The organism is Nocardia sp. NPDC050413 (genome assembly GCF_040655475.1).
Classification (GTDB): domain Bacteria; phylum Actinomycetota; class Actinomycetes; order Mycobacteriales; family Mycobacteriaceae; genus Nocardia; species Nocardia coubleae.
In genome coordinates, this window is record NZ_JBFAJZ010000001.1 from 54422 (window position 1) to 168031 (window position 113610).

103 protein-coding genes and 2 pseudogenes (2 of these 105 only partly in view) are annotated in these 113610 nt (G+C 67.5%); 51 read left to right on the forward strand and 54 right to left on the reverse strand.

The features are described from left to right. The 8 genes from AB0I19_RS00305 to AB0I19_RS00340 all read right to left on the reverse strand — a co-directional run. A protein-coding gene (locus AB0I19_RS00305; protein ID WP_357142884.1) for a long-chain fatty acid--CoA ligase crosses the window boundary here: on the reverse strand, positions 1–178 show its 5' end (the start). 1628 nt of this gene lie to the left of the window's left edge; 178 of the gene's 1806 nt are visible here — the first part of the coding sequence; its start codon is at positions 176–178; the stop codon falls past the left edge of the window. Beyond that, positions 171–626, reverse strand: a complete 456-nt coding sequence (locus AB0I19_RS00310; RefSeq protein ID WP_357142886.1) for a MarR family transcriptional regulator — start codon at positions 624–626, stop codon at positions 171–173. The genes AB0I19_RS00305 and AB0I19_RS00310 overlap by 8 nt, the downstream gene beginning before the upstream one ends. Before the next feature lie 79 nt (positions 627–705). Further along, positions 706–1728, reverse strand: coding sequence for a DNA topoisomerase IB (locus AB0I19_RS00315; RefSeq protein WP_357142888.1), 1023 nt, complete (start codon positions 1726–1728; stop codon positions 706–708). A gap of 30 nt (positions 1729–1758) precedes the next feature. Next, the gene (locus tag AB0I19_RS00320; RefSeq protein WP_357142889.1) at positions 1759–3120 is read right to left on the reverse strand and encodes a cytochrome P450; all 1362 of its coding nucleotides are present in this window, start codon (positions 3118–3120) and stop codon (positions 1759–1761) included. Positions 3121–3235: 115 nt separating this feature from the next. Continuing rightward, positions 3236–4171, reverse strand: coding sequence for a hypothetical protein (locus tag AB0I19_RS00325; protein WP_357142891.1), 936 nt, complete (start codon positions 4169–4171; stop codon positions 3236–3238). A gap of 173 nt (positions 4172–4344) precedes the next feature. Next, positions 4345–5841, reverse strand: coding sequence for a cytochrome ubiquinol oxidase subunit I (locus tag AB0I19_RS00330; protein WP_357145025.1), 1497 nt, complete (start codon positions 5839–5841; stop codon positions 4345–4347). A 114-nt stretch (positions 5842–5955) separates the two neighbouring features. Continuing rightward, entirely contained in the window at positions 5956–6753 is a 798-nt protein-coding gene (locus tag AB0I19_RS00335; RefSeq protein WP_357142893.1) for a family 1 encapsulin nanocompartment shell protein, read from the reverse strand. Further along, positions 6754–7806 (reverse strand): Dyp-type peroxidase, encoded by a 1053-nt coding sequence (locus AB0I19_RS00340; RefSeq protein ID WP_357142895.1) that lies wholly within the window; start codon positions 7804–7806, stop codon positions 6754–6756. 97 nt (positions 7807–7903) lie between these two features. Here AB0I19_RS00340 and AB0I19_RS00345 point away from each other — a divergent pair, with 97 nt between their 5' ends. Then, on the forward strand, positions 7904–9349 hold the full coding sequence (locus tag AB0I19_RS00345) for a hypothetical protein (RefSeq protein WP_357142896.1): 1446 nt from the start codon (positions 7904–7906) through the stop codon (positions 9347–9349). A 19-nt stretch (positions 9350–9368) separates the two neighbouring features. Here AB0I19_RS00345 and AB0I19_RS00350 read toward each other — a convergent pair whose 3' ends face one another. Continuing rightward, positions 9369–11687, reverse strand: coding sequence for an FdhF/YdeP family oxidoreductase (locus AB0I19_RS00350; protein ID WP_357142898.1), 2319 nt, complete (start codon positions 11685–11687; stop codon positions 9369–9371). Positions 11688–11971: 284 nt separating this feature from the next. On the opposite strand from AB0I19_RS00350, the gene AB0I19_RS00355 reads away from it, so the two are divergent. Genes AB0I19_RS00355 through AB0I19_RS00365 form a run of 3 tightly spaced genes read left to right on the forward strand, consistent with a single transcriptional unit; the run spans position 11972 to position 14700 of the window. Next, positions 11972–13093, forward strand: coding sequence for an FUSC family protein (locus AB0I19_RS00355; protein ID WP_357142900.1), 1122 nt, complete (start codon positions 11972–11974; stop codon positions 13091–13093). A 6-nt stretch (positions 13094–13099) separates the two neighbouring features. Next, positions 13100–14017, forward strand: coding sequence for a LysR family transcriptional regulator (locus AB0I19_RS00360; RefSeq protein WP_357142902.1), 918 nt, complete (start codon positions 13100–13102; stop codon positions 14015–14017). Between the two features lie 47 nt (positions 14018–14064). Next, on the forward strand, positions 14065–14700 hold the full coding sequence (locus AB0I19_RS00365) for a DUF1345 domain-containing protein (RefSeq protein WP_357142904.1): 636 nt from the start codon (positions 14065–14067) through the stop codon (positions 14698–14700). Here the strand turns inward: AB0I19_RS00365 and fdhD are convergent. Together fdhD and AB0I19_RS00375 are read right to left on the reverse strand one after the other, a co-directional pair. Beyond that, positions 14690–15541 carry a formate dehydrogenase accessory sulfurtransferase FdhD gene (gene fdhD / locus AB0I19_RS00370; protein WP_357142906.1) on the reverse strand — a complete coding sequence of 284 codons (852 nt, stop codon included), beginning with the start codon at positions 15539–15541 and terminating at the stop codon, positions 14690–14692. The genes AB0I19_RS00365 and fdhD overlap by 11 nt on opposite strands. 127 nt (positions 15542–15668) lie before the next feature. Then, on the reverse strand, positions 15669–16043 hold the full coding sequence (locus tag AB0I19_RS00375) for a DUF488 family protein (RefSeq protein ID WP_357142908.1): 375 nt from the start codon (positions 16041–16043) through the stop codon (positions 15669–15671). A gap of 143 nt (positions 16044–16186) precedes the next feature. Here AB0I19_RS00375 and AB0I19_RS00380 point away from each other — a divergent pair, with 143 nt between their 5' ends. Then, positions 16187–16975, forward strand: a complete 789-nt coding sequence (locus AB0I19_RS00380) for an LLM class flavin-dependent oxidoreductase (RefSeq protein ID WP_357142910.1) — start codon at positions 16187–16189, stop codon at positions 16973–16975. An 82-nt stretch (positions 16976–17057) separates the two neighbouring features. After that, positions 17058–19442, forward strand: a complete 2385-nt coding sequence (locus tag AB0I19_RS00385; RefSeq protein ID WP_357142912.1) for an excinuclease ABC subunit UvrA — start codon at positions 17058–17060, stop codon at positions 19440–19442. A 4-nt stretch (positions 19443–19446) separates the two neighbouring features. Here AB0I19_RS00385 and AB0I19_RS00390 read toward each other — a convergent pair whose 3' ends face one another. Next, positions 19447–20574 carry an NADH:flavin oxidoreductase gene (locus tag AB0I19_RS00390; protein ID WP_357142914.1) on the reverse strand — a complete coding sequence of 376 codons (1128 nt, stop codon included), beginning with the start codon at positions 20572–20574 and terminating at the stop codon, positions 19447–19449. Positions 20575–20688: 114 nt separating this feature from the next. Here AB0I19_RS00390 and AB0I19_RS00395 point away from each other — a divergent pair, with 114 nt between their 5' ends. Next, entirely contained in the window at positions 20689–21111 is a 423-nt protein-coding gene (locus tag AB0I19_RS00395; protein ID WP_357142916.1) for a MarR family transcriptional regulator, read from the forward strand. 6 nt (positions 21112–21117) lie between these two features. Here the strand turns inward: AB0I19_RS00395 and AB0I19_RS00400 are convergent, their stop codons facing one another. The 6 genes from AB0I19_RS00400 to AB0I19_RS00425 form a co-directional block, all read right to left on the reverse strand. Next, positions 21118–23400, reverse strand: coding sequence for a LuxR C-terminal-related transcriptional regulator (locus tag AB0I19_RS00400; RefSeq protein WP_357142918.1), 2283 nt, complete (start codon positions 23398–23400; stop codon positions 21118–21120). 121 nt (positions 23401–23521) lie between these two features. Next, positions 23522–24340, reverse strand: a complete 819-nt coding sequence (locus AB0I19_RS00405; RefSeq protein ID WP_357142920.1) for an acetylxylan esterase — start codon at positions 24338–24340, stop codon at positions 23522–23524. 28 nt (positions 24341–24368) lie between these two features. After that, positions 24369–25520: a helix-turn-helix domain-containing protein gene (locus tag AB0I19_RS00410; protein WP_357142922.1), complete on the reverse strand. Its 1152-nt coding sequence runs from the start codon at positions 25518–25520 to the stop codon at positions 24369–24371. A gap of 101 nt (positions 25521–25621) precedes the next feature. After that, positions 25622–27541: a nitrate- and nitrite sensing domain-containing protein gene (locus AB0I19_RS00415; protein WP_357142924.1), complete on the reverse strand. Its 1920-nt coding sequence runs from the start codon at positions 27539–27541 to the stop codon at positions 25622–25624. A 96-nt stretch (positions 27542–27637) separates the two neighbouring features. Continuing rightward, positions 27638–29020, reverse strand: a complete 1383-nt coding sequence (locus tag AB0I19_RS00420; RefSeq protein ID WP_357142926.1) for an AarF/ABC1/UbiB kinase family protein — start codon at positions 29018–29020, stop codon at positions 27638–27640. Positions 29021–29158: 138 nt separating this feature from the next. Continuing rightward, positions 29159–29893 (reverse strand): PaaX domain-containing protein, C- domain protein, encoded by a 735-nt coding sequence (locus tag AB0I19_RS00425; RefSeq protein ID WP_357142928.1) that lies wholly within the window; start codon positions 29891–29893, stop codon positions 29159–29161. 61 nt (positions 29894–29954) lie between these two features. Here AB0I19_RS00425 and AB0I19_RS00430 point away from each other — a divergent pair, with 61 nt between their 5' ends. Further along, positions 29955–30797 (forward strand): NAD(P)-dependent oxidoreductase, encoded by an 843-nt coding sequence (locus tag AB0I19_RS00430; protein WP_357142929.1) that lies wholly within the window; start codon positions 29955–29957, stop codon positions 30795–30797. A gap of 12 nt (positions 30798–30809) precedes the next feature. Here AB0I19_RS00430 and AB0I19_RS00435 read toward each other — a convergent pair whose 3' ends face one another. The 6 genes from AB0I19_RS00435 to AB0I19_RS00460 form a co-directional block, all read right to left on the reverse strand. Next, positions 30810–31469: a GAP family protein gene (locus AB0I19_RS00435; protein WP_357142931.1), complete on the reverse strand. Its 660-nt coding sequence runs from the start codon at positions 31467–31469 to the stop codon at positions 30810–30812. Next, positions 31469–33127 (reverse strand): SulP family inorganic anion transporter, encoded by a 1659-nt coding sequence (locus tag AB0I19_RS00440; protein ID WP_357142933.1) that lies wholly within the window; start codon positions 33125–33127, stop codon positions 31469–31471. The genes AB0I19_RS00435 and AB0I19_RS00440 overlap by 1 nt, the downstream gene beginning before the upstream one ends. A 67-nt stretch (positions 33128–33194) precedes the next feature. Then, positions 33195–35090 (reverse strand): alkyl sulfatase dimerization domain-containing protein, encoded by a 1896-nt coding sequence (locus AB0I19_RS00445; protein ID WP_357142935.1) that lies wholly within the window; start codon positions 35088–35090, stop codon positions 33195–33197. A gap of 117 nt (positions 35091–35207) precedes the next feature. Further along, positions 35208–35819, reverse strand: coding sequence for a DUF4203 domain-containing protein (locus tag AB0I19_RS00450; protein WP_357142937.1), 612 nt, complete (start codon positions 35817–35819; stop codon positions 35208–35210). Beyond that, positions 35816–37507 (reverse strand): SulP family inorganic anion transporter, encoded by a 1692-nt coding sequence (locus tag AB0I19_RS00455; protein WP_357142939.1) that lies wholly within the window; start codon positions 37505–37507, stop codon positions 35816–35818. The genes AB0I19_RS00450 and AB0I19_RS00455 overlap by 4 nt, the downstream gene beginning before the upstream one ends. 5 nt (positions 37508–37512) lie before the next feature. Beyond that, entirely contained in the window at positions 37513–38178 is a 666-nt protein-coding gene (locus AB0I19_RS00460) for a GAP family protein (RefSeq protein ID WP_357142941.1), read from the reverse strand. Between the two features lie 118 nt (positions 38179–38296). Between AB0I19_RS00460 and AB0I19_RS00465 the strand changes: the two genes are divergently transcribed. Together AB0I19_RS00465 and AB0I19_RS00470 are read left to right on the forward strand one after the other, a co-directional pair. Continuing rightward, positions 38297–38533, forward strand: a complete 237-nt coding sequence (locus AB0I19_RS00465) for a hypothetical protein (protein ID WP_357142943.1) — start codon at positions 38297–38299, stop codon at positions 38531–38533. Between the two features lie 13 nt (positions 38534–38546). Next, entirely contained in the window at positions 38547–38873 is a 327-nt protein-coding gene (locus tag AB0I19_RS00470) for an SHOCT domain-containing protein (protein WP_357142944.1), read from the forward strand. A gap of 64 nt (positions 38874–38937) precedes the next feature. Here AB0I19_RS00470 and AB0I19_RS00475 read toward each other — a convergent pair whose 3' ends face one another. Together AB0I19_RS00475 and AB0I19_RS00480 are read right to left on the reverse strand one after the other, a co-directional pair. Beyond that, positions 38938–39312: an SHOCT domain-containing protein gene (locus AB0I19_RS00475; RefSeq protein WP_357142946.1), complete on the reverse strand. Its 375-nt coding sequence runs from the start codon at positions 39310–39312 to the stop codon at positions 38938–38940. 72 nt (positions 39313–39384) lie between these two features. Further along, positions 39385–40356, reverse strand: coding sequence for a DUF389 domain-containing protein (locus tag AB0I19_RS00480; RefSeq protein ID WP_357142948.1), 972 nt, complete (start codon positions 40354–40356; stop codon positions 39385–39387). 148 nt (positions 40357–40504) lie between these two features. Between AB0I19_RS00480 and AB0I19_RS00485 the strand changes: the two genes are divergently transcribed. Then, a complete protein-coding gene (locus AB0I19_RS00485) occupies positions 40505–41608 on the forward strand; it encodes an AI-2E family transporter (RefSeq protein WP_357142950.1) in 1104 nt (367 codons plus the stop codon). Beyond that, positions 41589–41999, forward strand: a complete 411-nt coding sequence (locus AB0I19_RS00490) for a hypothetical protein (protein ID WP_357142951.1) — start codon at positions 41589–41591, stop codon at positions 41997–41999. Before AB0I19_RS00485 ends, AB0I19_RS00490 begins: the two co-directional genes overlap by 20 nt. Here AB0I19_RS00490 and AB0I19_RS00495 read toward each other — a convergent pair. Then, positions 41959–43062, reverse strand: coding sequence for a protein kinase family protein (locus tag AB0I19_RS00495; RefSeq protein WP_357142953.1), 1104 nt, complete (start codon positions 43060–43062; stop codon positions 41959–41961). The two genes, AB0I19_RS00490 and AB0I19_RS00495, sit on opposite strands and share 41 nt — an antisense overlap. A gap of 175 nt (positions 43063–43237) precedes the next feature. Here AB0I19_RS00495 and AB0I19_RS00500 point away from each other — a divergent pair, with 175 nt between their 5' ends. From AB0I19_RS00500 to AB0I19_RS00510, 3 genes are all read left to right on the forward strand, one after another. After that, positions 43238–44125 carry an AAA family ATPase gene (locus AB0I19_RS00500; protein ID WP_357142955.1) on the forward strand — a complete coding sequence of 296 codons (888 nt, stop codon included), beginning with the start codon at positions 43238–43240 and terminating at the stop codon, positions 44123–44125. Beyond that, on the forward strand, positions 44119–45465 hold the full coding sequence (locus AB0I19_RS00505) for a helix-turn-helix transcriptional regulator (RefSeq protein ID WP_357142957.1): 1347 nt from the start codon (positions 44119–44121) through the stop codon (positions 45463–45465). Before AB0I19_RS00500 ends, AB0I19_RS00505 begins: the two co-directional genes overlap by 7 nt. A 128-nt stretch (positions 45466–45593) precedes the next feature. Further along, complete coding sequence (locus AB0I19_RS00510; protein WP_357142959.1) at positions 45594–46391, forward strand: IclR family transcriptional regulator; 798 nt, start codon at positions 45594–45596, stop codon at positions 46389–46391. A 55-nt stretch (positions 46392–46446) separates the two neighbouring features. Here the strand turns inward: AB0I19_RS00510 and AB0I19_RS00515 are convergent, their stop codons facing one another. The 6 genes and pseudogenes from AB0I19_RS00515 to AB0I19_RS00540 form a co-directional block, all read right to left on the reverse strand. Then, entirely contained in the window at positions 46447–47097 is a 651-nt protein-coding gene (locus AB0I19_RS00515) for a tyrosine-protein phosphatase (RefSeq protein ID WP_357142960.1), read from the reverse strand. 61 nt (positions 47098–47158) lie between these two features. Further along, a pseudogene (locus AB0I19_RS00520) lies at positions 47159–47311 on the reverse strand (protein-tyrosine-phosphatase); the annotation flags it as partial. Positions 47312–47471: 160 nt separating this feature from the next. After that, positions 47472–48296 (reverse strand): hypothetical protein, encoded by an 825-nt coding sequence (locus AB0I19_RS00525; RefSeq protein ID WP_357142962.1) that lies wholly within the window; start codon positions 48294–48296, stop codon positions 47472–47474. A gap of 23 nt (positions 48297–48319) precedes the next feature. Next, on the reverse strand, positions 48320–49288 hold the full coding sequence (locus AB0I19_RS00530; RefSeq protein WP_357142964.1) for an SPFH domain-containing protein: 969 nt from the start codon (positions 49286–49288) through the stop codon (positions 48320–48322). An 88-nt stretch (positions 49289–49376) separates the two neighbouring features. Further along, on the reverse strand, positions 49377–49772 hold the full coding sequence (locus AB0I19_RS00535; RefSeq protein ID WP_357142966.1) for a hypothetical protein: 396 nt from the start codon (positions 49770–49772) through the stop codon (positions 49377–49379). Positions 49773–49966: 194 nt separating this feature from the next. Further along, on the reverse strand, positions 49967–51232 hold the full coding sequence (locus AB0I19_RS00540) for a serine hydrolase domain-containing protein (protein WP_357142968.1): 1266 nt from the start codon (positions 51230–51232) through the stop codon (positions 49967–49969). Between the two features lie 181 nt (positions 51233–51413). Between AB0I19_RS00540 and AB0I19_RS00545 the strand changes: the two genes are divergently transcribed. Further along, positions 51414–51764 carry an HNH endonuclease signature motif containing protein gene (locus AB0I19_RS00545; protein ID WP_357142970.1) on the forward strand — a complete coding sequence of 117 codons (351 nt, stop codon included), beginning with the start codon at positions 51414–51416 and terminating at the stop codon, positions 51762–51764. A 16-nt stretch (positions 51765–51780) separates the two neighbouring features. Here AB0I19_RS00545 and AB0I19_RS00550 read toward each other — a convergent pair whose 3' ends face one another. The 6 genes from AB0I19_RS00550 to AB0I19_RS00575 form a co-directional block, all read right to left on the reverse strand. Next, positions 51781–53250, reverse strand: coding sequence for a phospholipase D-like domain-containing protein (locus AB0I19_RS00550; RefSeq protein WP_357142972.1), 1470 nt, complete (start codon positions 53248–53250; stop codon positions 51781–51783). A 75-nt stretch (positions 53251–53325) separates the two neighbouring features. After that, positions 53326–53541: a hypothetical protein gene (locus AB0I19_RS00555; RefSeq protein ID WP_357142974.1), complete on the reverse strand. Its 216-nt coding sequence runs from the start codon at positions 53539–53541 to the stop codon at positions 53326–53328. 27 nt (positions 53542–53568) lie between these two features. After that, on the reverse strand, positions 53569–53967 hold the full coding sequence (locus tag AB0I19_RS00560) for a hypothetical protein (protein WP_357142976.1): 399 nt from the start codon (positions 53965–53967) through the stop codon (positions 53569–53571). 189 nt (positions 53968–54156) lie between these two features. Then, positions 54157–55506 (reverse strand): NADP-specific glutamate dehydrogenase, encoded by a 1350-nt coding sequence (gene gdhA / locus AB0I19_RS00565; RefSeq protein WP_357142978.1) that lies wholly within the window; start codon positions 55504–55506, stop codon positions 54157–54159. 131 nt (positions 55507–55637) lie between these two features. Further along, positions 55638–55922: a hypothetical protein gene (locus AB0I19_RS00570; protein WP_357142980.1), complete on the reverse strand. Its 285-nt coding sequence runs from the start codon at positions 55920–55922 to the stop codon at positions 55638–55640. 117 nt (positions 55923–56039) lie between these two features. Beyond that, positions 56040–56666 (reverse strand): TetR/AcrR family transcriptional regulator, encoded by a 627-nt coding sequence (locus AB0I19_RS00575; protein ID WP_357142982.1) that lies wholly within the window; start codon positions 56664–56666, stop codon positions 56040–56042. A gap of 106 nt (positions 56667–56772) precedes the next feature. Between AB0I19_RS00575 and AB0I19_RS00580 the strand changes: the two genes are divergently transcribed. The 4 genes from AB0I19_RS00580 (at position 56773) to AB0I19_RS00595 (ending at position 61044) form a co-directional block, all read left to right on the forward strand. Continuing rightward, a complete protein-coding gene (locus tag AB0I19_RS00580) occupies positions 56773–58695 on the forward strand; it encodes an acyl-CoA dehydrogenase family protein (RefSeq protein WP_357142984.1) in 1923 nt (640 codons plus the stop codon). A gap of 96 nt (positions 58696–58791) precedes the next feature. Next, positions 58792–59421, forward strand: coding sequence for a TetR/AcrR family transcriptional regulator (locus AB0I19_RS00585; RefSeq protein ID WP_357142986.1), 630 nt, complete (start codon positions 58792–58794; stop codon positions 59419–59421). A 220-nt stretch (positions 59422–59641) separates the two neighbouring features. Continuing rightward, a complete protein-coding gene (locus AB0I19_RS00590) occupies positions 59642–60349 on the forward strand; it encodes an SDR family oxidoreductase (protein ID WP_357145028.1) in 708 nt (235 codons plus the stop codon). Positions 60350–60423: 74 nt separating this feature from the next. Further along, complete coding sequence (locus AB0I19_RS00595) at positions 60424–61044, forward strand: DUF1345 domain-containing protein (protein ID WP_166655824.1); 621 nt, start codon at positions 60424–60426, stop codon at positions 61042–61044. 7 nt (positions 61045–61051) lie between these two features. On the opposite strand, the gene AB0I19_RS00600 is transcribed toward AB0I19_RS00595, so the two are convergent. Next, positions 61052–62953 carry an alpha/beta fold hydrolase gene (locus AB0I19_RS00600; RefSeq protein WP_357142988.1) on the reverse strand — a complete coding sequence of 634 codons (1902 nt, stop codon included), beginning with the start codon at positions 62951–62953 and terminating at the stop codon, positions 61052–61054. A gap of 161 nt (positions 62954–63114) precedes the next feature. On the opposite strand from AB0I19_RS00600, the gene AB0I19_RS00605 reads away from it, so the two are divergent. The 8 genes from AB0I19_RS00605 (at position 63115) to AB0I19_RS00640 (ending at position 71384) form a co-directional block, all read left to right on the forward strand. Further along, the gene (locus AB0I19_RS00605) at positions 63115–64326 is read left to right on the forward strand and encodes a helix-turn-helix domain-containing protein (protein ID WP_357142990.1); all 1212 of its coding nucleotides are present in this window, start codon (positions 63115–63117) and stop codon (positions 64324–64326) included. 23 nt (positions 64327–64349) lie between these two features. Further along, entirely contained in the window at positions 64350–65162 is an 813-nt protein-coding gene (gene phaZ / locus AB0I19_RS00610; RefSeq protein WP_357142992.1) for a poly(3-hydroxyalkanoate) depolymerase, read from the forward strand. 251 nt (positions 65163–65413) lie between these two features. Further along, positions 65414–66001, forward strand: coding sequence for an MspA family porin (locus tag AB0I19_RS00615; protein WP_357145030.1), 588 nt, complete (start codon positions 65414–65416; stop codon positions 65999–66001). Between the two features lie 71 nt (positions 66002–66072). Beyond that, on the forward strand, positions 66073–66738 hold the full coding sequence (locus AB0I19_RS00620) for an MspA family porin (RefSeq protein WP_357142994.1): 666 nt from the start codon (positions 66073–66075) through the stop codon (positions 66736–66738). A gap of 133 nt (positions 66739–66871) precedes the next feature. After that, entirely contained in the window at positions 66872–67996 is a 1125-nt protein-coding gene (locus AB0I19_RS00625) for an acyl-CoA dehydrogenase family protein (RefSeq protein WP_357145033.1), read from the forward strand. Positions 67997–68083: 87 nt separating this feature from the next. Beyond that, a complete protein-coding gene (locus AB0I19_RS00630; RefSeq protein ID WP_357142996.1) occupies positions 68084–69256 on the forward strand; it encodes an acyl-CoA dehydrogenase family protein in 1173 nt (390 codons plus the stop codon). A gap of 22 nt (positions 69257–69278) precedes the next feature. Beyond that, complete coding sequence (locus AB0I19_RS00635; protein ID WP_357142998.1) at positions 69279–70406, forward strand: acyl-CoA dehydrogenase family protein; 1128 nt, start codon at positions 69279–69281, stop codon at positions 70404–70406. A gap of 327 nt (positions 70407–70733) precedes the next feature. Then, a complete protein-coding gene (locus AB0I19_RS00640; RefSeq protein WP_357143000.1) occupies positions 70734–71384 on the forward strand; it encodes a TetR/AcrR family transcriptional regulator in 651 nt (216 codons plus the stop codon). A 135-nt stretch (positions 71385–71519) separates the two neighbouring features. On the opposite strand, the pseudogene AB0I19_RS00645 reads toward AB0I19_RS00640, so the two are convergent. Then, a pseudogene (locus AB0I19_RS00645) lies at positions 71520–73769 on the reverse strand (MMPL family transporter); the annotation flags it as partial. Positions 73770–73941: 172 nt separating this feature from the next. Next, on the reverse strand, positions 73942–74535 hold the full coding sequence (locus tag AB0I19_RS00650) for a TetR/AcrR family transcriptional regulator (protein WP_357143002.1): 594 nt from the start codon (positions 74533–74535) through the stop codon (positions 73942–73944). Between the two features lie 154 nt (positions 74536–74689). Here AB0I19_RS00650 and AB0I19_RS00655 point away from each other — a divergent pair, with 154 nt between their 5' ends. From AB0I19_RS00655 to AB0I19_RS00695, 9 genes are all read left to right on the forward strand, one after another. After that, complete coding sequence (locus tag AB0I19_RS00655) at positions 74690–75910, forward strand: acetyl-CoA C-acetyltransferase (protein WP_067639672.1); 1221 nt, start codon at positions 74690–74692, stop codon at positions 75908–75910. Continuing rightward, positions 75907–76662 carry an SDR family oxidoreductase gene (locus AB0I19_RS00660; protein ID WP_357143004.1) on the forward strand — a complete coding sequence of 252 codons (756 nt, stop codon included), beginning with the start codon at positions 75907–75909 and terminating at the stop codon, positions 76660–76662. Before AB0I19_RS00655 ends, AB0I19_RS00660 begins: the two co-directional genes overlap by 4 nt. A 30-nt stretch (positions 76663–76692) precedes the next feature. Then, positions 76693–77451, forward strand: coding sequence for a 3-oxoacyl-ACP reductase FabG (gene fabG / locus AB0I19_RS00665; protein WP_357143006.1), 759 nt, complete (start codon positions 76693–76695; stop codon positions 77449–77451). Then, positions 77448–77900 carry a MaoC family dehydratase gene (locus AB0I19_RS00670; protein ID WP_067494251.1) on the forward strand — a complete coding sequence of 151 codons (453 nt, stop codon included), beginning with the start codon at positions 77448–77450 and terminating at the stop codon, positions 77898–77900. The genes fabG and AB0I19_RS00670 overlap by 4 nt, the downstream gene beginning before the upstream one ends. Continuing rightward, complete coding sequence (locus AB0I19_RS00675; RefSeq protein WP_357143008.1) at positions 77900–78928, forward strand: phosphotransferase family protein; 1029 nt, start codon at positions 77900–77902, stop codon at positions 78926–78928. Before AB0I19_RS00670 ends, AB0I19_RS00675 begins: the two co-directional genes overlap by 1 nt. Continuing rightward, positions 78928–80151, forward strand: a complete 1224-nt coding sequence (locus AB0I19_RS00680) for an acyl-CoA dehydrogenase family protein (protein ID WP_357143009.1) — start codon at positions 78928–78930, stop codon at positions 80149–80151. Before AB0I19_RS00675 ends, AB0I19_RS00680 begins: the two co-directional genes overlap by 1 nt. Beyond that, positions 80148–81326, forward strand: coding sequence for an acyl-CoA dehydrogenase family protein (locus tag AB0I19_RS00685; protein ID WP_357143011.1), 1179 nt, complete (start codon positions 80148–80150; stop codon positions 81324–81326). The genes AB0I19_RS00680 and AB0I19_RS00685 overlap by 4 nt, the downstream gene beginning before the upstream one ends. Beyond that, the gene (locus AB0I19_RS00690; RefSeq protein WP_357143013.1) at positions 81323–82414 is read left to right on the forward strand and encodes an acyl-CoA dehydrogenase family protein; all 1092 of its coding nucleotides are present in this window, start codon (positions 81323–81325) and stop codon (positions 82412–82414) included. Before AB0I19_RS00685 ends, AB0I19_RS00690 begins: the two co-directional genes overlap by 4 nt. A 224-nt stretch (positions 82415–82638) precedes the next feature. After that, positions 82639–83652, forward strand: coding sequence for a hypothetical protein (locus AB0I19_RS00695; protein ID WP_357143015.1), 1014 nt, complete (start codon positions 82639–82641; stop codon positions 83650–83652). Positions 83653–83673: 21 nt separating this feature from the next. Here the strand turns inward: AB0I19_RS00695 and AB0I19_RS00700 are convergent, their stop codons facing one another. The 3 genes from AB0I19_RS00700 to AB0I19_RS00710 are packed head-to-tail and all read right to left on the reverse strand — an operon-like array spanning position 83674 to position 86893. Then, a complete protein-coding gene (locus AB0I19_RS00700; RefSeq protein WP_357143017.1) occupies positions 83674–84546 on the reverse strand; it encodes a sugar phosphate isomerase/epimerase family protein in 873 nt (290 codons plus the stop codon). Continuing rightward, entirely contained in the window at positions 84543–85733 is a 1191-nt protein-coding gene (locus AB0I19_RS00705) for a dihydrodipicolinate synthase family protein (protein ID WP_357143019.1), read from the reverse strand. Before AB0I19_RS00705 ends, AB0I19_RS00700 begins: the two co-directional genes overlap by 4 nt. Then, positions 85730–86893: a Gfo/Idh/MocA family oxidoreductase gene (locus AB0I19_RS00710; RefSeq protein ID WP_357143021.1), complete on the reverse strand. Its 1164-nt coding sequence runs from the start codon at positions 86891–86893 to the stop codon at positions 85730–85732. The genes AB0I19_RS00705 and AB0I19_RS00710 overlap by 4 nt, the downstream gene beginning before the upstream one ends. A 177-nt stretch (positions 86894–87070) precedes the next feature. On the opposite strand from AB0I19_RS00710, the gene AB0I19_RS00715 reads away from it, so the two are divergent. The 5 genes from AB0I19_RS00715 (at position 87071) to AB0I19_RS00735 (ending at position 92151) form a co-directional block, all read left to right on the forward strand. Further along, positions 87071–88105, forward strand: a complete 1035-nt coding sequence (locus tag AB0I19_RS00715; RefSeq protein WP_357143023.1) for a LacI family DNA-binding transcriptional regulator — start codon at positions 87071–87073, stop codon at positions 88103–88105. Between the two features lie 126 nt (positions 88106–88231). After that, the gene (locus tag AB0I19_RS00720) at positions 88232–89104 is read left to right on the forward strand and encodes an ABC transporter permease (protein WP_067494334.1); all 873 of its coding nucleotides are present in this window, start codon (positions 88232–88234) and stop codon (positions 89102–89104) included. A gap of 43 nt (positions 89105–89147) precedes the next feature. Next, entirely contained in the window at positions 89148–90188 is a 1041-nt protein-coding gene (locus AB0I19_RS00725) for an ABC transporter substrate-binding protein (protein ID WP_067494337.1), read from the forward strand. 16 nt (positions 90189–90204) lie between these two features. After that, the gene (locus tag AB0I19_RS00730) at positions 90205–91002 is read left to right on the forward strand and encodes an ABC transporter ATP-binding protein (protein ID WP_357143025.1); all 798 of its coding nucleotides are present in this window, start codon (positions 90205–90207) and stop codon (positions 91000–91002) included. 30 nt (positions 91003–91032) lie between these two features. Continuing rightward, the gene (locus AB0I19_RS00735; protein ID WP_357143027.1) at positions 91033–92151 is read left to right on the forward strand and encodes a glycerate kinase; all 1119 of its coding nucleotides are present in this window, start codon (positions 91033–91035) and stop codon (positions 92149–92151) included. 42 nt (positions 92152–92193) lie between these two features. Here the strand turns inward: AB0I19_RS00735 and AB0I19_RS00740 are convergent, their stop codons facing one another. The 3 genes from AB0I19_RS00740 to AB0I19_RS00750 form a co-directional block, all read right to left on the reverse strand. Next, positions 92194–93288, reverse strand: a complete 1095-nt coding sequence (locus AB0I19_RS00740) for a GGDEF domain-containing protein (protein WP_357143028.1) — start codon at positions 93286–93288, stop codon at positions 92194–92196. Between the two features lie 155 nt (positions 93289–93443). Then, positions 93444–94478, reverse strand: a complete 1035-nt coding sequence (locus tag AB0I19_RS00745; protein WP_357143030.1) for an NADP-dependent oxidoreductase — start codon at positions 94476–94478, stop codon at positions 93444–93446. 136 nt (positions 94479–94614) lie between these two features. Further along, positions 94615–95127, reverse strand: coding sequence for a MarR family winged helix-turn-helix transcriptional regulator (locus AB0I19_RS00750; RefSeq protein ID WP_357143032.1), 513 nt, complete (start codon positions 95125–95127; stop codon positions 94615–94617). A 92-nt stretch (positions 95128–95219) separates the two neighbouring features. On the opposite strand from AB0I19_RS00750, the gene AB0I19_RS00755 reads away from it, so the two are divergent. From AB0I19_RS00755 to AB0I19_RS00765, 3 genes are all read left to right on the forward strand, one after another. Continuing rightward, complete coding sequence (locus tag AB0I19_RS00755) at positions 95220–97280, forward strand: MMPL family transporter (protein WP_357145036.1); 2061 nt, start codon at positions 95220–95222, stop codon at positions 97278–97280. A gap of 280 nt (positions 97281–97560) precedes the next feature. Next, positions 97561–98988 (forward strand): glucose-6-phosphate dehydrogenase, encoded by a 1428-nt coding sequence (locus AB0I19_RS00760; RefSeq protein WP_357143034.1) that lies wholly within the window; start codon positions 97561–97563, stop codon positions 98986–98988. Between the two features lies 1 nt (position 98989). Next, positions 98990–100411 carry a sugar porter family MFS transporter gene (locus tag AB0I19_RS00765; protein ID WP_357143036.1) on the forward strand — a complete coding sequence of 474 codons (1422 nt, stop codon included), beginning with the start codon at positions 98990–98992 and terminating at the stop codon, positions 100409–100411. 438 nt (positions 100412–100849) lie between these two features. On the opposite strand, the gene AB0I19_RS00770 is transcribed toward AB0I19_RS00765, so the two are convergent. Next, complete coding sequence (locus AB0I19_RS00770) at positions 100850–101308, reverse strand: NUDIX hydrolase (RefSeq protein ID WP_357143038.1); 459 nt, start codon at positions 101306–101308, stop codon at positions 100850–100852. Positions 101309–101443: 135 nt separating this feature from the next. Beyond that, positions 101444–102118: a TetR/AcrR family transcriptional regulator gene (locus AB0I19_RS00775; RefSeq protein WP_357143040.1), complete on the reverse strand. Its 675-nt coding sequence runs from the start codon at positions 102116–102118 to the stop codon at positions 101444–101446. A gap of 124 nt (positions 102119–102242) precedes the next feature. On the opposite strand from AB0I19_RS00775, the gene AB0I19_RS00780 reads away from it, so the two are divergent. Genes AB0I19_RS00780 through AB0I19_RS00795 form a run of 4 tightly spaced genes read left to right on the forward strand, consistent with a single transcriptional unit; the run spans position 102243 to position 107045 of the window. Beyond that, entirely contained in the window at positions 102243–102851 is a 609-nt protein-coding gene (locus tag AB0I19_RS00780) for a malonic semialdehyde reductase (RefSeq protein ID WP_357143042.1), read from the forward strand. Between the two features lie 41 nt (positions 102852–102892). Beyond that, positions 102893–105688, forward strand: coding sequence for a non-ribosomal peptide synthetase (locus tag AB0I19_RS00785; protein ID WP_357143044.1), 2796 nt, complete (start codon positions 102893–102895; stop codon positions 105686–105688). 11 nt (positions 105689–105699) lie between these two features. Then, positions 105700–106635, forward strand: coding sequence for an NAD(P)-dependent oxidoreductase (locus AB0I19_RS00790; RefSeq protein ID WP_357143046.1), 936 nt, complete (start codon positions 105700–105702; stop codon positions 106633–106635). Further along, a complete protein-coding gene (locus tag AB0I19_RS00795; protein ID WP_357143048.1) occupies positions 106632–107045 on the forward strand; it encodes a nuclear transport factor 2 family protein in 414 nt (137 codons plus the stop codon). The genes AB0I19_RS00790 and AB0I19_RS00795 overlap by 4 nt, the downstream gene beginning before the upstream one ends. 50 nt (positions 107046–107095) lie before the next feature. On the opposite strand, the gene AB0I19_RS00800 is transcribed toward AB0I19_RS00795, so the two are convergent. Next, positions 107096–108658, reverse strand: a complete 1563-nt coding sequence (locus AB0I19_RS00800; RefSeq protein ID WP_357143049.1) for an AMP-binding protein — start codon at positions 108656–108658, stop codon at positions 107096–107098. 67 nt (positions 108659–108725) lie between these two features. Then, positions 108726–109403, reverse strand: a complete 678-nt coding sequence (locus AB0I19_RS00805; protein ID WP_357143051.1) for a TetR/AcrR family transcriptional regulator — start codon at positions 109401–109403, stop codon at positions 108726–108728. Positions 109404–109551: 148 nt separating this feature from the next. Between AB0I19_RS00805 and AB0I19_RS00810 the strand changes: the two genes are divergently transcribed. Next, positions 109552–110814, forward strand: a complete 1263-nt coding sequence (locus tag AB0I19_RS00810) for a lipase family protein (protein ID WP_357145039.1) — start codon at positions 109552–109554, stop codon at positions 110812–110814. A gap of 26 nt (positions 110815–110840) precedes the next feature. On the opposite strand, the gene AB0I19_RS00815 is transcribed toward AB0I19_RS00810, so the two are convergent. Further along, complete coding sequence (locus tag AB0I19_RS00815) at positions 110841–111806, reverse strand: AraC family transcriptional regulator (protein ID WP_357143053.1); 966 nt, start codon at positions 111804–111806, stop codon at positions 110841–110843. A gap of 101 nt (positions 111807–111907) precedes the next feature. Beyond that, positions 111908–112336, reverse strand: a complete 429-nt coding sequence (locus AB0I19_RS00820; protein ID WP_357143055.1) for an ATP-binding protein — start codon at positions 112334–112336, stop codon at positions 111908–111910. 350 nt (positions 112337–112686) lie between these two features. Between AB0I19_RS00820 and AB0I19_RS00825 the strand changes: the two genes are divergently transcribed. Further along, a protein-coding gene (locus tag AB0I19_RS00825) for a fused (3R)-hydroxyacyl-ACP dehydratase subunits HadA/HadB (protein ID WP_357143057.1) crosses the window boundary here: on the forward strand, positions 112687–113610 show its 5' portion. Its footprint extends 126 nt past the window's final position; 924 of the gene's 1050 nt are visible here — the first part of the coding sequence; the start codon lies at positions 112687–112689; its stop codon lies off the right edge, out of view.

Here is a 113610-nt window from a genome sequence, read left to right on the forward strand (position 1 = left end):
TCGCCACCGCGGACACCAGCCGCGCGAACTCGGCCGCGGTGACGTCGACCCAGCGGTCCCCGTCGGGACGGGAGAACAGCACTCGCCGCGGGAACTGTTCGGCCTGGGTGTAGACCGAGCCGACGATGGTCTCGTCCTCGGCGATGGTGAACGTGGCCGGCGTGGTGAACTCACGCATGCTCGCCTCCAAGGGGCTGGTCGGGTCGCTGGAATCGCCGCAAGGCGTGCGCGAAGTCGGTGATGTCGTCGGCAGTCCAGTCGCTCATCCGCTCCTCGAGCAGCATGAGGTCGTGTTCGATCGCTGCTCGATGCGCGCGGCGGCCCGACGCGGTGAGCGTCAGCGGGTAGCCCGCCCGGGAATTTCCCTCACCCGCCGCCACCCAGCCCGCGTCGACGCAGGTCCGCAGCTGTCGTGACACCGTAGAGCGGTGCACGCCGAACGCTTCGGCCAGCTCGGTGGCACGACAGCCCGGATTCCGTTCGATATAGGACAGCGCCGACCGCTGCGCGAACGACGGTATCCCCTCCGACGCGGGCCGCGCCGCGATGGCTTCGCGGACGATCTGCGTGAGCGCGTCGTGCACCGCGACGAGCTCGGGCGACCATCCATCCGACTGGTGTTGCATGACGCAACTATATCCCCGTCGGGGCCTGGCTGTTCACTGCCCCGGTGTGGTGTTGCCTCGTTCGTCGGCGGAGCGGGGATCAATGCCTGCGGTGGGTGGCGCGCCGGAGCAGTCGGAGTACTGCCCGTTCGATGACTGCTCGGCGCTCGCTCTCGGCGGCGGCGCGGGCAGCTCTGTCCAGCGCCCGGGAGATCGTGGTCCCGTCGGCGTACGCTTCGGCGACCCTCGGGTCGACATAGGAGGCGCGGGCGACGGCGGGCGTATTGCCAAGGGCGGCAGCGACTTCGGTGATCACAGCGCGTTCGGCCCGCTTGCGCGCACGCTCGGAGGTCGGGGGTTCGGCCTGTGCGAAACCCTCGGCGGCCAGCACGGTGGCCTGCCAGGTCCGGAGGTCCTTGACGGTGCAGTCCGTTTCGGTGAGTGCTTTGAAACGGGCGTTGATGTCGTCGGCATGCAGTTCTCGGTAGCCGTTCCGGTCGCGGTAGACCAGTAGCCGTGGCGAATCCGCGCGACTACGCCGCAGGGAAGTGACAGCGCGGGCCAGATCCGCGTCGTGTATCCGGACGCGACGGCGCAGACCGCCCTTGGCGACATAGTCGAACAGCATCTGCTCGCCCTCGACGCGCACCTGTTCGCGCAGCAGGGTGGCGACGCCGCGGGTGCCGTTCTCCTCGGCGTACTCCTCGCCGCCGACCCGGAACACTCCGAGGTCGATCAATCCGATGGCCACGGCCTCCACCCGGTGCCGGTGCAGGCCGGAGCGGCGCACATCGGCGGTCAGCCGGTCGCGCAGCTGGGGCAGACAAGCAGCGAGATCGAGGACGCGGTCGAACTTCTCCTCGTCGCGTTCCCGGCGCCACTGCTCGTGATACAGGTATTGGCGGCGGCCGGCGGCATCGACACCGATCGCCTGGATATGACCGTTGGCGTGCGGACAGATCCACACTTTGCGCCACGCGGGCGGAATCACCAGGCCGTTGATCCGCTCGAGCAGGTCTTCGTCCGAGACGCGTTCGCCGTCGGTGGTCAGGTAGGAGAAACCACGACCCCGGATGACTCGCCGGATCCCGGGGCCGTAGGGAGTGCTTCGCCGTAAGCGCACGAAACCTCCTGTTCGCTGCCGCCGATCGGGTCAGGACATGGACTTGTTCAGAATCGGCGCGTCGTGCCGGGATTCCACGCGGAATTCGAGGCCGAAGTTGTTCAGGGTGAACGGCAAGGGGGTCGACGGATCGAGAGCTGGGGTCGAGGTCAGCTCGAATCGCGCCGCGCGCAGCATTTCCCCGAGCAGGGTGCTGGTTACGAACAGCACCAGGTCCTGCCCGGGGCAGGCGGCGGGTCCGGCGCTGAACGGCACCAACTGCGGGTAGTCCTTCGCGCGGCCGTCCAACCAGATGTCGGGAACGAAATCGTCGGCGAACGGAAGCGACCGCTGGTCACGGTGGAACGCGACGGCGGCGATCAGCAGTGCCGCACCGGCCTCGGTGGTGAAACGCTCCTCGCCGTCGCGCCAGGCGGTGTCCTCGGTGACGTCGCGCAGGATGAGCGGCGTCGTCGGCCACAGCCGCACCGATTCCAGGACACATGCCCGGAGGTAGGGGAGCGTCGCCGGAGTCGTGGCGTTCTGCGCCTCGGCGACGGCCGCGGCGCGCTGTTCGGGATGGGTGGCCAGCAATGCCACCGCGCGGCTCAGTGCCATCCCCGCCGCATCGAAGGCGAACAGCCAATGCGGTACCTGGCCCACGGGATCCGTTGCACCGGAGGCGGATACATCGGTGAGCGCACCCAGGAGGCTGTCGTTCTCCGCGGATTCGGCATAGCGGTAGAGGCTCTCGGAGAACTTCTCGCCCGAGCGCCTGCGCTGTGGCATGAGAAATGACCAGTTGGCCGCCGAACGCAGCTGCCACAGCCGATCGGTGATGTCGTGGTCATCGCGGGCTGAGGAGCCGAGGACCAGCCGACGGACCAGCCGCCACCAGGCGGTGGTGAACTGTGCGGCGTCCAGCGTGCCGGTCGACGAGGCCGCCGTCAGCATCCGGGCCGCTTCGTCGGCGATGACCTCGGCGAACGGGGTCGCCAGCCGGTGCAGCGGACGGCCGGTCTCGAGAGCGGCTTCGTTCACCGCCCGGCGCTCTTCGCGGATCGGGCCCTCCGAGATCAGCACACCGTGCGGCTGGAATTGGCGCAATGCGGCCCGCTTCTCCCGATTCGCCGGATCGAACGGCGACGGTGCTTGCGCCAGCACCCGGCCCACATCGGCGGGATCGGTGACCACGACCACCCGTCGGCCGGGCAAGACCAATTCCACCGGCCCCGAACCGAATTCGTCACGCAGCGCATGCATCCGCCGGACGGCACGACCGTCCGCCTGCGTGCGTTCCAGTATTCCCATCATCCTGCGGCGACGGGCGATGACGCCTGCGGCGAATCCGGCGAACCCGAGGTCCGCCAGCGTCGCCGCCGCGCGGACACCTCCCAACCGATGACCCGGCATGTGACCTCCTGAGCAGCGGAATGCCGACGTCGGTGTGCCGGCACGCGAGCTACTTGCGGTCATTCCACGCGAACGACCGTCTAAACGGCCCGCCGATTCCGGAGGGAACCCGGCATCACGCCCGTGAGCCGAAGAACTCGGCTCGGGCGGCGTCGACACGTGCCTGCGCCTGGGCGGCGCCCTGGAAACTGACCGCGGCCGAACCGCCGCCGGCGATCCCGAGGGCCAGCAGACCGCCGATCACCGAGAGGAGGTTCGGGTCGGGGAGCAGGCCGGTGTCACTGGTCGGTGTGACGTCGTGGGCGGGGGCCGCCGGGCCGCCGCCGGGTGCGGGAGCGGCGGGCGGATCAGCCGCTCCACCGGGGGCAGGCGCGGAGGGTGAGTCACCGCCGGGACCTGCTCCGGCCGGTGGTGCGCCGCCACCGCCTGGCGCGCCGCCACCGGGTGCTCCACCACCGGGCGCGCCGCCGGATTCGCCCGCGTCCGGCTGGGGAGCCTCCGGCTGGGCGGGTGCGGGAGCGTCCGGGGCAGGGGCCGCAGGCGCGGACTGTGGGGCAGGGGCTTGCGGTTGCGGCGGATTCCCGGGGTTTTCGGGGTTGTTGCCTTGGTTGCCGCCGCCGTTGCCTTGGTTGCCGTTTCCGCTACCGGGGTTCGGGTTGCCGTTGTTGCCTTGGTTCCCGCCGCCGTTGCCTTGGTTGCCGTTTCCGCTACCGGGGTCCGGGTTGCCGTTGTCGCCTTGGTTCCCGCCCCCGTTTCCCTGATTGCCGTTTCCGTTACCAGGGTTCGAGTTGCCTTGGTTGCCGCCGCCGTTGCCTTGGTTGCCGTTGCCGCTTCCCGGGTCCGAGTTTCCGTTGCCGCCGCCGTTGCCGTGGTCTCCGGGTTCGGCGACTAACCGGATCGCGCCGCTGTCGGAGAGTCTCGAGGTGTCTGGCCCGGCGGTAGGGTCGAGCCCCGCGACGGCGACCTGGCCGCCGGGCGCCGGTGTAGGCTGGGCGGCCGCGAGCCCGCAGTAGCCGAGGAGCCCGAGGACACCCGCGGCCCCGGCTGCCACGGCGGTTCGTCTCATCCGACCGGCTGCCACTTGCCCTCCGTCCTGTCACCGAAAGCCCACCACACACCATTGCGGTCGGATTCGGAGGGCCTGGCGTTACTGCTCCCGACCGCCGATCGCTCCCGGGCCGACCATCGTCGACACCGCCCGAACGGCGTCGGATCATCGGCGCACTAGTAGGCGAAAGACAGCGTTTCGACGGGTTCGGCGCGGTGTTTGCCGCCACCACTGCCGTCGTCGGGGCCCGAATCGTCCTGCTGCGATGTGGTCGAGTCCGGCGCCGGGCCAGCGACGGTGTACCGATGCATGAGGTAGTACCAGACCACCGCGAGCGCACCGTAGAGCAGGGTGAACACGATCAGTGAGAACAGCACGGTGCCCGGTGCGTGGTCCGAGACACCCTGGTCCACGGTCATGCGGATGGTGAGATCACCTGCGAGGTCGGGAACGACCACCCAGGGCTGGCGCCCCATCTCGGTGAACACCCAGCCCGCGCTGTTGGCCAGGAACGGCGTCGGGATGGCGAGCAGGCTCAGCCAGGAGAACCAGCGCCGGTCGGGGGCGCGACCACCCCGGGTAACCCAGAAACCGGCGAGCAGCAGCACCATCGGGCCGGCGAGCAGGCCGACCATGGTGCGGAACGACCAATAGGTGACGAACAGATTCGGCCGGTAATTGCCCGGCCCGTATTGCTCGACATAGGAACGTTGCAGATCCTCGACGCCCTGCAAGGTCACGCCGGTGAACTGATCCTCGGCCAGGAACGACAGCACATATGGAACTTCGATCAGATGCTCCACGCTGTCGCAATTGTTGTGTGTGCCGACGGTGAGCACCGAGAACTTCGGGTCCGTCGCCGTGTGACACAGCGATTCCGCCGAGGCCATCTTCATCGGCTGCTGATCGAACATGATCTTGCCCTGGATATCGCCCGTGAGTGCCACCACCACGATCGACGCCGCAACCACATACAGTGACCCGCGTGCCGCCGGACGCCAGAGCGTGGTGGCTTCGGACTGTTTCACCGCGTCACCGCTGCGCATGTTGCGCACCATGAACCATCCGCAGATACCGGCGACGAACACCGACGCGGTGAGGAACGCACCGGCGACCACATGCGGGAACGCCGCCAGCGTCGTGTTGTCGGTGAGCAACGTCCAGATGCTGTCCAGTTCGGCCCGGCCGGTCTCGGGATTGAATCGCGCACCGACCGGATGCTGCATGAACGAGTTGGCCGCGATGATGAAATACGCCGACGCGTTCACCCCGATGGCCACCAACCAGATCGTGGCCAGGTGAACGAGTTTGGGCAGCCGGGACCAGCCGAAGATCCACAGTCCGATGAAGGTCGATTCGAGGAAGAAGGCGACCAAGGCCTCCAAAGCCAAAGGGGCGCCGAAGATGTCGCCGACGAAACGGGAGTATTCGCTCCAGTTCATCCCGAACTGGAACTCCTGCACGATGCCGGTGGCCACGCCGATGGCGAAATTGATCAGGAACAATCTGCCGAAGAACTTGGTGAGCCGATACCATTTCTCGTCGCCGGTGACGACCCACGCGGTCTGCATTCCCGCGACGATGGGAGCAAGACCGATGGTGAGCGGTACGAAGATGAAGTGATACACCGTGGTGATACCGAATTGCCACCTCGAGATGTCGACGGTGCTCATCGCCAGCGTACTCATCGTCGGTCTCCTACCGTCGTAATGAACTGTCGCCGAAGCAGACGCGTGTGCGCCGTTGTCGAGAGGAGCGTCGAACGTGATGTTCTCGGTGGTTGGGGTTCAGGACCCGAGTGATACCGCTGCCTCGGAGGTCTCGACCAGGAAGGTGAACGTTTCCTGGAAGTACAACTGCACTGTTTCGGCGTCGTGGCTGAGGTAGCCGATCGACAGGTCTTGGCCGATGGCGAATTCGAAGTCGCCGCCGCGGGTGGTGAGGGCGAAACCGCCGGTGATGGCCGGTGCCCAGATGATCTCGCCGTCGATGAGCCGCTCGATGTGGGTGCGGATCGGGTGGCCGTGATCGGAGGTTTCGCTGACCTTGGTGTAGAGGTCGGCACTGAGCAGCACCGAATACGGTCCCTGGACACCCGCGAGGCGCAACTCGGTGAGGGCGTGGGAAATGGCGTCGGGGATATCGACCACATTGCCGGGTAGGGCGACGGGGGAGTTGGAGGCGGCGGCGCGGATGCCGGTGATGCCCGCGGCGGCGTAGCCCTCGAAGATCGCGCGGTCTTCGGCGAAGGCGATCTTCTGGGCGGCGTCTTTGAGGTTGTCGAGGTCGGCGTCGGGGGCGCCGCGTTCGATGTCGTCGAGTTCGGAGCGCTTCAACGTGAAGGGCACCCGCAGTTCCACGAGCGGCTGCACGACGCGCTGATGTGCCTGCGCACCGTCGTCGGGGGAGTCGGCCGTGGTGAGCCTGCCCCGGTTGAGCGCCGAATAAGCCACGCCTCGGGGGCCGGACACGTCGACGACTCGGCGTCCGGCGATATTGCGCTTGAACGTGCGGGTGGCTTCTTCTTCGATCTGAGTCCAGGCCTCGTCGGTGATCGGCGCGAGTTCGCGATGCAGGTTGTTCATTCAGTTACTCCCTTTCATTGACCCGATGGAGAGCGAACCGTCCGAGACCACCGGGGCTGCCTCGGCGGCAATGACCGGAGCGAACTCGGGAACGTCGATATCGACGTCTTCGTGGGCGACGGATGAGGGTGCATCAGGCAGATCGCCGAGGAAATCGGCGGACGGAGCGAAGAACAGACCACCGGTGACAGCGGTCGAGAAGTCGAGAATACGGTCGTAGGCGGCTTCGTCGGTGCCGAGAAACATGCGCTCGAGCATCTGCTCCGGTACGGACGGTGTGGCGCAATAGGCGATGTAATACGTGCCGAGTCGGCCGTCTCCGACGGTGCCGAACGGCATATTCGCGCGCACGATATCGTGCTCCACCCCGTCGGCATCGACGATCGTGTTCATGGTGACATGGGAGCTGGGTGGCTTCACGTCGTCGGGCAGTTCGTAATCGCTGAGTTTGGTCCGCCCGATGATGAGCTCCTGCTCCTCGATCGTCAGGGCATTCCATTCGTCGAGTGGGTGCAGGTATTTCTGCACGATCACGTAACTGCCACCGGCGAAGGCCGGATCCTCGTCGCCGACGAGAACTGCCGCCTCGGCCGCGCCGCCCTCCGGATTCGCGGTCCCGTCGACGAAGCCGAGCAGGTCGCGCTGTTCGAAGTAGCGGAACCCCGATGTCTCGTCGACAACGGTCGCCGCGTCGCGCAGCCTGGTCGCGATCGCCATCGCCAATTCGTAACAGGTGCCCGTCATCTCGCTCCTGATGTGGAACAGCAGGTCGCCGGGAGTGGCGGGGCAGGAGTGCACCGGCCCGGCATAGCCGGGGAACTCGTGCAGCTCGGCGGGTTCGGGACCGGTGAACAACCGGCCCCAGGCGCGGTGCCCGATGCCGATGACACAGCTGAGGTTCTGATCCGGGGTGCGGAAACCGACCGACTTGCGTAGGTCGTCGACCTCGGCCAGGAGCTCGCGGACCGCCGCCTCACCGCCCTCATCGATGGTGGCGACCAGGAAGATCGCTGCCTGTGTGAGTGGAACGAGAACCCGCTGTGGCTCACCCATGGCGGTCAGCCTACGGCCCACCGATGTTCGGGATGGGCTTCATCGGTGCGTGTCAGGCCGTGTGTCCCCTTCGCCGCAATACGGCAGTATCTGCCCCATGTTCGCTCGTCATACCAGCCGATCAGTTCTGCTCGTGCTCTGCGCGATCGCTGTGTTGTCCTCGGGCACCGGCGCGGCCGGGCCCGGCTGGGGGCCGCTCGCCGGGCCGAATCCGTTTCTCGGACCGACGGGTACGGCGACCATGCACGGCGACGCGGGATCGTCGGACGCGGTGCCGCACGCGGGACCCGGGCCCGGCGCGCGAGGCATCGGCGGGTACCCGCTCGGGGCGGCCTGCCCGACTCTGCTGCAGGGCTCCGACGGGCTCGTCGTGGCGCTGTGTACGGCGGTCGCCGATCGTGCGCCGGTAGTGCATTTGATCGACCCGTCCGCCGGGGGAATTCCGGATACCGGGTCGGCGGTGTCCGGATCGCTCGCACAGGTGACTTTGGCCAAAGGTGGCCTGCTCGGCGGGGTGTACGCCTATCTCGACCACGCCGACCGGCTGGTCGTGGTCGACGGCAACCGCGCGCTGCTGCGGATCGCTCACGAACGCGGCACCAGGGGTTGGGAATTGCGGGTGGTGGAAGCCGTCGACCTGACCACGGCCATTCCGGCGGACGACGGCGTCACCGGCCTGGTGCCCGACTGGTCGGGCACGGTGTGGTTCGCGACGGAGAACGGCATAGTCGGGACAGTCACCGCGGGAGGCGAGATCGCCACGCTGAGTCTGCCCGCCGAAGAGAAGGTGGCCAACAGCATCTCCTCCGCGCCGAGCGGCCGGGTGGCGGTCGCGACCACGCACGCGCTCTACGAATTCGGCACCGATGCTTCGGGCAAGCCGGTGCGGCTGTGGCGCGCGGCCTACGACCGGGGCCCGGCCCGCAAACCGGGGCAGCTGTCGTGGGGCACCGGGTCGACGCCGACGTACTTCGGCCCGGATACCGGCGCCGACTATCTCACCGTCGTCGACAACGCCGCCGATCAGGTGAAGGTGCTCGTATTCCGTTCCGGCAGTGGTGAACTCGTCTGCTCTCGGCCGGTGCTCACCGAAGGCGGTGCGGGCAGCGAGAATTCGCCGATCGGTATCGGCGGCTCGGTCTTCGTGGCCTCCACCTACGGATATCCGTACCCGGCGGTGCCGGACGGCGCCGGTCCGGCGCAACCCGAAACAGCGCCGTTCGCCGGCGGCATGACGCGCGTCGACGTGGACCGCGACGGCTGCCGAACGGTCTGGGAGAACACGGTGCGCAGTGCCGCGGTACCGCACATCTCGACAGCGGACGGACTGATCTACACGGTCACCCGTGACGGCGCACCGAACACGACACCCATCGACGGCTACTCCTTCACCGTCATCGATCCCGAGGACGGCGCGGTGGTGAGCCGAAACGAACTGCCACCCACCATGCTCGCCGACCCGCTCCAAACCTCGCCGTTGATCCTGCGCAACGGCGAGGTACTCCAGGGAGTAACCACAGGCATCGTCCGAATCGGCCGCTGAATTTCCTCGGTGCCGGGATTCAGGCCGAGCGGGTGACGGTGACCTTCACGTTCTTCATGATCGGCTGATCGCTCTGGGTGCTGATGTCGCCGATCGCGCACAACACGTTGAGTTCGGGCATGTATCCGGCTGCGCAACCGCGGGGGATGTCGTAGGGGATGACCTTGTAGTTGTGGACCGACCGGGTGCTGCCGTCGCGGGCGATGCTGGTGATATCGACGTCGTCGAATTGCGACAGGCCGCGTTCGCGCATGTCGTCGTCGTTCATGAAAACGAGGGTGCGCAGATTCTTGATGCCGCGGTAGCGGTCGTTGTCGGAATAGATGGTGGTGTTCCACTGGTCGTGTGAACGCAGCGTCGCCAGGCGCAGAATGCCGGGTTCCTGGGTGAGGTCGGGCAGATCGGCGCAGGAGAACTCGGCTTTGCCCGAGGGCGTGAGGAAGATCAGTTCCCGGGCCGGTTGCTTGATGCGGAAGCCGAGCGGCAGACGCACTCGCCGGTTGAAGTCCTCGAATCCGTCGAGCGCTTGCGACATGGTGTCGCGAATGCGGTCGTAGTCGGCGACATAGTAGTCCCACGGCGTTTTACTCTGTGGCAGCGCGGCTTTCGCGATTCCGGCGATGATGGCCGGTTCGGACAGCAGGTGCCGGGAGGCCGGCTTCTTCATGCCCTTGGACAGGTGGACCATCGCCATCGAGTCCTCGACCGAGGTCTGCTGTTCCCCGCCGCGCTGGATGTCTTTTTCCGTGCGACCCAGGCACGGCAGAATCAGGGCTTCGGTGCCGTGCACGAGGTGGCTGCGGTTGAGTTTGGTGCTCACCTGGATGGTGAGGTCGCATTTGCGCAGGGCTTCGTAGGTGTAGGCGGTGTCGGGTGCGGCGAGCGCGAAATTGCCGCCCATCGCCATGAACACCTTCAGTTTTCCGGCCTGCATCGCCTCGATGGTGGCGACGACGTCGTAGCCGTCGGCACGCGGTGAGGTGATGCCGCAGGCCTCGTCGAGCCGATCGAGGAACTGCGCCGCCGGTTTGTTGGCGATGCCGCAGGTGCGGTTGCCCTGCACATTGCTGTGCCCGCGCACCGGCGAAGGACCCGCACCCTCGCGCCCCAGATTGCCGCGCAACAGCAGCACGTTCACGATCTCGCGAACGGTGTCGACACCGTGCTCGTGCTGGGTCACCCCGAGGCACCAGCTGATGATGCTGCGGTCGGCCTCGCAGTACACGCGCGCGGCCTTGCGGACATCGTCCTCGGTGAGCCCGGACTGTTCCTCGATCGTCGACCACGGCGTGGCCTCGACGACGGCGCGGTATTCCTCGAAGCCGTGGGTGTGCCGCTCGATGAACTGGTGATCGAGTGCCTTGGGATCGGATTCGGATTCCTCGAACACGGCCTTGGCGATGCCACGCATCAGGGCGAAGTCACCGCCGATGCGCGGCTGCAGGTTCAGTGTCGAGGTATCGGTCGTGCGGAATGTCGCCATTCGCAGGAACTCGTGCGGGATGATCGTGCGGGTGGCACCGGCTTCGACGAGCGGGTTGATGTGCACGATCTGCGCGCCGCGCCGGTCGGCCTCGGCGAGGGCGGTCAGCATGCGTGGTGCGTTGGAGGCGGCGTTCACGCCGAGGATGAACAGCGCGTCGGTGGTTTCCCAGTCCTCGAGGTCGCAGGTGCCCTTACCCGTCCCGAGCGCGGCCTGCAGCGCACGTCCGCTCGCCTCGTGACACATGTTCGAGCAGTCGGGCAGATTGTTGGTGCCGAGTTCCCGGGCCATCAGCTGATAGAGGAACGTCGCCTCGTTGCCGAGCCGGCCCGAGGTGTAATAGGCCGCCAGATTCGGGTCGTCGAGTTCGCGTAAGGCCTTGCCCGCCATCTCGAACGCGTCGTCCCAGCTGATCGGGACGTAATGGTCGGTGACCGGGTCGTAGCGCATCGGCTCGGTGAGCCTGCCCTGATTCTCGAGGTCGTGTTCGCTCCAGGTGGACAGTTCCGCCACCGAATGCTCGGCGAAGAATTCCCGCGTCACCCGTTTGTGCGTCATCTCCCACGTGACATGTTTGATGCCGTTCTCACAGATGTCGAGATGAATGCCCTTGATCGAATCGGGCCACGCACATCCCGGGCAGTCGAAACCACCGTTCTCGTGATTCATCTTGAGGATGGCGCGGGTACCGAGCAGTGGCTCTTTCTCCTGGCCGATCATGAATTCGGTGACCGCCTTCGCGGCACCCCACCCGGCGGCCGGATGATGATACGGCTTGAATTCCGGGGTCGCCGCGCGGTCGCGAGCACCGCTCGGGCCGTCGTCGGGGTCGAACTCTCCAAACGCATCGGTCATGACAGTCCCTTCGACGATTTCGAAGCCGGTCTTCCCGTCCGCCGGAATTCTCTCCCCGGAGAGCCACGATTCGAGGTAGGCGGGCCGTCACTATCGTCGCTTTTGCGGGCGGCCATGGCCAAGACCGACTTCCGACTGCTCGATAGGTGTGGCTTATCGTCGCCGTGTACGCCACAAATTCGTCCGATGTGCCCGATTTCGGTCGGTTGACGCCTCGCGAACGATTCATGCACCGTGGTTCATCGGCCCTACGGGCGTGCCCGCGACCGACCCTCGGAGGAATCTTGCGCACCACGCTGAACCAGGCGCGCCCGGTGTTTCGGCGATTCGTCACCGAGATCGATCATCTGCCCGCCGCCCGCGTCTTCGTCGGCTTGGCGATCCCCGGTCTGATGCTCGTCGCCGCCGGACGCACCGACCTGCTCATCTACGCGGTGTTCGGTTCGTTCACCGGCATGTACGGGTTCGCCGAAGCACCGAGGCAACGCCTCGCCCACCAGTGCGAGGCCGCCGTGATGCTGGTCGGCGCGGTGGGCGCGGGCATTCTGCTCGGTCGGCTGCACGCTCCACCCGCGGTGCTGGTCGCGGCCGTCGCCGTGTTCGCCGCGGTGGCGTCGCCGGTCACCGACCGGCTCGGGTTGCGACCGGAGGGCCCGTTCTTGGGGATCTTCGCGTTCGGCGCGATCGCGATGGTGGCCGACACTCAACGTCATCCGGTCATTGCGCTGCTGGTCTGCGCCGGCACCGCGATCCTGTGCGTCGCCGTCGGATACCTGGAATCCACTCGCAGGGTGCGGCGCGGGACGGCCACCGACGTGCCGACCCGGTGTCCACCGCACCGCCGGGGCATCGACTCGGCGACCCAGGCGGGCCGCTACGCACTGGCGATCTCAGTGTCCGGTGGCATCGGCCTGCTGCTCGGTGTCGGGCACGCCAACTGGGCCATGGCCGGTGCGGCCGTGCCGTTGGCGGCGGCGACCTCGCGCGACCGGCTGACCCGAGGCATGCACCGGGTGATCGGCACCTTCCTCGGTCTGCTCGTGGCGACACCGCTGCTGATCCCGGGACCGAGCCCGGCGGTGCTCGGGCTCGCGATCATCGCGCTGCTGTATCCGACCGAGCTGTTCATGGCGCGTCACTACGCGCTGGCGCTCGGCTTCTTCACGCCGCTGATCATGGCGATGACCGAGCTCGCCGACCCGACCGATCCGCTCACCATGCTCACCGAGCGCGGGCTCGACACGGTGATCGGTGTGGCGGTGGGATTAGCTGTCGCATTGCTGATCCGGGATCCGGCCCCGCATACTGTCGTCATGGGACCGGACCCGGACAAGGCGCCCGCCGAGCACGCGCGCGAGATCGCCCAGGCAGGCCATGCGGCGGCCGCCGCCCGAGACGACGACTAGGCAGACGTGCTCTTCCGTCAGCTCGAGTACTTCGTGGCGCTCGCCAGGGAACGTCACTTCGCCCGTGCGGCCAAGTCCTGCTACGTATCCCAACCCGCACTGTCGGAGGCGCTGCGCAAACTCGAGCACGAGCTCGGTGTGCCGCTGGTCCGGCGGGGACATACCTTCGAGGGGCTCACGCCGGAAGGGGAGCGACTGGTCCTGTGGGCACGGCGGATCCTGGCCGACCGCGACGCGCTCGAACACGAAGTCGCCGCACTGCAGACCGGTTTGACCGGCGAACTGCGGATCGGCGTGATTCCGGCGGCATCGAGCACCGTCGCCCTGCTCACCGATCCGTTCTGCGTCGAACATCCGCTGGTTCGGGTGCGGCTGGAAACCAAACTGCGCTCACTCGACATCGTCGAGCGCATCCGCCGGTACGAACTCGACGCGGGCATCATCTACGCGCAAGGGGTCGACACCAGCGGGCTCACCCGCACCCCGCTCTACACCGAACGGCACGTGCTGCTCGCAGGCACCGAACTCCTGGCGGGACGCACCGGAACGATCACCTGGGCCGAGGCGCTGGAAATGCCGATGTGCCTGCTGCACAAGGAAATGCGGGGACGGCAGCTCCTCGACGAGGCGCTCGCCGGGCGCGGGCTGCGCGCCGCGCCGCAGATCGAGACCGATTCCGTGGTCGCGTTGCTCGCGCATGTGAGCACCGGTCGCTGGGCGTGTGTCGTGCCGCAGCCCTGGCTGCGAACCCTGCCCGCGCCCGCCGGGGTTCGGGTACTCGCTCTCGACGACCCGGTCGTCTCCGCCGAGATCGTGCTGGTCACGGCGGCGGGGGAGCCCGGCTCGGTACTGGCCAAGGCACTGGTCACGACCGCTGGTGCCGCCGACCTGGACGCCGTGCTCGGCGAGCCCGCACCGGGCTGACCGCCGATCACGCGATCGTCGAGGACCGTTGGGTACGCTGCACCGCCATGAGCAGTCCGTTGCTGTTGTCGGCGGTCACCCGCCTGCTCGGTTCTGTCGTGCTCGGTGCCGCAGCGGGCGCGGCCGTCGGTATCGGCAGCGGATCCGCACTCGGTGTGCTGACCGGCATCGCCACCGCCGCAACGGTTTTCGTCGTGGCAGGCTGGTTCGTGCTCTGGCCGATGGATGCCGAGCGGACCAGATCCAATGCCCGGCGCGAGGACTTCCAGCCGTTGATCGAGGAGACGTCGGTCGTCGTCGCCGCGCTCAGCGGGCTCGTCGCCATCGTCCTCATCCTCGTGCTCGGCAGATCCGACGAAGGCCATATCGCGGCCGCGACGGCCCTGGGCGGCGTGTTCGCGGCATGGGCGGCCGTGCATCTGATGTACGTCGCGCGGTATGCCTACCTCTACTACGAAGCACCGACGGGCGGCATCGATTTCAATTCCGACGCACCGCCGGCCTACCGGGACTTCTTCTATTTCAGCTACAACCTCGGCATGACCTATCAGGTCTCCGACACCAACGTCACGAAGGCGGGGATCCGCTCCATCGTCCTCCGGCACTGTCTGCTGTCCTACGCCTTCGGCACCGTCATCCTCGCGACGACGATCAACCTGGTCGCGGGCATCGTCAGCGAATGAGCATCCGATGGCGGTGGTCCGTCGTCAGTCGCTGCGCACCGGCGTAGACGTTCATCGAATCGCCGCGCAGGAATCCGACCAGGGTCAACCCGTTGTCGGCAGCGAGATCCACCGCCAGCGACGACGGCGCCGATACCGCCGCCAATACCGGAATGCCCGCCATGAGCGCCTTCTGTACCAGTTCGAAGGACGCCCGCCCGCTCACCATCAGAACGGTTTCGCGCAACGGCAGCAGTGCGGCCCGCACGGCGGCGCCGATCACCTTGTCGACCGCGTTGTGCCTGCCGACGTCCTCACGCAGGTACAGCATCGATCCGTCGGCGGTGAACAGTCCGGCCGCGTGCAAGCCGCCGGTGGTGTCGAACACCTTCTGTGCGTCGCGAAGCCGGTCCGGCAGGGTCGCCAGGACTCCGGGTGGGCAGCGCACGGGATCGTCTGCCACCGACCAGGTCGCGGCGGTGCGCACCGCATCGAGGCTGGCTTTGCCGCACAGTCCGCAGGAGGACGTGGTGTAGAAGTTGCGTTCCAGCGACGGGTCAGGGGCGGCGACACCGGGTGCCAGGACCACGTCCACGATGTTGTAGGTGTTGGTGCCTTCGGCGGTCGCGCCCGCGCAGTAGCGGATTGCGGCGATCTGATCCGGCGATCGAACGACCCCCTCGCTCACCAGAAAGCCCGCCGCGAGGTCGAAGTCGTTTCCCGGCGTCCGCATCGTCACGGTCAGCGGGCGGCCGCCCACCCGGATCTCGAGCGGTTCCTCGCTCACCAGAGTGTCGGGACGTTCGCTGCTGACGCCGTCCCTGATGCGCAGCACAGGTCGTCGCACGGTCACTCGTCCCACTGTGTTCTCCGCTTCTCTGGTCGGATCGCAGGCGCTGCTCACCGACAGTTAAAGGTGCCGGGCGATCCGCGTCAAAGTCGCCTCTCCGATCGGTCGACAACCGTGACTTATCAACCGAGGACACCGGTTATGGGGTCAGCTTTCCGTCGAGAATGTCGGCGAGCACCGTCGCCTCGCTCATGTCGACCAGGCGGGACGCGGTCAACAGGGTCAGCGGACCGCTTTTCGCCATCTCGCGCAGTTCGTCGAGGGCGGCGGCCTGGGTCGGCTGCTCGAGTTCGGCCCGGTACCTGCGCGTGAACTCCTCGAACTTCTCCGGTGTGTGGTGGTACCACTTGCGCAGTTCGGTCGACGGTGCGACGTCCTTGCACCAGGCGGTCAGGTCGGCTCGTTCCTTGCTGATGCCGCGCGGCCACAGCCGGTCGACGAGGACGCGGCGACCGTCGGCAGGTTCTGGGTCCTCGTAGATCCTGCGCACGCGAACATTCCGAGGTTTCGTCATGTGCCCTCTTTCGCCGGTCGATGTAGGCGGAAGCTGCCGGTCACTGTATAGCGGGGTGGCATCCCCCATGATCTGGCTCGCGGCTGCAACGGATCTTTCGGCGAGTCGGGCTGGGACCGGGCGCGGCGCTCTATGCTGCGGATATGGTGCTGCGCCACGGGGTGTACCTGCCGCCGTTCGGTGAGCTCGCCGATCCGCGCGTGCTGGCGGAGATCGCTGCCGAAGCGGAATCGGCGGGATTCGACGGTGTCTTCGTCTGGGACCACGTGGCCCGGGCCGATGCAGCCGACCTCGCCGTCGGCGACTGCTGGATCGGTCTGGCCGCCGTCGCGGCCGCGACGACCAGGGTGGTGCTCGGACCGAGGGTCACGCCGCTCTCGCGCCGACGACCCCATGATGTCGCCCGAGAGAGCGTCGCGCTCGACTTGCTCAGCGGTGGTCGGCTGGTGCTCGGCGTCGGACTCGGCTCCGACGCGACCGGAGAGTTCTCCCGTCTCGGTGAGGTCGGTGGCGCACGTGAACGCGCGCGGTTGCTCGACGAATCCCTCGCGGTGATCACCGCGCTGTGGTCCGGTGAACCCGTGCACCACCACGGACCCGCCTACGAGGTGGACGGCCTGCGGTTCCTGCCGCGACCGGTGCAACGTCCCCGCATACCGATCTGGGTGGCCGCGCAGTCGGTGCGGCAAGCACCCCTGCGTCGCGCCGCCAGATACGACGGTCTGTGCCCGGAGGCGAGCCCGGCGCAACTGGCCGACATGCTGGACATCATCGCCGCGCACCGCGGCGACCTGACCGGCTTCGACGTGGCGGTGGCCGCGAACGAGAACCGCGATGCCTACGAACGCGCGGGTGCCACCTGGTGGTTGCGTTCATTGCCGATGATCGTCTCCCGCGCCGAGGCGCTGTCGGTCGTCCGGCGGGGGCCGTGACGAGAAGGGCGCCGAGACAGCAGGGCTCGGCTACCCGGCAACGGCGGGTAGCACCGCATGGGAGAGGGTAGGGTCGATAGCTGTGGATTCGCGCGAGATCGATTCTTCGGTTCGGGTGCGTGGTGCCCGGGTCCACAATCTGCGCGATGTCGATGTCGACCTGCCGCGTAATGCCTTGGTCGCGTTCACCGGTGTGTCGGGCTCGGGGAAGTCCTCGCTGGCCTTCGGGACGCTCTATGCCGAATCGCAGCGCCGGTACCTGGAGTCGGTCGCGCCGTATGCCCGGCGGTTGCTGAACCAGGTCGAAGCGCCCGATGTGGACGAGGTTTCGGGGATGCCGCCGACGGTGGCGCTGGCCCAGCGCCGGTCCACGCCGTCGTCCCGGTCCACCGTCGGCACGGTGAGTGCACTGTCGAACACGCTGCGGCTGTTGATGTCGCGCGAAGGCGACTACCCGGAGGGGCCCGCGCGGACCGGACCCGGACACTATCCGGCGGGAACCAACCGGTTGTACTCGGATGCCTTCTCGCCCAACACCGTCGAGGGCGCGTGTCCGCGCTGCCACGGACAGGGCGTGATCCACGAAGCCACCGAGGAATCGATGGTGCCCGACCCGTCGCTGAGCATCAGGGCGGGGGCGATCGCGTCGTGGCCCGGCGCCTGGCAGGGCAAGAATCTGCGCGATGTGGTCGCCGCGCTGGGTTACGACATCGACCGCCCCTGGCGCGAACTCGACGCGGCCGAGCGTGAGTGGATCCTGTTCAGCGACGAACAACCCGTCGTCACCGTGCATCCCGAGCGTGAGGCCCACCGCATCCACCGCCCCTACCAGGACACCTTCAGCAGCGCCCGTCGGCTGCTGCTCAAGGCACATGCCGAATCCAAGAGCGAGAAGACCCGGGCCAAGGCCGCGGAATTCCTGCACACCACCGTGTGCCCGCTGTGCCATGGACACCGGCTCAAGCCCGAATCGCTGGCGGTGACCTTCGCCGGTTACAACATCGCCGAACTCGGCGAACTGCCGCTGCACGAACTGGCCGAGGTGCTACGGCCCTACACCACCGGCACCGGCGCCGTGGCCGTACTCACCCAGGACCTCACGTCACGGCTGGACGTGCTGATCGAACTCGGCCTCGGCTACCTCGGCATCGACCGGGAAAGTCCCACCCTCTCGGGTGGCGAGTTGCAGCGCCTGCGGTTGGCCGGGCAGTTGCGGTCGGGGCTGTTCGGCGTCGTCTACGTGCTGGACGAACCCTCGGCCGGGCTGCACCCCGCCGACACCGCCGCGCTCACGACCGTTCTGCGCAGACTCGAAAAGTCCGGCAACAGTGTCCTTCTCGTCGAACACGACATGGATGTGGTGCGCCACGCCGACTGGGTGGTCGATGTCGGTCCGGGAGCCGGCGTCAACGGGGGACGGGTGCTCTACAGCGGAGCGGTGGCCGGTCTGCGTGCGGTCCCCGATTCGGTGACCCGGCGCTACCTGTTCGACGAGGTGTCGCGCGAACCGCGGGTGCCACGCGTGCGAACCGGCACGCTGGAGTTGCGTGGGGTCGAGATCAACAACGTGCGCGGCGTCGACGTCGACCTGCCGCTGGGGGTTTTCACCGCCGTCACCGGGGTGTCGGGCGCGGGCAAAACCAGTCTGCTGCGGGCGATTTCGGCGGGCGCCGAAGCAGATCCCGCCGTCAACCGGGTGGTCGAGGTGGATCAGGCGCCGATCGGGCGCACCCCGCGTTCCAACCTCGCCACCTACACCGGGCTGTTCGACACCGTCCGGGGCCTCTTCGCCGATACCCCCGCGGCACGGGCGCGCGGTTACGGTATCGGCCGCTTCTCCTTCAACGTCGCCGAAGGCCGCTGCCCGACCTGTCAGGGCGAGGGATATATCACCGTGGAACTGCTCTTCCTGCCCAGTACCTACACCCCATGCCCGGACTGCCACGGCGCCCGCTACAACCCCGAAACCCTCGAGATCACCTACCGGGACACGACGATCGCCGGAGTGCTCGACATGACCGTCGAACAGGCCGAACCGTTCTTCGCCGACGTGCCCGCGGTGCACCGCGCGCTCCACACGCTCCTCGATGTCGGGCTCGGCTACCTGCGGCTCGGCCAGCCCGCCACCGAACTGTCCGGTGGCGAAGCCCAGCGGGTGAAGCTGGCCACCGAACTGCAACGCACCCGCCGCGCGGGCACGCTGTACCTGCTGGACGAGCCGACCACCGGGCTGCACCCCGCCGACACCGAAGTGCTGCTCGCCCAACTCGATTCGCTCGTCGACTCCGGCGCGACCGTGGTGGTCGCCGAACACGACATGATCGTGGTCGCGCAGTCCGATCACGTGATCGACATGGGCCCCGACGGCGGCGCCCGCGGCGGCCGGATCGTCGCCGAGGGCTCCCCGAAACACGTCGCGGCCGCGCCGGACAGCCGAACCGCCCCCTACCTGGCGCAGGTGCTGTGACCGCTCAGCTGAGGGTCTTCTGGGCGGCGGGGTCGAAGGGCTTCAGTTCGTCGAAGCGTCCGTCGAGGACCTTGCGCGCCCACTCGGGATCCTGGAGCAACGCACGTCCCACAGCGACCATGTCGACCTCGTCGCGTTCCATCCGTTCGAGCAGATTGTCGATGCTGCCCAGTTCGGCGCCGTGCCCACGGAAGGCGTTCAGGAAGTCGCCGTCGAGGCCGACCGAGCCGACGGTGATCACCGGCTTACCGGTGAGCTGCTTGGTCCAGCCGGCCAGATTCAGGTCGGAGCCGTCGAATTCGGGGAGCCAGTAGCGGCGGGTCGAGGCATGGAAGACATCGACACCTGCCTCGGCCAGCGGGGCGAGGATCGCCGCCAACTCCTGGGGCGTCTGCGCCAGACGCCCGTCGTAGGCGTCCTGCTTCCACTGCGAATAGCGCAGGATCACCGGGAAGGTCGGCGAGACGACGGCGCGCACGGCTTGGACGACCTCGGCGACGAACCTGGTCCGGGCCACCGCGTCCCCGCCGTAGGCGTCGGTGCGGCGATTCGTGCGTGACCACAGGAACTGGTCGAGGAGATAGCCGTGGGCGCCGTGGAGTTCCACACCGTCGAATCCGAGGCGTTCGGCGGCCGCGGCGGCGTCGGCGAACGCGGCGATCACGTCGTCGAGGTCGCGCTGGGTCATGGCGTGGCCCGCGCCCTCGGTGCCGTCGACGCGAATGCCGGAGGGACCCATGGCCGGGGCGTCGGGGTAGGGCGCATCACCGTGGTTGCGCACCATGCCGATGTGCCACAGCTGCGGGACGATGGTGCCACCCGCCGCGTGCACGTCGGCGGCGACCTTCGCCCACCCGGCCAGCTGGGCCTCGCCGTGGAAACGCGGGACGCGATCGCTCTGTCCCGCCGACTCGTGACCGATGTAGGTTCCCTCGGTGACGATCAGGCCGACGCCTGCCGCGGCCCGGCGGGCGTAGTAGGAAGCCACGTCGTCACCGGGGATGCCGCCGGGGGAGAACATGCGGGTCATCGGGGCCATGGCGATCCGGTTGGGAACGGTCAGGCCGTTCAGTGTGATGGGTCGTGACAGGGCCTGCGTCGCACGGGCGGCGTCGGACACGGTGACGGTCATGAATGCTCCTAACATACTTACTTGAGAATGTCGAATGTTGAGAACTTCAAGCAATGTCGCCACCGTAGGCGGAGATATTTGAGGTCGTCAAGTTTCTGGCGCTAGTCTTGAGCCATGTCAGAGCCTCTCCGAGACGATCCCGACCAGCTCCTGGAGCTGTTGGCGGTGTCGCTCGGCGTGTATTACGGAGATTTCACCGCCGCCGCGGCCGGCGAGCAGCTCACCGCGATCCAGGCCAAGACGCTCACCGTGCTGCGCCATGGGCCCATCGCCATGCGAAGGCTGGCCGAGACCATGTACTGCGATGCCTCCAACATCACCGGCATCATCAATCGGCTCGAGAAGCGTGGGCTCGTGCGCCGGGAGACCAGCGCCGCCGATCGGCGCGTCACCAACCTCGTCATCACCCCGGAAGGTGAGCAGGTCGCCGACGCGATCCGCGCGAACATGCACCGCACGCGCACGGGTCTCGAGCGGCTCGACGCGGAACAACGCCGGACGCTGTCGGCCCTGCTGTCGGAGGTCTTCCGGAAGTAGGGAGCCTCAGTCGGCGTGCGCGCCGCGGGTGGCGACCCAGGTGGCGATCTGGGCTCGGTTCGACGAGCCGAGCTTGGTGAGGATGTTGCCCACGTGCGTGTCGGCGGTGCGGGGTGCGATGACGAGGCGGGCGGCGATCTCCTTGTTCGTCAGCCCGGTGGCGATCAGGGTCGCCACCTCGTACTCGCGCGGGGTCAGCGGCGCGATGTCGACAGGATGGCGAGTCGCCGGTTCACGGTGCGGGGTCAGCGCGAACTCGAAGGCCTCGTCGATCGGCATGGCCTGCCCGGCCAGGAACGCGGTTTCGAAACGGTCGCCACCCAGTGCCTGGATCGACGCGTCGCGAAAGAGCGTGTGCGGGCGCACGAGGATGACGTCGGGATCGGAACCCAGCTGCTCCCACGCGGACGCGGCGACACCGAACAGGGTGGCCGCGCGCAGGTGCTGGTTGCGGGCCGAGGCCACCCACGCCAGTGCTTCCACGTGATAGGCGTCGCCGAATCTGCTGCCCCATCGGCGCGAGATCCGCAGGGCGGTGTGTCCGGCTCGCTCGGCCGCGTCGGGATTGCCGAGCATCACTTCGATCAGCGAGATGGCGAACAGGTAGAGCCCGCGATAGTAGTAGTCGCCGTGCTCCTCGCAGATCCGCACCGCCTCGCGTAACTCCTGGAGACGACCGGTGGGGTCGGCGGCGGCGGTCGCCAGCGCGTAGATGTTCCACGCCCCCATCGACTCACGCAGGTGTCCGTGGCTACGCAGCGTGTGGGTGGCCTCCCAGGCGAGGGCGGCCGCTCTCTCGTTGTCCAGGTCGATCTTGGCCGCGGCGGACCGTGCGGCCTTCGCGAGGGCGATCAGGACCGGGTCGCCGGAGCGCGCCGCCTCCCGATCGGCTTGATCGAGTTCGCGATAGGCGCTGTCACGATCGGTCATCCAGATCGAATGCAGGGCGAGTACCGCCCAGCCGCGCCCCGCGTGCGGCGAATGCGGCACCGCGTGCAGCGCACGCTGCAACCAGACCTTCACGAGCTGATCCGAGCCTGCCATCCGCCAGAACTCGTCGACGCAAGCCGCCATCTCGAGCGCGGTCTCGGCCTCGCCCGGCGTCTCGAGCGACCATTCGAGCGCCAATCGCAGATCGGGTTGGCAGACCTGCAATCGACGGACGTGTTCGAACTGCTTCTTGCTGAAGAACTCCTTGTCGGCCAGCAGAATCACGTCCCGGAACCAGTCCCGATGCCTGCGGGCGACGACCTCGGTCGCACCCTCCTCGGTCAGCTTCTCGGCGCCGAACTCGCGCACCGGCCGCAACAAGCGGTAGTGCGTGATGTCGTCGCCGCGCCGTTCCAGGATCGACTTGTCGACCAGCGAATCGACGATCGACACCACCGGCGCGACCGAACGCGTGTCGGCGCAGACATATTCGGCGGCTTCCAGCTCGAACCAGTCCTGGAAGATCGACAGGCGCGCCCACACCTGCTTCTCGTCGTCGGTGCACAACCGGTAGCTCCAGTCGACCGTGTTGCGCAGCGTCTGGTGCCGGTCGGGCACGCCGTGCGTCCAGGCCGTCGGCAGCGTCAGCCCGCACGACCAGCGGTCGATGACCTGTGCGGGTGACAGCGAGCGGTGCCGGGCCGCCGCCAGTTCGATCGCCAGTGGGATGCCGTCGAGCAATCGGCACAGGTGGGCGATGGCGGCGGCGTTCGACTCGGTGATCCGGAAATCGGCGCGCACCGCCCTCGCCCGGTCGACGAGCAGGGCCACCGCCGGGTATTCGGCGATCCGGGCGGGATCGTCGAGCTCCGGTGGTGGCACGGCCAGTGGCGGGAGCCGGTAGACCTGCTCGCCCGCCACGCTGAGTGTCTGCCTGCTGGTGACGAGCAGGGTCACCCCGGGGCAGGTCGCGAGCATCTGGATGACGAGGTCGGCGCAGCCGTCGAGCAGATGTTCGCAGTTGTCGAGGACAAGCAGCGGTGCCCGGCGAACCAGATGGTCGAGTACCCGTTCGGTCGCCGACTCGCCGGCTTTGATCCGCAATCTGAGTGCCGCTGCCACCGCTGTGCCGACCTCGTGATCGTGGCGCAGCCCGGACAGTTCCACGAAGTAGACGCCGTCGTCGTAGTCGGCGGCGAGCTGCCCGGCGACCTTGCGTGCCAGGCGGGTCTTGCCGAGTCCGCCCTGGCCGGTGATGGAGACCAGGCAGCCGTCGTCGAGCAGGGCGCGCACCGCGGCTACCTCGGCATCGCGGCCGAGGTAGCTGGTCGCCGCCGGATCGAGCGTGCTTCGAACCATCTGCCGTCTCGGGTCGTACCGGACGACACGTGCTGTCGATCCGGCTCACGGGTGTGATCGGTATCGGCGATCGTACTCAGCCGTCGTCCCGGGAGCGGCACGAATTCGCTGATGTCCGCACTCAGCTCAGCGCTTGCGCCTTCGCGTTGTGCAGAACTCTCGTCCACGCGACGTCGGTGCACAGGCCGCACTCGGCACCGAGGAAACGGGCCTTCGCGACGGTGTCACCGAGCAGTTGGTACTTCAGCCAGTCGGCCATCACCTCCGCGTATCGCCCCCAGACCAGGTGGCCGGCACCACCGAGTTCGGCGAAGATCGCGGGTACCTGGTCGGCCTTCTCGAACAGGGGCATGACGATGCCGTCGGCGTCGACGATGCGGTCGGCCTCCCCGGCCAGGAACAGCGCGGGCCCGACCATCTTTCCGGGAGCCGCCAGCGGGCCGGGTTGCAGGGCGAGCACGGTGCGCACCATCGCGTCGGCGCCCGCGTTGACGGCGCCCGCCCCGCCCTGGGAATGCCCTGCGGCCGCCACCTGATCGGTGGCCACCTTGCCGGTGTACGCGTTGCCCGGTGTGTCGTTGCGCCGCAGCAGTTCCCGCCCGCCCGCCAGCATCTCGGCACCCGAGTTCGCCATCGTGGTGTTCGCGGCGACGACGATGAAACCCGCTGCGGCCCAGGGCTTCAGCAGCGTGTCGGCGTAGACGCCCGGTCCGGCGCCGGTGCCGTTGCCCCAGAGCACCACCGGATGACGGGTCGTGCCGAGCTCGGCGGGACGGTACACCGTGTGGTCGGCCCACTTGTCGACCGTCACGGCGCCCACCGGGTCGGCCACCTGCGACGAACCGGACGACCCGGCCGACGGTGGACTCGCCACCGCGGGCGCGGCCGCCAGCAGACCGGTCACCGCGACCGCCGCCAGGGTTGTGCATCGGAAAAACATCGTTGTCCTTTCCTACGGTGCCGCGGTATTACGCGGCCGGATCGTGCAATCCCGACACCACGAGCGCGGAGCGCAGGTACCACAGATCGGCGCACCGGGTGGCGTCGTAGCCGGTGAGTTCGGCGATGCGCTTGATGCGGTAGTCGATCGAGTTGGTGTGCAGGTGCAGCATGGTTGCGGTGCGGCGCCGGTTCAGGTTGTTGGCGACGTGGCAGCGCAGCGTTTCGAGGAGTTCGGGGTGCCCGGTCAGCGGCTCGAGCACGGTCGCGAGGTGGTCGCGGGCGGGACCGGGCCGGGTGAGCTGGTATTCGAGCGCGTAATCGCTGAACCGGTGCACGCCGCCCCGGCGGCCGAGCCGCCGGACGATCTCGAGCAGTTCGTGCGCGCACTCGGTCGCGTCGGCCACCTCGTCGAGGGCGGCCGGCACGACCGTCACCGTCACCTGCCGACCGGCGGCGCGGGTGAGCGCGGCCGCCACGACGTCGATGTCGGCGTCGGTGTGGCTCGGCACCAGTGCGGTGCCTCCGCGCGTGGACAGGGCGACCAGGCACTCACCGTCGCAGCGACGGTCGAGTTCGGCGCGCATGCGGGTGATGGCGCGGCGGGCACGGACTCGCTCGTCGACGCCGTCGGCGGGCCCGTCCGTCGGTTCGCCCGCGATGCTCAGTGCAAGCACCCAGTACTCGTCGGCCAGTTCGATGCCGCAGTCGCGGGCCACGGCGCGCGAGTGGGTGCCCGCGATGACCTGGTGTGCCAGTGCGTCTTTGGCGTGTTCGGAGCGGCCCGCGAGTTCCAGCGTGTACCGCACGTAGGCGCTCGCGACCGTCGTGGCGGTGTGCTCGAGCAGGTCGACCACATCGATCTCGGCTCCGGTCAGATCGACGGCGATGCGCGCACAGCGGTGCAGGGCACGCAGGATCGCCTCCACCCCGATGCCGTCGCGTGCCCATTCGACGGTGGCGTGTTCGAGACGAGCGAGCGGGACGGCCGTGGCCGACCCGGAGCTCGTGGCCCCGATCAGATCGAGGCAGACCAGCCCGATGTTGCGGATCTGCTGTGGGCGCAGCGTGTTTCGCCCGGCAGGGCCATCGGTGAAAGCCGTCCTTACCAGGCGGTCGATCGTCGATTCCGGTGCCGATCTGCTCAGAAGGGCGGTTCCGGAGGGTGTCCGATGTGGCATTCGTCGAGCGTGCCGGGCGCAGCACGCCGGGGCATCGGTAGAACTGCGTATCTCTGCGCACCGAGGTGCGTAGTCGGCTCCGCCCACGAAGTCGGCGGGGTTCACCGAGCGACCTTCCGTTCGCCGGCGAGCGCCGCTTCGAGGCCGTCGACGAGGGTGCCGGGAATGACCACGATGGCGCGCACCCCGCCGTACGGTGACTCGGCCAACCGCACCGACACCGCGTGGGTGCTCGCGAGCTGCGCGACCACGAACAAACCCATGCGCGAATCGCGCGACAACGCCGCGAACCCGAAATCCGGCGGGGCGGCGAGCAAGGAGTTGTACCGCTCGAATTCGGCTTCGGTAAGGCCGATCCCCTGATCGGCGACCTCGACCGCCAGGCCCTTACCGACGACACCCGCGCTGACATCGACCGTCGTCGCGGGTGGAGAGAAGGCGGTCGCGTTGTCGACGAGTTCGGCGATCAGGTGGATCAGGTCGGCCACCGCCGCGCCGTACAGCCGCGCCTCGGGTACGGCGCCGACCCGCACACGCACATACTCTTTCGTCTCACCCACCGCGCTGCGCAGCACATCGAGCAGCGGCACCGGTGTGCTCCACCGTCGCCCGGGCCTGCTGCCGCCGAGGATCAGCAGGTTCTCGGCATTGCGTCGTGCGCGGGTCGCCAGGTGATCGAGCTGGAAGTACACCTCGAGCAGGTGCGGGTCCTGCTGCTTGCTCTCGGCCTCGTCGAGGATCTCGAGCTGACGGTGCACCACCACCTGACTGCGATGGGCGATATTGACGAATACCGAGCGCACCCCCTCCCTGGTGCGCGCCTCCTCGACCGCCGCCCCCACCGCCACGGTCGCGGCCTGCTCGAAAGCGGTTGCCACTTCACCGATCTCGTCACTGCCGAAGTCGAGGATGGGCGCGAGTTCGGTGCGCTCGCCTGCTTTCGCCCGCCGGATGGCCTTGGGCAGTTCGGTGTCGGCCACCTCGAGCGTGGCATCGCGCAGCCGCCGCAACCTGCGGATGATGCGGTCGGCCAGCACCACCGCGATCAGCATGGCGACCACACTGCCCACCAGCACGACGGCCCCCGCCACCCACGCGGACCGTTCGGTGCGTTGCGCGGCCTCGACGGCACTGCCACGGGCTCGGTCGAGATGCTCGGAGTAGGCGGCGAAGAGCGTCGTGTTCACCTCGGCGGCGGCATCCTGCCACTGCTGAAGCGAGAGTGGCAGCTCCGGTGTCCGGGTCCGTTCGTGGGACGCGAGCCGTTCGGCGAGCGCCGCCTCCATCGTCGAAAGCTGTTGCCACGCATCGGAAGCCACGATCTCGGTGAGCAGCTGGTTGCGTGGCTCACCGAATTCGGCGATCAGGTTGGTGATCTCGGCCTTGTAGAAGCCCACCTGGGTGGTGAAGTCTTCGAGCGGGAACGCCCGCCCGTCCGAACCCCAGAGCGCGACACCGATCGCATTGCCCCGCGACATCGCCTCGGTCGCGGCGAGCAACCGCACGGCCTCGGAGATCCGCGTGGCGAACAGCGGGTCCGGTGCCACCTGCTGTGCGCGCCGGAAACCGGTGTGGAACAACGTGAACGGTCCGTTGAAGTACTGGTACACCTCGACCGGACCGAGCGCGCGCCCATCGATGCCGGCCCGTACCTTCGTGATGGTCTCCTGGAACTTCGCGTGCGCGGCCGGGATGTACGGAGACGGTTCGTGCCTGCGAGCATCCGCGCGTACCAGGGCCTCGAACCCGCGGTCGACCCGCGCCCGCGCCGAGACCAACTCCGGCACGATCTCGCCGGTGGTGAGCTTGCGCAGTGAGAGCACCCGCTCGACCTGGGCGGCGGCGCCGAGTTCGGAGGCGGCGGGCCGGATCTGCTCCAGGTCGTCGATCCACTGCCGGACCCGAGCGCTGTCGCGCACCAGATCGCCCGCGGTGAACATGCCGAGACCGAGCAGGGTGAGACTGGGAATGAGCGCGATCGCGAGAATTCTGGTGCGAACGCCGAGCCGTGCCGGGAACATCGAGCGAACGTAGGCGCGAGCCCCGCGCCCGGTACGGCCTATGTTCCGCTTCTTGTGCCGGAAAACCATCCGCATTGTGGTATTTCACGAAACACCTCAGGCATTGGTGACCGTGTGCCGCCAGGCCTCGATCTCCCGGCCGACCTCGGTCACCGGCGGTTCGTCGTAGAGCCATTCGCGCGCCAGGTCGTGCCAGTTCCGGGTCGCCTCGAGCTGGCCGAGCGCGGTGAGGGTGAAAAGGTCGGCGCGGCGGGAGAATACGTGCTCGGGCGGGAGCAGTAGGTGGCGGACCTCGCGCCGCTGCGCCGCGCGCGGGTCGGTGGCGAGCACGACCGCGCTGGTGGCGATCTCGGGGGTGAGGGTGATCTCCTCGTCGAGCAGATGCCAGCCCGAGGCGGCCCACACGTATTCGAGCACCGACCGGGGCGTCACCGGCGAGTCGGGGGCGATGATGCCGCGCTCGGACCAGCGCCGGAACACCTCGTCGCTGTCGAAGCGGTGAGCCGCGCGGATCACCTGCCGCTCGAAATCCAGGTCGGCGCGCTCGATCGTGTTGTACAGCCCGAAGTCGACGAAACCGACCCGGCCGTCGTCGGCGAGCAGCACATTGCCCGGATGCGGGTCGGCGCAGTACTCGCCGTCGCGGAACATGCCGGTGATGTAGAAGCGGTACACCAGCTCACCGATGTGATCCCGGCGCGCGGCGGGCAGGCGGCGGATGTCGTCGAACGAGATGCCCTCGACGAATTCGGTGACCAGCACATTGTCGCCACAGAACTCCTCGACGGCGTCGGGGACCAGGATGAACGGGTGGTCCCGGTAGCGTGCGGCGACCCGATGCTGATTGGCCGCCTCGCGCCGGTAGTCCAGTTCGGCGACGATATTGCCGGAGATCTCGGCGAGCACCTCGGTGTCGGCGGCCGAGGGCAGAAACGATTTCCACAGGCCGCTGAAGAATTCGAGATTGCGCATATCGGCGTGCACCGCCCGATCCACGCCGGGATACTTCACCTTCACCGCGACCATCCGCCCGTCGCGCAGCCGGGCGCGATACACCTGGCCGATCGAGGCCGCCGCAACCGGTTCCGGGTCGAAGTCGGCGAACACCCGGCTCAGCCGCCCGAGATCCTGTTCGATCACCGCGCGCATCTGCGCGAACGGCACCTCGGGTGCGCTGTCGCGCAGCTTCGCCAGTTTCGTGCGGAACATCTCGCGGTGCTCCTCCGGGATCATGTCCAGATCCAGCACCGAGGCCATCTGCCCCAACTTCATCGCCGCGCCCTTCATCCCACCGAGCACGGTGACGATCTGCTGTGCGGCTTGCAGTGTCGAGCGTTCGGCGAGTGTGCGGCGCGCCTGTTCGGTTCGCCCGACCATCGCCAGCCGGGTACCGAGGCCGCGGGCCGCCTGCCCCGCGGCCAACCGGCCGAGCCGTGCGCTGCGTGACAGTCGTCCGGTCGGTACCTGCTTGTCTGCCATGGGTGCCTCTTTCCCGCGGTGCGCTCATGGGCATTCTCGGCCTACATCGCCGAATTCACAGGCGAACCGCTGCGGACTTGTGCCGGACCACTGATGCCGTCGTGGCAGAGCACGAATTCTTCGTGGGTGAGGTCGTTGTCAGTCCTCGGTGCCGCGGCTCAGTTCCTGGAACCAGCCGAGATAAGCCGTCGTCGTCTCGCGCAGTGCGTCGACGGCCCAGTCGGCGGGCCGCAGTTCGGTGGGCAGCGCGGGGTCGGTGGTGAGCAGGTCGAGGCCGGCGCATACCGTCGTGAACCGGGCGGCGGGGTCGGCGGTTTCGATGGCTTCGAGCAGCCCACGGGCGCGGTGGTCGATGTCGGTCAGCGGCCACAGCCGAGCACACAGCGAGACCGGGTCGTCCACGGCACGGGTGCGCAGGACGATCGTGGTGTCGCCGAGGTCGTCGGGCAGGTCGCGCGCGAGGTTGGCCGGGCGCATCCACACACCTTCACGGAGTTCGGCGAGGCGCAGCGAGAGCAGTGTCGCGCGCAGTGCGGCGCGGTCGGCGGCGGGTCGTCCCGTCGCGGTGATGATGACCTGTTCCCAATCCCCGTGCCAGGGCAGCGTCCGGGGCGCGAGAAGGTCTACGCGCCGGGCACGCAGGTGTGGGGCGATGGTGTAGACGCGACGCGCGCGCACGAGCTCACCGGCCGCGACCATCCGGGACACCGCGACGCGCACGGTGGCCTCCGGGTAACCCGCCGCGGTCGTGGCGGCGCAGATCTGCTGTGACGTCATCGTCGGCGAGTCGGCCGCGATGAGGATGCGGATCAGCGCCGACCGCGCCGACACCGGACGCACCATCACGCCGGAACCGGTGACCTCGGATTTCACGGGTCGAGTGTACCTATTTCACTATTGCTACGGCTGTTGAAGATATGTAATGTCGCCGGGCATGACGACATCTACCTCACCGCTGGCCGGACGCACGATGATCATGTCGGGCGGCAGCCGCGGCATCGGGCTGGCCATCGCGCTCGCCGCCGCGCGTCAGGGCGCCAATATCGCGCTGCTGGCCAAGACCGATTTTCCCGATCCACGGCTGCCCGGCACCATCCACACGGCGGCCGCCGAGATCGAGGCGGCGGGTGGGCAGGCGCTGGCGGTGGTCGGCGACGTCCGTGACGAGGCATCGGTCACCGAGGCCGTGCGCCGGACCGTCGAGCGGTTCGGTGGCATCGACTACTGCGTCAACAACGCGTCGGCCATCGCGCTCGCCCCGACCGAAGAGCTGCCCGTCAAACGGTTCGATCTCATGCAGCAGATCCAGTTGCGCGGTACCTATCTACTCACCAGCACCTGCCTGCCGCACCTGCGCCGCAGCGACAACGCCCACATCCTGAGCCTGTCGCCCCCGCTGAACCTCGCACCCGCCTGGCTGGGTGCCCACCCCGCCTATATGGTGGCCAAGTACGGCATGTCCCTGTTGACGCTCGGCTGGGCCGCCGAGTACGTCGAGCACGGCGTCGCCGCGAACTGCCTGTGGCCCGAGACGCTCATCGCCACCGCCGCGGTCCAGAACCTGCTCGGCGGCGACGAGGCGACCGCGAAGGCCCGCACCCCGCAGATCGTGGCCGACGCCGCGATCGCGATCCTCGAAAAGGATGCCCGGACGGTCACCGGCAACACCTTCCTCGACGTGGAAGTCCTGCGAGCCGAAGGCCGGACCGACTTCTCCGCTTATGGGGGCAGTGACAATCTCGAATACGACATCTTCGTCGACCCGCCCCAGGCCTGAACCACCGCGAGATCAGCCCGCGAGGCTGACGATTCCCCGGACGGTGAACAGGGCGCCGAAACCGAGCAGCACCGCCAGGGTCAGGGTGCGGCTGTGCGCGAGCATCCAGGATTCGGCGGTGGCAAGGGCGCTCTCGGCGCGCGCACCGGCGGCGAGGAAGATGCCGACGGGGATCAGGAAGTCGGCGATGGCGGCCACCAGCAGAACCAGGGTGGCCGTCAGTGCCGCGCCGACGCCGACCGCCGAACTCGAGATGGTGCTCAGCCCGGCGAGCATGATGAACACATTCGGGTTGAGCACGCCGAGTACCAACCCGAGCACATAGGCCTTGCGTGGTCCGGCGGAGTCGAGTTCGGCGAGCAGCCTCGGGCGTTCGGCAGTGGTGCGTGGATTGCGTACCAGCAGCCAGCCACCGGCCGCGAGGAACAGCAGACCGACGACGAGCCCGGCCGCCGAGGAGGTGCGCGCCGAGGTGGCCGCCGGATCGGACGCGCCGCCGAGGATCGCCGCGAGGGCGACGAGTCCGTAGACGGTCAGGAATCCGCCGCCGAACATCGCCGCGTTGCGCACAGGTTCGCGTGAGCGCAGCAGCAGCACACAACCGATCACCGCGCCCGGGGTGATCATCAAGCCGATGATCTCCGGCAGCAGCATGACCAGCAGTCCGCCCATCACGTCCTCCGCGGGTGCTCGATCCGCACCTCGGCGTCGGCGTAGGCCGACAACGTCGACTCGCCGATGGTGCTGGATGCCGGATAGAACTCGATGTGAATGCCCTGGCTGTCGAGCAGTTCGTCGGTCCAGACCTCGCGGATCCGCGGGTCGACGCCGCTGAGGTACAGTCGCCCACCCACCTCGTCGAGCCTGCGTGCGTAGTCGGCGATGACGTGCAGGAAGGTCGCGCTCACACTGGTCCGCCCGCGCAACCGCAGGATCACCACCGCACCGTCGGCCCCGGCCGGGTCGGGTAGCCGCGATTGCAGGGTGCGCGCGCCCGCGTAGAAGAGGCTGCCGTAGACGTCGAGGATGACGATCTGGTGGGCGGAAAGATGTTCGGGCACCTGCGATTCCAGTAAGCGGTCGCCGTCGACTCGTAACCGCACCACGCGCAGATCCATCGCTTCCTGGTTGAGCTGCAGCAGTAGCGAGATGGCAACGCCCACGCCGACCGCCGTGGTCACCGGCAACAGCAGAGTCGCCACGAAGGTCACCACCAGCGCGGTGCGCGAAAGGATGCCGCTGCTCCAAATGCCCCTCAGCCGAGCCGGTTCCATCGCACCGGCGGCGGCGACGATGAGGATCGCGGCCAGCGTCGGCATCGGCACGCGCCCCACCACCGCGCTGAACGCGACGAGGATGACCAGAATCCACAGCCCCGACCAGATGCCGCCCCACCGGGTGCGGGCACCGGAGGTGACATTGATGGCGGTCTGACCTACCGAACCGCCCACCGGCATGCCGCGGAACAGGGCCGAGCATAGATTCCCGACGCCCTGGGCGCAGAAGTCCCGATCGGTTCTCGCCCTTGCCCCATCCGGGTTGGGCGCCGATTCGGCGACGCCCGCTCCCTGGACCAGCACGATCACGGTCACCGCGAGGGCGCCCGTGATCAGCGACGGCGACAACGCACCGAAATCAGGCAGATGCGGCAGGGGGAACCCGCGTGGAATCGCACCGGCGTCGGAGACCGTGGCCACCGAATCCCAGCCCGCACCGAGCACCAAACCGGCGGGCACGGCCAACCCGATCAGCGCTGCCACGGCCCGTAACCTGGTGCGCGCCAACCCGAGCAGCAACCCGATGGCCACGATCCCCACCACCGCCGAACGCCAGTCGATCTGCCACGGGTGCAGCACCACATGCAGCGCTTTGCGCACCGCCACCGAGCCCTCCGACGGTGCGCCGAGCAATTCGGGCAGCTGGCCGAACACGATGTTCGCGGCCACGCCGAGCAGGAATCCGGTCATCACCGAATGCGACACGAACCGGGTGTAGCGGCCCAACCGCAGCACCGCGGCCACGATCATCGCCGTTCCCGCGAACAGTGTGAGCAAGACCAGCGCCGCCGAACGCTGCTCGGGTGGCAGTTCGGTGAGGACCGAGCCCGCCGCCAGTGCCGAGGCGCTGGTGGTGGTGACCACCATCAACCGGGTGCTGGTGCCGAAGCCGCCGAAGAACCGTCCGGCCATGCTCGCGTAGAGCCCGTGCACCGGGCTCACCCCGGCCAGCAGCCCGGCCGCCATCCCGTCGGGTACACCGCCGATGGCACCCGGAATGCCCGCGACCACATCGGCTTTCGTCATCCGTCGACCGGGCGGCGGGTTCCGCATGCACGCTCCTTCCCACCCGAACGGTGCGAGTCCGGCGCCGCTCGCGCAGCCGGTGCGCCGGACCGGCTCAGGGGGTGACGATGGCGAAATCGGGGTCCGGGGTATCGAGATAGCCGACGAGTTCGGTCAGCTTGCCCGCGTCGCCTTCGACAGTGACCTGGCCGGCTTCGATCATCGCGGCCAGGTCGCCACCGCCGAGCAGCGCCGACCGTAGATCGTCGGCTGTGAGCGTGAAGGTGGTTGTCGCGGGTGGGAAGTCCCCGTCGACGTCGAAGTGGACAAGCAGGCCGTTGCGCAAATGGGTGCGGTGCACAACGCCGGTGTCGCTGAGGCGCCAGTCGATCACGATGTCGGCCGACCAGGCTCGCGGTCCGTCGATCCGTAATGCGACCGCATCGAAAACCTGCTCGACCGTCAGCTGGTTCAGGATGTCGGGGGCCACACTGGCCAGCGGCGTACCGATGCCGCCGTTGCGCAGTTCGTAGGCGCCCATCAGGAAGAAATTGCGCCAGGTGCCGTTCTCGGAACCGTAGCCGAGCTGTTCGAGGGTATCTGCCTGCAACGCCTTGGCCTCGGCATGGTTCGGGTCGGCGAAGACCACGTAATTCAGTACCTGCGCGACCCACCGGAAGTCACCGTCGGCGAAGGACTTTCGCGCTTTGGCGACGACCTCGTCGGCGCCACCCATGAAGTCCACGTGCCGGACGGCGGCGTCGACGGTGCTGTGCTGCCACAGATTCGCCGGGTTGCCGTCGAACCAGCCCATGTAGCGCTGATAGATGGCTTTGACGTTGTGGCTGATCGAACCGTAGTACCCGTGGGCCGACCAGTTGTCCGCCAGCGCGGGCGGTATCGGAAAGTCCTCGGCGATCTCGGTTCCGGTGGCGCCCTTGTTGATCCAGCGCAACGTCTGATCGTGCAGGTAGCCGTAGAGGTCGCGCTGGATCGACAGGTACTCGGTGAGCCGCTCGGTGCCCCAGGTCGGCCAGTGGTGCGAGGCGAACACCACGTCGGTTCGCCCGGCGTAGCGGTTGATCGCCTCGGTGAGGTACTTGGACCACACATGCGGGTCACGCACCAGGGCGCCGCGCAGGGTGAGCAGGTTGTGCAAGGTGTGCGTGGCGTTCTCGGCCATGCACAGCGCGCGCCGGGCGGGGAAGTAGAAGTTCATCTCCGAGGGCGCCTCGGTGCCGGGGGTCATCTGGAACTCGATCGCCACACCGTCGACGGTGACCGCCTGACCGGTGTGGTCGATCGACACGGTGGGCGTGATCAGACTCGGCTGACCGGTCGAGGTGGTCGGCCCCAGGCCCGCGCCCACGGCGCCGACCGGCCCACGCGGCAGCGCGGCGCCGTACATGTAGGCCGCGCGCCGGGCCATGGCTGTGCCCGCGTAGACGTTCTCCTCGACGGCGTGCTCGGTGAAGCCGGCGGGCGCGATGATCACGCAGCGGCCCGCGTCGGCGTCGTCCTGAGTGGTCACCCCCCTCACCCCACCGAAGTGGTCGATATGGGAGTGCGAGTAGATGACCCCGACCACCGGACGATCACCACGATGTTCGCGATACAGCGCCAGCCCGGCGGCCGCGGTTTCCACCGAGATCAGCGGGTCGATCACGATCACGCCGGTGTCTCCCTCGATCACCGTCATGTTCGACAGGTCGAGCCCGCGGATCTGGTAGATGCCGTCGGTGACCTCGTACAACCCTTGCTTCACCGTCAGTTTCGACTGCCGCCACAGGCTCGGATTCACCGTGGCGGGGCATTCGTCGTCGAGGAAGGAGAAAGACCCGCTGTCCCACACCACGTCACCGGCGGCATTGCGGACCACCGGCGGGGTGAGCGCGGCGATGAACCCGCGGTCGGCGTCCGCGAAATCCTGGTCGTCGCCGAAGGGCATCGTGCGCAGCACCTCGGCATTGCCTGCCTCGATGGTTTCGGAAGCTTCCTGCGGACTGGTCATCGAATCCCTTTCCACTGTGCTCGGTTACCTGCGGCGACCGTGCCGGACGGCCCTCTCCCGCAGCATCACATCGGAGGAGGTGATGCCGCCTCACCCGCTCCGGGTGAATTCCTGTCGTCACCGGCTCGGCCACTTGCCGCCGATGTTGCGCGAGGGCGGTTCGTCGGCCTCCGGTTCGATGCCGAGCCGCTCGGCGAACAGCCGCCGCTGCACGAGCCACCCACAGACCGACAGCCCGATCCAGGCCAGGGTGGCGGTGACCTGCTGCCAGCCGGGTTCGGGTTCGCGCAGGAACTCGAGGTCGCTCATCCGGCCCAGGCCCGACAGGATCATGCTCGCGCCGCCGATCGAGGTCAGCCACAGCAGGGCGCGGGCCCGGAACTTGTCGGCCAGGAAAGCCCCGGACACGCAGACCGCGGCGGCGACGATCATGCTCAGTGCCCAGTTCTTGTCGCCCGGTTGCAGCACCGTGGCGACTTTGGTGCCGATCATCGCGCCGGTGAGGCCGCCGATGAAGTAGGCCGCGAAGCGGAAGATCAGCGAGGTCACCACCCAGGCCGACACCGCGCCGATCAGCGCGATCAGCAGCAGCCACCAGAACGACGCGTTGAACAGGTCGGCGACGAGCCAGCCGAGGCCGAACCCGATGGCGAGGATGCCCAGGTGCACCGAGCGGACCCCGTAGAAGCACAGCAGGGCACCGACCAGCGCGACGATGATGCCGTTCATGGGTGTTCCTTTCCGGAATCGGGTAGGTCGGCGGCGGCCTCGGCGACCGTCGGATACACCTGGATGGGGGTCGCGCCGACCACGGCGGAGCCGAGTTCGGCCCCGAACTGCGCCACCGAGCGGGCGATTCGGAAGTCGATGCGCTTGCGGGCCAGTTCTTTTCGCAGGTCGAGCAGCATGTCGGCGGCGGTGACGTCCAGTGACGGCGAGGTTTCGGCGTCGAGGACCACCAGCCGGGTCGACTCGGTGCACAGTGCCTCGATGTGTTCGCGCACGAAGTCGGCGTTGGCGAAGAAGAGCCCGGATTCGACGCGCACCACCAGCAGGTCGGGCCGGGTCGGCAGGTCCGCATGTCTGGCCTTGTCCACCCAGAGCGAGCCGCTCTTGCCCAGTTCGGCGACGTGCGGTTGGGAGGCGCGGTAGACCAGCAGCAGCACCGCGACACCGATCCCGATGAGCAGTCCGGGCAGCGTGTCGAACAGCAGCACGCCGAGCAGGGCGGCCATGGCGGCGACGAAATCGGCACGGGCGGCGTGCCCGTAGATGCCGCCGAGCAGGCCGGTCCACACCCCGTAGAGCCGGCGCAGGGCGGCGAAGTCGACGAGTTCGATCACCGCCGCGATTACCACCGCCGCCAGCGTCGCCTCCGGCAGCTTCTCGAACAGACCGGTGAGAAACAGCAGCGTGAGGATGGTCAGCCCGGCCACCACCAGGCCGCTGAGCTGCGTTTTCGCCCCGGCGCCACCGTTGACGGCGGTCTTGGACAGGCTGCCGTTGACCACCATGCCCGAACTCAGCCCCGAGCCGATATTGGCGGCGCCGAGCCCGAGCAGCTCCCGGTTGGGGTCGACCTGGTAACCGGCCTTGGCCGCATAGGTTTTGGCGGCGCCGAGACCTTCGGCGAAGCCGATCAGCACCACGCCGACCGCGGGACCGAGCAGCTCGAGATAGTCGCCGAGATCGAGTCCGGTCGGCATGCCGAATTGGGGGAGACCCGCGTCGATGTGCCCGACGATCGCGACACCCTTGTCGTCGAGGCCGAGCATGTGCACCGCGGCGATGCCGAGCACCACGGCGAGCAGGGCGCCGGGCACCATCGGCAACCAGCGCCGCACCGCCAGCACCAGCGCCAGGCTCAGCGCACCGATAACAGTTGTGCGCCAATCGATCTCACCGAGGTCGCTCAGGATTCCCCAGGCTTGTTCGAAGAAGTTTCCCTCGTGCTTGTGCAGCCCGAGCAGCTTGGGTACCTGGCCGATGATGATGACGAGGGCCAGCCCGACGATGAAACCTTTCAGCACCGGCCCGGAGATGAAGCTCGCGATGAATCCCAGCCGGATCAGCCCGGCCAGCAGGCCGACGATGCCGGTGCAGACGGCCAGGGCCGCGGTCAGGGCGATGTAGCGGCCGCCGTCGGCGCCGGCCAGCGGGGTGACGATCGCCGCCGACAGCGCCGCGGTCGCCGACATCGGGCCGACCACCAGGTGCCGGGAACTGCCTGCCAGCGCGTAGAGCACCAGGGCGGGTACCGCCGCGTACAGGCCGACCACCGGCGGCACCCCGGCGATGGAGGCGTAGGCCAGCGCCTCGGGCACCAGCACCGCCCAGACCGTGAGCCCGGCGATCACGTCGGGACGCACCCAGGCACCGCGATAGCCACGTAGGGATGTGAACACCGGTACCGACATCCGTCTCACCCCTGCAATCCGCCCAGCCCTTTACCGAGGACCACCGCACCCATGATCAGCAGCACGATGGCCATGACGGCGTGATTGTTGTCCTGCAACCACACCCGGAGCCGGTCGAGCGCCGGGCCGAGCCGCTCGGCCGCCATGAGATAGCCGAGCACAACGGTCAGCACCGTGGCCGACGCGAGCACCGTGAACACCACGATCGCGCCGAGCGCGCCGCCGGTGCCCAGGCCTGTCGCCCCGATCGCGACACCCGCCGACACGCACAGCAGCAGGTTCTTCGGGTTGACCCCGGACAGCAATGCCCCGAGCCCGGTCGCCTTCACCGGGGTGAGGGTGTCGATCGCCCGCATCCAGCCCGGCACCTCGGTCTGTGAGCGTGCCTGCCACTGTTTCACCGCCAACCCCACGAGCAGCACCCCGAGGACGATCTTGATCCACGCCGCCGCCGCACCGGGTTCGCTGTCGTCGGACCCGCCGAGGTTGCCGGCGAACAGCGTCACCACCCCGGTCACCACCAGAATGCCGAGTACCCACCCGGTGGCGAATCCGATCGCCGCGCCTTTTCCACGAGCCGACAGAATCATGAGAATCGTCGCCACGATCGGTATCGGTGACAGCGCGACACCGACGGCGAGCGGAAGCAGATCTCCGATGACCGGACCCATAGCGCGACCGTAAACGCACAGGTGGGCGCCCCGCCTCACACGTGACGGATGAGATTCGCGCGTGCCGGAGGAGATACGCGCACCGCACGCGGCTCACCCGAATCGGGTGATGCGTCCCGTGGCCACTCCTACCGGGCTGACCGCGGCAGACATCGACTTGGTCAGCGATGCCGACCTCGATGTCGTCCGCGCCTCCATGGAACCCGGCACCACCGCGGTAGTGCTGGTGTTCGAGGAGACCTGGGCCGCGAGTCTTGCGGCCGCGGTGCGCGCGGTCGACGGTGAGGTGGCGCTGCACGTCCAGGTCCCACGTGACTCCGTCGACGCCGCCGTCGCCGCGGCGACCGGCGCCTAGAAAGGACATGGATATGCCACTTCGGATGGGCCGGGCAGGCAGGCCGGGGCTGTTGGGTGCGGTGGCCAGAACCGCCGTGGTCGCGGGCACCGCGACCGCCACCTCCAACGCAGTGAACAATCGGGCGCGCCGCCGCAACGCCGAACAGCAGGCTTACGCCGATCAGCAGTTGGCTGCCCAGCAGGCTTACGCTCCGCCTGCGCCCCCGCCCCCGGCACCGGCATCGCCGAGGGGTGGCGTCGATGTGGTGGGCGAACTGACAAAGCTCAGCGAACTCCGGCAGGCGGGCGCGCTGTCCGACGCCGAATTCGCCGCCGCCAAGGCGAAATTACTCGGCTGAGGCCGCCGGAAAACCGATGGCCTCCCGGGTAACCGGTGGCCATCGGTTCGGACGCGGTGCGAAATCAGGCCAGTGCTTTGGCCTTGAGTTGCTGGAATTCGGCCTCGGTGATGGCTCCCGAGTCCAGCAGTTTCTTGGCGTCGGCGATCTGGGCGGCCGAACTGGTGCCCGCGGTTTCCCTGATGTATTGGTCGGTCGCGGCTTTGGCCTGCTGCTCGGCTTCGGCGGTGCGTTCGCCCATTCCGTCACCGCGCACGATCAAATACACCAGCCCGGTGATCAACGGGAAGAGGAACAGGCACAGCACCCAGATCGCCTTCACCCAGCCCGAGGTCTTCCGGTCCCGGAAGAGATCGGTCAGGATGACGAAGATCAGCAGCAGATAGGCGATGAACGCGAAACTTACGACAATGGCCCAGATGACGTCCCAGAAATCCATTGTTGATCCCTCACTTTCGTGCTGAGCGCCCACCGGCCGGTGAACACGTCGGGTGTTGCGGCGACGTCGGTGTCACCGTGGTCGCACCCGGCTCCCGACGTTGTGCACGACCACGACGTCGGGGTGCCAGGGCACGAGATCGTCGACCCGGCGCTGCAATTCGCCCAGGTCGGGCAGCTGTTGCGGACCGAGGACGGCGATGGTGGCGGTGTCGCCCTGCAGTGTCACGTCGACCACCTGGGCGCCGGGCTGTTCGCGCAGCCAGTCGCGGGCGACGTCGGAGATCTGCCCGGCCCACAGCGTCGACAGCGAATTGATCACCATCGGCACCGCTACCAGGATCAGCGCCGCGCCGAGCACCACGTAGGCGCGCCCGCGACCACCGGTCGGCGCCTCGGCGTCGCGCCCGTATCCGGCCAGCAGCAGCACCGTGGTGGTGGTGATGATCATCGCCAGCATGTTGGAGGCGAACAGCACGAACGCACCCAGTGCCAGGGCGGGCGCCTGCGAGCCGAGGCACACCCCGACCACACCCAGCGGCGGCACCAGCGAAATCGCGATGGCGACACCGGGCAGCACGTCACCCACATCACGGCGAGTGATCGCCACCGCCGCGACGAGACCGGTGGCGAGGGCCGCGGTCAGATCCATCAGTTTGGGTGAGGTCCGCCCGACGACCTGCGCGTTCGACAGCACATTCACCGGATTCGGTAGCAGCTGCGCGAACAGGAAACCGAGCACGACAACCACCGCGATCCCGGCGACCACCAGCAGCAGGCTGCGACCCACCAGCGCCCCGCGCCCGGTCGCCACACCGAGAGCGACCCCGAGGATCGGGATCGACAGCGGGGCGACGATCATCGCGCCGATCACGGTGGCCGTGGAATCACCGACCACACCGGAGATCGCGATCACCGCCGAGAGCACGAGCATGATCCAGAACGCCGAGCGCTTCGCCGCGACCGAGCCCACCGACAGGTCGAGTTTGTCGGTCAGTTCGTCGAGGGTGCGGCGCTGATCGGTGGGAACGAGAAAACCGAGCATCGCGATCCTTTCGCCATGTCCGGCCAAGCGTAGAAAGCGGCGGCGCCCACGAAATCACCCGTAATGGATGAATTTCGCACCGACCGCGCGGCGAATTCACCCCGAACGGGTGATCCGGAGGCAGTGCGCACGGGATTAGCGTCGTCGCATGCACACCACGGACACGGTCCGGCAGTTTCCCGGTGCGGGTGGGTGGTCCATTCCCCGCGGTCTCGTCGTGCTGTTGTCGATCGCCGCGATCATCATCTGCGTCACGGGGTTGAAAGCCTTCGCCGGTGTGGTCGGTCCGACGTTTCTGGCCCTGATGCTCACCATCGCCGTGCAGCCGATCCAGACCAGGGTGCAGCAGCGCGGTGGTCCGGCCTGGCTCGGCATGCTGCTCGCCTTCGGTGCGGTATTGCTCATTCTGGTGGGATTCGGTGGGGCGCTCGCGCTTTCGGTCGCGCAATTGGCTTCGCGGCTACCGCAGTACACCGGCAGTCTCGACGATCTGCTCGATACTGTTCGTGGCTGGCTCGAGGCAGCCGGGTTGAGCCACGACCAGATCCAGAAGGCCTTGCAGGGCATCGACCTCGGCAAACTCGTCGGGTTGCTCGACAACCTGCTCGGCGGTGTGGTCGGGGTGTTCTCGAATCTGTTCTTCGTGGCCGCGCAGTTGCTGTTCATGGCGGTCGACGGGATGAGCATCCGGCCGAGAATGGCCGTGGTCGCCGTCGAACGGCCCGCTATCGCTCAGGCGCTCGGCAGTTTCACGGCGGGCACCCGCAAATATCTGGTCGTCTCGACAGTGTTCGGTGCGATCGTGGCGGTGATCGACGGCGGTGCGCTGTGGTTGCTCGGAGTGCCGTTACCGCTGCTGTGGGCGCTGCTGTCGTTCATCACCAACTACATCCCGAATATCGGCTTCATCATCGGCGTGATCCCACCCGCGCTGCTGGCCCTGCTCGACAGCGGACCGGTTCTGATGGTGTGGGTGATCGTGGTCTACAGCGCGATCAACTTCGTGATCCAGTCGATCATCCAGCCCAAATTCGTCGGTGACGCCGTAGGACTCGGCGTCACCATTACCTTCCTGTCCCTGGTGTTCTGGTCCTGGGTACTCGGCGGCCTCGGCGCCATCCTCGCCATCCCCCTCACTCTCCTGGTGAAAGCCCTCCTACTCGACATCGACCCCTCCACCCGCTGGGCCGACGTCCTGATCGGCGGCCCACTCCCGACGAAAAGGAACCGTGATGACGACAAACCCGTATGAACCCCACCCCGTCCGCCAGGGCATGGCCGCCGGGATCACCATGCTCGCGGCGATCCTGCTGCTGGTGGCGGGCATCGTCGCCATCGTGCGCGGTATCGCGGGCGTCGTCGACGACGATGTGCTGTTCATTCCCGTGGAGTACGTCTACGACCTCGACAGCACCACGTGGGGCTGGATCCACATCGTCCTGGGCGTCCTCACCGTCGCCGTTGCCATCGGCCTGATGCTCACCGCCACCTGGGCCCGCGTCGTCGCCCTCACCCTCACCGCCCTGTCGATCATCGCCAATTTCCTTTCCCTGCCCTACTATCCGGCGTGGTCGGCGCTCGTCATCCTCATCGACATCGTCATCATCTGGGCCATCGCCACCTGGCAGCCGTACCGTCTGTGAGCTGTCGGATCTCCTGGTCGGGATACGGTGTTTGTCGGCTCGTCTGCTGGAACGCGCGCATGAACGTCGACATCGCGGCGGCGACCGGCGCGTGCCGGGTGATGATTGCGGAGGCCCCGTCCGGAATTCCCGTCGCAGGTTCGCCATCGGCGATGCCGCGCGCCATCGCGAGACGCTTGTCCCGGTCTCCCCGTCGGAGCCCGTACAGCGCCGTGAGCAGCCAGTTCACCAGGTAGGTCGCGGTGAAACCGCGGTCGTAGCTCTGGTTCCGGTCGAAGAACGCGGCTTCGTGCGGTGCGAGGTCGAACCCGGAGGCGAGCGCGAGACCGAAGTCGGCGAAGTAGAGGCGTCGACCGTCGGTCAGGATGTTGTGGAAGTGCGCGTCGAGGTGCAGCAGTCCACGGCTGTTCATGAACGCGGTGCCGTCGGCCAGCTCGCGCTCCACCATAGCGCAGGCCTGATCGGTGGCGTCCACGCCTGCCTCGATCCGGGCCTCGAGCCATTCGTGCAGGGTGCGCGGAATGTACTCCAGGAACAGCGCGATGCTCGCCGAAGAGTCCCGGACAGCCTCGATCCGCCGACGCACCTGCGGCCGGTCGTCCCAATAGGCGACGACGCGATCGATGTCGGCGAGCTCGTCCGGCAGTGGGGTGGTATCGGGCAGCACCCGCCAGTGGTACATCAACGGAAAGCCCTCGTGTTCGGCGGCCAGCACCCAGTTCGTCGTCATGATGTGCACGGCGAGCTCCCGCCAGGCCCCGAACCCCGCCCCACCGATGAGGCCGACGCCGTAGTGGTAGAACTGCGGCAGATCGAACAGATTCGCCGTGGACCGGACGTGCTCCGGCTGCCGTTCCAGGTCGGTGAGTGGCACTCGCTTCACGAAAACGGGTGTCCCGGCAACCGTGAGCAGCGCCGACTTCCCGCCGATCCCGGTGCCGACCGGCGTGGCCGCGTCGACGAGTTCGCGCAAGGCGTGGTCGCTGTGCAGGGCCAGGGCCGTGGCGACAGCACTGTGAGTGCCGAGGCGGGCCGGGCGCGACATGTCCGGGTGCTCATCCACTTGGTTGCCCCGTGCATCGCCCGGCTCGATGTGAGAAGTCCCCGCCCATCCCGTGAGCGTACCGATGGCCTTCCGTTCCGCGTCGCGGTCCGCCTGTGTGCCGGAACGTCGTGTGCGACAGTGGGGTGTGCGCAGGCGGGTGTCGGGGAATCTTCCGGCGGAGGTGACCAGCTTTGTGGGGCGCGACGATGATGTCGCCGCGGCGAGGAAGCTGCTCGGGGGGACGCGGTTGCTCACGTTGACCGGAGTGGGTGGGGTCGGCAAGACGCGGTTGAGCAGGCGGGTGGGGGAGGTGGCTCGGCGGGCGTTTCCCGACGGGGTGTGGCTGGTGGAACTGGCTCATGTGAACGATCCGGATCTGGTCGCGTCGACGGTGGCACGCGAGCTCGGATTGCGTGACGACATCAGCGCGCCGGTCACCGCTCTCACCGAGCATCTGGCCGAGGCCGATCTCCTGCTGATCCTGGACAACTGCGAGCACGTGATCGACGCGTGTGCCGCGCTCGCGGACCGGCTGATCCCGGCAACCACCGGCCTGCGGATCCTCGCGACCAGCCGAGAACCGCTCGGCGTCCCCGGCGAGCAGATTCTGCCTGTGGCCCCGCTGCCGGTGCCCGGCCCCGAGCACGCCGATCTCGACAACCCGGCGACCCGCCTGCTGATCGACCGCGCCACCGCCGCGGACCCGAATTTCGTACGGCGCGAAGCCGATCCGGCGACTTTGGTCGCGATCTGCCGACGCCTCGACGGCATCCCGCTCGCCCTCGAGTTGGCGGCGCTGCGGATGCGGATGTTCACCCCCGAGCAGGTCCTTGCCCGCCTCGACGACGCGATGGGCTGCTCACCACCGGGCCGCGCGCAGCACCCGAACGCCAGCAGACGCTGGCCTCGGCGATTCGCTGGAGCTACGACCTGTGTACAGCGGACGAGCAAAGGCTGTGGGAGCAGCTGTCGGTCTTCGCGGGCGGTGTCGACCTCGTCGCCGCCGAAGCGGTCTGTCACCTCGGCACACCGCAGACCCTGCTCGACGCACTCACCGGGCTGGTCGACAAGTCCGTGCTGAGCTACGGTCCGGGCGTCGACGGCACGGGCCGGTACACGATGCTCGAGCCGCTGCGCCAGTTCGCCGGTGATCGTTTGCGCGCGCGTGGCGCCGAGTATGCCGCCCGTATCGCCCATCGCGAGTACTACTACCGCCTCGCGCGCCGTGGTCGCGACGAGTACTGGAGCTCCGCGGACACCACCTGGTTCGGCGATGTCGCCCGCGAACACGCCAATCTGCGTGCCGCGCTGCAGTTCTGCCTCGACGATCCTGCCGGTGTTCGGCGCGCGCTCGAGATCGCGACCGAGCTGTGGCCGTTCTGGGAGCACTGCCACCTGCTGCTGGAGGGGTACCGCTGGCTGTCGGAGGCGCTGGACAAGAACACCGAGCGCAGTGTCGTCCGGGCCAGGGCGCTGGCTGCTTGCGCGGTGATCGCCGCCATGCGCGGCGAGTCCGAGAAGGCGGCGGAATTCGCTGGAGCCGGTGCCGCGATCGCTGCCGAAACCGGGTCGGCGCAGGTGTGTTCCGAGACCGAAATGGCCAGAGCCGTATTGGTTTTCGGTTCGGGTGATCTGCGTGGCGCACTCGACATCGCCCTGGCGGTGTCGGTCAGCGCGCGCGAGTGCACGCACCCACGCGTGGAGATGGAGAGTTTGGCCTTCGCCGCTGTCTGCGCGTTGGCCCTCGACGACCCACACGCCGGCGCCCTCAGCGAGCAACTCCTGGCCGTGACCAGCGAACACGGCTCCCACCTGCTGGGCGGACTCGCCCATTGGGCGGTCGGCACCCAGCAACAGCGCGACGGTGATCAGCGGGGCGCGGTCGCCGCCCTGCGCCGATCGATCGAATTGTTCCGGCTCTTCGACCGGTGCGCCTGGATCGCCACCAGCGTCGACGGCCTGGCCTGGGCGGCCGCCGCCGACGGCGACCTCGAGCGCGCGGCACGGCTGATGGGTGCGGCGACGGCCGTCCGCCGGGGCAGTTCGCAACGACTCGCGCACGCGATGACCCAGCTCATCGGCAGGCGGATCCGCGAACAGGTCGAGAACGCGCTCGGTGCGCGGAAGTTCGCCACCTGCTTCGACGCGGGCGCCGCACTCACCGCCGAGGACGCCGTCGACTACGCGACAGGCAGCGAACCGTCGACGGTCACGGCCGTCGACACGGGACTGGAGGTGCTGACGCGAAGGGAGCGCGACGTGGCGATGTTGATCGCGCGCGGTTACGGCAACCGCCGGATCGCGCAGGAACTGGTGATCTCGGTCCGCACCGCCGAGAGCCACGTCGACCACATCCTCACCAAACTGGGCTTCACCTCCCGCACCCAGATCGCCGCCTGGGTGAGCCGACTCACCGCGTGACGTCGCGACATCGAGTTCCGCGGAGGCGATCTCCGTAGTCCTCGCGCGCGACTTCCGTAGTTTCCGCGATTCCCGCGCGCCGCCGGACCGGCACAGTGATGCCCACAGCAACAGCAGTGAGGTGAGGCATGACCGTCGACGAACGCGTCGCGCCCCGGACAACGGCGCACACCGGCCACGCACCGGTCTCGATGATCGAGCGGATGACCCTGATCCTGGACAGCTTCGACGGACCCGTGCCGATGCGCACCCTGATCGACGTCGCCGAACGCACCGGTCTGCCCCGTTCGAGCGTGCACCGCATCATCGATCAGATGATCCGGCTGCGCTGGCTCGCGCACGCACCCGGCGGCTACCGTCTGGGCACCCGGGCGCTGGAACTCGGCGGACTCGCCATCGAACACAACGAGATTCGCGACGCGATGGGACCGCTGCTGCACGAATTGTGCCGAACCACCGGCATGGTCGCGCACCTCGGTGTGCTCGACGGACCCGAGGTGCTCATCATCGACAAGGTGATCGGTCGCGGCGGTGCCGGTATCCCGACCCGCCTCGGCGGCCGCATCCCCGCGCACTGCACTGCCGTCGGCAAGGCACTGCTGGCCACCCTCCAGCCGAGTGTCATCGAAATGGCCTTCCCCCAGCATCTTTCGCGTCTCACCTCCCGCACCATCGCTCTCCGTGGCGAACTGCATCGCGAACTGGATCGCGTGCGGAATCATCAGGGAGTCGCCCTCGATCGTGAGGAGTCGATTGCCGGGATCGTGTGCGTCGGGGTTCCGATCAGGGTCGACGGTGGGATCGCCGCGCTGTCACTGTCCGGGCGGATCGGCGGGCAGCATCCGCCGGGCACTGCCAGGCTGGCCCGGATCCTGGTCGACGCCGCCGCCGAAGCCGCGCGAGCGTTCGGTTCCCGGCACGAATAGATGGTGGGCCACGGCTCGTGAGCCGTGACCCACCACGCGGGGTTCTCGACGCTGGTCAGCCGACGAGGTTCTTCCGCAGTTTCACCAGCGTCATCCCGTCGATACCGAGGCCGTCGGTGAGGAATTTGCCGAAGCTGCCGTAATCCTGTTCCAATTTCCGCACCGCGGTGTCGAGATATTCGGTGCGGACTTCCTGCAGCGGGATGAGCAGATCGGGGTTCTGCATATAGCCTGCCTGTTTCACCTGCTCCCGCAGTTTCGCGTCCGCGGCGGCGCGGAATTCGTTGGAGCGCAGATAATCCTGACGAGCGGTCTGGTCGGGGACGCCGACCGCGCGCAACACCACATAGGTGAGGAACCCGGTCCGATCCTTCCCGGACGTGCAGTGATAGAGCAGAGCGCCGTCGGTGGCCGCGAGTTCACGGACGGTCGCACCGAACGCGGCACGCGACGCGTCGGTGAGGAAACTGGCGTAGACACCGCTCATGATCCGCTCGGCCCCACCGTTACCCAATACTTCTTGCTGACGTTGCGGATCCTTGGACTGGATGATCTGCATCATCTGGACGAACAATCCGGTGTCGTCGACGGGCCGGGCAACCAGCGGTACCCCAGCGGGCAACCGGTCGGCCCCCATGAATTGCACCTCCCCGGGTGTGCGGAGGTCGACCACGGATTTCAGATTGCGCCCGGCCAGGACGGCCACATCGCCAATCGGTCAGCTTGGGCAAGGCGTCGGCGCGAATCGCCTTACCGGACTTGACAGTTGCCCCGTCATACGTGCGGTAGCCGCCGATGTCGCGGACATTGGCCGCCCCCTGCAAGGAGATCTGCCCGCCCGAACTCGGAGCCGCCACAGCGGGTGCCGACGGCAATGCGGCGGTGCTCACGAGCGCGAGAGAGGCCAGCGCGGTGGTCATCACGGAGACGATGATGCGTTTCGTGCGAATTGCTTTCACATCGAAAACGGTATTTATTTCCCCGATCTCGTCAGGGACCACAATCAATGGCCGGGATTGTGTCTTGACACGCAGCCCTGATTCTTCCGCCTGCCCGATAACGACGACCGACTGTCCAACTTCAACGCACCAGGCGCAGGCTGGTGGTGGCGAGGCCGACGCTGAGCCGCTGGCCCCAGCCGAGGCGTAGTGCGTCGTGCTCGATGCCGTCGCCGAAGGCCACCAGTCCGTCGGACTCCACGTCGATGTGCAGGCTTTCGCCGGTGATCTCGCCTTCGGTGTGCGCGATCCCGGTGGTCGGTGACGGCCACGCCTCCCGGACGAACCAGATGAGTCTGCGCTCGGTGGGATGAGGAAGGGGGACAGGGCTTTTCCGTTCGCGGTGAGCCGACAGGCACCAGCCTGTCGCACCCGTGCCGCTGCCCACGAGGATGCCCGATGATGCCTGGCGCTCGTCACGGAGGCGGTACCGGCTGGTCTGGTGGCTCGGATGGCCGATGTAGATCTCGTTGAGCGCGCGCAGGGTCGCGCCGTCGTCCGTTCTCGCCTCGACCATCGTGCGATCCTCGGTGTTACCGGTGCTGTGCAGGAGTTCGGTCGCGTCGGCGGGGGAGTGCTCGGCGAGCACGCCGGGTTCCGGGCTGATGCCGATGACGGGCTGGCCGTCGAGGTACTTGGCGACATTGGCGACCAGCCCGTCCTGCCCGACGATCACCACGATGTCCTCGGGAGCGAACAGGAACCGCGACAGGTCTTCGCGCTCGACCGTGCCGCGCCGCCAGTCGAGCGGAATGGCCGCACTGACCTCGGCGATCGCCGCGCGGGTCCGCCGGTCGCGTTCCACCACCTCGTCGAGTGACCTGCCACGCGAGTTCAGGAAGAATTCCACCTGCCCGCGCGTCCCGTGCCGCGCCAGCAGCTCCGACAGCTCGGTTCGCCTGTGCACCAGTACGATTCGCGGCGCCAGGCTCATCGGGTGAACCGTTGCAGGATCGGCGCGATCATGTCCGGCGTCAGGGTGAGGCTGCCGATCTCCGGCAGGTTGCCCGCAAGTTCCTTCGCCGCCAATGCGTACAGCGTTTCCCCGGGGACGTCCCGGTAGGCATCCAGGCGCGCCTTCTCGCCGGCCGCCTCGGCCTCGGCGAGCTTGCGGATCCCGTCGGCCTTGGCGTCGACGGCGATCCGGTCGGCTCTGGCCTGGCCCTCTGCCTTCTCCAGCGCGTTGGCGCCGCGCTGGACCACCAGGAGCTCCTCCCGTTTCGCCAGTTCGATCTGGTTCTGCAGTTCGTTCTCGCTGATCGCGCGCTCGCGTTCGACGGCGAGCGCGCGCCGCTCGTAGGTGGCCCGGTCCGCTTCCTGCTGGACCTTCTCGCGGACCGTGGTCTGGAGCGCCTTCTCCATCTCCGCGTCGGGGCGGATCGCGACCACGCGGACGTCGATGATCTCCAGCCCGATGTGGGCCGCGGTCAGATTGCGGGTGGCTTCCTTGACCTTTTCGACGCCGGTGCGGATGGCGGTCTCGAGATCGAGCGTGGCGAGCACCTCGAGGGCGTGTTGCTGGGTGTTCTCGGTGAGGGTGTTGGCGATCTGGCTCAGCGGGTCCTGGCGCCAGGTCCCCGTGTCGGGGTCGATCGAGAAGTCGATCCGGCTCGTCGTCGTCGCGGGATCGGTGCAGCGGTAGGTGACGGTCAGCTGGACCGTGACGTCCTGGTGGTCGTGCGTGCGGGCGTGGAAGAGCATCGGCAGCTCCCGGTCGTCCACCGGAACCTCGCTGAGCACCGCCGTGCTCGGGCGGAACCAGAAGCTCAGCCCCGTGCCGTCGTGCAGGAGCTTGCCCTTGCGGACGTGTCTGACGTGCACTGTCGGGGCTCCCCTGAGGTGCCGCAGTCCGGGGTAGCTGCTGATGTCGGCCATCGCCTTCTCCTTCGTTGTGGTCATATCGACCATAACAGGGCCGACGGGCGGCCGTCGAGGGCTGTGCGTAGATCCGGGAATCTGCGCACAGCCCTTACGGTTCCGGTCGCGGTCAGGCGAGGGCGGCGGTGATCTTGGCGGCCATCGCGGTCACCGCGGGGGTGGGGTCCTTCTTGGTGTGGGTGGCGGCCTGGACGGCGACGAGGACGGTGTCGCGGAAGTTGTCGGCCTCGGCGGGGTCATGGGCGTGGAGCAGTTCCACCGCGGCCGTCAGGGCAGGCAGGACATGATCGGCGAACTCGGCGACAGTCTTGCCCGGCAGGCGGATATCGCGCGACTTGGCCGAGAGCACATGCCCGATCAGCCCGGTCGCCGAAGTCAGGGCGGTGGTGCCCTGGGGGACGGCCTTGTGCGGCGCGCCCGCGGCGGCAATGAGCGAAACAGCGCCGTAGGCGGCGGTGCGCAGGGTGGCCTTGTCCTGGTCGGTCAGGGAAGCGGTGGTGATCATGTCGTGTTCCTCGTTTTCGCTTGTGGCCCCGCCCTTTTCGGCGGGCCCGCTTTCTTCGATGAACACACTCTGTCGGCCGCCCCTGACACGAGCCTGACGCCCTCCTGACACCTCCGCTGACACGGTCCGCCCGCGAGGTACGTACGGATGCGCACTGGCCGCGCACGGCGGAATGTGTCGGGCTCGTGGCATCGTCACCGGGGCATCGTGGTCGGGCCGGTGGGCGCGGTCGTTGCGCCGGTGTCGGGCGCGGCTGGGCTGTCCGGCGCCGGTTCGTTGCCGTAGAAGACCGGGAGCATGGCTTTGGCTAGGACAAGGGCTGAGCCCTCGCCCGAGGGCACTGTCGCGAGGTTCGTGGCGACCACGATGGTGAGGTCCGAGGCCGGGTCGTGGCCCATGAAGGTCATGTATCCGGGGATCTGACCGTCGTGCCCGAACAGGTGCTTGCCGAAGCGGACGATGCCGAGGCCGTAGCCGGCGACATCGGGGGCGGTGGGGTCGATGGGTTGGATGCTGTCCATCCGGATTCGCTGCAGCTGCTCGTCGAGCATGTCGCCCTCGACGAGTGCCCGCACATATGTCGCCATATCGCCTGCCGTCGCGATAGCGGCACCGGCGGTCCACGTCCACGACGGGCTCGCGTCGGTGGCGTTGCCGGGTTGCAGCGTGCCCGCGAGGGCGGCGGCCTGCTCCTCGGGTGGCAGGGCGAACGTGTCGATGGTGGAGACATTCGTGCCGAACGCGTAGCCCTGCGGGTGCGGATCGGGGATCGAGTTGTCCGTCGCGGCGGGCATCGAGGTGTGCTTCAGGCCGAGCGGTTCGAAGATCCGCTTCTGGAAATTCTCGGCAGCCGACATCTGCGTGACCTTCTCGATGACGAGGCCGAGCAGGATCGTATTGGTATTGCTGTACTCGAATTTCTCCCCCGGCGCGAAATTCACCGGATGGGAGAAGGCGATCGCGAGCATCTCCTCGGGCGTCCACACCTTGTCCGGGTCGCTGTCGAGTGTGGCATTGAATTCCGGGTCGAACGTGTAACTGTATAGCCCGCTGCGCATTTCGGAGAGCTGGGCGATGGTGATCTGGTCCCCGTTCGGCACGCCCGGCCAGTATTTGCCGATCGGGTCCTCGAGCGCGAGCTTTCCCTCCTGCACCAGCTGCAGAATGACCGTCGAGGTCATGGTTTTGGTGTTGCTGCCGATGCGGAAGTAGTCGTCCGCCGACAGGGGATCGTCGGCACCGATGACACGGGTGCCGAACGTCTCGGTCCAGTCGCCTTCCTTAGGCGATCTGACGACAACGACAGCTCCGGGAATGACGTTGTCCTTCATGAGCTGGGTGATCATCGGCCGGAGGGTGGCCGCGTACGCGGGTTCGGCCTGTGCACCGGCCGATGTGCCGGTGGTATCGCCGCCGGAATCCGACGACGTTCCGCAGGCCGTGGCGATGAACAAACTCACGGTCGCGACAAACACTGCGAAACTCGTCCGGTGACCCATGATTCTCCGATCAGCGTGTGCTCGGGAGGGGTGTTTCGCGCTGTGCCACCCAACTCTGCTCCGTGTGAACCGAGGAAGCAATCAAGACCCGGTAACAGTGGAATGGCGCGCGACCATCGTCGTAACGCGTATTCTCACCGTCGTGCCGACTGGCGGTAGCAAACAGGTTCGTGCGGCGCGTAAGCGCAAGAAGCGGATGGCGCTCGTCGCCCACGACCTCACCGACGTGCAGTGGGACGCACTCAAGACGTCCTGGGGTGGCTGTGCGTACTGCGGTTCTCCGGTCGCGTCGCCGCAGAAGGACTGTGTGCGGGCGATCTCACGCGGCGGGCGCTACACGCTCGCCAACGTCGTACCCGCGTGTGCGTCGTGCAATGCCAGCAAATGCAATGCCGAGGTGACGGGCTGGCTGCGCCGCAAGAAGCTCGACGAACGGTCGTTCCTGGTACGCCACTACGAGATCTCGACCGACCTCACCGCCCGGTTCCCCTGAGTCGAACCGCCCGCGCTTATCGAGTCGGCCCCGGGCGACGAACGCCTCTCGGAAAAAGACTGTCCCACAACCTCGCTGGGGGTCGTTCGGGATCCATCAGTTCGCTTTCGGCCAGCGGGCTGTCCTCGTCGGCGACCGTTTCGGGCTCGAATCGGATCAGCGTCCGGCCTTCGCCGCGCAACGCTTCGACCGTGCGCACGAGCGAGGACGTTTCGGCCAGGGTGGCGTCGAACTTTGCGGGATCGGTGTCGAGGTGTTCGCAGAGCAGGCGGCGGCGCATGCCGAGAATGGTTTCGCGCAGGACCTCCCCGTCGGGTGTGACGGGCGTGACCTCGACGGCGAGGTCGCACTCGGTGTCGAAACCCATCGACCGATTGTTGAGGTTGGACGACCCGACCCGAAGCAGACGGTCGTCCACCACCAGCACCTTGGCATGGACATAGATGGGCGCACCGTCTGCGGTGACGGGGTAGTACACACCGAGCCGCTGCTCGGTGTCGGCCTTCCACAGCAGATGCAGCAGGCGTCGGCGGGCACCGTCCATGGCCAGTTGCTCGAGCCAGCCGTCGGCATGCCGGGGGAGGACCAGCACGATCTCCGGCCCGTCCGGTTCGCGCAGGCGGGCGGCGATGGCCTCGGCGAGGGTGCGCGAAGCCAGGTACTGGCTCTCGATGTAGAGCGAACGGGTCGCGCCCGCGATCGCCGCGAGATACAGCGCCTCGATCTCGCGGACCTCGGCGCGGTCGGCGAGTTCGGGAAGAGTGCGGGCGATCCCCACGTCGACGGACCGCATCGTCGGCTCCAGCCCCGCCGGCCACGGCGTTTCCCCGGCGATCTCGTCGACCGGGCCCAGTTCCTGCCCGGTCGCCGCCTTCCACCGGGCTCTGGCCAGTTCACCGATCGCCTTCGCGGCGGCGCCGTCCACCGCGGTGGTCGCGTCGTGCCACGGGCCGTAGCGGCGGCCGTTCGGTGCGGTTCGGTAGGCGTTGTCGTCGCGGTGGTCGCTGGTGTCCCAGCGGTCCACGGTCATGTCGATGCCGCCGCAGAACGCGAGCTGGTCGTCGATCACGATGATCTTCTGATGGTGCGCCGAGCCGATCGGATGCGCGCCGTCCATTTCGAAGTGCAGCCGCCGGTCGGTCAGCCAGTTGGCGACGAAGATCGGCGTCATCCCCCGGCCGATCGCGGCGAACGCGCCGACATTCCACTTCAGCAGATAGATGTCGAGGTCCGGCCGTTGTTTCGGCAGCCACGACAGGAATTTGCCCAATCGGTCCGGCCCGTCGAGGGTCTTCTCCTGCGGTTCGAACTTGATCCGGGTGTCGAAGTCCCAGCCGATCAGAACGATCCGTTTGCGCGCCCGCAGCATCGCGGATTTGGCGTAGCGGAAGTAGTCGGCCGCGTCGATGATGCAGGCCAGGCGGTCGGCTCGGGCGATCTGCCAGCAGGTCTCGCCGGGGGTGAGGATGTGCGGCACATCGTTCATCTGTGGTCAGCCCCCTCGTCCAGCACACGTTCGGCGCAAGTGAACGATACTTGCCGGACGCCGGGGGATGACGCGTCAGGACCGCCGATCCCCGGCCAGGATCTCGTCGATCTCGTCGAGGCGGGTTTGGATGAGCGCCTTCTCTTCCCGAGCTTCGACGTATTCCTCACCGTCCGCGGCACTTCCGACGTGCTGGACGCGCTCGATCGACTCGCTCAACTTCGCTCGTCTGTCGATGAGCTCCGCGCGTTCTTCGTGCAGGCGGGTCGAATCGGCGTCGGCCGATGTCATGGCAACCTCCTCATGGGTTCTGCTTGGTCAGGTGTTCGGCGTCTGCTCGGGCTGGTCGTCCGCGGTCCGTGCCCGCTTACGGTCCGGATCGAGCCGGTCCGCGCGTTCCCGTTCCTTGTCCAGCTCGGCTCGTGAATCCGCGGCGTCGCTGTGGTGCACCTGGGCCTGCTGAGCGAGCTGTTCGGCCTGCGCGGCCTTGGCGTCCGCTTCGGCCTGCACCGCGCGGCTCCTGGCGGCGAGCTCCTCCGCCCGCGCCTCCCGCTGCCCGACCTCGAGTTCCTGCCCCGCCACTCGTTCCCGGATCCCGGCCGCTTCGACCCGGTGGTGTTCACGCCGCTTACGCAGCAGCGCCGCGACGATGCCGGCCAGCACGGCGACTATCAGTACTGCGACGACGATCGTCACTATCCAACTGGTGGTGCTCATGGGTCTACTCCTCGCATCCCGCCCCTTTTGTCCTTACTGCACGGGACTACCCAGCCTGCGAAAGACAAACGACCGTCGGTGGGCTCAGCCGGGTTGATGATCTCGTCGCACGGTGACCACCAGGTCCCGTAGTTCACCCGCCCGGTGTTTCGTCGCCGCTGTTGAGGCCCAGTTCGCCGCCGAATCCACTCAGATGACGCCGAGAGCCAGCATCGCGTCGGCGACCTGGATGAACCCACCGATATTGGCACCTGCTTGATAGTTGCCCGGTACGCCGTATTCGTCGGCGGTGGCCAGGCAGCGATCGTGGATGCCGCGCATGATCTCGGCCAGGCGCTCCTCGGTGTGCTCGAAGCTCCACGAGTCACGCGAGGCGTTCTGCTGCATCTCGAGCGCGCTGGTCGCGACGCCGCCCGCGTTGGCCGCCTTGCCGGGCGCGAAGATCACCCCCGCCTCGTTGAACAACCGCACCGCCTCCGGCCTGCACGGCATATTGGCGCCCTCGGCGACGATCCGGCAGCCGTTCGCGACGAGTTTGCCCGCGGCGGTGCCGTCGAGCTCGTTCTGGGTCGCGCACGGCAACGCGATATCGCAGGGCACCTCCCACAGCGAACCGCCCGCGACGAATCGTGCGGCACCACCACGCTTTTCGGCGTAGTCGGCGATCCGGCCACGCTGTACTTCCTTGATCTCCTTGAGCAGTTCGAGATCGATGCCCTGCTCGTCGACGACGTAACCGCTGGAATCCGAGCAGGCGACCACGGTGCCGCCGAGCTGGTGGACCTTCTCGATCGCGTAGATCGCGACGTTGCCCGAACCCGACACAACCACCTTCTGGCCTTCCATGGATCGGCCTGCGGCGGAGAGGATTTCGTCGACGAAGAAGACCGCTCCGTAGCCGGTGGCTTCCCGGCGCACCTGCGAACCACCCCAGGTCAGGCCCTTCCCGGTGAGTACCCCGGACTCGTATCGGTTGGTGATGCGCTTGTACTGACCGAACAGGTAGCCGATTTCGCGGCCGCCCACTCCGGTGTCGCCGGCGGGGACGTCGGTGTGTTCACCGAGATGCCGGTAGAGCTCGGTCATGAATGCCTGACAGAACCGCATCACCTCGCCCTCCGAGCGGCCCTTCGGGTCGAAGTCCGAGCCGCCCTTACCGCCACCGATGGGAAGTCCGGTCAGCGAGTTCTTGAAGATCTGCTCGAACCCCAGGAACTTCACGATGCCCAGATAGACCGAAGGATGGAAACGCAGCCCGCCCTTGTACGGGCCGAGCGCGGAATTGAACTCCACCCGGAACCCACGATTGATCTGCACGGTGCCGGAATCATCGACCCACGGCACCCGGAAGATGATCTGCCGTTCGGGCTCGCACAAACGACGGATCACCGCGGCGTCCGCGTACTGCGGGTGTTTGGCGACGACGGGACCGAGACTGTCGAGAACCTCGTGTACCGCCTGATGGAACTCGGATTCCCCGGGATTGCGGCGCAATACCTCGTCGTAGATGCCGCTCAGCTTCGCGTCCAGGACAGCCACCCGTGGACTCCTTGTCGTCGTCGTTGCCACCGTGGCCGGACGACATCCGCGTGCACCCGGCCGTCCTCACAGGCTAGCCGGGCCCGCGGTGAGGTCTGGACCGCGCGTACTCCTCACGGCCGACGGTGGGTTCAACGGCGTCGGCGCGCACGGCTCCCGAAGAGGTTGCCCAGGCGCGACTTCCGGCCGTCCGTGCGTGAACGCAGGGCGGCATCGGCGAGATCGGCGATATCGTCGGCGAGCGCCCGTGCCTCCGCGGTCACATCACGCCGGGCTCCGTCGGCGACGCGGCCGATTCCACGCCCGCGGACGGTGGCGGCCGCCCGGGCTTCCTGGGCGAACTCGGTGACCGTGCGCAGGTCCTTTCGCACCTGCTCGCGCCACGCACTGACCGAATCTGTGTAACGAGACCCCATGGTCCGCCCTGCCTGTCATATTTGAGTGAACAGTTGTGCACCGACAGGCTCAGGGTATCCGGAACGCTGGTACCGGCAACCGGCGCGCCGGGCTGGTGCGGGAGGGTCTGAGCGGCCTTATGCGCTGCGCATCGCGCGGTACACCGCCGAGCCGACGAAGGCGCCGAGATCATCCGGATTCCACTCGTCCGGGTTGGTGAACAGGGTCCGGACCGCGCCTTCCGCCGCCGAGACCCACAACTCCACCAGCGCGGGGAGTTTGCGCTCGGCGTCCTCGACGCCCCAGGCGTGCAAGGTCGGGCGCAGCAGCGCCGTACAGCGTTCGACGGCCAGCCGCCGACCGCGCCCGAAAGAACCGACGACCGCGGGATCGGGATTGCCGTAGATCAGCCGCCAGGCGTCGGGCCGTTCGGACGCCTTGTGCAGCAGAGTGCGGAACCCTTCCACGAAGACCGTCTCGTCGGCGTCGGTGGTGCGCGGCGGCAGCACGTCGAGCACGCCGGAGATCAAGAAGTTCTCCTCGCGCTGGATCAGTGCGTCGATCAGTTCGACCCGGTCGGGGAAGCAGGCGTAGACCACCGGGCGGGTCACGTTCATGTAATCGGCGACCGCGCCCATCGTGACCGCCGCGACCCCATGGTCGGCGGCGATGGCCAACGCCGCGTCGAGCACCTGTGGTCTGCGCCGCTCGGGGCCGAGATGTGCGGCCCGCCCTCGCCGCTGCACTGCCGTCTCGCTACCCATGCGCACACAATAGCAACTCGTTCACTGTTCCTACATTGCTGTATGAAAATGCTACAGTGCTGAATGAACCGTCCGACCGTGCCGGACGCCCGCAGGAGGAGCCGTGATGCCCCGAGATCTCTTCAACCCGAACACCGCCGACTTCGCGCAGTTCGACCCGCAGACGCGCAGGCTGCTGCGCGCGACGGTCGACTGGTTCGAGTCGCGGGGCAAGGCCAAGCTGCTCGACGACGATCGCACCCGCGTCTGGCCGTCGGAGTTCCTCGATTTCGTGAAGAAGGAGCGCTTGTTCGCGACCTTCCTCACCCCGGCGGCCGAGGCGGGCGGTGACCCGAACAAGCGCTGGGACACCGCGCGCAACGCCATGCTGAGCCAGATCTTCGGCTTCTACGGCATGACCTACTGGTACATCTGGCAGGTCACCATCCTGGGTCTCGGACCGATCTGGCAGAGCGACAACGCGGTCGCCAAACAGAAGGCGGCCGCGCGGCTCGAGGCAGGCGAGATCTTCGCGTTCGGCCTGTCGGAGAAGGAACACGGCGCCGACGTGTACTCCACCGACATGATCGTCGACCCCCAGCCCGACGGCGGATACACCGCGAGCGGAGGCAAGTACTACATCGGCAACGGCAACCTGGCCTCCATGGTCTCGGTATTCGGCCGTCGCTCGGACAAACCGATCATCGACAGCGCGGCGGCGATGCTGGGCAAACCGGCGCAGGAGGATTACGAGGGGTATCTCTTCTTCGTCGCGGACTCCCAGCACGAGGCGTACAAGCTGCGCAAGAACGTGGTCAACAGCCAGATCTATGTCGCCGCGTTCGAGCTCGAGAACTATCCCGTCGCCGAGGAGGACATCCTGCACCGCGGCGAAGATGCGTTCCACGCGGCGATGAACACGGTCAATGTCGGCAAGTTCAACCTCGGCTTCGGCGCGATCGGCGCCTGCGAGCACTCCTTCTACGAGGCGATCGACCACGCGGAGAACCGGATTCTGTTCGGGCACCGCGTCACCGAGTTCCCGCAGGTCCGAGCGCTGATCACGGATTCCTACGCGCGGATCGTCGCGATGAAGCTCTACAGTGCTCGCGCGGTGGACTACATGCGTTCGGCCTCACCCGAGGACCGGCGCTACCTGTTGTTCAACGCCATCGAGAAGATGTCGGTGACCCGGCAGGGACAGCGCGTGATCGAGGACCTCGCCGATGTGATCGCCGCGCGCGGGTTCGAGAACGACATGTACTTCCCGGTCGCGATGACGGCCATGTTCGGGCTCCCGAGGCTGGAGGGCACCGTCCACGTCAACATGGCGCTGTCGCTGAAGTTCATGGCCAACTACATGTTCCACCCGGCCGATGCCGGTCTGGCCGCGATGCGATCGCTGCCCGGTGTCGCGGTGGCGCCCACGGTCGCCACCCGCGCCGCCGCCGGAGCGCTGTCCTGGACGAGTCGCAAGCTCACTCCGCGTCTCGGCTCGATAGTGAAACCGCTCGGCGCCGAATTCGCTTGCGCCGCTTATGAACCGGTACCGACACGGCACGACGCCGCCGACGACGAGTTCCTGTTCCGGCAGGGACCGAGCAGTGGCCTGGGCCGGATCCGCTTCGCCGATTGGCGCCCGGTCTTCGAGGGCTTCCGTGACGTGCCGAATGTCGCGGTGTTCCTCGAGCAGGTCCTCGCGCTGCAGGCACTGCTCGCCGTCGCCGCTCCGACACCGTCGCAGCAGAAAGACGTCGACTTCTTGTTCGCCTTCGGCGAGCTGTTCACGGCGGTGCCCTACGCGCAGCTGGTACTGGAGCAGGCGGCGATCGAGGGCACCGACCCCGCGGTCATCGACCAGATCTTCGACGGCTTCGTACGCGGCTTCTCCACGAATGCCCTTGCCCTACACAACAAGCCGACCGCCACCGCGGTCCAGCAGCGGCGCGCACTCGACCTGGTTCGCCGCCCCGCCTTCGACAAGGCTCGCTTCGAGCGTGTGCTCGGCAAGGCACGCGGACTGGCCGGGACCTACGAGATGAAGGCCTGACCCGGCACGAGTCGACGGTGACGACACGAGCCCCTGGCGGTGCCTGGCCGATCGAGTAGGTGCGGACCGGTGGGGCAGGGGTTACGATCTGGAATCGTGTTCGATAAACCGCCGGCGCGCAAAGCGTCCGCTCGGCCGGCCCCGGTGCAGCGCCGCGGAGTCGAGCGGGTACAGGCCATCCTCGAGGCGGCTGAAACGCTGCTGCGGGAGCAGGGGTACGAGGCCGCCACGTTGAAGGCGATCAGTGAACGGACCGGCATCCCGCTCGCCTCGATGTACCACTACTTCGCTGATCGCAACCACGTGGACGTCGAGCTGGTGCGCCGGCACGCGGAGCGATTGGACAGCCGGATCGCCGACGCGCTCGAGCATGCGACCCCGGGGAGTCTGAGCCGGGCCGTCGGCGGAATCGTCGATATTCTGGTCGGGTACTGCCGGGAGTTCCCCGACTTCGTCGAACTCTGGTACTTCGGGCGCTCCCCGGCGATCGGCGAGGTGGTCGAGGCCTTCGACGCGGAGCTGGCCGAGCGGTTCTGGCGCTACCTTCTCGACCGGAGCTTCCTCGACGCCGATACTTCCCAGCTTGCCGTCGAGCTCGCTTTCGAAGCCGGTAGCCGACTGTTCGACGTGGCATTCCGTCGGTCGGCGGGGGGCGACGAGCCGACCATCGCCGAATTGAAGCGACTGGTCACGGCATACCTCGGCACCTACGCGCCGCAGGACTGACCACGGCGGCCGCGGGTTCCGAGATCGGCCTTACCGTCTGTTGACAGTGCAGCGACTCGCGCTTAAACTCGAATTAGATTCGACTTCGATAAAGAGGCGAAGTCGGATCACCGCGATGCAGGCTCCTGCTCGGTGCAACGGCGCACCGGGAAGGCCGACGATGTCCGTTGAGAGCCTGCCCGCGCAGTCGCCCGACGAGCAGGCAGTGATGGTGGCCGTGATGAGCAGTTTCGATTTCTCCGGCCGGACGGCCGTCATCACCGGTGGCGTGCGGGGGATCGCTTCGGCTGCGGCACAGGCGATTTCCCGAGCAGGCGGCAATGTCGTGCTGGCCGCACCCGGTCGGGACGCCGCGAACGCGGCTGCGGCCGCAGTCGGGGGCAACGCCGTCGGCGTGGCCGTCGGTGCCGTCGACCAGGAAGCAGCCCGACGATGTGTGGAATCGGCGATCGACCGTTTCGGTAGCGTCGACATCCTGGTCAACACGTCGGGCATCGACCACGCCCGCGGCCGGCTCGTCGATCAGGACTATTTGCGATTCACCAAGACCCTCGGCGTGAACCTGTGGGCGCCGATCCTGTGGACCTCACTCGCGGCGCGCGCGTGGATGAGCGAGCACGGCGGCGTAGTGATCAACACGGTCGGTGGGGCGGACTCCGGCCTGTACAGCGCGGCGCATGCCGCACTGATCCACGTCACCGGACAATTGGCGGCCGAGCTCTCACCGGCCGTACGGGTCAACACCATCGCACTCGGCGGTGGACGGCCCGGACTCGCCGGGGCGACCACGACACCGGCACCGTCCGGCGAGCCGGACGACACCGGCGAAATCATCGCCCACCTCGCCTCGGACACGCAGCGATGGGTGACGGGCGAGACCTTGGTCGTAGACAGGGGCGCGTCGACCGGCCTCGTCCGCGCACTCTGAACATACGATGCGGCAGGGCGGGTCGGCACTGCCACGCACGGCCTCCCTCCAGCCGGAGTGAAGGAGTCGTCCCTGTGCACAGCCCGAGGGTGATCGCGAGCCGGGTCCTCGAGGCGGGCCTGGTGGTGCTCGGCGTTGCCGCGCTGTGGGCCGGTGAGCCGCGCGGATGGTTGCTCGGCTGGGGGCTTCTCGCCACCGTGTACATCGGTGCGTGGCTGGTTCTGTTGCTGCGGAACCGCCACGCCGACGACCCCGCCGAGTGGATGGACGCGATCCCCGACAGCTGGACGGCACTCGTCTTGACAGTGGTCACGAGCACCGTCGGTTTGGCCACAGTGCTCTCGATCGTCGCAGGCGACGCGGGCGACGACCACGCGGTGCCCACCGACATCATCGCGGTCGTTGTGGCCCTGCTGGCCTGGTTCCTGCTGCACCTCGGTTTCGCCGAACAGTACGCCCGCACCTACCACCGGCGGCTCCCGGAACAGCCGCTGTCGTTCCCCGACACCCCGCGCCCGAATCTGCTGGACTTCGCCTATTTCTCCTTCACCATCGGTGTCTCGTTCGCGGTCTCCGACGTCAACACGCGAACCCGGTCCATCCGGGCGCAAGTGCTGCTCCACTCGGTGATCGGGTTCTTCTACAACGTCGCGGTGATCGGCGTCGCGGTCGACGTGGTGAAAGGTGGATGGTGAACCGAGGTCAGTCGGACAAGACGTAAGTGCCGGGCGCGACGCCGAGCGGCCGGAACTCGGCGCTGCCGAGCATGGCCGAGGCAGGTTTGTCCGGCCCGGAACGGTCGCCGAGCCACGCGGCGTAGTCGGGCCACCACGACCCCTGCACGGTCGCCGCCGCGCCGCGCCAGTCCGCGGGATCGAGCGAGGTGTCCTCGGACACCTGGTAATTGGATTTGCGGTTGCCGGGCGGGTTGACCAGCGCGGCGATGTGACCGTTGGTCGACAGGACGAAACGCACCTTGCCGCCGAGCAGTTGGGCACTGCGGTAGCAATTGGCCCAGGGGCAGATGTGGTCCGCCGAGCCGGCCACGACATAGGAGTCGACGGTGATCTTGTTCAGTTCGATGGGGGTACCGAGCACCGTGACCGCGCCCGCGGTGGCCAGCTTGTTGTGCAGTGCGGCTTCGATGAAGTCACGATGCAGCGCGGCGGGCATCCGGGTGGTGTCGGCGTTCCAGAACAGGATGTCGAACTTGGGCGGGGTCTTCCCTTGCAGATAGTTGTTGACCCAGTAGTTCCAGACCAGATCGGAGGGTCGCAACCAGGCGAAGACTTCGGCGAGAGCTCGGCCGTCCAGGTATCCCTTGTGCTGCGACCGGGCGATCGCGGCACGAGCGACACCTTCGTCGATGAGTGAGCCCGCCATGCCGCCGCGGTGCTGGTCGATCATGGTGACCAGCAGGTTGAGGCTGGCGAGTTTGCCGAGACCGCCGGTCCCCGCGCGGTGCGCGGCCGCCATGCAGGCGATCAGGCCACCCGAGCAGGCCGCCATCGTGTGCACGGAGCCGGCACCCGCGATCCGGTCGACCACACCGAACGCCTCGATCACGGCTTCGGCATAGGCGTCGATACCCCAATCACGATGGCGTTCATCGGGATTGCGCCACGAGATCATGAACACCTGCTGGCCTTGTCGGACGAGGTACTCGACCAGGCTGCGGCCGGGCGCCAGATCGAGGACGTAGTACTTGTTGATGGTCGGCGGAACGATCAGCAGCGGCACCGCACGCACGGTCTCGGTCTGCGGCAGATACTGGATCAGCTCGAACATCTCTGTCCGGTAAACGACCGCGCCGGGGGTGATGCCGAGATCGACACCCACCCGGAACGCGTCCGGCTCGACCATCGCGGGGATCCGGGGCGAGCCGGCGAAGTCCCGCAGCAGATTGCGCGGCCCCGAAACCGCGTTGGCGCCTTTGGTGGCGAAGAACGTCTTCCACGCGACGGGGCTGATCAGTGGATTGTTGCTCGGCGCGGCGGCTTCGAGGATGTTCGAGAGGACGAACTTCATCCGCTGGGCATCGCGCCACTCCAGCGGCGCGTCCTCGAGGAGCCCCTCGGCCAGTTCGTCCGCGGCCAGATAGGCCTGCACCACGCGCTTCAGTAGCGGGTTCTCCGACCACTCCGGGTCGCTGAAGCGTCGGTCTTTCGGCTGCGGTGCGAGCTGCGATGTGCCCTTGACGATCCGGCCGAGTTCGTCGACGAGTGCCCCGACCCTGCGCTTGACCTGGTCGGGGCGTTTGGCCAGCGCATCGAGGAACCGAATCCCCGAGTCGCCGGGCAGCCACCGGTTCACGGGCCGCAATGCGGCCTCGATCAGCAGCTGATCGAGGGGCGCGACGAACTCCGGTGTCTCACTCGTCGTCCGGTGCTCGGGCAAATCGACGGCCGCGTGTTCGGTATTTTCCCTGGGTTTCGTACCGGAATTGATGATGGCGTCTCCACTCCTGTCGGCCGCGCGGGCACAGTCCGCGCAGCGGGTGTCTGGTCGCTCCGCGTCGATCTGCTTGCCAGATCTGGTGCGGTGGTCGACGACCGAGAGGAGGGTCTTGTCGCTATCCGGTGGCGAACGCACGATGACCCGCATCTCAGTGCGGCCACCGTGCCGAACGCGTGCTCACAGATTCGCGCATCGGGCCGGTCCAGCCAATGTCGGCGCCGACACCAGATCCGGCGCGACTGTGTCGGCACGCACACTCTGCTCTGCCGGATGCGATGTGCCCCGCGGCCCGTAGATACCCTGTCGAGGTGCCTACTTCGAGTCTCGCTCAGCCGGTGGCCGAACTCGCCGCCGACCTGCTCGAGCAGATCGATGCGCTGGCCGACCAGCTGCTCGTCCGGATTCTCGAGCAGATCGAGATCTATCGCACAGCGGGCATCGTCGACCGGGACGAGTTGCGAGCCTCGCTGATAGCCAATATGAATCAGATCCTGGAGCGATTGAGTGGTGAACGCGGGGTCGACCTCTCGGCTCCGCGCGACATCGGGCGCGCCCGGGCCGTGCAGGACATGCCGCTGCCGGAGGTGTTGCGCGCCTATCGCCTCGGCTTCGCGTTCGTGTGGGAGCGATTGCTGGCCGCCGCGCGCGACTCGGGGCGCAAGTCGGTGGACGCGCTGCTCGATACCGCCACGGCGATCTGGGAGCTGGCCGACGACTTCTCCCTCGCGCTGACCGAGTCGTACCGGCAGGCGATGAGCGAACGCATGATCGAGGCGGACCGCAGGCGATCCGGCATCATCTCGGCGATCCTCGACGGACCGGCTTCCGGTTCGCTCAGTGCCTGGGAGGTCGCGAAACTTCTCGACTTGCCTTACGAGGGAACCTTTCTCGTGGTCGTCGCGGAGGTGACCGGCGCGCATTCCGCGGCCCTGCCGCAGCTCGAGGACCGCCTCCGGCGGCTCGATGTCGGGTCGGCGTGGCGATCCCAGCCGCAACACGAGATCGGTGTGCTCTCACTGGGCAACAGCCGTGACCCGCAAGTGGTGCTCGCCGAGGTCGCGCAGGTGGCCCTCGGACGTGTCGGAGTGAGTCCGGTGTTCCACCGCCTCGACGGGGCCGCCCGGGCATTGCGGTTGGCCCAGGTCGCCCTCGAAACGCTGTCGCCCGGCACCAAGGGCATCCGCGGGCTCGACGACGAGCCGCACATCGATCTCCTCGTGCGCGACCGGGAGACGACTCGCCGATTCGTGGTGCGCGTGCTGCACGGTGTGCTCGCCCTGCCCGACTACGACCGCACGACGCTGCTGGCCACCGCGACCGCGTGGATCGACGCGCGAGGCTCGGCAGCCGGGGCGGGCCGGGAACTCTACTGCCATCCCAACACGGTTCGGCAACGCATCCGCCGCCTCGAGGAACGCCTTGGCGGCTCGCTCGACGACCCGCGGGTGCTGAGCGATCTCACCATCGCGCTGCAGGCGATCCGCACGTTCCCGGAGCTCGGCAACCGACTCGACTCCTGAGTCCCCAACCTGAAGGAGGTCGCGTGGCCGAGGTCGAGACCGTTCGGGAATTGCGGATCAACGGGCGCCGATGGCGTGTCGCGGTGCGCGCGGGGCAGGGACGCCCACTGCTGATGTGCAACGGCATCGGGGCGAGGCTCGAGCTGCTCGAGCCCTTCCTCGATCGGCTCGACCCGGCGATCCCGGTGATCCGGTTCGATGTGCCCGGTATCGGCGGTTCCGAAATGCCGCGCCTGCCTTACAATTTCGCGACTCTGGCGTGCGCGCTCGGCGATGTCCTCGACGAACTCGGCTACCCGGAGACCGACGTGCTCGGCATCTCGTGGGGTGGTGGTCTGGCGCAGCAATTCGCCTTCCAGAACCCCCGGCGATGCCGACGCCTGGTGCTCGTCGCCACGGCGACCGGCATGCTGATGGTTCCGGCGCATCCCCGGGTGCTGAGCAAGATGATCACCCCGCGCCGGTACCGCGATCGCGCCTACGCGGCCGCGATCGCCGCGACCATCTACGGGGGCCGCCTGCGTGCGGAACCCGCGCTCGCCCAGGAGATTCTGCATCACCATGCGGGTCGCGCTCCCGGTCCGGGTTACGCGCTGCAACTGCTCGCGGGCGCAGGCTGGACCAGCCTGCCGTTCCTGCCGCTGATCCGCCAGCCCACGCTGATCCTCGCCGGCGACGACGACCCCATCGTGCCGGTGATCAACGCGAAAACCATGCACCGGCTGATGCCCGACTCGGTCCTGCACATCTACCCCGACGGCCATCTCGGGCTCGTCACCCGCGCCGACGACCTCGGACCGCGCGTCGCGGAGTTCCTCCGCCCCGGCCCCGAGTAGATACGACCCAAATAATTTTCACAACAACTGTTGTGTGAACCCATAGTTCTCACTACAGTGATGCACGCCACCTCGACACGGAAAGCGGTCGACGGTATTTCCGGCAGCCCCATTTGTGAAATGGCTGGCGGTCCAGCACGTGCAAAGGAGATTTGATCATCATGATTTCTCGTTGGACTCGGGTCCGAACCGGTCGCTGCGCCGCCGTCGCCGGACTGTCCGGAATCGGCGTGGTAGCTGTCGGTGTGCTGATGCCGACCGCGGCGATCGCGGATACGTTCGTGCCGCTGCCGGACGGGTCGAAGGCGGGCCCGGGGGTGACGCTGACCCGCACCGGCGAACACGCGATCGTCTCGCCTTCCATGGCGGCCAATGGCGCTGGACGCGTGGTGTGGGTCTCGGGTAACGCGATCGCCGATGTCACCGCGACACCGGAGGGTGAAGTAGGTCCGACGAATGGCCCCGCCGGTATTCCGGGTAGCAACAACTCCTCCACGCACGGCGCATCGCAGCTGAACACGGGGTATCTGGTCGGTTGCCAGGTGAGCATCGCCGACGACGCGATCGGTGCCGGGGTGTCCGGTGGCATCTCCACCGGTGGCGTGAGCGCGGGCGGCTCGATCGGGGTGAATCTCGGTCCGGGCGAGGTGAAATTCGTCCAGATCGATTACAAGGACATTCTGCGGCCGGGCCGATACTCGGTGGAATATCAGGACGCCGAGATCGAGATACAAGGCTGTGCGGGGTACGCCCAAGCCCGCGCCTACACGGTGGTCGAGATCATCGGTGACCACTATTCGAAGACAACTCTTTACGGTGCGCCGTTCAGCATCGGCTGAACCCCGTTTCTCGCCTCCGACTACCTGTCTCTCTTTCGCGTCCGCGAAACCGAATCCGAAGGTGTACCCCCATGTTCAACCGAAAGAATCTCGCGCGCACCAGCTTCGGTGCTGTCACCGCCCTGGCGCTCGGCCTGCTCGCCACTGCGCCCGCCGGTGCCGACACCTTCGTGCCGCTCCCGGGCGGTGAGATGGTCAAGACCCTCTCCGACGGCACCGTGGTCACGGTCCGGCTCGTCGGCGAATCCGCCAACATCAATCCATCGCTCGGGTCGACCCCGGCGCACCGTAACGCCTGGGTTTCGGGCACTGCCCAGGTGGAACTCGCGGGTGCGGGTGCGGGCGCATACGGGCTCATCGTTCCCGGTTACACCGTTGGCTGCCAGGTCAATATCGCTGGTGGTGGTGCGGGGGGCGGCGTCGAAGGCGCCTCGGACTGGGAGGGTAACGCGAGTCTCGGTGTCAGTACCAGTGGCGAGTTGTCGCTCGGGCCGGGGCAGGCGAAGTCCTTCTACATCCTCGACCGGGAAAAGGCCGACGACTTCGGCAACGAGTCGCACAAGGTCTACAACGAATTCACCGGGGGCGCGGGCTCGGTCGCCTGGGCTGATCAGACCATCGGCCTGACCGGCTGTGGCGGCTACGCCCAGGCGAGAGCCTTCGTGAGCGTCGAAATCGTCACCGACAGCGTCACCAGCTGGGTGACGCTGTGGGGGCAGCCCTTCAGTCTCGGCTGACCCGGCTCCCGGCTTGACGGCTGTCGAATCGCTGTAGCACCATGAGGTGAACAAGCGCTTAGTTACCAGGAGGCTCGACGTGACCACCGTGTCTGCGCGCAGTACGCCGCTCGGGCTGTTCGGCATCGACGAGATGCTCGACGATGACGAGCGCGACATCCAGACGACCGTGCGCGAGTTCGCCCGCGAACACCTCCGGCCGATAATCGCCCACAGCTTCGAATCAGCCACTCTGCCCCGCGAGATCGCCCGTGAATTCGGCAGATTGGGTCTGCTCGGGATGCACCTGGACGGTTACGGGTGTGCGGGAACCAATGCGGTGAGCTACGGTCTCGCCTGTCTCGAACTGGAAGCGGCCGACAGCGGCTTCCGCAGTTTTGTCTCCGTGCAGGGCTCTCTGTCGATGTTCTCGATCCATCGCTACGGCTCCGAAGAACAGAAGAACGAATGGTTGCCCCGCTTGGCCGCCGGCGAGGCGATCGGTTGCTTCGGGCTCACCGAACCCGATTTCGGTTCCAACCCGGCGGGCATGCGGACCCGGGCGCGGCGCGACGGCACGGATTGGATCCTCACCGGAACCAAGATGTGGATCACCAATGGCGGCTCGGCCGATATCGCCACGGTGTGGGCGCAGACCGACGACGGCGTGCGCGGCTTCCTCGTGCCTCGCGGCACACCCGGTTTCGAGACCCGCGACATCGCGAACAAGCTCTCCTTGCGTGCTTCGATCACCTCGGAACTGATCCTCGACGATGTCCGCCTGCCCGCGTCGGCCCAGCTGCCGCAGGCGAATTCGCTGAGCGCACCGCTGTCGTGCCTGAACGAAGCCCGTTTCGGTATCGTGTTCGGTGCGCTCGGCGCCGCCCGCGACAGCCTGGAGACCGCCATCGAATACGCGCGTACTCGTGAGGTGTTCGACCGCTCGCTGGCGAGCTTCCAGCTGACTCAGGCCAAGCTGGCCGACATGACACTCGAACTCGGCAAGGGAATGCTGCTCGCCCTGCGCCTGGGCAGGCTCAAGGACGCCGGGCAGTTGCGGCCCGAACAGATCAGCCTCGGCAAACTCAACAATGTCCGCGAGGCCATCGGGATAGCCAGGGAATGCCGGACGATCCTCGGCGCCAGCGGAATAACCCTCGAGTACTCGCCCCTTCGGCACGCGAACAATCTGGAATCGGTGTTGACCTACGAGGGCACAAGCGAGATGCATCAGCTTTCCATCGGCAAGGCGCTCACCGGTATCGGTGCCTTCCGTTGATCGTTCTCCCGCAAGAAATCTGGAGGTAGACATGACGCAGTTCACGATCGCTTCGCCGGGTGCCGGCGAGGGAAGCCGGTGCGCGCGATGAAATTGGCTTTGACCGCCGACGAGACCGCCTTTCGCGACAAACTGCGGGAATTCTTCCGGACGGAGATTCCCGCGGAGATTCGCGAAAAGGTGCGGCAGGGGGAGGAGCTGACCAAGGCCGAGATCGTGGCCTGCCAGCAGACGCTCAACGCGCACGGGTTGGCGGTGCCGAATTGGCCGGTGGAGTGGGGTGGGCAGGAGTGGTCGGCGACCCAACGCCACATCTGGCACGACGAGATGCAGCTGGCCTCGGTTCCCGAACCGCTGACCTTCAACGTGAACATGGTCGGTCCGGTGATCGCGACCTTCGGTTCCCAGGAACTCAAGCAGCGCTTCCTGCCGCCGACGGCGAATCTCGACATCTGGTGGTGCCAGGGCTTTTCCGAGCCGGAGGCCGGATCCGACCTGGCCTCGCTGCGCACCACCGCGGTGCGCGACGGTGACAGCTATGTCGTCAACGGTCAGAAGACCTGGACGACGATGGGCCAGTGGGCGGACTGGATCTTCTGCCTGGTCCGCACCGACCCGAACGCGAAGAAGCAGGCGGGCATCTCGTTCCTGCTCATCGAGTTGACCTCGCCCGGCATCACGGTCCGGCCGATCGAGCTGATCGACGGCGGCTTCGAGGTCAACGAGGTGTTCTTCGACAACGTGCGGGTGCCGGCCGACCAGCTCGTCGGCGAGGAGAACCAGGGCTGGACCTACGCCAAGTTCCTGCTCGGCAACGAGCGCACCGGCATCACCGCGGTGGGGCGGACGAAGGTGGCCCTCGCGCTGGCCAAGGAGCGTGCCGCGCAGACGAAGACGGCGGGCGGCACGCTGCTGGCGGATCCGTTGTTCGCCGCGCGGCTGGCCGAGCTCGAAAACCAGCTGCTGGCACTGGAATTGACGCTCCTGCGGGTGGTGTCGGGTTCCACCGACGGTAAGCCGAACCCGGCGTCGTCGGTGTTGAAGCTGCGCGGCACCGAGTTGCAGCAGGCGGCGACGGAGCTGCTGGTCGACATCGCGGGGCTGGACTCGCTCCCGTTCGACGCGGGCGCGCAGATCGCGAGTCCGCAATGGGCGCAGCGCAGCACCGCCACCTACCTCAACTACCGCAAGACGTCCATCTACGGAGGGTCCAACGAGGTGCAGCGCAGCATCATCGCCTCGACCATCCTTGGTCTCTGAACACAGATTGTGAGTCGATCCCATGGATTTCGCTCTCGACGACGAGCAGCAACTGCTGCGTGACACCACCCGCGAACTGCTCGCTCGCAGCTACGACCCGGAGAAGCGGGCCGAGGTGATCGGCTCCGAACTCGGCTGGAGCCGGGACGTGTGGGCCAAGCTGGCCGAGATCGGCCTGCTCGGGCTCGCTTTCGCCGAAGACGACGGCGGTATGGGTGCCGGCCCGGTCGAAACCATGGCCGTCATGGTCGAACTCGGCCGCAGGCTCGCCCCGGAACCGATCCTCGACAGCGTGCTGGTGCCGGGCGGCCTGATCGCCGAAGTGGGCACTGCCGTGCAGCGCAAACAGGTGCTGACCCAGGTCGCCGAAGGTGCTCTGCTGCTGGCCTTCGCACACACCGAACCCGGCATCCGGTGGCCGTCGACCGAGGTCACCACGACCGCCGCCGAACACGACGGTGGATGGACGATCAACGGGCGCAAGAACCCGGTGCTTCGCGGCGACTGCGCCGACAAGCTCGTGGTGAGCGCGGCCCTGCCCGACGGGGGCACCGGCCTGTTCCTCGTGGACGCCGCGGCTGAGGGGGTGGCGAGGCGGTCGTACCGGACACATGACGGTGGTCGCGCCGCCGACATCGAATTCGCCGGTGCCCCAGCGGAATTGCTCGGTGACACCACCGACGCGACCCCGGCTGTCGAACGGGGCATCGTTCGGGCGCAGGCCGCGTTGTGTGCGGAGGCGCTCGGCGCGATGGAGGAGTCGCTGCGGCTCACCACCGAATACCTGAAGACGCGCAAGCAGTTCGGGGTGACGTTGTCGAAGTTCCAGACGCTCACCCAGCGTGCCGCCGACATGTACGTCTCGCTCGAGGAGGCGCGCAGCATGGTGCTGTACGCGACGGTCTGTCTGGCCGAGGGGCGTATCGACCCGATCGTGGCCTCCCGCGCCAAACTGCAGATCGGCCGCTCCGCCAAGCACATCGGGCAGGAGTCCATCCAGATGCACGGTGGTATCGGCATGACCGCCGAATATCCCGTCGGACACTACTTCGCCCGGCTCACCGTGATCGACCAGATCTTCGGTGCCGCCGATGACCACCTGCGGCTGCTCAGCGGCCAGGTCGCCGACTACACCCTGGTCGAGCTCTAGACGTCCTGTGCGATGCCGGCGGGCCGTTGGTACGGCTCGCCGGCGCGGGGCAGGGACGAGGTCGGTCCGACGGCTCAGCGTCGGGGGGAGTCGTCGGTCACCAGGCGGTAGACGACGTAGCAGGCGAACCAGATGATCGCGATGGTGCAGGTGATGAGGAGAACTTCGACCGCTGCGACCATTTCACCGGTTCCTTCGTGAGGTTTGGTAGAACTCGAATCTAGTTCGATTATGCGGCGGCGCATCGGGGCTGTCAAACGCGCGCACCGACGCGGCACACCTTTACCTGACGATCGTTATGTGAAATGCCTGTGCGAAACTGTTGGCGTGGCGCAGAAACAGAAGCAGGGCGTGGGGGAGCCGGGCGAAGTCGGCGGGGCGGTGGCGACCGCGCAACGCGGCAGGCCGGCGGGCGATCACGCGGCCAAGCGCGCGGAGCTGCTCGACGCGGCGGCCTCCGTGATCGCGGCCGAAGGCTATGTCAAAGCGTCGATGCGGCGCGTCGCCGAGCACGCCGGGTACACCACCGGTGCGGTCACCTACTACTTCGCCAACAAAGAGGACATGGTTCTCGCGCTGGTGCTGAGCCGATTCGACCGCTACGACGCGATGGTCGAGGCGATCCGCGACACGACCGACGTTCGCGAGCTGCTGGCGCAATGGTTCCAGCTGGGCAAGGACGTCAAGTTCTGGCCGTTGATGCCGGAGCTGCTCACCTCGGTGCGGTCGGAACCGCGCATCGCCGAGGTCATCGTCACGCGCTACGCGAAGTTCCGCGCCGACTACGCCGCGGTGCTGGCCGCCGCGCAGGAGCGCGGCGCGATCCGTGACGACATTCCGGCGGACGTCCTGTCCGACCAGCTCAGTGCCATGGGCGACGGTTGGGCATTGATGTATCCGGTGGAGCCGGAGCGTTTCACCCCCGCTCATGCGAAGGATCTGATCGACGCCACCCTGACCCTCATCGCACCGCGATAGAACCCGCCTTCCACACCGGCCGTCCGGCTACCTCGGCGGCCGGTCGGTGATCCGGCCCAGTCGATGGGTCGGGGCTTCGGCTTCGATCTCGGCGACGGTGCGCGGGCGACGGGGAGTACGTGCCAGCTTGCTGTCGGGGACCGCGGCCATCCGCATGGTCGGTGGATCGGTGATCGGTGTCGTCCGCACGAGGTCGACCATCGCGTCCCCGTCGGGTCGTTCGTCGGCGAGGGTCGGTTCGGACAGCCCGACCTTTTCCTGAATTCGCTTGGCCCACTTGGGCGCCCACCAGCAGTCGTCGCCGAGCAGTTTCATGATGGCGGGGACGAGCAGCATGCGAAGGATGGTCGCGTCGATGAACAGCGCCGCGATCATGCCGTAGGCGATGTACTGCATCATCACCAGATCGGAGAACGCGAACGCGCCCGTGACGACGAGCAGGATGAGCGCGGCCGCGGTGATGATGCGGCCCGTCTGCGCGGTGCCGGTGCGGATCGCTTCGGTGGTGGACGCGCCGTGGGCGCGTGCCTCGACCATGCGCGAGATCAGGAAGACCTCGTAATCGGTCGACAGGCCGTAGATCACCGCGATGATCAGCATGAGCACCGGTGCGCTGATCGGTTGTGGCGTGAAGTTCAGTACCCCGGCGCCGTGACCGTCGATGAAGATCCAGGTCAGGATGCCGAGGGTGGAACCGAGCCCGAGGGCGTTCATCAGCGCCGCCTTGATCGGCAGTACCAGTGAACCGAAGGTGAGGAACATCAGCAGCGTGGTGACGAGCAGGACCAGCCCGATCATCAGCGGCATCCGGTCGAGGAGGCTGTCGATGCTGTCGGCCATGATCGCGGGCTGCCCCGCGACGTACATGTCCACTCCGTCCGGTACGTCGATGGCGCGCAGGTAGTCAATCGTCGGCTCGGCGTTGCCGGTCGGGTCGACCAGGGTGGCCGAGGTCCGGTATACCGCCGGATCGTTGGAGCCGGTGTTGCTCGGCACGCCGAACTGGCCGACGAGCCCGGGCGCCTGGTTGGCCTGCTTCCATACCGCGCCGATGGCGTTGGTGTCCTCGCCGACGAAGACCAGCTGGATCGGGTCGGTCTTCTTCAGCGGGAACACCTCGTAGAAGTGTTCGAGGGCGAGCCGGGTGCTGTTGTCGGGCGGGAGGTATTTCTCGTTGATGCCGCCGAAGGCGAGGTTCTTGATCGGAATGATCAGCAACAGCAACCCGACGACGACCGCCACCGCCACCTTCAAGGGGTGTCGCATCACCCAGCGGGGGAGCCTGCCCCAGAAGCCGTTCTCGATCTCCTCGGCGGACTTGGTCTTGCGGAAGCGTTTGATGCCGAGCATGTCCACCCGTGGCCCGAGCACGGCCAGCATCGCGGGCAGGATCGTCACCGCGGTCAGGGCGGCGAGCGATACCGTCGCGATGGTGCCGTAGGCGACCGAGCGGAGAAAGCCCTGGGGGAACAGCAGGATGCCGCCGAGGCTGGCGACGATCATGGTCGCCGAGGAGACGACGGTGCGTCCGGCCGTCATCACCGTGCGCCGGACTGCCGCGCGCGTGTCGTAACCGGCGGCGAGCTCCTCCCGGAACCGGCTGACGATGAACAAGGCGAAGTCGATGGCCAGGCCGAGGCCGATCATCGACACCACGGCGGAGACGAACGAGTTGACGTCGGTGAAGTTCGTGATCGCCATGACGATGCCGTTGGCGCCGAAGATGGTGAGCCCACCGATGATCAGCGGCAGCGCGGCGGCGACGACGCCACCGAAGATGAAGAACAGGAGCACCGCCACAGCGGGAATGGCCAGCAGTTCCATCCGGTGGACATCGGTGGCGATGGTGTCGTTGAGCGTGCCGCCGATGGCCTGCAGCCCCGAGACCTCCACGTCCACGCCGTCGATGTGGAAGGCGTCGCTCACCGCCCGGTAGCTGCGCAGCAGATCGGTGTCGTTGTCGCCGACGAGCGCGACCGAGGCGAACGCGTGCCGCTTGTCGGCCGACCCGAACACCGACGGCACCGCGGGCGCGTCGCCCACCCGCCAGTAGGCGCCGTTGATCTTGTCGATCTCGTCGGGGTGCTCGGCCAGTGCCTTGTTCAGAGCCGCGACGACCGTGCCGCTGAACTCCGGGTCGTCGATCGTCCTACCGTCGGGAGCGTTGTAGAGCACGATGACGTCGGCGGTATGGTCGCGCCCGAATGCCTGGTCGGCGATCCGCGAGCCCTGCGAGGATTCCGAACCCGGGTCGTCCCACCCGCTCGAGGTGAGGTGGTCGGACAATCCGAGCCCGTACCCGCCGAGCCCGAGCAGCGCGGCACCGACGATCGCGATGACGGCGAAGCGAAATCGATGGACCAGGTCACCCCAACGGTTGAACACAAACGACTCCTTTGTCTACTGCGTCACCGACCTTCCCAGGCAAACCTGAGGATCGGCTGACAGGCGACGGCGTAGCGGCTTGTCGGGGACTGTGAGTCCAGGCACGTGCGCGCAGTCCCTGCCAGGACGCGGAAACGGGGGAGTGTGTCGAGCGAAGACACCGAGGCGCGGGTCAGCCGGCGCCGACGATGCGTAACGCCATGTCGGCGTAAGCCGCGGCGATGTCTTCCGGGGACCAGTCGCCCTCGTCGCGGTACCAGCGGGCGATGTCGATGCCGAGGGAGAGCAGGGCGGTGGACGCCATTCGCGCGTCAGGGGTGTCGAAGACGCCTTCCTCGATCCCGCGGCGGACCAGGTCGCGCATGGCCTGATCGATCTGCTGGCGGATCGCGCGGATCTCGGTCAGGTGCTCGGGGCTCAGTGAGTTCAGTTCGTAGTTGACGATCCGGGCGCCGGTGTGACCGCGTGCGTGATGCACGGCGAAATCGTGGATCACGTTGCGAAGGGCGATCGCCGGATCGCTTGACGACGCGGCCGCCTTCCGGATCAGCTCGAGGGTTTCGTCGTGGCCCGATCGCGAGATCAGGTAGAGCAGTTCCTCTTTGGATTTGTGATGAACATAGACCGCGGCCGGGCTCATGCCGGCTGCCCCGGCGATATCGCGTGTCGTCGTTCCGTTGAAGCCCTTCTCGGCGAAGGCTGCGACGGCGGCTTCCAGGAGTCGCGCGCGGGTGGAGTCGCCGCGGGGTCCGGTGGTTTCGGTCATGGGGTCGCCATTATCTCGCCTCGGGGAAGCCGCGCTGGTCACGGCTGGTGTGATGTGGTTAACAGGCATCGAAGTCGGGTTTGCTGTTGACGGTGATCCAGACCACCCTGCACTATGCTACTAAGCAAGCGCTTAGTTATCAAAGGAGATCCGAATGCCGGAAGCTGTGATCGTCGCCGCTGCCCGTTCCCCGATCGGTCGCGCGGGCAAGGGCTCGCTCAAGGACATGCGTCCCGACGACCTGACCGTGCAGATGGTGCGTGCCGCGCTGGCTCAAGTGCCCGACCTCGACCCGACCCAGATCGAGGACCTCGTCCTCGGCTGCGGTCAGCCGGCGGGCGAATCGGGCTTCAACATGGCCCGCACGGTGGCTGTGCTGGCCGGGCTCGACACGGTGCCCGGCACGACCGTCAATCGCTACTGTTCGTCGAGCCTGCAGACCACCCGGATGGCGCTGCACGCGATCAAGGCAGGCGAGGGCGACGTCTTCATCTCGGCCGGCGTCGAGACGGTGAGCCGCTTCACCAAGGGCAATGCCGACGGTATGCCCGACACCCAGAACCCGGTCTTCGCCGACGCGGTCGCTCGCACCGCCGAACGTGCCGCCGGTGGGGCCCCGTCCTGGGCCGACCCCCGCGTGAACGGTCAGCTGCCCGATGTCTACATCGCCATGGGTCAGACCGCGGAGAACGTCGCCCAGTTCACCGGGATCACCCGTGCCGAGCAGGACGAATTCGGTGTCCGCTCGCAGAATCTGGCCGAGAAGGCCATCGCCAACGGCTTCTGGGCCACCGACATCACTCCGGTGACACTGCCCGACGGCACGGTGGTCAGCGCCGACGACGGCCCGCGTGCCGGTGTCACCCTCGAGGCGGTGAGTCAGCTGAAGCCGGTGTTCCGTCCCGACGGCACCGTCACCGCGGGCAACTGCTGCGCGCTCAACGACGGCGCCGCCGCTCTGGTCGTCATGTCCGACACCAAGGCCAGGGAACTGGGACTGACCCCGCTCGCCCGGGTCGTCAGCACCGGTGTCTCGGGCCTGTCGCCGGAGATCATGGGCCTGGGTCCGATCGAAGCCTCCAAGCAGGCCCTGCGCCGCGCGGGTCTGAGCATCGACGACATCGACCTGGTCGAGATCAACGAGGCCTTCGCCGTGCAGGTGCTCGGCTCCGCCCGCGAACTCGGCATCCCCGAGGACAAGCTGAACGTCAACGGCGGCGCGATCGCGGTCGGTCACCCGTTCGGCATGACCGGTGCCCGCATCACCAGCACGCTGATCAACTCGCTGCGCTTCCACGACAAGCAGTTCGGCTTGGAGACGATGTGCGTCGGCGGCGGCCAGGGTATGGCCATGGTGCTGGAGCGGCTCTCGTGACCGGCCGTTTCGCGGGCAAGACCGCGATCGTCACCGGCGCCAGCCGAGGGATCGGCCTCGGCATCGCGCAGCGCCTGGTCGACGACGGCGCGAAGGTCGTCGTCACCGCCCGCAAGCAGGACGCCCTTGACGCGGCGGTGGTCCAGCTCGGCGGCCCCGAGCACGCGCTCGGCGTGGCGGGCCGCGCCGATGACACCACCCATCAGGAAGACGCCGTCGCCCGCGCGATCGAGACGTTCGGCAGCGTCGATCTGCTGGTGAACAACACCGGCATCAACCCGGTGTACGGTCCGATGATCGAGATGGACCTGCAGGCCGCGCGCAAGATCATCGAGGTCAATTGTCTTGCGGCACTGGCGTGGACCCAGCAGGTGCACAAGGCGTGGATGGCCGAGCACGGCGGCGCGGTGGTGAACGTGTCGTCGGTGGCCGGGATCAAGCCCGCGCCCGGCATCGGATTCTATGGGGCCAGCAAAGCGATGCTGACCTACATCACCCAGGAGCTGGCCGTGGAGCTCGGCCCGAAGCTCCGGGTGAACGCGGTCGCGCCCGCCGTGGTGAAGACGAAGTTCGCCACCGCCCTGTATGAGGGCAAGGAACAAGAGCTCGCCGAGACCTACCCGCTCAAGCGGCTCGGCGTGCCCGAGGACATCGCGGGCGCGGTGGCGTTCCTGCTCTCCGACGACGCGTCCTGGGTCACCGGACAACTACTGGTCCTCGACGGCGGCGTCACGCTGACCGGCGGCGTCTGACAACTACTGGCGAAAACCTCAGGAGAAACAATGAGCACACCGACCAAGACCGCGATCGTCACCGGCGCAGCCCGTGGCATCGGCGCGGGCGTCGCCCGTCGGCTCGCCGCCGACGGCATGGCCGTCGCCGTGATCGACCTCGACGAGGTGGCCTGTAAGCCGGTCGTCGAGCAGATCCAGGCCGCGGGCGGCCGGGCGATCGCCGTCGGCGCCGACGTCGCCGACGAGGCGGCCGTCACGGGCGCCGTGGAGCGGGTCGTCGCCGAGCTGGGCGCCCCGACCGTGCTGGTCAACAACGCGGGTGTCATCCGCGACAACCTCTTGTTCCGGATGACCACCGACGACTGGGATACCGTGATGAACGTGCACCTACGCGGCGCGTTCCTGATGACCCGCGCGGTCCAGAAGCACATGACGGAAGCGAAGTTCGGCCGCATCGTCAACCTGTCGAGCACCTCGGCGCTGGGCAACCGTGGCCAGGCCAACTACGCCGCGGCCAAGGCGGGCGTGCAGGGCTTCACCAAGACCCTCGCGTTCGAGCTCGGCAAGTTCGGCGTCACCGCCAACGCCATCGCCCCCGGTTTCATCGAGACCGAGATGACCGCGGCCACCGCGGCGCGCGTCGGCATTCCGTTCGAGGACTTCAAAGCCGGTGCGGCCAAGGAGATTCCGGTCGCGCGGACCGGTGTGCCCGAGGACATCGCGCACGCCGTGTCGTTCTTCGCCAGTGAGGGAGCGGGTTTCGTGTCCGGTCAGGTGCTCTACGTCGCGGGAGGGCCGAAGGCATGAGGATTTTCCAGGGCGTCGCCGAACTCGAGGGCGCTGTCGGAACCCACCTGGGCTACTCCGGGTGGCACACCATCACCCAGGCGCAGATCAACGCGTTCGCCGACGCGACCGGTGACCACCAGTGGATCCACATCGACACCGAGAAGGCCGCCGCGGGTCCGTTCGGCACCACGATCGCGCACGGTTACCTGACCTTGTCGCTGCTGCCGCTGCTCGTCCCGCAGGTGTACCGGGTCGAGGGCGTGCAGATGGCCGTCAACTACGGCGCCAACAAGCTGCGTTTCCCGGCGCCGGTCCCGGTGGACTCGAAGGTGCGCGCAGGCATCGAGCTGGTGTCGGTCGCCGCGGGTGCTGCCGGCCACCTGGTCACCTCCCGGGTGACGGTCGAGCGCGAAGGCGGCGACAAGCCGGTCTGCGTGGTCGAATCGCTGACCCTCGTGGTGGCCTGATGGAGACCCGGGCCGACCTTCCCGGCCTGGATCTCGGTCGGCTCTCCACCTGGCTCCGTGGTCAGCTGCCGGAGGCGGGGCCGGCCCTGAGTGGCTCGCTGATCGCGGGCGGCAAATCGAACCTGACCTATGCGGTCACCGACGGCACCAGCCGGTGGATCGTGCGCCGGCCCCCGCTGGGGCACGTGCTGGCCACCGCCCACGACATGGCCCGCGAATACCGGGTGATGGCGGCCCTGCAGCACACCGACGTCCCGGTGCCGACCATGTACGCACTGTGCCAGGACGACACCGTGCTCGGCGCCCCCTTCTACGTGATGGAGTACGTCGAGGGCACGCCGTACCGGACCGCCGCTGAACTGCGTGAGCTGGGACCCGAACGCACCCGCGCCATTTCGACCGATCTGATCGACACCCTCGCGGTACTGCACGCGGTCGATCCCGCGGCAGTCGGGTTGGCCGATTTCGGTCGTCCCGAGGGCTTCCTGGAACGCCAGGTGCGCCGGTGGAAGAAGCAGCTCGACGCGTCGCACACCCGCGACCTGCCGCTGGCCGAGGAACTGCACACGCTGCTCGCCGCGGACGTCCCCGCCGAGTCGGCGGTGGGCATCGTGCACGGTGACTACCGGCTCGACAATGTGCTCACCGATCCCAGGGACCGGCTCGCGGCGGTCGTCGACTGGGAGATGGCCACCCTCGGTGATCCGCTGACCGACCTGGCGCTGATGGTCGTCTACGGCCGCCTCGCGGCCAGGGCGGGCAGCGCCGTGGTGGCCGACGCGACGGTGGCACCGGGCTTCCTGACCGAAGCCGAGATCATTGCCCGCTACACCGCGCGCAGCGAGCGCGACATGTCGCGGTTCGGTTTCTATCTCGGGCTCGCCGCGTTCAAACTGGCCGCGATTCTCGAAGGCATCCACTACCGCTATCTGCACGGCCAGACTGTCGGCGAAGGTTTCGATGCCATCGGTTCGGCCATCGAGCCCCTCCTCGAAACCGGCCTCACCGCACTGAAGGAGTACCGCTGATGGATTTCGCCTACGACGCCCGCACCGAGGAATTGCGTGCCTCGCTGCTCGACTTCATGGACACCCACGTCTACCCGGCCGAACCGATGTTCCGCGAACAGGTGTCCCAGCTCGACAACCGCTGGGCCTGGGATTCGGTGCCGATCATGAGCGAGCTGCGGGCCGAGGCCCGCAGGCGGGGCCTGTGGAATCTGTTCCTGCCCGGCGAGGAAGGTGCCGGGCTGACCAACCTGCAGTACGCACCGCTGGCCGAGATCACCGGCCGCAGTGGTCATCTGGCGCCGGCCACGCTCAATTGCGCGGCACCCGACACCGGCAACATGGAGGTGCTGGCGCAATTCGGCACCGACGAACAGCGCAAGGAATGGCTCGAGCCGTTGCTGGACGGGCGGATCCGGTCGGCGTTCGCGATGACCGAACCCGATGTGGCCTCCTCCGACGCGACCAACATCTCCACCCGCATCGAGCGCGACGGCGACGACTACGTACTCAACGGGCGCAAGTGGTGGATCACCGGCGCCATGAACCCCAACTGCCGCATCTTCATCGTGATGGGCAAGACCGACCCGACCGCGAGCAGGCACCAGCAGCAGTCGATGATCCTGGTCCCGCGCGACACCCCTGGCGTGGAGATCATTCGCGGCATGGAGGTCTTCGGCTACGACGACCACGATCACGGCGGCCACGCGGAGATGCGTTTCACCGATGTGCGGGTCCCGGCCACCAATCTGATCGGCGGCGAAGGGTACGGCTTCGCCATCGCGCAGGCCCGCCTCGGGCCCGGCCGCATCCACCACTGCATGCGGGCCATCGGCGTGGCCGAGCGCGCCATCGAGGCGATGTGCACCCGCGCCGAGGAGCGTGTCGCCTTCGGCAAGCCGCTCAGCGAGCAGGGCGTGATCCGGGACTGGATCGCCGAGTCGCGGGTCAAGCTCGAGCAGTTGCGGTTGCTGGTGCTCAAGACCGCGTGGCTGATGGACACCGTGGGCAACAAGGGCGCCCACACCGAGATCCAGGCGATCAAGATCGCCACCCCGGCCACCGTCCAGTGGATTCTCGACAAAGCCATCCAGGTGCACGGCGCCGCTGGTGTGTCCCAGGACTTCTCGCTGGCCGCCGCCTACGCGGGCAACCGCACCCTGCGTTTCGCCGACGGACCGGACGAGGTCCACAAGAACGCGCTGGCCAAGAACGAGCTGCGCAAGCATCGGGAGGGCCGATGACCATCGACGAACTCCGCACCAGGATCCGGGAATTCCTCGCCGCCAACGATCCCGCGACCACCGAGCGCCTGGAGTTCCTGCGCGCTCGCTACGACGCGGGGCTGGCGTGGGTGTACTTCCCGGAAGGTCACGGTGGTCTCGGTCTGCCGCACGGCTGGCAGACCGAGGTGGACCAGCTCTTCGAGCAGGCCGGGGCCCCGGACAACAATCCGGCGGCCAACGTGATCGGTCTCGGCATGGCGGGTCCGACCATCCTGGCCTGCGGTACCGAGGAGCAGAAGAAGCGTTTCCTGCGTCCGCTGTGGACGGGCGAGGAGATCTGGTGCCAGCTGTTCAGCGAACCCGGCGCCGGCTCCGACCTGGCCAATGTCAGCACCCGCGCGGTCCGCGACGGTCACGAGTGGGTGGTCGATGGGCAGAAGGTGTGGACCTCGAGCGCGCACCTGGCACAGTTCGCCATCCTGCTCGCCCGCACCGACCCGAACGTCCCCAAACACCGTGGCATGTCGTACTTCCTGATCGACATGACCCAGCCGGGTGTCGAGGTGCGGCCGCTGCGCCAGATCACCGGTGAGGCCGAGTTCAACGAGGTCTTCATCACCGACGCCCGCGTCCCCGACGAACAGCGCCTCGGCGCCGAGGGCGACGGGTGGCGCATCGCCAACACCACCCTCAACACCGAGCGCGTCGCCATCGGCGGCCGGGCGAGTGCCCGCGAATCGGGGCTCATCGGCGTGGTCACCGACACGTGGCGGGCGAACCCGGATCGGCGCACCCCGGAACTGCACGACCGGTTGCTGCGGCTGTGGGTCGACGCCGAGGTCGCCCGGCTCACCGGACTTCGCCTGCGCCAGAAGCTGGCTCAGGGACAGCCAGGTCCGGAGGGCTCGGCGATGAAGCTGTCCTTTGCGCGGATCGCGCAGCAGCTGTCCGGACTCGAGGTCGAACTGCTCGGCGAAGACGGCCTCCGCTATTCCGACTGGACCATGGTCCGTCCGGAGCGTGTCGACATGAACGCCCGCGACGCCGGATACCGCTACCTGCGAGCCAAGGGCAATTCCATCGAGGGCGGCACCTCCGAGATCCTGCGAAACATCGTGTCCGAACGCATTCTCGGCCTGCCCGCCGAGCCGCGTACCGACAAGGACCGTCCCTGGAAAGAAGTCGCGCGATGACCGACGTTGATCTGCTCTACACCGAAGTCGAGGACGACCTGCGCGCCGTGGTGCGCTCGGTGCTGACCGCGCATTGCGAACCCGGCGCGGTTACCGCCCTCTACGACGGCGACCGCGCGCTGGTCGACGGCCTGTGGAAGAACATCGCCGTCGACCTCGGCCTGGCAGGGCTGCTCGTTCCCGAAGCGGACGGTGGCGCTGGTGCCTCGGCTCGTGAGGCGGCGGTGGTGCTCGAGGAGCTCGGGCGTTTCGTCGCCCCGGTGCCCTTCCTGACCAGTGCCGTGGTCGCGACCACCGCACTGCTCGGCTCCGGTTCGGCGCTGCTCGGTCAGCTCGCGGCGGGGGAGCGCACGGCCGCCCTGGCCGTGCCGCTGACGACTGCTGCGCACGGCGCGCTGCCCACCGTGTCGGCCGACGACGGACGGCTGACAGGCACGGTCACCAGTGTCGCCGGTGCGCTCGAGGCCGACGTGCTGCTCGTCCCGGCCACCGGGCCCGAAGGTATCGCGCTGTACGCGGTTTCGACCGCCGCCGCGCGACTTACCGCGGTCGTCTCCCTCGACATGACCCGCCAGCTCGCCGACCTCGAGTTCGACGGCGCCGCAGGCGAACTCGTGGTCGCCGACGGCGAGGCGGCGGTGCGCCGGGCGCTCGCCGCGGGCACCGCCCTGCTCGCCTCCGAGCAGTACGGCGTGGCGCGGTGGTGCCTCGACGAGACCGTGGCGTACCTGCGGGAACGTCGCCAGTTCGGCCGCGTGGTCGGCGGATTCCAGGCGATCAAACACCGGCTGGCCGACCTCTACACCGCGGTCGAATCCGGCAACGCCGCTGCCCGCTATGCGGCCGCCACCCTCGCCACCGACGACGCCGACGCGCCCGTCGCGGCCTCGGTGGCCCAGGCGTTCTGCAGCGACCTCGCGGTCCACGCCGGTGAGGAGGCGGTGCAGCTGCACGGCGGCATGGGCATGACCTGGGAGCATCCGGCCCATCTGTACCTCAAGCGCGCCAAGGCCGACCAGCTCGCCTTCGGTACCGCCGGGGCACACCGGGTGCGGCTGGCCGAGCTGGTCGAGGTGCCCCGACCGTGATCATCGGTGTCCTGCGCGAAGCACGCCCACGCGAGACCCGGGTGGCCGCCACTCCGGCGACGGTCACCCGGCTCGGCTACAGGGTGGTGGTCGACGGTTGACACCTCGAATCCGCTGGCACTCATGTTCCGCACTCGCATGACCATGTGAACGATCGGCACAGGCGGTACTGGCAAGCCTCGGTCGCTCGCGGTAGTGGAGGAGTCGGCTTATCCTCCATGATCATGACCGGCCGAGCGGATTCTGAAGCCGAGATCTTCCGCAGGGATCCTCGCCCACCGGACTTCATCGAGCACCGGCGGTATGCCTCGTTCCAGGCGTGGCGACAGCTCGTGGTCGGTGGCCACATCGACCACGAGCAGCTCGTGGGCGACCTGCTCGGCATCAGCCGCTATGTCCACTCCCGGTATGCCTACGGATATACGATTCACGAAGTCCTGCCGGAATTTTCGCGAAGTCGGCTCTCGGCTGCCCTGGGTGATGTGATTGTCCGTCTCCCGATGGAGTCGGCACTCCGAATCCCAGTGGAAGAAGCTGTTATCCGGCTCGTGGCGTTCTTCGGGCCGGTACCGATGGAGTGGCTGTCGGATTCCGTCCTGCGCACCGTGTTCTCCGGTATTCGGCCTCGCGATGTCGAATTCGCCGGGTCCACCGACTCTCTCGCGGCACTCGGCAGAATCTCGGTTTCGGACACGCTGCGACTGAGCCATGTCCTGCGCGACGTGCCCGATGCGCAATTGCTGTGCGCGGCCCGGCTGAGGCGACCGGACCTTCTCGAGGCGGTGCATGCGGCATTCGACTCGACGGACGGTGCATGGGCCGTCTTGACCTACTTGACCCGTGATTTTCCACCCCCCGTCGATATCCCTACCCCGGACAGCCCACGGATGCTCGCCGGTCTGGTCACACTCGCCGAAGGCGGGCCAGGCGACACCGTCTTCCACGGCCTGTTCCCCAGCCCCATCACGAAACTCGCCCGCCTATGCCTGACATCGACAGGGCACTACCCGTCCGCCCAGGTCCTCGACGCGGCACGAAGTGCCTACGACAGGAGACGTCCCTACTACGCACACGACGCCGTGGCCTGCGCCCTCGCACACCCGGAAATCTCCGCTGCCGAGCGTGCCGACCTCATCCGTCACCTGTCCGGACACGACGGCCACGGGCGAGCAGCCCATGGCCGGCGGGCTCGAAAGAAGTTCTGGCGCATAGCCCGATGGGGCAGTCGTCAGCTCTGACAGCACCGCGGCCGGGTGACCTCAGCCGACGAGGGACGGCAGTACCAGCTCCCGGTACCGCCGCTTCATCGTCTCGATCACCTCGTGGCCGTCGCTGGACCACACCGTGGCGTTGAAGATCTCGACTTCCACGTCGCCGCGGTATCCGGCGTCGCGGACCCAGCGGCCGATGGTCGCGAAGTCGATGACGCCGTCGCCCATCATGCCCCGGGACAGCAGCGGATCGGCGGTCATCGGATTCAGCCAGTCACACACCTGATACGAGCTGATCCGCCCGGCTGCACCGGCCTGCGCGATCTGTTCGGCCAGGGTCGGGTCCCACCAGAGATGGAAGGTATCGACCACAACGCCCACGGTCTCCGCCGGATGCGACTCGGCCATCGAGAGTGCCTGTGCCAGTGTGGAAATCACGGCTCGGTCGGCACAGAACATCGGGTGCAGCGGTTCCAGCGCCAGACGTACGCCGCGTTCGGCGGCATGGGGAACCAGGAGCGCGAGCCGCTCCTCGACCCGTGCCCGGGCGCCGGCGAGATCCCGATCGGGGATCCCGCCCATCACCATCACCAGTTCCCGCGTGCCGAGTGTCGCCGCGTCGTCGATCGCGCGGCGGTTGTCGTCGAGCGCGGCCGGTCCGTCCTCCCGCCCGGTCAGGAAGCCGCCGCGGCACAGGCTGGAGACGCGCAGACCCGCATCGGCCACGATCTTCGCCGCGGTGGTGGCCCCGACCTCGTCGACCCGATCCCGCCACAGCCCGATCGCGCCGAGTCCGGCCCTTGCCGCACCGTCCACAGCCTCGGCCAGGGTCCACCGCTTGGTCGTCGCGGTGTTCAGCGACAGCGACCGGTACGGAGCGGCCGAGTCGTACGGGACCTGTTGCGCGACAACCGATGTCATGATCCGAGTCCGTTCAGTTCGAGGTACAGCCGCATGCGGTGCGCGGCCAGTTCGGGGTCCGCCAGCAGCCCGGCCCGGTCGGCGAGCCGGAACAGCTCGGCCAGGTGCGGGACGGATCGGCCCGTGGCCAACCCGCCGACCATGGAGAAACCGGACTGACGACCGTTCAGCCACGACAGGAACGCGATCCCGGTCTTGTAGTAGTACGTCGGTGCCGCGAAGATGTGTCGCCCGAGTTCCTGCGTGCTGCTGAGTATTTCGTATGCCCGCGCCACGTTGCCGTTGTCGAGTTCTTGCAGCGCGGTCGACGCGGCCGGATAGATCGCCGCGAAGATCCCGAGCAGCGCGTCCGAATGTCCTTGCGTGTCACCGACGATGAGCTCGGGGTAGTTGAAATCGTCGCCGGTGTAGAGCCGAACCCCCGGCGGCAAGGCGCGCCGCAGCGCGATCTCGTGTCCGGCATCCAGCAGCGAGACCTTGACGCCGTCGATCTTCGACCGGTTGTTCTCGATGAGCGTCCGGAAAGTCTCTGTGGCAGTGGCGATATCGTCGCTACCCCAATAGCCGTGCAGCGCGGGGTCGAACATGGTGCCGAGCCAGTGCAGGATCACCGGCCGGTCCACACCTGCCAGCAACCGCTCGTAGACGTCCACATAGTCGGCCGCCGACTCCGCGACCCGCACGAGAGCCCGCGAAGCCATCACGATCACCTGCGCGCCCGCCTCGGTCACCACATCGATCTGCGCACGGTAGGCGTCGACGATCCTGGTGAGCCCGGCCGATCCGGTGGGCAGGCCGTCGAGGTCGAGCTGATCGGTGCCCGCACCGCAGGCGAGCCTGCCCCCGGTGGCGGCCGCCTCGCCGCCGGAACGCCGGATCAACTCGGCAGTGGTCCGCCAGTCGAGACCCATCCCGCGCTGCGCGGTGTCCATGGCATCGGCGACACCGAGCCCGTAGGACCACAGCTCGTGCCGGTAGGCCAGCGTCGCGTCCCAGTCGATCGTCACGGGCGCGCCCGGCGTGTTGTCGGCCGTGGCACGCGGAATCACGTGCGCCGCAGCGAAAGCCACCCGCGAGGTGATCGGCCCGGTCGGCCGCGTCCACGCGCCCGGAGCGCCGAGGACGTACCGTTCGAGCCGGTCTCCGGCGGGCAGCAGCACCGACACATCGGTCGGGGCCGCGGTCACAGCGTGACCTCCGGAATCTCGATGCGGCGGCCTTCGGCGGAGCTACGCAGGCCGAGTTCGGCGAGCTGGACCCCGCGCGCGGCGGAGAGCAGCCCGTAGCGGTGCGGCCGCTCGTTCACCACGTCGGCGAGGAACTCCTCCCACTGCAACTTGAAGCCGTTGTCCAGATCGGCGTTCGCCGGCACCTCGAGCCATTGCTCGCGGAACGGTTCGGTAACCGGAAGGTCCGGGTTCCACACGGGTTTGGGCGTATGCGAGCGGTGCTGCGCGACGCATTTGCGCAATCCGGCCACCGCCGAACCGTGCGTACCGTCGATCTGGAACTCGACGAGCTCGTCGCGATACACGCGCACCGCCCACGACGAATTGATCTGCGCGACAACGCCGTTCGCCATCTCGAAGATGCCGTAGGCAGCATCGTCGGCGGTGGCGTCGTACGGCTTGCCTTGTTCGTCCCACCGGGTGGGAATATGGGTCGTCGCCTTCGCGGTGACCGCCTCGACCTTGCCGAGCAACCCCTCGAGCACGTAGTTCCAGTGGCAGAACATGTCGACGACGATGCCGCCGCCGTCCTCGGCGCGGTAGTTCCAGCTGGGACGCTGGGCGGGCTGGCCGTCACCTTCGAAGACCCAGTAGCCGAATTCGCCTCGCAGCGACAGGATCCGTCCGAAGAAGCCCTCGTCGACCAGCCTGCGCAATTTGACCAGGCCGGGCAGATAGAGCTTGTCGTGCACGACACCCGCGGTGACGCCCGCGTTCGCGGCGACCCTGGCGAGTTCTACCGCCTCGGTGAATGTTTCGGCGGTCGGCTTCTCGGTGAAGACGTGCTTGCCCGCCTTCATCGCCGCCGCGAGCGCCTCGGCGCGCCGGGAGGTGACCTGTGCGTCGAAGTAGATGTCGACGGACGGGTCGGCGATGACGGCGGCGGCATCGGTGCTCCATTCGGCGATACCGTGCTGTGCCGCGAGTTCGGCCAGCTTGGCGGCATTGCGGCCCACCAGGACGGGCTCCACCTGGACGCGGCTGCCGTCCGGGAGCAGGAGGCCGCCCGCGTCGCGGATCGGCAGGATCGAGCGCATCAAGTGCTGGCGGTAACCCATGCGACCGGTGACGCCGTTCATGGCGATGCGGAGCGTGCGCGGGGGAGTGGAATCGGGCATTGTTCTGTGCCTCTTCTGATTTGCGTGGCTGACGACCCGCAGAATGGGTCGCGGACGGTGCGGCGAAACTCCGCACACGGCGGTGGACAAGTCAGCTCGGAATGCGCTTTCCAAGCTATGCTAAGTCACCGAGTCCGGTCAACCCCACCCCGAACCGAGGGAACGAGGCACGAAGTCATGGCGGCTGTGAGATTGCAAGACGTCGCGATCCGGGCGGGCGTCTCCCAGGCGACCGCCTCGCGTGTGCTCAACGGGTCGTCGCGGGTGCCCGGCGAAGGCGTGGCCGACCGGGTCCGCGCCGCCGCCGCGGAGCTCGGTTATGTGCCGAATGCCCAGGCCCAGGCCCTGGCGCGGTCCTCGACCGGGCTGATCGGACTCGTCGTGCACGACATCGCCGACCCCTACTTCTCCTCGATCGTGCAGGGGGTGCAGACGGCGGCGCGCCGGGCGGGCAAGCTCGTCCTGCTGGCCAGCACACAACGCGATTTCGACATCGAGCGCGAATCGGTGAGCACGTTCATCTCGCACCGCGCCGACGCGATCATCCTCGCGGGTTCGCGCCAGAGCGGCGATCTCGACCGCGATCTCGAGAAGGAGTGCGCGCGGTATCTGGACAACAACGGCAAGGTGGTCGTCGTCGGGCAACCGCTGTCCTTCGGTGCCGCCGTCGAGCCCGAAAACTATGTGGCATCAGCGGAATTGGCGCACGCGCTGCTCGGTCAGGGGCATCGCGACTTCGCGGTGATCGGCGGGCCCGGTCACATCAGGACCGCCGTCGACCGGCGCAACGGCTTCGTCGAGGCGCTCGCGTCGCACGGTGTGACACCGCTGGTGGAGATCGCGGGAGACTTCTCCCGCGACGGTGGTTTCAGCGCGGCGCGCCGCCTCGCCGCGGCCTTGGATCTGCGCCACGGGCAGGCGGTCCCGCCCTGCGTCTTCGCCGTGAGCGACGTGATGGCGATCGGGGCGATCGCGGCCTGGCGCGAGCTCGGCTTGGTGGTGCCCGACGATGTCTGCGTCGCCGGGTTCGACGACATTCCCACGCTGCGCGATCACGTGCCAGGGCTCTCGACGGTGGCGCTGTCGCTGGTGGACATCGGCGAACGGGCCGTCGCGCTCGCGCTCGACGACACCGCAACGTCCTCGCGCGCACACGAATTCGTGCCCGGCCGGGTGATCCTGCGCGACAGCAGCGTTTTGCACCGACCCTGACCTGGCCCGATTCGAAACCCTTGACACTGTGGGTCGGGTCACACTAGCCTCGGATCCAGCTTCGGAAAGCGCATTCCCGGCGGGTGCAGTTCGAATCCCGCTCCACTACTAGCTTTAGGACTCCAGATGGCGGTAGTCACGTCCGTCGAGGCCGGTTCCCCCGCACCGAAAGCGGCGCAACCCGTTCGCCCCCGGCGCCGAAAGCTTCCATCCCCGGCCGGTCTCTGGTCGACCGTCTGGCGGCCACTCGCCCTGGTGGCGGTGCTCGTCGTCGCCTGGTGGGCCGTCACGAAATTCGAGCTCGTCGAGCCCTACATCCTGCCGTCGCCCGCCGATACCTGGCGCACCACCGTCGACAACTCGGCGTACCTGCTCGAGAACACCTGGGTCACCACCTACGAAACGGTGGTCGGCTTCATCATCGCCGCGTTGATCGGCGAAGCCGTCGCCCTGGTGATGATCTATTCGCGTGGCGTCGAGCGAACGATGTACCCGCTCATCCTTTTCGCACAGGTCATCCCGAAAATCGCCATCGCCCCGCTGTTCATCGTCTGGCTGGGCTTCGGCACCAGCCCCAAGATTCTCGTCGCTGTGCTGATGGCGTTCTTCCCGATCGTCATCTCCGGTATGGCGGGCTTGCGCTCGGTCGATCCGGAGATCCTCGAACTCACCTCCACCATGGGCGCGAGCAATTGGAAAACATTTGTGAAAGTGCGTTTTCCGGCGTCGCTTCCGCAATTGATGTCCGGGCTCAAGATCGCCGCCACCCTCGCGGTCACCGGTGCCGTCGTCGGTGAATTCGTGGGCGCCAACGAAGGTCTGGGTTATGTGATTCTGCAGGCCAACGGAAATATCGACACCGCAATGCTGTTCGCGGCCCTGATCATCATGTCGCTGCTCGGCATCATCCTGTTCGCGATCATCGAGATCGCCGAACAGTTCCTCATTCCCTGGCACGCCTCCCGTCGATCCACGGCCTCGGTCGTCGGGGCGGCCTGAGCATGCCGAACCACCGTATTCGCGCCACAGCTGGAGAACTCGCATGAAATTCCGAACACGCACACTCACGTCCATCGGGGCCGCCGCGGTGGCATCGGTGCTGGTCTTGACCGGCTGCGGAGGCGGCGGCACCGAGGCCAAGGAGCCCGGCACCGACGGGAAGACCACCCCGGTGTCGCTGATGCTCAACTGGTACCCCTACGGCGAGCACGCCCCGTTCTATTACGGAGTGCAGGAAGGCATTTTCGCCAAGCACGGCATCGATCTGAAGATCTCGGCCGGCCAGGGGTCGACCAAGACCACGCAGGCCACCGGTTCCAAGCAGACCGACTTCGGCTGGGCCGATACGCCCGCCGTCCTCAGCAATATCGACAAGGGCGTCAAGGTCAAGAGCGTCGGCGTCTTCCTGCAGACCACGCCGTCGGCGGTGCAGGTGTTCGCCGATTCGAATATCCGCACTCCGGCCGATCTGGTGGGCAAGACCATCGCCGTGTCCGCGGGCGACGCACCGACCACCACCTTCCCGGTCTATCTGGACAAGGCGGGTGTACCCGCCGATCAGGTCACCCAGCAGAGTCTCGACTCCGCGGGCAAGATGTCGGCGATGCTCTCTGGCCGCGTCGACGGGCTGATCGGCTTCGCGCACGACCAAGGTCCGACCATCGCGAACAAGAGCGGCAAAGAGGTGCGCTACCTGCGGTATTCGGAGCAGGGACTCAACTTCTTCAGCAACGGCCTGATCGCGAACCAGGCCACGATCGACTCCTCGCCCAAACTGGTGCAGGCCATGGTCGACGCGACCAGCGAGGCCTTCGCCGCCGCGGCGGCGAAGCCCGAGGCCGCGGTCGCCGCGATGGAAGGCAAGGACCCGCAACTGCCGCCGCAGCCGGTGCTGCTGCAGCAGTGGCAGCAGACGATTCCGCTGCTCACCACCCCGGAAACCGTCGGCAAGGCGCCCGGAACCAACGCCGAGGCGAACTGGCGCGCCACCGTCGAGGTGCTCAGCAACGCGAAGCTCCTGGAGAAGGCCGAGGACCCGGCCAAGTACTGGGACTCCAAATTCACCCCGACCAGCCGGCCGTGACGGAACAGGTGACGAAATGAGCACACCCACCGACACCCGAACCGGCACCGCGGTCGCCGTAGACGGGCTGACCGTAAGGTTTTCGTCCAACCGCGGTGAGGTCACCGCACTGCACGATGTCGACCTCCACGTCGGTCGCGGCGAGTTCGTGTCGATCGTCGGCCCGTCCGGTTGCGGCAAGTCGACGCTGCTGAAAGTCGTCGCGGGCCTCACCGACCCGAGCGGGGGCAGCGTCGAACTCGGCGGCGCCTCCGTGCGGGGGCCGCAGCGCAATATCGGCTACGTATTCCAGCGTGCCGCGCTGCTGGAATGGCGAACCGTGCGCAAGAACATCCTGCTGCAGGCGGAGATGCGCGGCATGGACAAGCGCGCAGCGGCCGCCGAATGCGATCTGCTCATCGAGATGACCGGACTCGGCGGCTTCGAGAACGCCCTGCCGCACGAACTCTCCGGTGGTATGCAGCAACGGGTTTCGCTGTGCCGAGCCCTGTTGCATCGACCGGAAGTGCTGCTGATGGACGAGCCGTTCGGCGCGCTCGACGCGCTCACCCGGGAACGGATGAACGTCGAACTGCACCGGATCTGGCGGGAGACGGGCACCACCGTCCTGCTGGTCACGCATTCGGTGGCCGAGGCCGTCTATCTCGCCAATCGGGTCGTGGTGATGAGTCCACGGCCGGGCAAGATCATCGAATTGCTCGACGTCGACCTGCCCGCGCACCGCGAGTACGCCACGACGATGGAGACGCCGGAATTCATCACCGTCGCCAACCGGGTCCGGGAACTGCTCGGCGCGGTGGCGCAGGCGGACTGAGATCCGGATCGCAGAGAGGACGTCGACCGCGTGAGGGTTCTCCTCGCCCCGGACAAATTCAAAGGAAGCCTCACCGCGGCCGAGGTGGCCGACCGCCTCGCCGACGGCTTGGCGGAGGCGGGGATCGACAGCCTGCGGATGCCGATGGCCGACGGCGGCGACGGGAGCGTCGACGCGGCGGTCGCGGCCGGTTTCACGCCGCATCCGGTGACGGTGGCCGGGGCGTCGGGGACCCCGAGGTACGCGCGGATCGCCGTCGGCGACGGCACCGCGGTGGTCGAGGTCGCGAACACCTGCGGTCTCGCCACCCTGCCGAACGGCCGGAAGCTGCCGCTGGACGCGAGCAGTCTCGGTGTGGGACAAGCGATCTCGCAGGCACTTCGGCACCGGCCGCGACGCCTGGTGCTCGCGCTCGGCGGCAGCGCCTGCACCGACGGTGGGATGGGGATGCTCGCGGCGCTCGGCGTCACCTTCGCCGACGCGAGCGGACGGCGGCTGCACGCGTGTGGGCGGAGTCTGGCCCGCGTCCACACGGTCGACTCGTCGCGGGCGGTCCGGTTGAGCGAGGTGGACATCGTGGTCGCGAGTGATGTCACCAACCCATTGCTCGGGCCGGACGGTGCGGCCGCCGTGTACGGCCCGCAGAAGGGCGCCACCGAGTCCGACGTCCGGTTCCTCGACGACGGACTGCGCAACCTGGTCCGCGCCTTCGTCCGCAGCGGCTATCCGGACGCGGCGGCTGTCGCGGCCGCGTCCGGTGCCGGCAGCGCGGGCGGGATCGGCTTCGCCGCGCTGCTGCTCGGCGGCACCATCGTCTCCGGTGCCGAGTTCTTTCTGGAACTGCTCGAATTCGACCGCCACCTGCCCGATGTCGACCTGGTGATCACCGGCGAGGGCAGCATCGACGAGCAGACCGCCCACGGAAAACTCCCTGCCGTTCTGGCCGCCCGCGCCCACCCCACCCCCGTCGTTGCGGTCGCCGGACGCAACACCCTGCCCCGCGACCACTGGCACCGAGCCGGTTTCACGGCCGTCTACTCGCTCGGCGACTACACCGACTCGAACACCGCCGACGACCCGGACCTGACCAGTCGACTTCTCACCCGGATCGGCCGCGAGATCGGCCGCATTCCAGCGATTTCCGGCTGATCACCGTGGTGTGTGCCGCTCCCGGCAGCCGCAATTCACAGTTCATTCCCCGCCCGGCGTGTGGGAGTGCCCGGGTGGGCGGGTGAGGTCGTCGAGGACGACCAGGTTTCCACCGGACTGTTTCGCCTGGTACATCGCCGCGTCGGCGGATTGCAGCAAGCGGTCGGGGGTGGGGCGTTGGCACTGCGGGCAGACTGTCGCGTCGAAGACCGCGACGCCGATGCTGGCCGTCACGCCCACCGCGGTATCGGAGGGCGCGGCGACCACCCGGCAGAGGTGTTCGGCGACGTCGCGGGCGCCCGCCGCCGCGATCGGGGCGGCCACGACGAATTCCTCGCCGCCGGTCCGCGCCACCACCGCCGAATCCGGGGCGGCCTCGCGCAGACGCCGGGCGGTTCGCATCAGCACGAGGTCGCCGATGCGGTGACCCCAGGTGTCGTTGACACTCTTGAACCGGTCCAGGTCGAAGGAGATGACGCACACGGCGCGATGGTCCTCGACGAGCTGGGGGAGCCGGTTCTCGAGCCCTCGCCGGTTGAGCAGTTCGGTGAGGGGGTCCGAAAGCGACTCGATGCGCAGCAGCCAGTAGAGCAGCTGGAACGCGGGCACTGCGGTGATCACCGTCGCCAGCAGCAGACCCACCGCGACCGCGAGGGTGACACCGTCCCCGCCCGTCGCGATCCGCACGGACAACACCACCACCGACAGCACCGACCAGGCCGAATGCGCGGCCACGGCCCGTGCGCTGTGGAAGAAGCTGAGATAACTGCCGGTCGCCAGCAGCAGTACGGCACCCATGGCGCCGAACAGGCGGTTGTGCACCTGGAGGAATTCGATCGTGAACAGCAGATCGGCGCAGGCGATCAGGGCCAGCGACTCCGTTCTGCCGGGCCAGGGCAGCAGCCACCAGCGCGCGGCCCACAGCGCGCCCGCCAGAACTCCGACAACGGACGCTGGGACGGGCGGCCCCGCGGGCGTGCCCGCGATCACCAGACCCATGACCGCGATTCCCGCGCCGGCGGTGCCCATCAGCACCTTCAGCGGCAGCAGCGCCGAGCGACCGGCGAGGGTGCGCACCAGCCAGCGGTAGTCGACCGGGTCCTTCCACCAGGACCGCAGCGTCGCACCGTCACTCATCGACTCACCCTTGGACCCGACGGCATAGCCACCTCCCACCGAATGGTTCGCAGTAGTCTAGGAGTTCGGCGCCGGACAACTCACTGGGCTGGTCGGCGGTCCCGTTCCCGACGTCCTGGTCGCGGACGGGCGTTTGTCCGATTCCGGCGATCTCCCTATGTATCGATGCGCACGAGTTGCTTGCCGATATTGGCGCCGCCGAACAGGCCGCGCAGCGCGCTCGGCGCGGATTCGAGACCATCGACGATGTTCTCGGCGACCACGAGCGCACCCTCGGCATGCCAGGTCGTCAGCCGCTCGAACGCCTCGGGGAAACGCTGGACGTAGTCGAGAAAAATGAAGCCCTCCATGCGCGCGCGACGCATGGCCAGCTCCATGTAGTTGCGGGGCCCGGTCGCCGGAGCGGTCGCGGTATAGCCGGAGGCGATACCGCCACACAACACCACCCGCGCGCTCCTCGCCAGGTTGGCCAGGCCGGCCTCCAGGATGGTGCCGCCGACACAGTCGATGAAGACATCGATACCGTCTGGCGCCGCCTCGGCCAGTCGCTCGGCCACGTTGTCGTGCTTGTAGTCGATGGCGACGTCGAGCTTCGCAATCTCGGTCAGCCAGGCGCATTTGGCCGGACCCCCGGCTATCCCGATCACCCGACAGCCCAGGGCCTTGGCGATCTGCCCGGCCAATGACCCGGTGGAACCGGCAGCCGCGGAAACCACGACGGTATCGCCTACTTCGGGTTTGCCGACATCCACCATCCCGAAGTAGGCGGTGAGCCCGTTCACTCCGAACGCACTCAGCATCAGCTTCGGGTCGATACCGTCGGGAACCACGTTCAAGCCGAACAATCCCTGCCCACCGGCGATGACGTAGTCCTGCCACCCGACCATCCCCACTACCCAGGATCCGACGGGATAGTCAGGGTTGTTCGAGGCCACAACCTCACCTGCACCGCTGCCACGCATCACCGTGTCCAACGGCACCGGCTCGATGTACCCGGCTTGCTCGTTGAGCCAACCCCGCTGAGTAGCGTCGATCCCCAGCCACCGCACCCGCACCAGCGCCTCCATCGGACCGGGTTCGGGTACGGGCGCATGCCGCAATTCGAAGTCGTTGTCGCTCCACGTGTTTCCTGGCCTGTGCCGGAGAATCCACTGACGATTCTCGGTGTCACCCCACTGCTTCGTCGCCACCGTTCGAGTCTGCCATCGACATCGTCCATGTCAGGCAGGTGGCCCGGCGGCGTGCGGATCGAGCCCAACGATGCTGTGGGCGGCTCACGATGGTGGAGGCGCGGTCGGCGAGCCGATCCCGACGTCGGCGACGGGCTCAGCGGTCGATCTGCGCCGGTAACTCGCTGTAGAAATCGCGCAGCGCGCCGGTGATCGCGACGAACACCCGGTGGGCTGCCTCGAGGTCGGCGGCGGGTAGATCGGCCATCGCAGCCCGGGTGCGGGTGCTGAGTGGTCCGAAGAATCCGGCCGCCACGGACATGCCGTGGTCGGTGTAGCCGAGGTGCACTCGTCGGCGGTCCGTGGCGTCGGGTACTCGCTCGAGATGGCCGGATTCGATCATCCGCTCGACGAGATAGGTGACCGCGGGCGCGGAAATCCCCATCAGTGTGCTCAGCCGGCCCGCGGTCACCGGTGTGCCTTCGGCCTGTGCGGTTGCCACATGCATCAGGGCACGGAAGTCGTTGGGGCGCAGATCGTTCGACCGCGCGAAGACGTGACCGATCTGTTCGGAGATCGCGGTCAGCGCCCGCAGATCGCGGGCGATCTCGGTTTCCAGCTCCGACCGGTCGCGAGCCGGATCGGCGTCCTCGGTGGTCTGGTCACCCAACGCATGTCTCCTCTCGATCCGGTGGTGAGCTTAGCCGCTCCCGGATCGGGACATTGTCAGATAGTTAAGTTTCTGAAATAGTTGACCGCGTGATGCGACTCAGCGACGGGCAGGGATGGGATCGATTCGCCCGGATGGTGACCGGGCGGCGATCGTGGGCGCTGCTACTCGCGGTGTTCGTGGCCGCGGTGGCTGTTGTCGCGTCGGCCGGCAGCAACCAGAGCGCCGGGCAGGCGCCGGTGTCGCTGCCGTCCTCGGCGGAATCCGCTCGGGCCGCCGCTGCCGCCGACGACTTCCCAGGCGCGGACGAAGCCGCCGCGATCTTGGTGGCGACCCGCACCGATGACGGCGTGCTCACGTCGACCGACCTGGCCGCACTCGATGCCGCGCTCACCCGGGCCGAGGTCTCCGCGTCGGGTGGTCCACGCGTCGTCCCGGCTCCCGACGGCCGCGCCGCCATCGCCCAGATCCCGGTGCCCGCGGACCTCAACGGGTTCGCGCTGACCGATCGCATCGACGAACTGCGCACCGAACTCACCACGGACCTGCCCGAACCGCTGCGCGTGCAAGTGACCGGCGGTCCCGCCTTCGGCGCCGACATCGCCGACTCCTTCTCCGGTGCCAACACCCTGCTGCTGATCGTCACAGCGCTCGTGGTGATGGTGCTGCTGATCCTCACCTACCGCTCTCCGGTGCTCTGGCTCGTCCCGCTGACGGTCGTCGGCCTGGCCGACCGCGTCGCCACCAGCGTCGGCACCGCACTGGCCCAGCTCACCGGTCTCACCTTCGACGGCTCGACCTCCGGCATCACCAGCGTCCTCGTCTTCGGCGCGGGCACGAACTACGCACTGCTGCTCGTCTCCCGGTACCGCGACGAACTGCATCGCCACGACGACCATCGCGACGCTTTGCGCGCCGCCGTACGCCATGCCGCGCCCGCCATCCTGGCCAGCAATGTCACCGTTGTGCTCGCACTGCTGACCCTGCTGCTGGCCGCGCTGCCGAACACGCGCAGCCTCGGCGCGTTCGCCGCGGCCGGACTCGTCGTCGCGGTGATCTTCGTCCTGTTCGCCCTGCCCCCGGCATTGGCCCTGTGCGGGCGAACGATCTTCTGGCCGTTCGTGCCGCACGCCGACGGTCGCGATCCGGCCGAGCACGGCATCTGGGCGAACGTCGCGCAGCGCGTGGTGCGCCGCCCGGCCCTCGTCGCGGGTGTCGCGTCGGCCGTCCTCGTGGTCTTCGCCGCCGGTCTCGCGACCACCGACATCGGCCTGTCACGCACCGAGCAGTTCCGGGTCGAAGCCGAATCCGTCGACGGACTACAGACCTTGGCCGAACACTTCCCCTCCGGGGCCGCCGACCCCGCCGTCGTGATCGCCCGCACGGCGGCCGCACCGTCGGTGCAGGCCGAACTCGACACGGTGCCAGGGATTTCCCGGGCGACCCGCACCGGAACCTCCGACACCGGAATGACGCGCTGGTCGGTCGTCCTCGACGCGCCGCCCGGCTCGGCCGACGCGTTCACCACCGTCGAGGCGATGCGGTCGGCACTCGGCGCGATCCCCGACGGTGCAGCGCTCGTCGGCGGCTCCGATGCCGAGGCCCTCGATATCCGCGACGCCGCGCGCCGGGACCAGGGGCTGGTCATCCCGCTGATCCTGGTCGTCGTTCTGCTGGTGTTGCTTGCCCTGTTGCGAGCGGTCCCGGCGGCGGTGCTGCTCGTCGGCGTCACGGTCCTGAGCGCGCTCGCCGCCCTCGGCGCGGGCAGCTGGATCAGCGGCACCGTGTTCGGCTTCCCGGCCTTGGACACCAACGTGCCACTGTTCGGTTTCCTGTTCCTGGTCGCCCTCGGCGTGGACTACACGATCTTCCTGGTGACCAGGGCGCGCGAGGAAGCAGCGGCCAACGGCACCACCCAGGGCATGGTCCGCGCCGTCGCATCCACCGGCGCGGTGATCACCAGCGCCGGCGCGGTACTGGCCGCGGTGTTCTGCGTCTTGGGCGTACTTCCGCTGATCACCCTCACCCAACTCGGCATCGTCGTCGGCATCGGCATCCTCCTCGACACCTTCGTCGTCAGAACCCTGGTCGTCCCAGCCCTGTTCGAACTCCTCGGCGACAAGGTCTGGTGGCCCTCGGTCCCCGAGAAGTAGGTGAGCGCGCCCGGGAACTAATGGACGACTCATGTCTTCGATTCCGGCGCACCCCGATCGCGGACGGTCGCGCGTTGCCATCTGGTCGTGGATCGGCATGGCTCCGCAGCACGTGACCCGATGACGCGCTGCTCACGACCTCCCGGCGCCGGGTCCGTCGGCAACATAGAGTTGTCCCGCGCAAGTTCAAGCAGGAGGCGCTCCGCTGGGGGCGCCAGGGTCGGATCGGCATTTCAGGCCGCGTTGCTCGTCGCAATACGCACGACAGGAGCGAAGGACTATGACCTCGGACTCGACGACTGGTGCGAACAGTTCACGTGATCAGACGCTGGTGATTCTCGGTGCGAGCGGCGATCTGACCGCGCGGCTGCTGCTGCCGGGGCTCGGTGCGCTGTTGAGCACCGGCGGTGTGGACAAGCTTCAGCTCGTGGGCAGCGCGGTGGAAGGCTGGGACGACGACCGCTGGCGTTCGCAGGTCACCGAGTCCTTCGCGACGGTGGACGCGCGCGGACCGCAGGTGGAAGCCGTCGTCGCGACGACCCGCTATGTCACGGCGGATGCCACCGACGAGAACGATCTGCGCGCCTTGCTCGACTCCTGTTCGGGTCAGCTGATCATCTACTTCGCGCTACCGCCCGCCGTCACCGAGAAGGTCTGCCGCGTGCTCACCGGAGTGGACCTGCCCGAGGGCACCCGGCTGGCGATCGAGAAGCCGTTCGGCAGCGACGCCGAGAGCGCCGCCGCGCTCAACGAGTTGGTGACCCAGCTCGTTCCGGAAGACCATGTGCACCGGATCGACCACTTCGTCGCCATGTCGACCGTTCTCAACATCCTGGGCGTGCGGTTCGCCAACCGCATGATCGAACCGTTGCTCAACAACCAGCACGTGCACAGCGTGGACGTGATCTTCGACGAGAGCCTGACGCTGGAAGGTCGGGCCGCCTTCTACGACGGCACCGGTGCGCTGGCGGACATGATCCAGAGCCACCTGCTCGAGGTGCTGTCGCTGTTCGCGATGGAGCCCGTGCCGTCGCTGCACGGTGACGCCGTGCGCGACGGGAAGGCCCAGATCCTGCGGGCCACCCGGATCTGGGACGACGACCCGATCCGATACAGCCGCCGCGCCCGCTACACCGCGGGTGAGATCGACGGCCGTCAGGTGCCCTCCTTCGTGGACGAGAAGGGCATCGACGGTTCCCGCAATACCGAGACCTTCGCCGAACTGGTGCTCGCGGTCGATACCTGGCGCTGGTCGGGTGTGCCGTTCCGGGTGCGCTCGGGCAAAGCGCTCGGCTCACCGCGCACCGAGGTGACGGTCACCTTCAAGCCGCCGCAACAAGTACCGGTCGGCATGACCGGCAGCCCGCAACCAAACCGGCTCCACATCGGAATACCCCTCGGCGCCAACACTTTCGGTCTCGACGTGAACATCAGCGGGCCGGGCGACTCGTTCGAGATCGATCCGGTGAGTCTGTCCGGAGAGTTCGGCGCGGGCATGCTGCCGCCCTACGGCCAAGTACTCCGGGGCGTGATCGAGGGCATCCCGCCACTGTCGGTTCGTGGCGACATGGCCGTCCAGTGCTGGCGCATCATCGAGCCGGTCCGCGAGGCCTGGCGTGAAAACCGGGTGCCGATAGGGGAGTACGCGGCAGGCAGCACCGGCCCCGACGGCTGGGCCCCGACCGGGCTTCCCGGCCAGGGGGAATGAGATGACGAGTCCGGAGAGTTCTCAACTCGACGTCCCCAACGCGGGATTGCGCATGGTCGCCCGGTGGGGACTGTGGATCAACCTCGCCACCTTCATGATCGGCTACGCCACCGGCGTCATCTCCGGTGCGTTGCTCTACATCCGAGGCGACCTCGACCTCCACGACGCCCAACAGGGCCTGGTGACAAGTATTCTGCTGCTCGGCGCACTGGTCGCGGCGATGTTCACCGGCGGGCTCGCGGACCGATTCGGCCGCAAAATGGTGCTCGGCGGCGCCGGGGTGCTGTTCGCGGTCGGCTTCATCGTGTCGGCGCTGGCGACCGGATTCCCACTGCTCGTCCTCGGCCGCCTGGTCATGGGCTTCGGTGTCGGCATCGCCTCGGCACTTGTTCCCACCTATCTGGGCGAGATTTCGCCGCCGCAGATCCGCGGGCGAATGCTCACCCTCAATCAGTTGCTGCAGACGGTCGGCATGCTCGTCGCCTACCTCGTGAACCTCGCCTTCAGCGGTAGTGGCGACTGGCGCGCGATGTTCTGGGTCGGCGCGATTCCGGCGGTCTTGCTGGTGCTGATCGTGAAACGGCTGCCGGAAACGCCGACCTGGCTGATCGCGCAGGGGCGTATCGACGAGGCACGAACCACCATCGGCTCGGTCGTCGGTGCCGCGGGCGCCGAGAAGGTGATCGAGCACTACCGCCACCAAGAAGCCGAACGTCAGCGTCTTCGGGAGCAGGACAAGAGTCCCGAGCGGAAGGGGTGGCGGGTGCTGTTGGCGCCCCGCGTCCGCCCCGCGCTGGTCGTGGCGCTCGGACTCGCTGTCCTGCAGCAGTTCGTCGGCATCAACACCGTGCTGTACTACGCGCCGACGATCATGGAGGAGACCGGTCTCAGCGCCTCGAACTCGATCGTCTATTCGGTCATCATCGGCATCGTCAATCTCGCGATGACGTTCGTCTCGCTGCGTTTGATCGACCGGCTCGGACGCCGACCGCTGTTGCTGATCTCCCTTGTCGGAATGGGGATCTCGGTGGCACTGCTCGGTGTCTCGTTCATCGTCGATCTCGGTTCGGTGATCCTGCTGGTGTGCATGCTGGTGTTCGTGTCGTCCTTCGCCATCGGGATGGGCCCGGTGTTCTGGGTGATCCTCGCGGAGGTCTTCCCGCCCGATGTGCAGGCGCAGGGCTCGGGCGCGGGCTCGGCGGTGAGCTGGTTGTCGAACTTCATCATGTCGACGGCCTTCCTGCCGCTGACCGGGGCGATCGGATCAGGTCCTGTCTTCCTGATCTTCGCCGTGATCTGCTTGGTTGCCCTGATATTCGTCTACCGCCGGGTCCCCGAGACCAAGGACCGCGACTTCGCACAGATCGACAAAGACCTGCAGGCCCGCGCCGGCAGACAGACCCCGGACGCCTCAGCGGCCTAATCACCGCAGGACGGGCGTCGCGCGTCGTGCAGTGCACGAGAGGTTCGTGCCGATCGGCGATACGAATCGCTGGTCAGGCACAGTCGCTTTGCCATTCCGCGGTGAACACCGGCGCGGACGAAGGAGTAGGGAACCGAACGTGAACACCACGTTCGTGGGGCGGAGTGCCGCGACCATCGGTCTATCTCTGGTGGTGTCGACGGTGTACGCCGGAGTTGCCACCGCTGACCCCCATCGAGGCGCCGCTGACCGCGACGGTTGCCGCAGCCGATGCCGACGGGGTGGCGGAGCCATCCGTCGAGGGGCGTCCCACAACGGCTTCGGAGTCGGTGCCGGAGTGGGGCCGCTGATCCGCTACTAGACACGATCGTCGGAGGACGGCCGCCCCCAGTTCTGGTTGAACTTGCCCAAGGGCGAAGGTTGTTGACGCAATCCATCTCACGACATTGCGGCGCGCCCCCGAAGATCGCGGTACGTACCGAGGATGCGGCGGATGGAGGATGTCACCGGGAGGTGGCCGTCGAGCGGCGTCCAGGCGTACCGCGCATGGGCGGTGAGTCGGATCGGTTCGAAGGCGGCTACGTCCACGGCGAAATGCAGCCGGCGGACGGGGCGTGCATCGGGGGACAGGTAGTCGAAATCGCCGACGTGATGGCGGATCCCGGTGACAGCAAGCCCTGTTTCCTCACGCACCCCGCGGGCCACCGCCTCGGCCAGGGTTTCACCAGGCTTCACGGTGGCCCCGGGAAGCTTCAGCGGGACCCTGACCGGGCCGCTGTCGTGACGTTCTAGGAGTAGTACTGTTCCGTCGCGTTCGATGATCACACCGACTCTCGGAGCGGTGCCGTCTACCTCGGCTTGGCGGGCCAGTTCTTCCAACTCCGATGCGGAGACCATGGGGCTTACCGACTTCCGATTCCGGATCCGACTTCGGCGGATCCGACGACTGTATCGATTGAATACGCTACTCCTCGAGACCAGGTCGACGCGCAAAAATGGGGCGGCCGCGGCAGCCGCGTCTCGCGTCGTGGGTCACCTTGCTGTCGGCGAGGATCGGGCGGGTCCCGGAGTGGCGCGGAAAGCGCGCACGATCAGGTTGGCGGCCTCGGTGCAGATGGTGTCGGCGTCGGTGCGGGGGAGGGGGATCGTGCCGTACATCGACGCGTGCAGACCCTGTTGGACGAGAAGCGAGACGAACTGACGGGCCGCGGTCGAGGGATCCTCGACATCGAGTTCACCGCGGGAGCGCAGCAGGTCGGCGATCTGGGCCACCAGCTGTTTCGGTTCGCCGTCGGCGCAGGCGGGACGCAGCGACGGGATCCGGGCGACCTCGCTGATGATGAGACGGCGCAGAGCGGAGGCCCGCTCGTCGAGCAACACCCGAAGGACGCGATGGCCGATCTCGACGAGTGCGGCGGTGACGTCGGTGCGATCCGACCCGGCGATCGCGGTGCCGAAGGTCGTTGCCACCTGGGCGCGTTCGTGCTCGACCGCGGCCAGGAACAGGGTCTGTTTGTCGCCGAAATGGTTGTAGGCGGTCTGTTTGGCCACGCCTGCCCGTTCGGCGATCACGTCGAGGGTTGCCCGTTCGTAGCCGTCGCGCAGGAATGTGTCGATCGCGGCGTCGAGGATGGCTCGACGCTTACCCGGATCGCCCCCTGGGGGGCGGCCGCCGGGTCCGGTCGATCGCGTTGCCGATGTCGACATGTCCGTCGGCGCCTTTCACGGATGAGTGGCCTGGGTCACCAAGGTTACGGGTGGACGAGCCAGTCTATCTACTATTTACTGGACTGGACTGACTAGTCTAAGTAACTCGAGCCGCGGAGGTTTCATGACGGCCACATCAACCGATCTACTGGCGCTCGACGCGGCGGCGCAGGACATGTTGTTCCGCGCTGCCCGCACCGCCAACACGTTCACCGACGAACCGGTGACCGACGAGCAGTTCCGGGCTGTCTACGAACTCGTGAAGTTCGGGCCGACCTCGATGAACCAGCAACCGCTGCGCGGTGTCCTCGTGCGGTCGGACGCAGCCAAATCGAAGCTGGTCGAGGCGATGACCGACCGCAACAAGGACAAGACCGCGCGGGCACCGCTGACGGTCGTGGTCGCGGCCGACCTCGACTTCCACGACGAGTTGCCCAAACTCGTTCCGTTCATGGACAACCCGCAGAACGTCTTCGCCGATCCGGCGATCCGGGAGCCGTCGGCCACGTTCAACGCCGCGCTGCAGGTGGCCTACCTCATCGTCGGCATTCGCGCGGCGGGTCTGGCTGCGGGCCCGATGGTCGGCTTCGACGCCGACGCCGTGCGACGCGAGTTCTTCCCCGACGGCAGGCATGTCCCGCTGTGCGTCATCAATATCGGCAAGCCGGGCCCGGACGCCTGGATGGGACGGCTGCCACGGCTGGAGTACGACGAGGTCTTCGCCACCGCCTGAATATCGCGCCGCGGCGCAACTCTGATCAGTGGATAGGCACAATGACTGCTACATCGAATATTTCGACCATTCCTGTACCACACGCGGTCAACGACGCCGGGTCGGTGGCTCAGATTCTCCTGCACGCCGCCCGGCACCACCCCACGAGCGGCACGACCTATCTGCAGCGCACCGGCGACGGACCGACCGTGCGCGTGCACCGTTCGTATCCCCAACTGCTCGACGAGGCGTTGTCGCTCACCGGTGCGTTGCGCGACCGTGGGCTGCGTCCGCAGTCGAAAGTCGCTCTCCTGCTCGATGATCACGAAGACTTCGTCACCGTGCTGTGGGCGTGTTTCCTCGGCGGGTTCGTGCCGTGCCCGATGGTCGCCCAGCCCGCCGATCCGACGCGCTGGGCGAGCGCGTTGCGTCATGTCGACGAATTGCTGGAACGCCCACTCGTCGTGACGTCACAGTCGATCGACGACACCATGCCCGCGGTTCCCGAATTGGCGACGGTGACGGTGGAATCGTTGCGCACCGGCGAACACGAGCCGACCCCGTATCTCGCCTCCGCCGACGACCTCGCGCTGCTGGTGCTCACCTCCGGATCCACCGGAAACGCCAAAGCGGTGGCACTCACCCACGGCAATCTGCTCAGCTCCATGGCGGCCAAAGCCGCTGTACAGCACCTGAATCCCGACGACATCACCTTCAATTGGATCTCGTTCGATCACGTCGCGGCCCTGCTCGAAACGCATCTGCTGCCGCTGTATCGCGGTGCGCGACAGATCCATGCGCCGAGCGAGGTGGTCGCCGACGATCCGATGGAATTCCTGCGGATCATCTCCCGCCACCGGGTGAGCATGACCTTCACACCCAATTTCCTGCTCGGGCAGCTGAATACGCTGTTCGAACCCGACATCGACGGCGCCCGTCTCGAACTGAGCTGTCTGCGGCATATCGTGAGCGGCGGTGAAGCCAATGTCGTCGCGACCGGGACACGGTTCCTCGACACCTTCGCCGCCTATGGTCTGCGCGAGACCGCGCTGTGGCCGGCGTTCGGGATGACCGAGACCTGCGCGGGAAGTATCTACAACCGCGACTTCCCGAACGCCGACGCCGGGCAGGAGTTCGCCGCCGTCGGACATCCGGTGCCCGGATTACGGCTGCGGGTCGCCGACCAGGAAGGGCGATCGTTACCCGCGGGTGCCGCCGGAGAGGTGCAGCTGCACGGTCCCATGGTCACCCGCGGCTACTTCAACAACGACGAGGCCACCCGCGCGGCGTTCACCGCCGACGGCTGGTTCCGCACGGGCGACCTCGGCCGGTTGACCGACGGCAGGCTCACGCTGGTCGGCCGCAGCAAGGACAGCATCATCGTCAACGGCGTGAACTACTTCAGCCACGAGATCGAAACGGCCGTCGAAGAACTCGACGGCATCACCCGTGGCTATGTGGCCGCGTTCCCGACGCGTCGCCCCGGCAGCGACACCGAACAGCTCGTGCTCGCCCTGCACGCCGAGACCGCCGACGAAGCCGACCTGCACCGCCTGCTGACGGCCGTCCGTTCCACGGTGGTGCTGCTGTGCGGGTTCCGCCCCGGATACATTCTGCCACTGAGCAAAGCGGACTTCCCGAAGACAAGCCTCGGCAAGACCTTGCGGCCGCGCATGCGTCAACAGCTCGAATCAGGTGGCTACGACCGCGTCATCGCCGACACCGCGGCAATCACGACCCGCCAGCTCGGCGGATACTCGGCACCGCAGGGGGGTACCGAGTCGATCCTGACCGATGTCTACGCGGAGCTGTTCGATGTTCCGGCAACCGAAATCAGCGCCACGGCCAGCTTTTTCGACCTCGGTGGCACCTCGCTGGACATCCTCCGGCTACAGCAGCAGATCGCGCGCCGCTTCGGGGTGCCGGACCTGCCGATCATCGCCATCCTGACCGCACCGTCGGTTCGGGAGCTGGCAGCTGTCGTGGACGAGGGCGGTGGCGGGCCACGCCGTTACGATCCGATCGTGGGGTTGCAGACCAGCGGTACGAAGACGCCGCTGTTCTGTGTGCACCCCGGTGTCGGTGAAGTTCTGGTGTTCGTCAATCTGGCCAAGTACTTCGTCGGAGACCGCCCGTTCTACGCGCTGCGCGCCCGCGGTTTCAACAAGGGGGAGGAGCCGTTCCACACGTTCGACGAGATGGTCGATGTCTATACGAGCGCGATCCGACGGCGGCAACCGCATGGTCCGTATGCCCTCGCCGGCTATTCCTTCGGCGCCGCGGTGGCGTTCGAGATCGCCAAGCGGCTCGAAGCCGAGGGTGAGCGGGTCGACTTCCTCGGCAGTTTCAACCTGCCACCGCACATCAAATACCGCATGGACGAGCTCGATTTCACCGAGACCGCGACGAATCTCGCGATGTTCCTCGACCTGATCACCAAGCGGCAGGCTGTCGAACTGCCCGCCGAATTGCGAGCGCTGTCCAAGGGGGGCCAGCTCGCCCGCCTGATCGAACTCGCCCCGCCCGACCGTGTCGCCGAACTCGACCTGGATCTGACGAAGTTCACGGCGTGGGCCGAGCTCGCCGACGGGCTCACCGGCCTCGGCCGCACCTACACGCCGAGCGGGGCCGTCCGCTCGATGAGTGTGTTCTGCGCGGTCCCATTGCGCGGCACCAAACAGGACTGGATCGACAACGAACTGCGCAGGTGGGACGAATTCACCACCGAGGCGAACCGCTACATCGATGTGCCCGGTGAGCACTACACATTGATGGGACCACGGCACGTCACCGCGTTCCAGTCCATTCTGCGCAAAGAACTCGACCGCGCGCTGGCACAGGCCGACGCCGACCGATAGGGAGAAATACGTTGCAGGGCAAGAAGATTCTGATCACCGGCGGCACGGGGCAGGTCGCCAGACCGGTCGCCGAGGCGCTCGCCGCCCACAACGAGGTCTGGTGCCTCGGCCGCTTCGGCACACCGGGTGTCGAGGACGAACTGCGCGCCGCCGGCGTGATCACCCGGCACTGGGACATGAACGACACGACGGCCGCGGCTTACGCGCAGCTGCCGACCGATTTCACCCACGTGCTGCACTCGGCGGTCCACCGTGGTGACGGCACCGATTTCGAGGACGCGCTCACCGTCAACTCCACCGCGTGCGCGCGGCTGATGACCCACTGTCGCACCGCCGAGGCGTTTCTGTTCGTGTCGACCGGCGCGCTGTACAAACGGCAGACCCTCGACCACGCCTATCGCGAATCCGACCCGATCGACGGAGTCGCCGACTGGCTGCCCACCTACCCGGTCGGCAAGATCGCGGCCGAAGGCACCGTGCGGGCCATGGCGAACACACTCGAACTGCCGACCACGATCGCCCGGCTCAATATCGCCTACGGTCCCGGCGGCTACGGTGGGGTGCCCATGCTGTACTTCAAGCGGATGCTGGCAGGCGAGCCGATTCCGGTTCCGCTCGAGGGGCAGAATTGGTGTTCGCTGCTCTACACCGATGACCTCGTCGCCCAGGTTCCCGCGCTGTGGAACGCGGCGTCGGTGCCTGCCCGGGTGGTCAACTGGGGTGGTGACGAGTCGGTCGGGATCACCGATTGCGTCCGTTACCTCGAAGAACTCAGTGGCATCGAGGCGCAGCTCGTCCCGTCCGAGGTCACCCGCGAGACCTACCAGTTCGATCCCGAAATGCGCCGCTCCATCACCGGCCCCTGCACCGTCGACTGGCGCGAGGGAATCCGGCGCACCCTCGCCGCACACTTCCCCGCGCACGTCCGTGAGGTGACGCCGCGATGAACCACACTCAGGTGACGACGCCCAACATCGCGGTAATCCGCACCGCGTACGAGGGTTTCGCGACCCGCGATGTCGGCAAGATCCTCTCCGCCATGCACGACGACGTCGAATGGGTGCACCCCGACGGCATGCACAAATACGGCTTGGGCGGAACCAAGATCGGCCACGAGGGGATCAAGGAGTTCCTCGCCCGCGTCCCGTCGGTGCTCGGCGGCATGGTGCTCGACCCGGTCGAGTTCATCGAACAGAACGACCGCGTCATCGTCCTCGGCACACGCCAGGTCATCGCCCGCACCGGAACCTCGACCACCTTGCCCTTCCTGCATTCCTGGACCATGCGCGAGGGCAGAGCCACCCGAATGGAAGACATCTTCGACACCGTCGCCTTCCACGCCGCCATCGAAAGCTGACCCCCGACCACGCCGCGGGCCGACCCCTAGGTCGTTGCCCGCGGCGGTGGTCAGCGGAGGGTGAGGAGGGTGCGGCGGTCGATCTTGCCGGTGGGGGTGCGGGGGAGGTCGTCGAGGAAGACGACGTCGCGGGGGGCTTTGAAGCGGGCGAGGTGGGTCTTCACGTAGGTGCGGACGGTGTCGGCGTCGAGGTCGCCGGTGGGGACGACGAAGGCGGCGAGGCGTTGGCCGAATTCGTCGTCGGGTACGCCGATGACGGCTGCTTCGGTGATCGCGGGGTGGGTGTAGAGGAGGTCTTCGATTTCTCCGGGGAAGACGTTCTCGCCGCCGGAAACGATCATGTCGTCGTCGCGGCCGTCGATGAAAAGTCTTCCGCCGGAATCGAAGTGGCCGAGGTCGCCGGTGCTCATCAGGCCGTCGCGGGTCTGCTTGGAGCCGCCGCCGGAGTATCCGGCGAAGGCGATCGAGTTGCCGACGTAGACGGTCCCGACCACGTCGGGTTCGGTGATCCGGGTGCTGTCGGCGCGGTAGAGCGCGACAGTGATCCCCACCGGGGCCTTGCCGACGGTGCCGGGTGCGGCCGTCCAGTCCTGCGGGGTCGCGATGGTGGCGGTGCCGGTTTCGGTGCAGCCGTAGAAGTTGTACAGGACAGGCCCGAACGTCTGGATCGCCCTGGTGCCGAGCGCCGAGGGCAGCGCCGCGCCCGCGGTGAACACGATACGCAGCGAGGTGGTGTCGGTGTGCGACAACACTTCTGGGCTCAGGTCGAGTATGCGACGCAGCATGGTCGGTACCAGGACGACCATCTCGACACGGTGTTCGGCGATCTGGGCAAGCGCGCGGGCGGCGTCGAATTTGCCGTGCAGCACGACGGTGGAACCTAGATTGAGCGACAGGATGAACTGTGACAGGGCGGTTCCGTGGAACAACGGCGCGCACAACAGCACGGTCTGCTCGCGTCGCAGCGGTACCCGGTCGACTAATTGTGCTGCCGCCAAGGGGGATTCGATCCGACGTGGCGCACCTTTCGGTGTTCCGGTCGTGCCACCGGTGAGCAGGACGAAACCACCCTGCCGGGCCGGCGACGGTGGCCGTTGCGCATCGAGGCCGCCATCGAGCGTGAGCACGGTGATGGTGTCGGGTAGGGGAGTGGCCGCCACGGGCAGGCTCGGATCGAGGACGAGTGCGTCGACCTGCTCGCGGGCCAGCACATCGGTGAGCTGGGTGGCGCCGAAACCGGTGTTGAGCAGAACCAGCCGCGCGCCGAGTTTGCCTGCGGCGACCATGGTTTCGACCAGTGCCGCACCATCCGGGTAGAGGACGCCGATGGTGTGGCCGGCACCGAACCCGTTCCGGTGCCAGCGGGCGGCGATGGCGTCGGTGCGCTCGTCGAGTTCGCGGTAGCTGATCCGCCGATTGCCGTCGATGAGCGCGATCCGGTCCGGCGTGCGCTGCGCGGAGCTGCGTACGCCACCGGCGATGGGGCCGTAGGTGCGCATCGTGCGTGCGGTGCGCACCACCTGGAGCGGTCGCCGAAGGTCGATGATCCCGGATCGCTGGAGCGCACCGATCTGGCGTGCGGTGGTGGCAACGGAATGCATGCGGCACTGCATGGCTGCTCCTTCGGTAGGTGCAGCCAATTACAACATGAGCTCTTGTTCGGAACAAGAGAGCTTGTTTTTAGTGGCTCGAGTCGGGCGTTCGCGCGGCTGCGCCCAGGCCGAGGTGGACGATCTGGGTGAATGCTGTGAGGTCGCGGATGAGGGTGTCGATATCGCCCGAGGTACCGCGGGTGGTGTGGTGCAGCCAGTCCGAGACCGTGTCGAACAGGCCGCCGATGGTGGCGACGGCCAGTGCGTGCAGGTCGACCCGCGAACCGGTGGCGGGCACGAATCCGTAATCGCGCCAGAGTGTTTCGAGGAACTCGGCCGCCCACCTCCGGTTGGTGCGGCGCTGTTGCTCGACCGTGGCCGAGATGGCGCTCGCCTCACCGAAGGTGACGATCGCGACGCGGGGGTCGTCGACCAGGGCGTGCGCGAAGGCGCTGAGGGTCTCGACGACGACGGCATCGCGATCGCCCTGCGCGCGAGCGAGCGCGGCGGCGACGTCGGCTTGCAAGCGCTCGCTGACCTGCTGCAGCAGGGCGAGGTAGCAGGCCTCCTTGCTGTCGAACAACTCGTAGAACGCCTTGTTGCCGACCAGTGCGGTCTGGCAGATCTGCTCGATGGAGGTGTTGGGGTAGCCGTTGGCGGCGATCAGCTCGAACGCGGCGTGCAGGATCTGCTCGCGCCTGCGGGCTCGGCGCTGCTCGGCGTCGAGGCCCTGGATTCGCCGTGGCCGCTTTTCGATCGATGTCACGCAGATCAGCGTATCGAATGCGAAATTGCAACAAGAACTCTTGTTAACAACAAGACAGCGTGTTGTAATCGGCATCACCTACCGAAGTGAGGATTCGATGAAGAACCCGAGAGTTGCGCGGAGATGGGCGGCGGCCCCGCTGGCAGCGATGTGTCTGGCGGTATCGGGCACCACCGTCGCCGCGGCCGATCCGTATCCGAGCTTTCCGCCGGATCAGAATCAGCTGCCGCAATTGCCCACCGAGCCCCAGCTCTACGATCTGTTGCCGATCCCGGTTCCCGCCGAGGACCCGTGGTACGACGATCCGGCGGACCTGAGTTCTTACGCCCCCGGACAGATCATCCGTTCCCGCACGGTGCAGACCCGGCTGCTCGGTCTACCCTTCCCCGTCCACACCGAACAGCTGCTGTACCGCAGCAACGATGTGCACGACAATCCGATCGCCACGGCAACTTCGGTGATCATTCCCGGTATTCCCTGGTCGGGCAGTCCACGTCCGGTGCTGTCGTTCCAGGAGGCGATCGACTCGACCGACTCGTCGTGCAATCCGTCCTACACCCTGCGAACCGGGACCATGAAAGAGGCCGCGCTCGCGGTCTATTGGCTGGCCCAGGGTTTCGCGATCAACGTCCCGGACTTCGACGGCAAGTTCAACACCTTCAACACCTACGACGAAGGCAAGATGGTGCTCGACAGCCTGCGCGCCATGAAGAATTCCGCGCTGGGGCTTGCCGATTCCGGCATCGCGCTCTACGGCTACTCCGGCGGTGGCTCGGGGTCGATCCGCGCCGCCGAACTGCGCCGGACCTACGCGCCCGACGTGCGACTGCTCGGCACCGCGGTCGGCGGCTTCCCCGCCGATCTGCAAGCCCAGGCACGCTTCGCCGTGGCCGCACAGCCCGGGCTCACCGGCATCAGCAACTTCACCATGTGGCTCGGATTCGCCGCGCTGTCACGAGAATTCCCCGACGCGTTCGACGCCGAGGAACTGCTGACCCCAGAGGGTCAAGCGATTGTCGCGGACATGGGTAAGCGCTGTGTCTACACGATCGCGGCGGCCGGCGCGTACCGGCCGATCAGTGCCTACTTCAAGCCGGGCAAATCGCTCGACACCACCCCCGAGGTCATGCGGATTCTCGCGGAACAGAGCCTCGGCCACCACATTCCGGACAGCCCGATCTTCTGGTGGCACGGCATCTGGGACGAACTGATCCCCGCCGATGTCGTTCTACCGACAGTCCAGGACTACTGGAACCGCGGCGCCGACCTGCGCTTCTACACCATGCCCCTGCCTGAACACCTCGTCAACGCCACGGCTGGCTGGCCACCCGCGGTGGCCTGGACCAGCGCCGTACTACGCGGACTTCCCCCCGGCGACCGCTTCAAGGCCGACATCCCGCTGCCCAGATGAGGTGTGTGACCTGGCGAGAGTGTCGCCTACTTGTCCCGGCCCTCCCGGTATTCGCGAGGGGTCATCCCGGTGTCTTGCCGGAAGAGCCGGTAGAAGTGCCGCTCGGAGGCGAAACCCGACGCGAACGCAACGGCGGCTGGTGACAGGGAACGGTCACGGGTCAGCAGCATTTCGGCGTGGCGCAGCCTGAGCTTGCGTAGCACGGTGGCGAAGGTGTCCGGGGTGCCGTCGAAGAGGCGGAACAGTGTGCGCCGGGAGATATGGCAGGCCCGGGCCACCTCCTCGACGGTGAGGTCGCGGTCTGTGTAGCGTTCGCGCAGATAGCGCAGGACGTGTTCGCGGCTCAGCGCTTCCGCCGAGGTCTCACCTGGGCGTACTCCGGCGGTCAGCAACACGGCCGAGGCGATTAGGTCCAGAGCGCTGCCGGCGAGCAGGTCGGCTTGCTCGGGTGCCTGCCGGTGGATGCGGGCAAGGTTGCAGAAGAACCCTGCCACCACACCGGCCGCGCTCGATGCCGGTACAGCCACCGCGGTAGGAAGATCGAGCCGGTCCAGGCCTGGCCGGCGCCGCAGCAGCGAGATCGGGACCTGGACGACGACTTGTTCGAAGGCTGAGTTGTTGGTCCAGTGGTAGGGCTGGGAAGTGTTGTAGAAGACCATGTCGCCGCCGCCGACCACCGCTGCGCGTCCGTCCTGGTTCAGGCAGGCCCGGCCCTTGGTGTGGATGCTGGCCAGCAGGTACTCGTCGTCGGAGCGGGCGATATGGCGCGCGGCCCGGCGGAACTCCTGGTGGCTGCCCGCGACCGTCGTGAGGCTGAAGTCGACTGGGCTGACCAGGGTTCCGGTCGTGACCCGGCCGTAGAACGGTTCGTCGGGGTGGGTGTCGACGGCGAGCGGCACGTAGGTCTGCGACATCAGCGATTCCCACTCGTCGCGGGCGTCGCTGCGTGGTGTCGGCGACGAGAACGTCGAAGTTGTTGGTACTTCGGCCATTGCCCCACCCCACGAGAAACCGACTGCGAGCCATAGCCGAAGCTATGGCCGAGATCGAGGATAGCCCGATCGTGCGTACGAGTCACCGCTCGATGTGCTGATCACGCCGCCGGACGGACGTCGTGAGGGAAGGTGAGTTCGGCCTGGATGGTTTTGTGCCCGTCGTAGCGGCTACAAGACCAGGTGTCGGCGAGGTTGTCGACCAACAGCAGCCCGAGACCGCCGGTGTGGTCGGGGGCGCGTGGGTGCGGTTCACCGGGGCCGGTGTCGTCCACTTCGATGCGCACCCGGTCGCGGACGTGGTTCAGCGATAGCCGGGCACGCCGGGGTGCGAGCCCGTGGCGGCGGGCGTTGCTTGCGAGTTCGTCGAACACCTGGATCGTATCCGCGACCGCGGTTTCCGGTAACGGTGCGAGGAATTCGCGCACCATTATCCGCGTGCTCGCGGGCGTGAGGGAGTCCAAGTCGACCTCCAGGTCCTCGTGGTGGACCGTGCTGCGGCGCCGGGCTTCCAGTACCGGTCTCGTCATGACCTTTCCCTCCTGCCTCGTGGCTCGTTACAGCACGGCTACCCGGCTGCGCCATTGCGAAACGGTGGCCGACCGAAACGAATTCCACCAGAGGAATTTTGAATCGAAATAGATACGGAGATCGGATTCGAGATTCGTTCGAACAGACGGCGCCCTACCAGTTTCCGAGTGTGAAACGCGGGGCGGATGTGGCTGTGCGCCAAGCTGATCCGGCCCTGGCGCGGGAACTGTCGGCTCGCGCCAGAGGAATCGGGACCGATGGACCGGAGTTGGGTGATGAGCCCATAGCTCTCGACACTCCGGGCTCTGGTGGCACCGCCGACGCGGCAGCGGACACTACTCTGCTCGCTATGGTGATGACCAGCGCGAAGATCGGGGGAGCGGCGGTCGTCGCCCTCCACCCGTCGACCATGGTGGGGTGCACCTATCGCTGCGACGACCGGTATGTCGTGGGGCGAGAGGAGATCCGTCAATTCGCGCGCGCGGTCCAGGACAGCCATCCGGTGCATCGGTCGGAATCCGCCGGTGTGGAGTTCGGTTACGGTGGGCTGATCGCGCCGCTCACCTTCTTCGCGATTCCCGCGTTTCGGGCGCAAAGGGCGATGTTCGACACTGTGGCCGGTGGATACGACCTGAGCCGGATCATGCAGACCGATCAGGTTGTCAACTACCACAAGCCGATTCGACCTGGTGACGCACTGACCTGCGATGTGGGTTTCGAGTCGTTTCGGGGAGCCTTCGGGAGCGAACTCTTCGAATTCAAGACCGAGATCACAGACCAGTACGACTGCCCGCTGATCACTTCGCGGACAAGTTTCGTCGGTCGAGCCGAGGGCGGCGCCACCAGGTCTCATTCGGCCGACGACCTCGTGATGCGCGGTTTTAACGACAGCCCGTCGGGTGCTGGACTCCGTCCACGAATACACAACGGATCTGATCCTCGTCCGAGATCGGAGTCGGCAGGACGCGGCGGCCGAACGCGTCGCTTCGAGTCCGTCGCGGAAGGTGAGAAGCTACCACCACGGGTCTTTTCGCTCACCCTCGGAGATCTGGTCAATTATGCCGGTGTGGCCGGTGACCCGAATCCGATTCACTGGCACCCGCAAGCCGCGCGAGCGGTGAACCTGGACGCGCCGGTTGCTCACGGCATGCTGACGGTAGGTCTGGGAGCGGGTTATCTCACCTCGTGGCTGGGTGATCCCGGCGCTGTCCTCGAGTATGCGGTCCGGTTCACCAGCCCGGTCTATGTGACCAGCGCCGGAGCGAGTGTCGAG

What these genes read in the sequence shown, in the direction of transcription:
- AB0I19_RS00310 (WP_357142886.1), bottom strand. Translation starts at nt 626, where the DNA reads ATGCAACACCAGTCGGATGGATGGTCGCCCGAGCTCGTCGCGGTGCAC.
- AB0I19_RS00320 (WP_357142889.1), bottom strand. Translation starts at nt 3,120, where the DNA reads ATGCCGGGTCATCGGTTGGGAGGTGTCCGCGCGGCGGCGACGCTGGCG.
- AB0I19_RS00330 (WP_357145025.1), bottom strand. Translation starts at nt 5,841, where the DNA reads ATGAGCACCGTCGACATCTCGAGGTGGCAATTCGGTATCACCACGGTG.
- AB0I19_RS00335 (WP_357142893.1), bottom strand. Translation starts at nt 6,753, where the DNA reads ATGAACAACCTGCATCGCGAACTCGCGCCGATCACCGACGAGGCCTGG.
- AB0I19_RS00340 (WP_357142895.1), bottom strand. Translation starts at nt 7,806, where the DNA reads ATGGGTGAGCCACAGCGGGTTCTCGTTCCACTCACACAGGCAGCGATC.
- AB0I19_RS00345 (WP_357142896.1), top strand. Translation starts at nt 7,904, where the DNA reads ATGTTCGCTCGTCATACCAGCCGATCAGTTCTGCTCGTGCTCTGCGCG.
- AB0I19_RS00350 (WP_357142898.1), bottom strand. Translation starts at nt 11,687, where the DNA reads ATGACCGATGCGTTTGGAGAGTTCGACCCCGACGACGGCCCGAGCGGT.
- AB0I19_RS00365 (WP_357142904.1), top strand. Translation starts at nt 14,065, where the DNA reads ATGAGCAGTCCGTTGCTGTTGTCGGCGGTCACCCGCCTGCTCGGTTCT.
- AB0I19_RS00375 (WP_357142908.1), bottom strand. Translation starts at nt 16,043, where the DNA reads ATGACGAAACCTCGGAATGTTCGCGTGCGCAGGATCTACGAGGACCCA.
- AB0I19_RS00380 (WP_357142910.1), top strand. Translation starts at nt 16,187, where the DNA reads ATGGTGCTGCGCCACGGGGTGTACCTGCCGCCGTTCGGTGAGCTCGCC.
- AB0I19_RS00390 (WP_357142914.1), bottom strand. Translation starts at nt 20,574, where the DNA reads ATGACCGTCACCGTGTCCGACGCCGCCCGTGCGACGCAGGCCCTGTCA.
- AB0I19_RS00395 (WP_357142916.1), top strand. Translation starts at nt 20,689, where the DNA reads ATGTCAGAGCCTCTCCGAGACGATCCCGACCAGCTCCTGGAGCTGTTG.
- AB0I19_RS00400 (WP_357142918.1), bottom strand. Translation starts at nt 23,400, where the DNA reads ATGGTTCGAAGCACGCTCGATCCGGCGGCGACCAGCTACCTCGGCCGC.
- AB0I19_RS00405 (WP_357142920.1), bottom strand. Translation starts at nt 24,340, where the DNA reads ATGTTTTTCCGATGCACAACCCTGGCGGCGGTCGCGGTGACCGGTCTG.
- AB0I19_RS00410 (WP_357142922.1), bottom strand. Translation starts at nt 25,520, where the DNA reads ATGCCACATCGGACACCCTCCGGAACCGCCCTTCTGAGCAGATCGGCA.
- AB0I19_RS00415 (WP_357142924.1), bottom strand. Translation starts at nt 27,541, where the DNA reads ATGTTCCCGGCACGGCTCGGCGTTCGCACCAGAATTCTCGCGATCGCG.
- AB0I19_RS00420 (WP_357142926.1), bottom strand. Translation starts at nt 29,020, where the DNA reads ATGGCAGACAAGCAGGTACCGACCGGACGACTGTCACGCAGCGCACGG.
- AB0I19_RS00430 (WP_357142929.1), top strand. Translation starts at nt 29,955, where the DNA reads ATGACGACATCTACCTCACCGCTGGCCGGACGCACGATGATCATGTCG.
- AB0I19_RS00435 (WP_357142931.1), bottom strand. Translation starts at nt 31,469, where the DNA reads ATGGGCGGACTGCTGGTCATGCTGCTGCCGGAGATCATCGGCTTGATG.
- AB0I19_RS00440 (WP_357142933.1), bottom strand. Translation starts at nt 33,127, where the DNA reads ATGCGGAACCCGCCGCCCGGTCGACGGATGACGAAAGCCGATGTGGTC.
- AB0I19_RS00445 (WP_357142935.1), bottom strand. Translation starts at nt 35,090, where the DNA reads ATGACCAGTCCGCAGGAAGCTTCCGAAACCATCGAGGCAGGCAATGCC.
- AB0I19_RS00450 (WP_357142937.1), bottom strand. Translation starts at nt 35,819, where the DNA reads ATGAACGGCATCATCGTCGCGCTGGTCGGTGCCCTGCTGTGCTTCTAC.
- AB0I19_RS00455 (WP_357142939.1), bottom strand. Translation starts at nt 37,507, where the DNA reads ATGTCGGTACCGGTGTTCACATCCCTACGTGGCTATCGCGGTGCCTGG.
- AB0I19_RS00460 (WP_357142941.1), bottom strand. Translation starts at nt 38,178, where the DNA reads ATGGGTCCGGTCATCGGAGATCTGCTTCCGCTCGCCGTCGGTGTCGCG.
- AB0I19_RS00470 (WP_357142944.1), top strand. Translation starts at nt 38,547, where the DNA reads ATGCCACTTCGGATGGGCCGGGCAGGCAGGCCGGGGCTGTTGGGTGCG.
- AB0I19_RS00475 (WP_357142946.1), bottom strand. Translation starts at nt 39,312, where the DNA reads ATGGATTTCTGGGACGTCATCTGGGCCATTGTCGTAAGTTTCGCGTTC.
- AB0I19_RS00480 (WP_357142948.1), bottom strand. Translation starts at nt 40,356, where the DNA reads ATGCTCGGTTTTCTCGTTCCCACCGATCAGCGCCGCACCCTCGACGAA.
- AB0I19_RS00485 (WP_357142950.1), top strand. Translation starts at nt 40,505, where the DNA reads ATGCACACCACGGACACGGTCCGGCAGTTTCCCGGTGCGGGTGGGTGG.
- AB0I19_RS00490 (WP_357142951.1), top strand. Translation starts at nt 41,589, where the DNA reads ATGACGACAAACCCGTATGAACCCCACCCCGTCCGCCAGGGCATGGCC.
- AB0I19_RS00510 (WP_357142959.1), top strand. Translation starts at nt 45,594, where the DNA reads ATGACCGTCGACGAACGCGTCGCGCCCCGGACAACGGCGCACACCGGC.
- AB0I19_RS00530 (WP_357142964.1), bottom strand. Translation starts at nt 49,288, where the DNA reads ATGACCACAACGAAGGAGAAGGCGATGGCCGACATCAGCAGCTACCCC.
- AB0I19_RS00535 (WP_357142966.1), bottom strand. Translation starts at nt 49,772, where the DNA reads ATGATCACCACCGCTTCCCTGACCGACCAGGACAAGGCCACCCTGCGC.
- AB0I19_RS00550 (WP_357142972.1), bottom strand. Translation starts at nt 53,250, where the DNA reads ATGAACGATGTGCCGCACATCCTCACCCCCGGCGAGACCTGCTGGCAG.
- AB0I19_RS00555 (WP_357142974.1), bottom strand. Translation starts at nt 53,541, where the DNA reads ATGACATCGGCCGACGCCGATTCGACCCGCCTGCACGAAGAACGCGCG.
- AB0I19_RS00560 (WP_357142976.1), bottom strand. Translation starts at nt 53,967, where the DNA reads ATGAGCACCACCAGTTGGATAGTGACGATCGTCGTCGCAGTACTGATA.
- AB0I19_RS00570 (WP_357142980.1), bottom strand. Translation starts at nt 55,922, where the DNA reads ATGGGGTCTCGTTACACAGATTCGGTCAGTGCGTGGCGCGAGCAGGTG.
- AB0I19_RS00575 (WP_357142982.1), bottom strand. Translation starts at nt 56,666, where the DNA reads ATGGGTAGCGAGACGGCAGTGCAGCGGCGAGGGCGGGCCGCACATCTC.
- AB0I19_RS00580 (WP_357142984.1), top strand. Translation starts at nt 56,773, where the DNA reads ATGCCCCGAGATCTCTTCAACCCGAACACCGCCGACTTCGCGCAGTTC.
- AB0I19_RS00590 (WP_357145028.1), top strand. Translation starts at nt 59,642, where the DNA reads ATGAGCAGTTTCGATTTCTCCGGCCGGACGGCCGTCATCACCGGTGGC.
- AB0I19_RS00600 (WP_357142988.1), bottom strand. Translation starts at nt 62,953, where the DNA reads ATGCGGGTCATCGTGCGTTCGCCACCGGATAGCGACAAGACCCTCCTC.
- AB0I19_RS00615 (WP_357145030.1), top strand. Translation starts at nt 65,414, where the DNA reads ATGCCGACCGCGGCGATCGCGGATACGTTCGTGCCGCTGCCGGACGGG.
- AB0I19_RS00620 (WP_357142994.1), top strand. Translation starts at nt 66,073, where the DNA reads ATGTTCAACCGAAAGAATCTCGCGCGCACCAGCTTCGGTGCTGTCACC.
- AB0I19_RS00625 (WP_357145033.1), top strand. Translation starts at nt 66,872, where the DNA reads ATGCTCGACGATGACGAGCGCGACATCCAGACGACCGTGCGCGAGTTC.
- AB0I19_RS00630 (WP_357142996.1), top strand. Translation starts at nt 68,084, where the DNA reads ATGAAATTGGCTTTGACCGCCGACGAGACCGCCTTTCGCGACAAACTG.
- AB0I19_RS00635 (WP_357142998.1), top strand. Translation starts at nt 69,279, where the DNA reads ATGGATTTCGCTCTCGACGACGAGCAGCAACTGCTGCGTGACACCACC.
- AB0I19_RS00650 (WP_357143002.1), bottom strand. Translation starts at nt 74,535, where the DNA reads ATGACCGAAACCACCGGACCCCGCGGCGACTCCACCCGCGCGCGACTC.
- AB0I19_RS00655 (WP_067639672.1), top strand. Translation starts at nt 74,690, where the DNA reads ATGCCGGAAGCTGTGATCGTCGCCGCTGCCCGTTCCCCGATCGGTCGC.
- fabG (WP_357143006.1), top strand. Translation starts at nt 76,693, where the DNA reads ATGAGCACACCGACCAAGACCGCGATCGTCACCGGCGCAGCCCGTGGC.
- AB0I19_RS00670 (WP_067494251.1), top strand. Translation starts at nt 77,448, where the DNA reads ATGAGGATTTTCCAGGGCGTCGCCGAACTCGAGGGCGCTGTCGGAACC.
- AB0I19_RS00675 (WP_357143008.1), top strand. Translation starts at nt 77,900, where the DNA reads ATGGAGACCCGGGCCGACCTTCCCGGCCTGGATCTCGGTCGGCTCTCC.
- AB0I19_RS00680 (WP_357143009.1), top strand. Translation starts at nt 78,928, where the DNA reads ATGGATTTCGCCTACGACGCCCGCACCGAGGAATTGCGTGCCTCGCTG.
- AB0I19_RS00685 (WP_357143011.1), top strand. Translation starts at nt 80,148, where the DNA reads ATGACCATCGACGAACTCCGCACCAGGATCCGGGAATTCCTCGCCGCC.
- AB0I19_RS00690 (WP_357143013.1), top strand. Translation starts at nt 81,323, where the DNA reads ATGACCGACGTTGATCTGCTCTACACCGAAGTCGAGGACGACCTGCGC.
- AB0I19_RS00695 (WP_357143015.1), top strand. Translation starts at nt 82,639, where the DNA reads ATGACCGGCCGAGCGGATTCTGAAGCCGAGATCTTCCGCAGGGATCCT.
- AB0I19_RS00700 (WP_357143017.1), bottom strand. Translation starts at nt 84,546, where the DNA reads ATGACATCGGTTGTCGCGCAACAGGTCCCGTACGACTCGGCCGCTCCG.
- AB0I19_RS00710 (WP_357143021.1), bottom strand. Translation starts at nt 86,893, where the DNA reads ATGCCCGATTCCACTCCCCCGCGCACGCTCCGCATCGCCATGAACGGC.
- AB0I19_RS00715 (WP_357143023.1), top strand. Translation starts at nt 87,071, where the DNA reads ATGGCGGCTGTGAGATTGCAAGACGTCGCGATCCGGGCGGGCGTCTCC.
- AB0I19_RS00720 (WP_067494334.1), top strand. Translation starts at nt 88,232, where the DNA reads ATGGCGGTAGTCACGTCCGTCGAGGCCGGTTCCCCCGCACCGAAAGCG.
- AB0I19_RS00725 (WP_067494337.1), top strand. Translation starts at nt 89,148, where the DNA reads ATGAAATTCCGAACACGCACACTCACGTCCATCGGGGCCGCCGCGGTG.
- AB0I19_RS00730 (WP_357143025.1), top strand. Translation starts at nt 90,205, where the DNA reads ATGAGCACACCCACCGACACCCGAACCGGCACCGCGGTCGCCGTAGAC.
- AB0I19_RS00740 (WP_357143028.1), bottom strand. Translation starts at nt 93,288, where the DNA reads ATGAGTGACGGTGCGACGCTGCGGTCCTGGTGGAAGGACCCGGTCGAC.
- AB0I19_RS00755 (WP_357145036.1), top strand. Translation starts at nt 95,220, where the DNA reads ATGCGACTCAGCGACGGGCAGGGATGGGATCGATTCGCCCGGATGGTG.
- AB0I19_RS00760 (WP_357143034.1), top strand. Translation starts at nt 97,561, where the DNA reads ATGACCTCGGACTCGACGACTGGTGCGAACAGTTCACGTGATCAGACG.
- AB0I19_RS00765 (WP_357143036.1), top strand. Translation starts at nt 98,990, where the DNA reads ATGACGAGTCCGGAGAGTTCTCAACTCGACGTCCCCAACGCGGGATTG.
- AB0I19_RS00770 (WP_357143038.1), bottom strand. Translation starts at nt 101,308, where the DNA reads ATGGTCTCCGCATCGGAGTTGGAAGAACTGGCCCGCCAAGCCGAGGTA.
- AB0I19_RS00775 (WP_357143040.1), bottom strand. Translation starts at nt 102,118, where the DNA reads ATGTCGACATCGGCAACGCGATCGACCGGACCCGGCGGCCGCCCCCCA.
- AB0I19_RS00780 (WP_357143042.1), top strand. Translation starts at nt 102,243, where the DNA reads ATGACGGCCACATCAACCGATCTACTGGCGCTCGACGCGGCGGCGCAG.
- AB0I19_RS00785 (WP_357143044.1), top strand. Translation starts at nt 102,893, where the DNA reads ATGACTGCTACATCGAATATTTCGACCATTCCTGTACCACACGCGGTC.
- AB0I19_RS00795 (WP_357143048.1), top strand. Translation starts at nt 106,632, where the DNA reads ATGAACCACACTCAGGTGACGACGCCCAACATCGCGGTAATCCGCACC.
- AB0I19_RS00800 (WP_357143049.1), bottom strand. Translation starts at nt 108,658, where the DNA reads ATGCAGTGCCGCATGCATTCCGTTGCCACCACCGCACGCCAGATCGGT.
- AB0I19_RS00810 (WP_357145039.1), top strand. Translation starts at nt 109,552, where the DNA reads ATGTGTCTGGCGGTATCGGGCACCACCGTCGCCGCGGCCGATCCGTAT.
- AB0I19_RS00815 (WP_357143053.1), bottom strand. Translation starts at nt 111,806, where the DNA reads ATGGCCGAAGTACCAACAACTTCGACGTTCTCGTCGCCGACACCACGC.
- AB0I19_RS00820 (WP_357143055.1), bottom strand. Translation starts at nt 112,336, where the DNA reads ATGACGAGACCGGTACTGGAAGCCCGGCGCCGCAGCACGGTCCACCAC.